Source organism: Ensifer soli, from assembly GCF_041928815.1.
Classification (GTDB): Bacteria; Pseudomonadota; Alphaproteobacteria; order Rhizobiales; family Rhizobiaceae; genus JBHFEI01.
Window position 1 is genome coordinate 1 of record NZ_JBHFEI010000001.1, and the last position, 115,343, is coordinate 115,343.

The following is a 115,343-nucleotide window of genomic DNA, read 5'->3' on the forward strand; positions in this document are numbered from 1 at the left end:
TCACCAGGACCAGTGAATCAGACAAGCCCGACCGCGTGAATCATCAATCCGACTCCGCGTTCATCGAAGACGCTCTAGAGCATGTCCAGCCGAAGCGTGATCGCTTCGGCTGGAAATACGACAAAAAGAACGACTGAGAGCATTTAAGGTGATCCCGTGATCAGCGGAAATGCTCGAGACGTGAGGACGAACGCGCCTACTTCATCGTCGGCATGACGAATTCGGCGCCGTCCTTGATGCCCGACGGCCAGCGGCTCGTCACCGTCTTCGTCCGGGTCCAGAACTTGATCGAGTCGGTGCCGTGCTGGTTGAGGTCGCCGAAGGAGGAGGACTTCCAGCCGCCAAAGGAGTGGTAGGCGAGCGGAACCGGGATCGGCACATTGACGCCGACCATGCCGATGTTGATGCGGGAGGCGAAGTCGCGGGCCGCGTCGCCGTCGCGGGTGTAGATCGCGACGCCGTTGCCGTACTCGTGCTTCATCGGCAGGTCGAGGGCTTCCTCGTAGGTCTTCGCCCGCACGACCGAGAGGACGGGACCGAAAATCTCGGTCTTGTAGATGTCCATCTCCGGCGTGACGTGGTCGAAGAGGCAGCCGCCGACGAAATAGCCGTCCACATAGCCCTGCAGCTTGAAATCGCGGCCATCGACGACGAGCTTGGCACCCTCCTCGACGCCCTTGTCGATCAGGCCCTTGATCTTCGCCTTCGCCTCCTTGGTGACGACCGGGCCCATATCGGCCTTCTCGTCGGTATAGGGGCCGATGCGCAGGCTTTCGACCATCGGCGTCAGCTTTTCGATCAGGCGGTTGGCGGTCTCCTCGCCGACCGGGACCGCGACCGAGATCGCCATGCAGCGCTCGCCGGCCGAGCCATAGCCGGCGCCCATCAGCGCGTTGGCGGCCTGGTCGAGATCGGCGTCGGGCATAATGATCATGTGGTTCTTCGCGCCGCCGAAGCACTGCGCCCGCTTGCCGTTCATCGCCGCCGTGCCGTAGACGTAGCGGGCGATCGGCGTCGAGCCGACGAAGGAGACGGCGGCGATGTCCGGATGGGTCAGGATCGCGTCGACCGCGCCCTTGTCGCCGTTGACGACGTTGAGGATGCCGGCGGGAAGGCCCGCCTCGATCATCAGTTCGGCGAGCCGGATCGGCACGGAGGGATCGCGCTCAGACGGCTTCAGGATGAAGGCATTGCCGCAGGCGATCGCCGGCGCGAACATCCACATCGGGATCATCGCCGGGAAGTTGAACGGCGTGATGCCGGCGCCGACGCCGACGGCCTGGCGGATCGAATACATATCGATGTTCGGGCCGGCGCCCTCGGTGAACTCGCTCTTCGCCAGATGCGGGATGCCGATGACGAACTCGCAGACCTCGAGGCCGCGGACGATGTCGCCCTTCGAATCCTCGATCGTCTTGCCGTGCTCGCGCGACAGCATCGCGGCGAGCTCGTCCATGTTGTCGTTGAGAAGCTGGACGAACTTCATGAAGACGCGGGCGCGGCGCTGCGGATTGGTCGCCGCCCATTTCGGCTGTGCCTTCTTCGCGCTGGCGACGGCCGCCGAAAGTTCCGTGTCGCTGGCGAGCGCAACGGTCGCCTGCACCTCGCCGGTGGCGGGGTTGTAGACGTCGGCGGTGCGCCCGCTGGTGCCCGCAACCTTCTTCCCGTCGATGAAATGGCCGATTTCGTACATCTGCGCCTCCCTTTGGCTTGATCGTGGCGGGATGATCGCACTACAGTTTTTACAAATCAACGCACGATTTTCAGCAACCGTTGTGCAAAAATCGCAGCAACAGGAGGCTTGCCATGAACTGGGACGACCTGCGCCTCTTCCTCGCCGTCGCGCGCTCCGGCCAGATCCTCGGCGCGTCGCGCGCGCTCGGCCTCAACCATGCGACGCTAAGCCGGAGGGTTTCGGCGCTGGAGGAGGCGCTCGGCACGCGGCTGCTCGTCCGCCGCACCAATGGCTGCGAGCTGACGGCGGAGGGCGAGATCTTCCTTGCCGCCGCCGAGCGGATGGAGACGGAGATGCTCTCGGCGCAGGGGCTCGCCGGGCGGGTCGACACGGCGGTGGCAGGAACGGTCAGGATCGGCGCGCCGGACGGCTTCGGCGTATCCTTCCTCGCCCCGCGCCTCGGCCGGCTGACGGCGCGCTTTCCCGCGCTGCGCATCCAGCTCGTGCCGGTGCCGCGCTCCTTCTCGCTGTCGCAGCGCGAGGCCGACATCGCCATCACGCTCGAACGACCGGAGCAGGGCCGGCTCGTCTCCTCGAAGCTCACCGACTATACGCTCGGCCTCTACGCCTCGCGCGCCTATCTCGACGCCCACGGCACACCGGCCACCGTCGACGACCTGAGGGCGCATCGCCGCATCGGCTATGTCGAGGACCTGATCTTCACCGCCTCGCTCAACTTCACCGCGGAAGTAATGCGCAACTGGGACGCCGCCTTTGAGATCTCCAGCGCCACGGGACAGACGGAGGCGGTGCGCTCCGGCGCCGGCATCGGCATCCTGCACGACTATATCGCCCGGCAACATCCCGAACTGGTGCGGCTTCTGCCGGAAAAGGCCATCCGCCGCTCCTACTGGACGACATGGCACGAAAGCGCGCGCGAGCTGGTGCGCGTGCGCACGGTCATCGACTTCCTGGAGGAACTCGTGGCGCAGGAGCGGGCGATCTTCGCCTGATCCCGCCCTGCCGCGCACGGCTCGCGGGCGACGTCCTCAGGCATTTTCGCTGGACGACGGATGACCTGACATGCCGAAAAGCGCGCCCCTCCCCTCCAGATGCGCTTCGACGCTTCAGGCCGTCGTTTTTTTTCGGCATCTCTCCTCGCAGGACCGTACCCCGCGCTTGCGAGACATGGCGCATGCGTCCGCTACCGCCGGAGCGCGCGGCCTTCCCTCCTCCAGGCTGCCGCCTACTCCGCCGGCAGCGGCACGAAGGTGCCCTTCGGCGCGAGGTTGCCCTTCGTCGCGGCGACGGCTTTCGGCGTGGCGGCGGCCTCTTCGGCACCCGTCGCCGGCGTCGCCTCTCCCGGCATCGGGATCTTCACCGCATGGCGGATGGCCGGCTCGCCCTCCGCCGCCGCGACCGCCGGGCTGGCGGCCTCGACCGTTTCGGCCGGCTCCGGCTCGGCCGCGGCCGGCGCGATCGGCTTGCGCTTGCGGCGGACGACCGGCTCGGCGACGGCGAGATCGGCCCGCTTCAGCGCAACGGGACCGCCGGAGAGAGCCCGCTCGTCCTCTGCCGTCAGCGACGGGCCGCCGCCGAACGTCGCAGTCGGCGCGGAGAATGCCGCCGTCGCCGGTCCCGCCCGCAGCGCGCGCAGCGTGGCGTCGGTGACGGGGCGGAGCGTCAGGCTCGTCATCAAGCCGGCGATCCGGTCCTCGCCGATGGTCGGATGGCAGAAGCGCAGCCGGACCTGCGCCGGATAGCCGGCGCCGATCCCGCCTTTGCCGCGCACGAGCTGCCAGGCATAGACGCAGCTTCCCGAACGGCCGGCGGGGCCGGTGGCATAGCCGAAGCCGCCTTGCGGGTTGTCGGCGATCACGGTGCTGAGGCTCATGCGCAACCCCGGCAGGCGCTCGGCCATCTCGGCGCGAAGCTCCCGTTCGGTCGGCGCCCGAAGGATGCGGTTGCCGGCATCGGCGCGGCCGGCGACGACATAAACGGCATTCTCGCCGGCGAGATCCGTGTCGTTCGGCAGCACGATCACCTGCTCGACATGGCCGGAGCCAAGCGTCTGGCGCACCTCGGACACCCGGCCGTCGAGGAGCGGCAGCGAGGCGAGCGCCTGGGACGCGGGCACGGCGGTGGCGAGCGCCGGCGCGTCCGGCGTGATCGACACGGTCTTCAGATAGGGGTCGTCGACGACGGAGCTGCAGGCCCCAAGGGCGAGCGGCAGCGCGAGGACGAGGATCGGGCGGATGGAATCGGCCATGCGGTTCCCCTTCAGAGGCGACTCGTGGCGGCAAGGCCACGGCGGACGCCGGCATCGGACAGGTGGTCGTTCAGGCGGCGGAAGATCTCGTTGGCGGTGGCGAGGTCGCCGAGATGGTAGTAGGACCAGGCGCGAAGCTGCGTCAGGTCGGCCGGCTCCGCGACGATGCTTGCGCGCGTGTTGAGCGCGTCGAGCGCCTTCTTGTACTGCTTGCGGTCGAAGGCCGAGCGGGCGCGCTGGACATAGATCTCGGCGCGCACCTCGCGGTCGCGGGCGCCGGTCAGGCGATAGCCGTCGGCGATCCGCTCGGCCTCGTCCGTCAGCCGGCCGCGCAGATAGGTGAGCGCCAGGCCGTAAGCCGCGTCGCCGGCGCTCTTGCCGCCGGCGTCGAGCGCGGCGGAGAAGGCGGCGCGCGCCTCGTCGAGGCGGCTCAAGCCCAGATAGCACCAGCCGCCGATCTGCTGAGCGTCCGCGCCAAGCTGGCCGCGCTGGTCGAGGTCGCGGATGTCGCTGACGCAGGCGCCGTAGCGCTTCGCCTTGAAATTGCGGTAATAATTCGCCTCGACCGCGCCCCTCGGCTTGTCGACCGAGCTTGCCCGCTTGTTGCCCTTCGGGGGCTTGGCGACCTGGATCTCCTTCCAGATCTCCGGATAGGCCTCGGCATATTCGGTCTTCAGCGCGGCGAACGCGTCCTTCTGCGACAGGCGCAGCAGGCTGAGCGCCAGCCCCTTGACGCGGGCCGCCGCCGGCTTCCACTCGATCGCCTTGCCGAACCAGGCCTCCGCCGCCTCGAACTGCTTCGAATTGTAGGCGTACCAGGCGAGGATCTCGGCGTGGTCGGCATTGAGCGTCTGCAGGATCGTCGTCGAATAGGAGGCGACGATCTTCTCGTCGATCGTCGCCGGGTTGGGCCGGGCAAAGCGCAGCGACAGCGCGTTCATCAGGAATTCGGGATCGCCGGAGAGGTCGTCGAGATGGTCGGCCGCGACCTGGTAGGCCTCCTCCTCCAGATCCTGCGCCGCGAGGCTCAGATAGAGGCCCTTGGCATTGGCCGCATCCTCCTTGACGGCGAGCGCCTTGCGGAACCAGACGGCGGAGGCCGCCGGCTGCTTGATCTTCAGCGTGTACCAGCCGAGAAGCGACAGGTCGGCGACATCCGAACGCGCGGTCGCCTCCTGCTCCAGCCGGGCGATGTCGGCGGCCGGCAGGGCCTCGGTCTTCGTCGTATCGGCGTTGAAATCGGCGACGGACTTGCGCAGGAGATCGGTCGCGACCGGCGCGAGGCTCGCCTTCATCTCCGGCGTCACGGCGATCCGGTCGATGACCGCCTGCACCTCCGCGGCGCTGAAATCGCGCACCGCCTTCTGCAGCACGGTGACGAGCACCGGGGGCGGCATGCGGCCGTCGCCCTCGCGCAGGAGGATGCCGCGATAGACATCGGCGAGTTCCTTGCGCTGCCCGGTCGCGGCATAGGCGTCGATCATGTGGTAGAGCAGCCCGGCATCGGTCTCCGTCTTCGGGTCGATCCCGGCGGCGGCCTGGATGACGGCGGTCCAGTTGCCGTCGTCGGCCGCCTCCTTCATCAGCACCTGCTGCTTCTTGCGGGTGAGCTTGGCGGTGAAATCGGCCGTCGGCGCCCAGTCCGGCGCCTCAGACCTGCGGCGGACGATTTCGGCATCGATGCCGGTGAAGTCGCTCTTCTCGTAGAGCGACCAGAGCAGCGATTCGTCGGCACCGCGCCGGGCGGCGGGGACGAAGAGATCGTCGGGCAGGACGAAGCCCGGATATTTCAGCCGCAGCCGTTCCGCCTCGCGTTCGACGCGGTCCTCCTGCTTCTGTTCGGCGTAGTAGTAGAGCGCCGCGAGCTCGACCGCATCCGGCACTGTTACGGCCGGCGGCGCGGCGCCCGCAGCGTCCGGGGCGGCCCCGGCCGGCTGAGCGGCGGCCTCCGGCGCGGTCGCGGCGGAGATCGCCTCGTCGACCGCCTCGAAGGAGCCGGCGGCCTGGGTCAGGAGCCGGGCGGAATCCTGCGCGGCGCCGAGGGAGGGCAGCAGGGCGACGGACGCGGCGAGCGCCAGCGCGAAGGAGCGGGAGAACAGGGTCATGGCTCGGATTTCACTCCCTTGCGCGGCACCATGCGGCCGAGCCAGATCGCGAAGATCGCCATCAGGCCGACGACGAGGCCGACATAGAACTGGAAGTTGTCGGAGAACCAGGCAGCGGCGACGCGCCGAATATTGCCCGGGCTCTGGTCGCTAAGGCCGGAGATGAAGCGGGTCGTGGCCGGCTGCACGGCGACGGCGAGATCGGCGCTGGCGATCTCCGCCGATCCGCCGGCAAGCCCCTTCCAGACGACGGGATCGACCAGCCGGTCGACGCCGAGCGCGAGATCGCGGGGGGACTGCGCGCGGATGACCGTCCAGGTCGCATCCGCGTTCGGGGACGGGATCTGGGCGAGCGTCATCAGCGATTCGCCGGGCTTCAACGCCCCGACGCGGGCGCTGCCGTCGTCATAGTTCAGCCAGCGGCCGAAGCGGCTGGTGGCGGTCGAGAGCACGCCGCGCAGGCGCGAGACGAGGGAAAGCTCGTCGGCCGACTGTTCCGTCGACTTGTGGAAGGCGTCGAGGAGCGCGTTGGAATCCTCTCCGCCGGCGGCAAACGGAATGCCGTCGTCGATCGCCGACGTGGTCATCAGGTCCTGCGCCGAGGGCTCGCGCACCGGCGGCGCGGCGGAGAAATCGTCGAAGCCGGGCGCGGCCCCGTCGGGGAAGACGGATTTCGGCGCCGTGCCGATCTCGGCGAAGGAATTGTCGGCGGACAGAACCAGCGCGTCGCGCCCGTCGCCGCCGTCCGGCTTGCCGAGCTTGATGTCGGCGGAGAGCGGCTTGCGGGCCGACAGCGCCAGCCGGCTCAGCAGAGTGAAGGCGGCCGCCGTCGATTGCGGATCCGACCGGCCGATGAAGAGATCGAACGGCTTGCCGTCGGCATAGGGATAGCCGTTGCCGGAAAACGCGCCGAGATCCGGCAGGCGGCCGATCTTGGCCAGTTTCGGCACCTCGATCGAGGTCTCCTTCAGCAGGATGAAACGCGGTTTGTCGTCGTTGCGCGCCGCCGGCGAACAGGCGGCATCGGCGGCGACCGGCAGTTCGGCGAGGATCTCGATGCGGTTCGTCCCCGGCCGGAAGGCACGCAGCGGCAGCTCGATCAGCTTGCCGTCGAACTGCTGGCCCTCGCGGTTGCGGAACGGATAGCTGCTGACCGCCGCGCCATTGACGCGCACGAGAAGCTGAGACGTGGTCTTCAGCCCCGGCGAGGTCGCCGCATGCAGCCTCAGGCCGATCGTGGCGTAGTCGGCGGGGTAGAAATCCGCCGGCATGACCAGATCGACGCGGCTGCGCGACAGGCGGCCGGTGAAGAGATTGGTCTCGAAGCCGGCATCGGCGAGCGTGTAGCGGCCGCCCGCCTCGGCGAAGATCGCCCCGGCGCCGGTGGCGAAGATACCGGTGTCGAGTCCTTCCTTCATCGGGCCACGGATCGCGGCGAGCAACTGCTTGGCGACCTCGCCCCGCGTCTGGGCGCGCAGCGTGACGACCGCGCGGTCCGGCTCGTCCGCGGAGGCGCGGACGGCAAGGCCGACCGGCATCTCGCCGGCGCCGGCGGAAGCGGCGAAGGCTGCCTGCGCCTGACCGGCCGCGACATAGAGATCGATCCCCGGCCCCTCGCCCGGCATCGCCGCCGTGGTGACGGAGACGTCGTCGCGGTTGAGGAAGAGCGCCAGGGTCTGGACCACGGGCGCGAGGTCGTTCAGCATCTCGGCCGGCGCGTTCTGCGGCAGGATCACACGGATGTCGGTGCGGCCCTTGTCGGTGCGCGCTACGGTGAGGAGATCGGCAAGGGTCGCGAAGCCCGAGGGCTTGACCGGATGGAAACCGCTCGCGGCCGGGTCGAACTCGGTCCACAATTCATAGGTCGCTTCCAGCGAGCAGTCGACGCGGTGGAACTGGCGGGCGCGGATGCTGACGCTGTTGCGGCCCGGTTTCAGCAACTCGGCCGCGACCGGCAGGGCCTGCGTGGTGAAGCCGTTCGGAGAGGCGATGCGGAACGTGCCCGCCGCGCGGCCATTGACCTCGACGGAGGCGACCGCCGTGTCCGGCAGGACCGAGACAGCGTTTCTATAGGAGAATTCAAGCGTGCCGCCGGCCTCGGCCTGGGCCGCGGTGAGGTTGAAGGTCAGGCGGCCGCTGTCGTCCTCGCCTTCCAGGCGGAAGGCCGGCCGCGACTGCTCGAAGGGCACGAGCCGGCGATCGGCCGCCTGCGGGGCCTTCGCCGCCGGGGTGACGACGCGGGTCGACAGGATCGTCTCGCTGTCGCCGGCGGCGACCGGTGCCGCGGCCTCGGGCGCGTCGAGAAGCAGGTTCTCGGCGTGGCTCGACGGGGCGGTGGCGGCCAGCGCCAGAAGGGCGAGCGCGGTGGTGGCGGAAAGGATTTTAGCCATAGATCTGCGCTCCTGCGATCGGAGCGGCACCCGTCGGCGCCGGCGCATCGGCGGGGCGGGCCTGCTGGGGCCCGGCCACGACATTGCCCTTCAGCACGATCGGCGCATCCTCGAAGGAGTGGACGACGCTCTCGCGCATCAGGCCGACGCCATAGCGGATGGCGCGCAGCGTCTCGGTGAAGCTCCAGGCGGCGAACCGGCTGGTGCCCCAGAAGAAATTGCGGCGGACCTGCCGGCGGACGAGCCGTTCCTGCAGCACCGACTGGTCCGAATACATCAGTTCGGCGATCGCCATGAAGGTCTCCGGCGTGCGCTCGGCATAGGCGAAGCCGCAGATCGCCTTGCCGTCGATCATGCGCCGCGAGCGGTAGACGACGTTGAACTGGACGGTATGGCCGCCGCGGCGCACCTCGACCTGGGCAAGGGTCGGGGTGACGAGATCGAGGTCCGGCTCCTTGTCGACGAACTCGATCGACACGCCGCCGCTCGAGGCATCCTGGATGATCACGGTCGAGATGCGGTCACCGGTCTTGAACAGGGCATGGCGCTTGACCGGAAGGCGCTGGTTGCGGCGCAGTTCGCGCCGTTCCGCGATGGCGCCCAGCGCCGCGCCGGCAAGGCCGAGATTGATAATGTTCCAGGCCGCGACGATCAGCAGCAGCTCGGTCGCGACCGGTTCCGTCAGGATGCGGTAGAGCGACCAGACGGCGGCGGCGAGCAACAGCGCGAAGATGGCGAAATAGGGTTTCGCCAGCGGCGACAGCTTGCTTTCGGCAAGCGTCGCGCCCTTCGCCGTCACGTTGAAGGTCGGCTTCCTCGGATTGCGCACGACGCTGACGATCGAGCCGAAGAGAAAGACGGCCTGGACATATTCGTAGAGCTCGGAGATCCACGGCCAGCGCACCTTGCCGTAGAGATAGCTCTGCATGGCGAAGGAGGAGATCAGGTAGGTGACCGCGTAGGAGGCGAATTCGAGGATGTTGGCCTCGTAGATCTCCAGCGAGAAGAAGATGTAGAGCAGCGGCGAGAACATGAAGGCGAGTCGCGACAGCGGGAAAAGCCAGAACATGTTGATGCCGGCATAGCAGAGGCGCTGCGGGAAGCTCAGGCCCTTGGCGAGGAAGGGCCGGTTGAGGATGAGGATCTGCAGCATGCCCTGGCACCAGCGGGCGCGCTGGCCGATGAAGGAGACGAAGGTTTCCGGCTGCAGGCCGGCGATCAGCGGCTTGTCGACATAGATCGAGTGCCAGCCCTGGCAATGCAGCGACAGCGCGGTCTCGCAGTCCTCGGTGATCGACTGGCCGGAGAAGCCGTCGGTGGTCGCGAGCGCCGAGCGGCGCAGCACCGCGGCCGAGCCGCAGAAGAAGGACGCGTTCCACTTGTCGAGCCCGCGCTGCAGGATCGAGTAGAACATCTCGTTCTCGGACGGCATGCGGGCAAACGTCTGGAGGTTCTTTTCCAGCGGATCGGGATTGAGGAAATAGTGCGGCGTCTGGACGAGGAACAGCTTTTCGTCCTTGGCAAAGAAGCCGACCGTCTCGCGCAGGAAGTCGCGCACCGGCGCATGGTCGGCGTCGAAGACGACGACGAGCTCGCCCTTGGAGATCTTCAACCCTTCGTTGAGGTTGCCGGCCTTGGCATGGTCGTTCTGCCTGCGGGCGTGGTAGACGACGCCCATCGCTTCGCAGAGCGCCTTCAGCTGCTCGTGGCGGCGGATGGCGGCGACGGAGACATGCGGGTTCTTGTGGTTGCGCTTGGCCTCGGTGCCGCCGTCGTCGAGGAGATAGATGGTGAGCTTCTCCTTCGGATAGGCCATCGACTTGGCGGCGGCGAGCGTGACGGCGAGGAGTTCGGCATCCTCGTTGTAGCTCGGCACGAAGACGTCGACCGTCGGCAGGTCGGAGGGGGGCCCGAGGTCCGGCGTCTTGCGTCGCACGGGATCGGCCACCATGAACAGGCTGATGAACAGCATGGCGAGGCAGTACATCTCGGCGAGGTAGAGCAGCAGGCCGGGGATGAAGTTCAGCGGCTCGTCGATGTTCGGCAGGGTCTCGGTGGTGCGCCAGAAACCGTAGCGGATGGCGATGATCGCCGCGAAGGTGAAGGTGATCATCCTAAAAGTCGTGCTCGACGGCCGGGTCATGCCGATGAACATGACGCCGAGAACGGCGAAGCTCAGCATCAGCTGCGCCTGCAGGCTCATCGGCAGAAGGATCAGGCTGAGCCCCGCAATCCCCGCGGGCACGGCCAGCAATTTACCGCACTTCATGTGCATCGTCCCCATCGTCCATCCGGTGCGCATCATGCGCACCTGTCCACGACTGAATGGGGCGACCCTAGGAGCGGAAGCGTCAAAAGAGTCCTAATTCCGGACGCTTGGCGCGGGCGGACGGGAAGCGTGGTTACTTCGGGATTAAGGTTTGCCGCCGCCGCCCGGATCGGGCGCGACAGGTGTTTCCGTTTCCGCCGGACGCGGAGGCGGCATCTTCAGGGTCATGCTCGGGCTATGGCCGCGATCCGGCCGCCATAGCGTCTTGTCTCGCCTGCGTCTCAGCCCGCGTCGAGTGTGGCGACGAAGTTGCGATAGAAACGGTTGCGTCCGGAGAGCATCGCGCCGATCCCGACGGCATGGCCTGGCGCATAGCGCGGCCCCTTGCCGTTCATCTCGGCCATCAACAGCATCGGCGGCGCTTCAAGATCGGACTGGACGGCGCTGAAATAGCGCTCGACATTCTCGGTCAGAACGAAGTCCGGCCGGGCATTGACGACGATCTCGCTGTGGAAGAACCGTGTCCGGCAGAACAGCACCTCCTTGAAGAAGACGCTGAGCGCATCCAGCGTCTGGGCGAGGAAGGAATCGCCGAAAACGACCAGACGGCCCCGGGAGACCGGCGACGTGCTGTAGGACGCGATGATGCGTCCGTCGTTGCCGCGCTGGATGCCGTTCGAGAACTTGCTGACCTTCCAACCGGGCGCGAAGGACACGGCCGGCTCCGAACGCTGGGGGTTGAGTTTGAGGCCGAGGTCCCCCACCACGCGGCTCGTCTCCTCGCGCGCCGACGCATCGAGGAGATCCTCCCCGGCGCGCAGTTCCTCCGGCGTGAAGCCGAAGGCCTGCGCGACGAGGACGGCGATCCGGATCTGGCCCCAGACGCTCCAGTGCGTGTCGGTCTGGCCATAGGTGCGGCGCTTAGAGGCGCGCAGTTCCGAGACGGGGAAAAGGAAGTCCTGCTCCACGTTCTTGCGGTAGAGGTCGCCAATCGAGATGAAATTCTCGATCGGAAAGCGGTCGCGATAGACGACGTGCTTGTCCGGCGCGACCAGATGAACGTGCTGGGCCTTATTCTGCTGGCACAGGCGTTGACGGCGCTTCAGATTCTCGGAGAAATTCGCGAAGCTCTTTTCGTCGACCGATTTCTTGCCGAGCATCAGATCGAGGGTGAAGTGGCGGTCGGAACTGAGGAAGAGCTCCCCGTCCTTCCCAATGATCACATTGTTCTCAACCTGCATGCTCTCTCCTCAGTTCACCTTGATCAACGACCGCTCGACCAGCTTCAGGATCGCGTCGAACTCATAGGTCATCGGGCAGTGGAAGTCGTTCCAGTTGTGCAGCGTCTCGTCGAACTTGCGGCCGTCATTGTAGAAATGCTCGGCGCCACCCTTGCGCTCGGCGATTTCGAAACCGAAGAGCGAGATCGTCTTGCCGCTGAGCATCGCATTCACGAGCATCGACAGGATGAGGATGCCGGTACGCGGGTTCTTCTGCGGGATATTGTCCAACGGAATGAGCTTGGTCAGGCGGCGGAATGCATGCCGCATGATCCAGCCATAGTCATCGATATACTTGGTTTCGCCCGTCCAGCCGAGTTCGGCGAGGATCGGCGCGTTTGCCGTGCGGGTGACGATCGTCGAGTCTTCCTTCAGCGCGGCGAAGAAAGCGCGGTAGCGATCCTTGATCGGAATGCCGACGAAGCGCACCGTCGTCTTCGATCCGGCCTGGCGCTCGTATTTGTCCGTGCGGCCGTCGTTGATCCGCACGACCACATCGTGGCCGTCGATCAGGCTTCCATGGTCGGATTCGAGCAGTTTCGGCGAATTGCCGACGATGGCGATCGAACGGAACTCTCCCACCAGATCTTCGAATTCGATGGTTGGCGGGAACGTCGTCGTCATTTTGCAGTGTCTCCATGGGCAGGCGCCGTGCCAGTGCCGGTCGGGCGTCCAGCCCGCGGCCCGACTTAAGTTTCAAGGAAGTGGCCTGTCAAGAAAACAGTGGGGCTTTGCCGCCTTCGTCCAAAAATGTTCGAGCGAGAAGGGTGCGCGAGGCCACCTCGCCCGCCGCTCTCCGCCCGCTGACGGCGCCGCCGAGAGAAAGGGAAGCAACGCATCACGCGACGGAGGCCGGACGGTTGCGATTGCCGGCGGGCATATCAGTTGACCGTCACGAGCGCGCGGTCCTGCAACTGCTTCAGCATCGAGAATTCGACCGTCATGGGGCAATGGTATTTCCCGTAGCCCTTCAGCACGGCGCCGAAATCGCGGCCATCGGCGTAGAAGTGCTCGGCGCCGGTCTTGCGTGGTTCCGTCTCCATGCCATAGACCGACACCTTCCTGCCCGCCCGCATCGCGTCGACGAGAAGGGAGAGCACGATGATGCCCGTTCGCGGATTCTTGTCCGGAAGCTCGCCGATCTCGATGACGCTTGCCAGGCGGGTGAAGGAGGAGCGGATCGTCCAGCCCAGCTGTTCGATGACCTCGAGCCGGCCGCTCCAGCCGAAGTCGGCGAGACTTTGCACATTCTCCGCCGACGTCACCAGCCGCGCCTCCTCCCGCAGACCGGAGAAGAAGCCGCGATAGCGATCCTTCAGGAGCGCCCCGACGAAACGCACGGTCGTCCGGGAGCCGGTGCTCGCCTCGTGCGGCGCCGTCCTGCCGTCGTTGATGCGGACGACGACGTCATGAGCGTCGATCTCGCCACCCTGTCGCTTCTCGACAAGCCGCGGCGAATTTCCGACGACGGCAATCGAGTCGAACGGGCCGAAGAGATCGGCCATCGCCACGTCGGGAGGAAAGATCTTCTCGGGCTGCATGGCGCTTCTCCTCGAAATTCGGTCCCACACCTATCGCCAAACGCATGAGGGGTAAACCACCGGCGCAATCCCGGTCTGGAGCGGAAAGGGGAACCCCGAACGCCGACGATGCCTGCCGCCGCCAAACTCGCCTGTCGAGTCCCTGGAAAAATTCTATGAGGATAATCAGATAATTGGTACGGTTGAGTGGAGTTGAACCACTGACCTCAGGTGCCACAAACCTGCGCTCTAACCAACTGAGCTACAACCGCACATCCGGCGTCGGCCGCCTTGTCCGGGTCAAATACGGCCTCTCCGCAGCGAATGCAAGCGCGAACTTGAGGCTTCTGCGCAAAAATGCCGCGCCGCCGATGGCGGCGCCGGCCTGTGTCAGGAAGGGGCGAGGGAGGCTTACTTGAAGCTCGCGAACGCCTTCTCGGCCGCATCCTTGCCGGGCTTGGCGAGGCTTTCCGCAAACGACTTGGTCGCCTCCTGGATCGTCTTCGCCTGCTCGACCGCCTGCTCCGCCTGCTTGCGGATGAAAGCCGTCTGCAGTTCGAAAACCTCCGAGAGCGACTTGGCGCCGAGAAGCGCCTCCATGTGCGACAGCGAGGTCTCGGCATTGACGCGCAGCGCCGAGATCGCCTTCAGGCCGAGCTGCACCGAACCCGACTGGGCGTTCTCGATCGTCGCCTCGACGGTCTTTGCCGCGTCTTCGGCGGCCAGCTTCATCTTGGAATAGGCCTCCTTCGACTGCGCCGCGCCCTTTTCCGTCATCTCGCGCAGCGAATCCGTGATCTTCGAGGGATCGAAGGTGGCGATGGAAAAAACGTCGTCGGTCTTCCTGGCAGCCATGTGAACCTGCTCCTTGGGCTTGGTGGACCCTCTCCTGAGGCATCCTTCTATGATGCAGGTGCCATAGCCCATTTCATTGTGCAATGCAACATAATTGTGCGTCGCCGCATCGGCATCGCCGTTAACCCTGAGCGGCGAAAGCCGGATTTCCTCGAGCCATCGCAGTGGACCCTTTTCCGACCTGTCGATATTAATAGATTGTTAAGCACATTCGGTCGCGCCCCTGGCAGAGCAGGTCATCCATGTCGGCAAAGCAGTATCCGTTTATCGACATCGCCGTTCATCCGCGCGTTCGCGATCATTTCGCGAAGGGAGATGCCGCCGTGCTGTTCTCGGCGGATGCGGCGCGCGTGCTCTGGTCGAACGGCGAAGGCGCGGCGCTGTTCGGCAACGGCTCGATCTATGATTTCATCGATGCAGGCCCGAATCGCTCAACGATGATGTTTCGCCAGTTGCAGGCGACAATGCAACAGCTTCGTCTCGAGGGCGACCGCCGGACCCTGCTGATGCGGATGACGACGGGCTTCCGCAGCGTGACCGTGCAGGCCGCCGCCGAGCTCATCCGCGTGCGCGGCAACGAACGCGCCGTGCTCGTCACCGCCGCACCGCGCTCGGGCAAGGGCGCAACGGCCGAAGCCGCCGCCCGCATGATCGCCGGCTTCGACGATCCCGACACCCACATGGCCGTGCTCGATGGCGACGGCGGCGTGATCGTCGCCTCGGACGGGTTTCGGGCGCTGGCGATGACCGAGCAGACCCGCCGCGCCCTGGTGCGCGCGGCGGCGGGCGACCGCAACTGGCTGGTGAAGCGGCCGGTGGCGACGGGACGGGGCTATCTGCCGGCGGCGATCGGCAAGCTGTCGGATACGCCGCCGCTGCATCTCCTCTTCGCGATCGAGACGATTCTCGGCACGATGGATTCGGCCGAGGATTTTTCCGAGACGGCACCGGCCGGCATCGCGGCCGCCCCTGCGGCAACGCCGCCCGTTGCCGGTGACAGCGTGGCCCCCTCCCCTGCAACAGACGCCGGCCTGACGGAGAGCGTCTCCCTGCCCGCCTCGATCGAAAGAGGGTCAGCCGACGACCGCGGCCCGCCGCCGCCGGGACGGACGGATGATGCGCAGACCATCGCGTCGTTTGCCGGCGGCGCCGACCTGGCGCCCGCCCCGGCCGATGTCGCCGTGGCGATCGAAGGCGAAGCAGCGTCCCCAGGAACGGCGCCGACGATCACCGCGCGCCTCCCCGGCGCTCCGACGGATGTGCCAGCCTTTGCCCGGGAGACCGCCGCCGCACCGCCATCGATGGCTCCGGAGCCGACCGTCGACACGCCGCAGCAGCCATCAGACCTGCCTGACGAAAGGATGGAGCCGGCCCCGACCGGGCAGCAGCTTTCCTTCGCCTCCTGGGACGCGACTGCACCGGGGCATGGCAAGGCAGCGGACGCGGGGCGGGACGCGGCAACCGGCAGCGGCAGGCCGAGCGCGGACGGCGTCGCCGGTCACACCCCTGCCGATGCGACCGCGTCTCCCTCAAACGGGGTGTCGCTTTCAACGGCGCATGATGCAAGCGACGCATCGTCGGCGCAGGCGGAACAATCGCGTGACGGCGGCCCTGACCATGGCGTCAACGCCGACATGGCTGGCGACGCTACCGGCCGACGGGAAGCTGTCGCGGAGGCGGCGCCGCAATCGGGATCCTCGATCGCGGTTAACACGGCCGCTGAAGCGGCGGAGAGCGGGCGGTCGGCCGTGACCGCCGACGCTGCCCTGCCGAAGCAGCCTGCGCCACAGGAGATCGAGGCGAAGGACGCCTCTTCCGTCGACGACAGCAGTCGCCCGGCGGGCGGCGACGAACATGGCGGGTGGCGCGACTCGGGTGCAGGCTCGGACAATGGCACAGGCACTGCCTCGGCACCGGGGACGCAGGACCCTCGGGCGCCGGATGCGGGCGACGAGACCGTGCGGGCAGGAACGCCGGTGCAGGACGAGCCCGAGGCAGGCTGGCAGACCGCGCCCTCGTTCGCCGTCGAGGACGGGCACGCCGCAGGCACGGTCTTTTCCCGTCCGTCCGACGACGGTCTCGCGGCACCCACAACCGAAACACCGGAAACGGCAACCGCAGCGCCCGCTTCGACGGCTGACGCCTCGACTTTCGATGATATGGACGGGAAAGCGGAAAGCGATCTCATCACGGCAACCGGCGCCGAACCGGTGGTCCCGGAGGCAGAGGCAGTCTCGCCCGTCACAGGAGCGGCGCAGCACGATGCGGGGATGCCGGAACCCTCAACGCCGGAAGAGGCAGAGGACACTGCCGCTTCGCCGGCTGAAACCTCGACCTCCGCTGACGCGGAACAGTCGACCGGCAGCAATCTCATCACGGCAACCGACGACGAGCCGGCGATCCTGGAGGCGGAGGCAGGCTCGCCCGTCATCGCAGCAGTTCAACCCGATTACGGGATGCCGGAGCCCGCAACGCCGGAAGAGGGGGAGGACGCTGCCGCTTTGCTGACTGACACCTCGACCTCCGCTGATGCGGACGGGCCGGCGGAAAGCGATGTCATCACGGCAATCGGCGCCGAACCGGCGATCCCGGAAGCCGAGGCAGTCTCGCCCGTCATCGCAGCAGTTCAACCCGATTACGGGATGCCGGAACCCGCAACGCCGGAAGAGGCAGAAGACGCTGCCGCTTCGCCGGCTGAAACCTCGACCTCCGCTGATGCGGACGGGGCGGCGGGAACCGATGTCATCACGGCAATTGGCGCCGAACCGGCGATCCCGGAAGCCGAGGCAGTCTCGCCCGTCTCAGGATCGGCGCCGCACGATGCGGGGACGCCGGAACCCGCAACGCCTGAAGCGGCGGAGGACGCTGCCGCTTCGCGGACTGAAACCTCGACCTCCGCTGATGTGGACGGGCCGGCCGGCAGCGATGTCATCACGGCAACCGGCGCCGAACCGGCGATCCCGGAAGCCGAGATGGCCTCGCCCGTCACCGGAGCGGCGCCGCACGATGCGGGGACGCCGGAGCCCGCAACGCCGGAAGAGGCGGAGGACGCTGCCGCTTCGCCGGCTGATATCGCGACCTCCGCGGATGCGGACGGGGCGGCGGGAAGCGATGTGATCACGGCAACCGGCGCCGAACCGGCGATCCCGGAGGGCGAGATGGCCTTGCCCGTCACCGGAGCGGCGCCGCACGATGCGGGGACGCCGGAACCCGCAACGCCGCAAGAGGCGGACGACACGCCTGCAACGGCGGCGGAGACGTCTGCCGGGGCGGACGCGGCTGCCGGCGCCCCGGACAGGATACAGGCCTCGACCGATCCGGCCGTTCCTCTCGTCGAAACGTCGGCGGAACCCCGGTCGACCGGGGGAGGTGCGCATGACGCCGGCGTCGGCCAGTCCGCGGCGGCTCCGCGGGGCGAGAAGGTGGAAGGCCCGATCGCTGCGGAGGCGATGGAGACGGCACACGCCGGACCTGACGACGAGATCGCGCCTGTCGCGGCCGAAAGCGGGGCGGAGGCCGGAGAGCGTGCTGCGGCACCGGCCGCCCACGCCGACCTCCATGACACCGTCGACGCCGCCGACGAGGGTCTGGACCGGGACAGCGCCCCGGCGGATGCTGCCGCTCCCTTCATCTTCGACCGTTCCGGTCGCTCCGTCCGTTTCGTCTGGAAGACCGACGCCGAGGGACGCTTCCGCGATGTCTCGCGCGAATTCGCCGACACGGTCGGGCCGGACGCCGCCGCTATCGTCGACCAGAGTTTCGACGCGCTTGCCGCGCGCCACGGGCTCGATCCCGAGGGGCGGATCGGCGATCTCCTGCGGCGGCGCGACACCTGGTCGGGCAAGACGATCCTCTGGCCGGTGGAGGGCGCGCCGTTTCGCGTCCCCGTCGACCTCGCCGCACTGCCGACCTATACGCGCGACCGCGTCTTCGACGGCTTTCGCGGCTTCGGCATCGTCCGCGTCGCCGATGCGATCGAGGACCTGTCGCTCCTCCCGCCGCCGGCCGAGCCTGAGGCCGAGGCCGTTGCGGCGGAGGATCCCGACGGGATTTCCCCTGCCGGGGACGCGACCCCGGACCTTGGGAGCGACCCGACCGCCGCACCTGTCCTCCCGGACGAAACGGGGGCCGAGGACAACGGCGTCGCGGGGGACCCCGGCACGGGCGACATCGCCGCTGCCGAAGTGACGCCCGAAGGCACGCAGGCCGAGACATCGCCGGCCGCGGACGACACCATGGCGGCCGCGTCCGCCGGGAGCGACGATGCGCCGGTGGAGCGCGGGGCCGCGCCCGACGACGACGGCCATGACGATCCGTTTCGCGGCGAACGGCCGGCGCTGCGGGTGGTCACGCCCTTCGGCCGGCGCTCGTCCGACAAGGTGGTCGATCTTCAGAGCCACCGCCCGGCCGCGCGCGACACGCTGACGCGCTCAGAGGAAGCCACCTTCCGCGAGATCGCCCGGCAGATCGCCGAGAAGGTCGCCGCCGGCGAGGCTGCCGACCCGCCCGCCCGGCCGGACGAGGCTCCGCCCAAGGAGACCCGCGAGACACCGCCGTCAGGCCTCGCCGGGGCCACCACGGAGCGCGAGCCGGACGCGCCGCCTGCCTCCGAGCCGGAGCCGCCGGCGCTGCCGGCAGGCCGGCTCGACAGTCTCGGCGCCGCCTTCATCGACGCGCTGCCGGTGGCGCTTCTCGTCCATGCCGGCGACCATCTCTACCACGCCAATCCGGAGTTCCTGAAGCTCACGGGTTATGCCTCGCTGGAGGCGCTGCGCCAGGACGGCGGGCTCGACGCGCTCTTTGCCGGCGAGGAGGACGGGCTCTCCGGCCTTCCGGGCGGCGCGCTGATGATGATCACCAATTCCGGCCGGCTGGTTCCGGTGACCGCGCGGCTGCAATCCGTGCGCTTCGAGGACAAGAGCGCGCTCCTGATGGCGCTCTCCACCGTCGATGCCGAGGAGACGCCCGTGGCGTCAGAAACCGCGGACGAGGCGGCGGCGCTGCGCATGGAGATCGACGAGCTCCATTCCATCCTCGAAACGGCGACGGACGGCATCGTCGTGCTCGGCCCGGACGGCGAAATCCGCTCGCTGAACCGCTCCGCCAGCGCGCTGTTCAACTACGAGGACGCGGAGACGCGCGGAAAGCCCTTCGCCGTGCTCTTCGCCCATGAGAGCCAGAAGGCCGTGCTCGATTACGTCGCCGGGCTCGCCGGCCAGGGCGTCGCCAGCGTGCTCAACGACGGGCGCGAGGTGATCGGCCGCGAGGCGGGCGGCGGTTTCATCCCGCTGTTCATGACCATCGGCCGCCTGCCGGCGTCGAACGGCTACTGCGCCGTCATCCGCGACATCACGCAGTGGAAGCGGACCGAGGACGAGTTGCGCAGCGCCAAGCGCGCGGCGGAGACCGCCAATGCCCACAAGAGCGAATTCCTCGCCCGCGTCAGCCACGAGATCCGCACACCGCTCAACGCCATCATCGGCTTTTCCGACATGATGGCGAGCGAGCATTTCGGCCCGATCGGCAATCCGCGCTATGTCGAATACGCCCACGACATCGGCCGCTCCGGCCGCCATGTCCTCGATATCGTCAACGACCTCCTCGACATTTCCAAGATCGAGGCGGGCGAGATGGATCTCGAATTCACCGCCGTCGAGCTGAACGAGACGATCGCGGAGGCCGTGTCGCTGGTGCAGCCGCAGGCGAACGGCCAGCGGGTGATCATCCGCACTTCGCTGTCCGGCATGGTGCCGCCGGTGGTGGCCGACACGCGCTCGATCAAGCAGATCGCCCTCAATATCCTGTCGAACGCGATCCGCTTCACGCCGTCGGGCGGCCAGATCGTCGTCTCGACGGCCTACGAGGCCTCGGGCAGCGTCGTGCTGCGCATCCGCGACACCGGCATCGGCATGACGCGGATCGAGCTGGAACAGGCGATGAAGCCGTTCCGCCAGGTGACGACGGGAACGCGCAAGCGCGGCGACGGCACCGGCCTCGGCCTGCCGCTGACCAAGGCGATGGCGGAAGCAAACCGCGCCCATTTCTCGATCCAGTCCGCCCCGAACGAGGGCACGCTGGTGGAGATCGCCTTTCCCTCCCAGCGCGTCCTGACGAGCTAACATCCCACCCCGCGCCGCCATGTCGCGGCGCCTGCTTCCGGCGGCGGGCTTTTCATTTGCCCGCATTGCCCTTAAGGAAAAGCGGAGTTTGGCGCACATGTTTCAAAGCGGCAGCGGCCTCTCCCGCCGTGCCGGTGCGAAGGGAGCGCCGTTCCATCGGGTTGACGAGCGTCTGCGGCCACATGCGCCGTGCCGCCCGCGGGGAGATCGGACATGCAACTGCACGCGCCGCGTGACGGACATCCGGCAGAGTGATGCTGCAGTCGACTGCGCCCCGGCCGCTGCGCCGCCGCTTCGCCGCCGCCGCGAACGGCCATCCCCTTCTGCATGCGACGGCGGTCGCCACGAGCCTTGCCGTGATGCTGCCGATCCTCGCGATCGTCTGGCTGGCGGCGACGGGGGGCACGGAGGGCTGGCCGCATCTCGTCGAGAACGTCATCCCCCGGGCGACGCTGCGCACGCTGACGCTCTCCGCCCTGACGGGGGCGGCCACCGTGGTCGTCGGCGTCTCCACCGCCTGGCTGGTGGCAAGCTGCGATTTTCCCGGACGCCGGCTGTTTTCCGCCGCCCTGGTGCTGCCGCTCGCGATCCCCGCCTATCTCGCGGCCTATGCCTTCGGCGAGATGTTCACCTTCACCGGGCCGCTGCAATCGGCGCTACGCGCCGTCTTCGGCTTCAAGACGAGCCGGGACTACTGGTTCCCCGACATCCGCTCGCTCGGCGGCGCGGTCATCGTCCTGACCTCGGTGCTCTATCCCTATATCTACCTCTCCTGCCGCTCGATGTTCCTGATGCAGGGACGGGCGGCAGCCGATGTCGCCCGGACACTCGGCGCGGGGCGGCTCAAGGTCTTCCTCGCCGTGCAGATCCCGATGGCGCGCCCCGCGATCGTCATCGGCCTGACGCTGGTGACGATGGAGACGCTGAACGACATCGGCGCGGTCGAATTCCTCGGCGTCCAGACGCTGACCTTCTCGATCTACGACACCTGGCTGAACCGGGGCAGCCTCGGCGGCGCGGCGCAGATCGCCTGCATCATGCTCGTCTTCGTCGCGCTGCTGATCGCGGTCGAGCGCTCGGCGCGCCGCCGCCAGCGCTTTTCCAGCAACCGGACCACCGCCGCGGTCCATGACGCGATCCGCATCCGCCTGAGCGGGATGAAGGCCGCGGGCGCCATGCTCGCCTGCTTCCTGCCGATCCTGTTCGGCTTCCTCGTTCCCGTCATCATCCTCGGCGGCTTCGCGCTCCGGCGGCTCGAACTCTTCGCCGGCAAGCGCCTGATCGACGCGCTCGTCAACAGCCTGGCCGTCGCCGGCGTCGCCGCGACGCTGACCGTCGTCATCGGCTTCGTCCTCGCCTATGCGGCGCGCGGCGGCCGCTCGCGGCTGGTCGCGGTCGCCGGGCGCCTGGCGACGCTCGGCTACGGCGTGCCGGGATCGGTGCTCGCGATCGGGGTGCTCTTTCCCTTCGCCGCCTTCGACAACGCGCTCGACGCGTTCCTGCGCCAGCATGCCGGCATCTCCACCGGGCTGCTGCTCTCCGGCACGGGGTTCGCCATCATCTTCGCCTCGACGGTGCGCTTCCTCACCATGGCGGAAGGCACGATCGAGGCGGGCTTCCAGAAGCTCTCCCCCCATCTCGACCTTGCGGCGCGCACGCTCGGCCGGAGCGCCGGCCAGGCGCTCTTTTCCGTCCTCCTGCCGATGATGCGGCCTGCCGCCCTTTCCGCCGGCCTCCTCGTCTTCATCGAGACGATGAAGGAACTGTCGGCGACGATCATGCTGCGGCCGTTCAACTTCAACACGCTGGCGACGCTCGTCTACGAGGACGCGTCCCGCGCCAAGGTGGAAGACGCCTCGGTGCCGGCGATGATCATCATCCTCGCCGGCATGATCCCGGTCTTCCTCGTCTCGCGCGCGCTCGACCGGAAGGCCTGAACGAGAGGCCCCGGTCGCGGGCAAAAAAAGAGGTGGCCCGAGGCCACCTCCAGTCAATGCGATCAACAGGAAATCAGGAACCGGCGTCCTGGAGCACGTCCCATGGGACCTGAACGGTCCGACGGCTCCAACGGTCCGTCGTCCAGACCACCATGCCTGTCCAATCGTAAACAGAACCTTTCCAGGCCCATCCCCTGATCTGGCCTGCAACACTCATGTCTCAAGATCTGGTTAACACGGGCGGCCGCCGTCCCTTAACGGGGCACACTGCCCCGCGAACGGTCAGCCCGCCCTCAAAGCTTCAGCGCCTCGAGGCCGGCGAAAAGCTCCAGCGCCTCGGGATTGGCGAGCGCCTCGCGGTTCTTGACCGGCCGGCCGTGCACGACCTCGCGCACGGCGAGCTCGACGATCTTGCCGGACTTGGTGCGCGGAATGTCGGTGACCGCGACGATCTTCGCCGGCACATGGCGGGGCGAGGCGCCGGTGCGGATGCGGGTCCGGATCGCCTTTTCGAGCTCCGGCGTCAGCGCCACGCCCGGCTTCAGCCGCACGAACAGCACGACGCGCACGTCGTCCTCGACATCCTGGCCGATGCAGAGCGCCTCGGCCACCTCGTCCATCTGCTCGACCTGGTTGTAGATCTCGGCGGTGCCGATGCGCACCCCGCCGGGATTGAGCGTCGCATCCGAGCGGCCATGGATGACGAGGCCGCCATGGGGCGTCCATTCGGCGAAATCGCCATGGCACCAGACGTTCGGGAAACGCTCGAAATAGGCGGCGCGATACTTGGCGCCGTCCGGGTCGTTCCAGAACATCACCGGCATCGAGGGGAAGGCCCTGGTGCAGACGAGCTCGCCCTTCTCGCCCCGGACCGGCACGCCCTCGTCGTTCCAGACATCGACCGCCAGGCCAAGCCCCGGCCCCTGGATCTCGCCGCGCCAGACCGGCTTCAGCGGATTGCCGAGCACGAAACAGGAGACGATGTCGGTGCCGCCGGAGATCGAGGCGAGCTGCACGTCCGGCTTGATGCCTTCGTAGACGAAGGAGAAACCCTCCGGCGAGAGCGGCGAGCCGGTCGAGGTCATCAGCCGCAGGCGCGAAAGGTCGTGGGTCTCGCGCGGCGCCAGCCCGGCCTTGCGCACGGCGTCGATATATTTCGCCGAGGTGCCGAAGACGGCGAAGCCTTCGGCCGCGGCATAGTCGAAGAGGACGTTGCCGTCGGGATGGAAGGGAGACCCGTCATAGAGGCAGAGGGTGGCGCCGCAGGCAAGGCCCGAGACCAGCCAATTCCACATCATCCAGCCGCAGGTGGTGAAATAGAACAGCCGCTCGTCCTCGACGAGGCCGCAATGGAAGCGCAGTTCCTTCAGGTGCTGCAGCAGCGTGCCGCCGGCGGAATGGACGATGCATTTCGGGATGCCGGTCGTGCCCGAGGAAAAGAGGATGTAGACCGGATGCGAGAAGGGCAGGCGCGTATAGGCGATCTCGCCCGCCGCGTAAGGGGCGACGAAGTCGTCGATCGTGACGCCGCCGCCGATCTCGCCCGCCAGGGCGGCCGCATCGCCGGCATAGGGCACGATGAGCGCCGGCACGCCGAGCGTCGACGCCACGGCCCTGACCTTCGCCGCCACGTCCTGCCGCTTGCCGTTGTACCAGTAGCCGTCGCAGGCGATGAACAGCTTCGGCTCGATCTGGCCGAAGCGGTCGAGCACGCCCTTTTCACCGAAATCGGGGGAGCAGGACGACCAGATCGCGCCGAGCGAGGTGGCGGCGAGCATCAGCGCCACCGTTTCGGGAAGGTTCGGCATCATGGCGGCGACCCGGTCGCCCGGCGCGATGCCGAGCGCCCGCATGGCCTGCTGGGCGCGCGAGACCAGCGCGCGGAGCGCATCGAAGGAGAGGCGGCTTTCCGCCTTGTCCTCGCCGCGAAAGACGATCGCGTCGGCGGGGCCCGAGCGCCGAAGCAGGTTCTCCGCGAAATTGAGGCGCGCCTCGGGGAAGAAGCGCGCGGCGATCATCTCGCCCTCGTCGGCGAGCACCACGCCGCCCTTCTCGCCGATCACGCCCGCACTGTCCCAGACCGCCGACCAGAAGGCGGCGCGGTCGCCGACGGACCAGGCGTGAAAGGCATCGGCATCGGCGAAGACGGTGCCGGCGCGCGCGCCGCACTCGGCCATCAGCCGCGCCATCGGGCTGAAAAGGAGCGTTTCGGCGGAGGGGGTCCAGAGGGGTCTGTCGTCGGTCATCGTCGCTCCTCAAACCATGCGCGGGATGGCTTGCGCTGCAACGCGGCCTCCCTGTCGCACTGCAATGTTCACGAAGTCGCGAGCCTTGACAAGTCTCGCGCGCCCCGCCGGCACGCCGCATGCCGGCGGGATTTGCTTTCCGCTGTCCGAACGCCTATCCAGTCACGAACCGCAACGGTGGATCGCCGAACGTGAACGGAAGGACATGCCCAGAAGACGGCTGATGCCCCTTTTCGCCTTCCTCAAAGATCCGCGGCTCCTCGTCGGCTTGGCGGCAGGCGCGGCCGCGCTCGTGCTCTTCTACCTCGTGGCGCTGCCGGCCATGCTCGCCCGCATCGATCTCCAGGGCGCGCTGGAGCGGACGCTCGCCGACTGGACCGGCGCCGAGGTCGACCTTGCCGGTCCGCCGTCGCTGGCACTCTGGCCGCACCCGACGCTGACGCTTTCGGGCGTGACGCTGCGCCCGCCCGGAGAAGCCGAGCCGATCGCCACCATCGGCCGGGTGGAGGCAGAATTCGACCTCGGCAGCGCGTTTCTCGGCCTGCCCGAATTCGACGCATTTGTCCTGACGGATCCGGTCGTCACCCTCGCGCGGTCCGCCGACGGCCGCCTCAACTGGCCGGGCGGCACGCCGCTCGCCAGGGCTTTCGCCGATGCCGCCGACGGACGGGCGGACGGGGAGCAGCCACCGATCGGCAAGATTACCGTCGAAAACGGCGCGGTGTCGCTTGAGGGCTTCGGCGAGGGACCGACACGGATGTCCGCGATCGAGGGCGTGCTGCGCTGGCCGAGACCCGATGCGCGGCTCAGCCTGCGCGCCCGCGCCACGCTCAACGGCCAGACCGTCGACCTGAGGCTTGCGAGCGATGCACCGGCGCGGCTTTTTTCCGGCAGCGGCAGTTCGCTCGACATCGACCTGACGGCGCCGCTCATGGCGCTCGCCTTCGAGGGCACGGCCGGCTTCGGCGCGAACGGCTTTGGCGAGGGGCACCTGCAGTTCTCCTCGCCGTCGCTGCGCAAGCTCGCCGGCTGGCTGGCGGGAGAGCTGCCGGAGACGCCCGAGAGCGAGGGACGGCCGCTGACCGCCGATGCCACGGTGACGATGACCGGCGGCACCATGCGCCTCGACACGCTGCAGATGACGCTCGGCACGGCGGTGGCGACCGGCGTGCTCGACCTGCAGGACATCACCGGTGCCATGCCGCGCCTGATCGGCACGCTGGCCTTCGACACGGTCGACCTGCAGGCGCTGGTGCCGTCCGGGGCGCCGGTGCGGATCCCGCCTGTCCTTGGCCATGTCGGCCTCGACCTGCGCGTGTCCGCGAACCGCCTCGTCGCCGGCGCGCTGGCGCTGACGGATGTCGCCGCCGGCGTCATGGTCGACGCGCGCGGCACCGTCGTCGACATCGGCGACGCGACGCTCGCCGAGGGGACGCTCACCGGCCGGCTGCTGCGCCCGCGCGACGGGGCGGAGCCCGGTCGCCTCACCGCCCTGCTGAAGGACGCCGACCTCGCCGAGCTTCCTGGCCTTGCCGCCCTCGACGGCCCGAGGCTTGCCGGGCGGGGCGACCTTCAGGCCGAGCTGTCGATCGCCACATTGCTCTCCGGCGGCGCGCCGCAGGGCGTGTCGGGACGGCTGAGGCTTTCCGGACTGAACGGCCGGATCGAGCATGTCGACGTGCCGGCCTTCGTCGACCGCGCCACGGGCGGCGGCTTCTTCCCGCTTTCGGCCGCCAGCGCCGGTGCCTTCGCCTTCACGACGCTCGACATGGACGCTTCGGTCGACGGCGGGACGATCACGCTCGAGGGTGCCCGGGCGGAGGGAACGGAGGGCGTGCTCACGCTGTCGGGCGTGCTCAGGCCGGCGAACGGCAGCGTCGCCCTTGCCGGCCGGCTCAATCCCGCCGTCGGTCCGCTTACCGGCGGGTCCGTCCGCTTCTTCGCCGGCGGCGCCTGGCCGGACCTGACGATCACCCCGCTTTCCGTCCTCTCCGAGGCTCCGTGACGGGTCTTCGCCCGGGCGCTTTCCAGCCGAAGCGGCATCGCTCGGCGTCGGAGAATGCGGCAAAAACAAAAGAAGCGAGCATTTCCCGTCGAATCCGGCTCGGATTTGACGTCCGGACACTCCGTTGAAGCAGGGAGACAGAGCATTCCCGGTGGACCAGTGACCGTCAAAAATGCCCGAAAGTCTGTCAGGTTCATTCCGAACCAGACAGCCTCTCGCCTCCTTCGTTGTCGTTCGTCTTTTCGGGAGAACCGGATTCCGCGTATGCCTGACAGACTCTAAAGCAGGAAATGGTCGGCGGTCAGCGTCGACAGGCCGGCGATGCCGAGCCTGTGGTCGGCGATGCCGTCGCCGTCCGTCTCTATGAACAGGATGTCGCGGCGCTCGTCATACCAGAGCTGCCCGCCCCTGCCCTTGGTGAAGGCAATCCCGTCGCTGTCGCTGCCGAGGAAGGTGAAGGCCTGGTTGCCGCCGCGCGTCTCGTCGGCATCGATCTTGCGGAGGTCGATGCGGTCGCCGGCATCGAAATCGCGGATCCGGTCGAAGCGGGCGAGGCTGCCGAGATCGTCCGCGGCGCGATAGACGAAGGTGTCGGCACCCGGTCCGCCGAAAAGCGTGTCGGCGCCGGCGCCCCCGGTGATCCTGTCGTCGCCGGCCCCGCCGACGATCCTGTTGGAGAGTTCGTTGCCCGTGAGAGTGTCGTTGAACCTGCCGCCCGTGACATTCTCGATCATCGAGAAGTTGCCGAGATAGACCTGCCCGTCCGAGAGCAGCGAAGCGGTCTTGCGGCCGGCGAAATTCCAGCTTCCGTCGTTGAGGTCGATGGTGACCGCCTTTTTCGCGGCGGCGGCCGTGATCGTGTCGCGGCCGCCTCCGTCCCAGATCAGCGTGTCGCGGCCGAAGACATAGGTGTCATTGCCAAGCCGCGCGCGGGCCGGCCCGTAGACGCTCTGTAGCGCGATGACGTCAAAGACGCCGAGCGTCTTCATCTCCGTGTCCCAGGTATAGGACATCACCGTGTTCGACGTCTTGTCCTGCGCCTCCGGCAGCGTCGCCTTGCCTTCGAACGGATGCTTCAGGCCGAGGGCGTGGCCGACTTCGTGCAGGATGAGCGACCGGTCGCCGGCCTCCCTGTCAACGTCGAGCCAGACGTCGCCATAGGGCGTGTCCGTATACGGCGTACCCTCGGTCTTGTCGTAATAGAGGTAGTAGGCATAGCCGGAAAAGCGGGCGAGATCGAACTGGCCGAATTCGATGTTGGCGGCGCCGGTGACCAGCCTGAAGGTGACGCCGATCGACGCGGTGAAGATCGACAGCGCCTTCTCCACCAGGGCCTTCTCGCTCGCCGAGTAGGTCTCGAAGCTCGTGTTCGGATCGCCGTAGCTGGTCGCCGTTCCCTCAGGCACCGACGTCATGAAGGAATAGGTGAGCGTGACCCGCTCCCCGTCCGCCGCATTGGCATAGGGCCTGTACCACTGCGTCTCCTGCTGGCCGTTGCGCAGCGCCGCCAGGAAATAGGGAAGTGCCATCCGTCCTTGCTCCTCAGTTGGCAAAGGCCGCCTGCTCGTCCTTCTGCCGCTGGATGTCGCGCCGGCGGCTGATGACGGAGGCGACGACGACGCCGAGCGCGACGATGCCGATCAGCAGCGTGCAGGCGGCGTTGATCTCCGGCGTCACGCCGAGCCGGACCTGGCTGTAGATCTTCATCGGCAGCGTCGTGGCGCCCGGGCCCGAGGTGAAGCTCGCGATGACCAGATCGTCGAGGGAGAGCGTGAAGGCGAGCATCCAGCCCGACAGCACCGCCGGCGCGATCACCGGCAGCGTCACCTGGAGGAAGGTGTTGACCGGCGTCGCGCCGAGGTCCATCGCCGCCTCCTCGATCGACTGGTCGAAGGAGACGAGCCGCGACTGCACCACCACCGCGACGAAGCACATGCTGAAGGTGATGTGCGCCAACGTCACGGTCCAGAAACCGCGGTCGAAGCCGAGCGCGACGAAGAGCAGCAGCAGCGACAGGCCGGTGATCACCTCCGGCATGACAAGCGGCGCATAGACCATGCCGGAGAAGAGCAGGCGTCCGCGGAAGCGGCGATAGCGCACGAGCGACAGCGCGGCGAAGGTGCCGAGCACCGTCGCCACCGTTGCCGAGAGCACGCCGACGCGGATCGTCACCCAGGCGGCGTCCATCAGCGCCTGGTTGCGGAAAAGCTCGCCATACCATTTGGTCGAAAATCCGGCCCAGACGGTGACGAGCCGCGACTCGTTGAAGGAGAAGATGACGAGGAGCACGATCGGCAGGTAGAGGAAGCCAAAGCCGAGGACGATCGAGGCGATGTTGAAGCGGGACCAGCGTGCCATCGACCTATCTCCCGCGCTCGTCGGCCTTCGCCTGCGCATTCTGGAAGAACACGATCGGCACGACCAGGATCAGGAGAAGGATGGTGGCGACGGCGGCGGAGACCGGCCAGTCGCGGTTCGAATTGAACTCGCTCCACAGCGTCTTGCCGATCATCAGCGTCTCCGATCCGCCGAGCAGGTCCGGAATGACGAACTCGCCGACCGCCGGGATGAAGACCAGCATGCAGCCGGCGACGACGCCCGGCAGCGACAGCGGGAAGGTGATGCGCCAGAAGGCGGTGACCGGCGTGCAGCCGAGGTCGAGCGCTGCTTCCGTCAGCGTGTGGTCCATCTTTTCCAGCGACGAATAGATCGGCAGCACCATGAAGGGCAGATAGGAATAGACGATGCCGATATAGATCGCGAGATGGGTGTTGAGGATGATCAGCGGCTCGCTGACGATGCCGGTCGCCAGCAGGAACTGGTTGAGCAGGCCCTCGGGCTTGAGGATGGCGATCCAGGCATAGACGCGGATGAGGAAGCTCGTCCAGAACGGCAGGATCACCAGCATCAAGAGCGTCGGGCGCAGGCTGCGCGGCGCCTGCGCCATGCCATAGGCGACCGGATAGGCGATCAGCAGCGTCAGCACGGTCGAGACGGCGGCGATGACGACGCTCGACACATAGGCGTTGAAATAGAGCGCGTCCTCGGTCAGCCAGACATAATTGGCGAAGGAGAACTGGCGGATGCCGTCGATGAGCCCGGAAATCCCGTCCGAAAGGTTGAAGACCGGCAAATAGGGCGGCATCGCCACCGCCGTCTCCGACAGCGAGATGCGGAAGACGATGACGAAGGGGATGAGGAAGAAGACGAGCAGCCAGGCATAGGGAATGATGATGACGAGGCGGCTGAAGATGGCGGAACCGAGCTTCTGCATCGCCTTCAATCCCTCAGGATGACGCCGGCATCGGCGTCGAAGGAGATCCAGACCTCCTGGTCGTAGCCGAGCGGATCCTCGACCGCGCGCACGGCGTTGAGCGAGGACGCCTTCACCGTCCTGCCGTCGGCGAGGCGGACGTGGAAGACGGTCATGTCGCCGAGATAGCCGATGTCCCAGATCTCGCCCTTCGCCGCATTGACCGGCGCGCCGGCCGGCGCCTCGCGCGTCACGCGGATCTTTTCCGGCCGGACCGCGATGACGCCGGGCTGGCCGACGGCCGGCGGGCGGCTCGACGGCACCTCGATCACCATGCCCGCCGGTGTCTTCACGGTCAGGCGGCCGCCGGCGATGTCGGTGGACTCGCCCTCGAAGATGTTGACGTCGCCGATGAAGTCGGCGACGAAACGGGAATTCGGCGCCTCGTAGATCTCCGCCGGGGTCGCCACCTGCACCACCTTGCCATGCGACATGACCGCGATGCGGTCGGCCATGGTCATCGCCTCTTCCTGGTCGTGGGTGACGATGATGAAGGTGAGGCCGAGATCCTGCTGCAGGTCCATCAGCTCGAACTGGGTCTCCTCGCGCAGCTTCTTGTCGAGCGCGCCGAGCGGTTCGTCGAGGAGCAGCACCTTCGGTCGCTTGGCGAGCGAGCGGGCGAGCGCGACGCGCTGGCGCTGGCCGCCGGAGAGCTGGTGCGGCCTGCGCGCGGCGAATTTCTCGAGCTTGACCAGCTTCAGCATCTGCGCGACGCGCTCGGCGATCTCGGGCTTCGGCATGCCGTCCTGTTTCAGGCCGAAGGCGATGTTCGCCTCGACCGACATGTGGGGAAACAGCGCATAGGACTGGAACATCATGTTGACCGGCCGGCGATAGGGCGGAATGCCCTTCAGGCTCTGCCCGTCGAGGACGATGTCGCCGGAGGTCGGCTGCTCGAAGCCGGCAAGCATGCGCAGCAAGGTCGACTTGCCGCAGCCGGACGCGCCGAGCAGGGCGAAGAACTCGCGCGTGTAGATGTCGAGCGAGAGGTTGTCGACGGCGGTGAAATCACCGAACCGCTTGGTGACGTTCTTGAAGGCGATGAACGGCTTCGCCTCAGGATCCGTCCAGGGAGAAAAGGAACGGCGGATGCTGCCCAGTGACTTCATGGTTCACCCCGATTGATCATGTGACTGCGCGCCACGGCCGTCCCCCCGAACGGCACGCGCGCGATATCCCAAAGCGGCGATGCCCGGACATTGCGGTCCGGGCATCGTCTGGAAGGTCGCCTTACTGGCCGGTCACCACCTTTGTCCACATGCGCGTCAGCACGCGCTGCGACCGCGCGTCGAAGGGCGTGGTGGTGAACAATTGCTTCATCACGTCTTCCGGCGGATAGATCGCCGTGTCCTCGATCACGTCCTTGCTGATGAACTGCTGCGAGGCCTTGTTGCCGTTGGCGTAGTAGACGTAGTCGCTGGCCTTGGCGATGACCTCCGGCTTCATCAGGTAGTTGAGGAATTCATGGGCTTCCGCGACATGGGGCGCATCCGCCGGGATCGCCATCACGTCGAACCACATCTGCGCGCCGCCCGGCGGGATGGAATAGTCGACGGTGACGCCGGCGCCGGCCTCGGAGGCACGGTCGCGCGCCTGGAACACGTCGCCCGAATAGCCGAGGGCGAGGCAGATGTCGCCATTGGCGAGCGCGTTGATATATTCAGACGAGTGGAACTTGCGAACATACGGCCGGACGGAGGACAGCAATTCTTCCGCCTTGGCGAGGTCGTCCGCATCGTGGCTGTCGGGATTGAGGCCGAGATAGGCGAGCACGCTCGGCACGACGTCGGTGGCGCTGTCAAGGATGTGGATGCCGCAATCCTTGAACTTCGCCGCGATCTCGGGCTTGAACAGCACGTCCCAGGTCGGCTTCTCGTCGGTGCCGAGGATCTGCTTCACCTTGTCGACATTGTAGCCGATGCCGGTCGTGCCCCACATGTAGTCGATGGCGTATTCGTTGCCGGGATCGTAGGTGGCGACGCGGGTCGAGATCTCGTCCCACATGTTGGAAAGGTTCGGCAGCTTGCTCTTGTCGAGCTTCTGGAAGACGCCGGCTGCGATCTGGCGCTGCAGGAAGGTCGCAGTCGGCACGACGACGTCGTAGCCCGTCCCGCCGGCCAGAAGCTTGGTCTCCAGGATCTCGTTGGAATCGAAGACGTCGTAGACGACCTTGATGCCGGTCTCCTTGGTGAAATCCTCAAGAATGCTCGAATCGATGTAGTCGGACCAGTTGAAGACGTTGACCACCCGCTCCTGCGCGTTCGCGAGCGTTGCCGGCAGCGCGAGAAGCGCCACGGCGATGGCCGGCACGATGTTCCTGGACATACCATTCCCCTTGTTGCGATGGCCCCCTGGCGCGCGGCGGCGGCATCGCCCGACCGGGCGCGACACGCCGACGATCGATGGCGCCGCCTGCCCCGGCTCTGTCGGGTCCAGCTTCGTTCCCTTTCGTTGCAGCGCAAGGTTAGGCAGGTTTCCAGCCAACCACAAGCCGTCCCGCCGTTTATAAGGAACACTTAAAATGGCAGTGCCGCACCCCTTCACTGGAAGTCGAAAGAGGAAAGGCCGCGCACCATGTCGTCGAGGCCGAGGGGGCGCATGACCGGCGGCTCGGCACGGGCGAGGCAGCCCTGCCGCTCGCAGAGCCGGCAGGCGGTTCCGCCCTCGACGGCCGGCAGGCGCCCGGCGGCATAGACCGTCTCGCCGGCAAGGCCCGCATCGGCGCCGAGCATCAGCGCCGTGCGCCGCACCCGCTCGCCGAAGCCCGCGACCGGCCCCTCGACCGTGCGCGCGACGGTGAGGAAGGCGGCGCCGTCCGGCATCTCCACCCGGTCGACGAGGATCTCGGCCGGATGGGCGAAGGCGGCATAGAGGCCGAGCTTCGGACAGCGCCCGCCGAAGCGGGCTTCCGGAAAGCCGCCCGCGCCGGCGCGGCGCAGGCTGTTGCCCGCCTGGTCGATCTCCATCAGGAAGAAGGGCACGGCGGCAAGCCCCGGCCGCTGCAGGGTGACGAGACGGCTCGCCGCCTGCTCGAAGGAGACGCCGAACTGGGCCGCGACCGGATCGAGATCGTAGCGGGCGCGGGCGAGCGCCGTATGGAAGGCGGCATAGGGCATCATCAGCGCATGGGCGGCATGGCGGGCAAGCTCGAAGCGGGCGATGCGCAACGCCTCCGCCGTCTTCAGGTCGAGCCCGTCGAGATCGGCGGCGATCGCATCGGGAAAGGCGATCAGCGCCGCCTCCATCGCCACCTCGCGGAGCTGGTCGAAGGCCGAGAGGCGCCCGGAGAGGAAGAGGCGCATCGAATGCCGGTCGAAGCGGCGGCGCAGCGTCGGCATCACATGCACCGGCAGGGTGCGCACCGCGAGCCCCTGGGTGCGGCGCAGCCAGTCGCGCAGCCGCTGGCCGGTCTCCTCCCCCGGCGGCAGGTCGGCGAGGAACGCCTCCGCCGCCGCGTCGATCGCGGGGAAATAGGCGGAGCGGCCCTCCAGCGCCTCGCGCACCTCGTCGATCGGAAGGCGGGCCTCGGACAGCGCCGTCGCCTGTCCCTCCTCGCCGATCAGCCGGGCGAGGTCCTTCAGCCGCGCCCCCTGCTCGCGATAGGCCCGGTGCAGCTTGACGACGCCGCGCACGGCATTGGGGGCGACATCGGAAAGCCCGATCAGCTCCTGATCGCCCGGAAGCTCGCCGGAAAGCAGCGGATCGGCGAAGACGTCGCGCAAGGGGGCGAGCGTCGCGGAGGCCTCCTCCTGCAACTCGTCGAGGTCGATCCGGTAGACGGAGGAAAGCTTCAGGAGAAGCTGCACCGTCAAGGGCCGCTGGTTGCGCTCGATGAGGTTCAGATAGGAGGGCGAGATGCCGAGCGCCTCGGCCATCGCCGTCTGGGTCAGTTCCAGCCCCATGCGCATGCGGCGCAGGCGCGGGCCGGCGAAAATCTTCCGCTCCACCATTTGTCACGACCTTTACAACTTTCGTCGCAGATGACGGCTTTACAATTTTGACATTTTTACACTGTGAGCCTGTCAAACACCAGACATCCTAACCCTTTATAGACCGTCATATTCCGGATTTCCATGGCGTCGGGGAATTCAAAATAGTAAATCCTGTCACATCAGATTTCGTCCCGTCGGAAGCGAAAAGCAGAGCCATCGCTTTCCGACAGCCTTCAGAGAGAGAGTCATGACAGATTTTTACACACTGGTCCCCGGCGCACCGAAGGGACGTTTCGACGGGCTGGAGCGGCCGTATACCCCCGCCGACGTCGCGCGGCTGCGCGGCTCCGTCGAGATCAAGTATACGCTTGCCGAACGGGGCGCCAACCGGCTGTGGCAGCTGATCCACGAGGAGGACTTCGTCAACGCGCTCGGCGCGCTCTCCGGCAACCAGGCCATGCAGATGGTCCGGGCCGGGCTGAAGGCGATCTACCTTTCCGGCTGGCAGGTCGCCGCCGACGCCAACACGGCCTCGGCGATGTATCCCGACCAGTCGCTCTATCCGGCCAATGCGGCGCCGGAACTGGCGAAGCGCATCAACCGCACGCTGCAGCGCGCCGACCAGATCGAGACGCAGGAGGACAAGGGGCTTTCGGTCGACACCTGGTTCGCGCCGATCGTCGCCGATGCGGAAGCCGGCTTCGGCGGGCCGCTCAACGCCTTCGAGATCATGAAGGCCTTCATCGAGGCGGGCGCGGCGGGCGTCCATTTCGAGGACCAGCTTGCCTCGGAGAAGAAGTGCGGCCATCTCGGCGGCAAGGTGCTGATCCCGACCGCCGCCCATATCCGCAACCTCAACGCCGCGCGGCTCGCCGCCGACATCATGGGCGTGCCGACGCTGATCGTCGCCCGCACCGACGCGGAGGCCGCGAAACTGCTCACCTCCGACATCGACGAGCGCGACAGGCCCTTCGTCGACGCGGATGCCGGCCGCACCGTCGAGGGCTTCTACCCGGTGAAGAACGGCATCGAGCCCTGCATCGCCCGGGCGATCGCCTATGCGCCGCATTGCGACCTGATCTGGATGGAAACCGGCAAGCCGGACCTCGAACAGGCGCGCCGCTTCGCCGAGGCCGTGCACAAGGTCCATCCGGGCAAGAAGCTCGCCTACAACTGCTCGCCCTCGTTCAACTGGAAGAAGAACCTCGACGACGCGACGATCGCCAAGTTCCAGCGCGAGCTCGGCGCGATGGGCTACAAGTTCCAGTTCATCACGCTCGCCGGCTTCCACCAGCTGAACTACGGCATGTTCGAGCTCGCCCGCGGCTACAAGGACCGGCAGATGGCCGCCTATTCGGAGCTGCAGGAGGCGGAATTCGCCGCCGAGGTCAACGGCTACACCGCGACCAAGCACCAGCGCGAGGTCGGCACCGGCTATTTCGACGCCGTATCGGTGGCGATCACCGGCGGCACGTCGTCCACGACCGCCATGCACGACTCGACCGAGCACGAGCAGTTCCGCCCGGCCGCCGAGTAACCCGCCTTCGCACCCTTTCCGATCGGAAGGGGTGCGCCCGCAAGACGTGACCTTCAACAACCCCTGAGACAAGAGGAGAAATGCCATGACCGTCCAGACCCGCGTCAAGGAACGCGCCGAAGAACAGGCCTCGGCGATGAGCGCCGACCAGCAGGCGGCGATCCGCATGGTCGCCAACGACCTGCATCGCCTGAACCACGCCATCATGAAGGCGGTCGACGCCGGCGTCTCCGTCGAACTGATCCGCTCCGCCCGCCACCATGGCGGTGCCGGCAACTGGGGCGACCTGATGATCCCGGTCGTCGTCACGCAGGGCCAGGGCTGATCCCGGCGTTCCGCGTCACGGCGCCCGGCTCGGCCGCTTCCCGGCGAAGAGATCGGCGTGGCTCTTCAGGAGCCGCGCCAGTCGCGTGCGCACCAGCCGGATGTCGCCGCGATGCCGGTCGTCGTCATGGGTGACGATCCACTGGCCGTGGCGCAGTTCGCCGATCTCAGGCCCCGCCCGGACAAGCGCCGGATCGAGATCGCCGACGAAGCAGGGCAGCACCGCGACCCCGGCCCCGGCCCGGGCGAGATCGAGCAGCGATCGCGGACGGCTGACGGTCACCGCGATCCGGTCCGCCGCGTTGCGGTGCGGCCAGTTGAGATAGGCGGAGACGGCGTCCGGCTCGGCGACGGCGACGAAACGGGCCGAGGGCGACCGGTCGCCGTTGCGCAGGGTATAGGGCGCATAGGCACAGTCGCCGAAGGCCTGGGCCGCCAGATTGCCCTCCTCGGGCCGGAAGGCGCGGATGCCGATGTCGTGCTCCCGATAGGACAGGCTCGCGCGCTGCTCGCCGACGGTGAGGTCGATGCGGAACGGATCGCGCGCCGTCGCGAGCGCCGGAAAATTCTCGGCGATCAGCAGCGACAGCCACGTCCCCGCCATGATCCGCACGACCGTCAGGCCCTGCCCTTCCCGCCGCCAGGCTTCAACGGCACGCGCCGCCGCCGCCATCTCCCTCAGCCGTTCCGCCAGGGCGGCGCCCTCTTGCGTCAGCGCATAGCCGCTCTGGCTGCGCAGGAAGAGCGGACGGCCGATGTCCTCTTCCAGCGCCAGCATCCGCCGGCCGATCGTGGCGGGGCTGAGGCCGGTCCGCCCGGCCGCCCCCGTCAGGCCGCCGAGATCGGCGACGGACAGGAACAGCTGATAGAGATCCCAGTCGATGTTTTTCATTTCTGAAAAACGTAGCCCGAATTCCTGCATGTATAAAGCGATTTTAGATGCCTAAGACCGATGACGTCCCCGACATGGAGCGTCACGATGATGGATCCCTTTTCCGCCGCCCTGCTGCATGACCTTCTGGACAGGTCGCGAAAACGCCGTCCCGACGAGGAGGATCGCTTCTATCGCCGCCACGGCCGTCCGTGGCTCCGCTTGCTGTCGCTCGCGTGGCGGAGAGCCCGGCCCCGGCTTTCGCGACACACGTCGCGCCCGCACGCCGAATCCCCGGACGGGGAGCGGATCGGCCCACGTGTCAGAGAATGAAATCCTCCGCCGTCAGGGTGTGGCGGCCGTTGAGGATGATCTGCATGTCGTCGACATAGGAGCCCTGTTTGCCGGCGACGGTGGTGACGATGGTGGTGTTGCCGACGAATTCCGCCCGGACCGTGCCGATATCGCCCGAGCCCTTCGGATCGAAGATGAACGCCTGGTTGCCGCTGAGGCCGGTGACCGCGTCGATGCGCGACAGGTCGATGATATCGTCGGCGCGGTTGAAGTCGACGATCACCGGCCGTGCGCAATATTGCGAATAGCGGTCGAAGAGGAAGGTATCGGCGCCCGAGCCGCCGGTCATCGTGTCGTAGCCGAAGCTCGAGCGCAGGATGTCGTTGCCGGCGCCGCCGTCGAGCCGGTCGTCGTCGGTCCCGTCGGTCAGCGTGTCGTTGCCCGTTCCGCCATAGAGACGATTGTAGCCATTCGTGGCCGTCAGCGTGTCGTTGCCGGCATCGCCATAAAGCGTGTCATTGCCCGCGCCGCCGTCGAGCGTGTCATTGCCGTCGCCGCCTCGAAGCGTGTCGTTGCCGCCACGGGTGATGATCGTGTCGTTGCCGCGCCCGGCCTCGATGAGGTAGCTGTCCTCGGAGAAGACGCCGAGGTCGATATAGTCGCTGAAACGCGTGGCGATGATCTTGTCGGCGCCAGTGGGCGTATTTGCCAGACGGGCGCCGATGGCAGTGGCCGCTTGGCTGCCGGCGGAGTAGCCGAAGGCCACGCCATATCCGAGGCCGGAATAGTCAACCGTGTCGAACCCCGAGCCGGCATAGATCCTGTTTGCCGCGGCACCGACGATAAAGGTGTTGTTGCCGGAACCGCCATCGAGCATGGAGTTGCTGGTCCCGCCTTGCAGGATATCGTTGCCGCCGCCGGCATAAATCGTCTCGTTCGTCCGCGCGATCAGGACGTCGTCAAAATCCGTGGCCCAGATTTCCTCGATGCCGGAGATCGTGTCGCCGCGCGAGGCGGAGTCGCTGTCGCCGAGGCCCTTGCCCTGGCGCAGGTCGACCACGACGGCCGAGCGGCTGTAGCGATAGTCGAGCGTGTCGTAGCCGCTGCCGCCGATGATGGTGTCGGCGCCCCAGCCGCCGAAGATCAGGTCATTGCCGGAGCCGCCGTCGATGCGGTCGTCGCTGCCGCCCCAGACGCCCTCGTTGCGCGCGCCGTCCTTGTCCCAGATGACGTCGTCGCCGGCGCGGCCATAGGCTGTGTCGTTGCCGAAGCTGAGCTCGATCATGTCCTTGTCCGAGGTTCCCTCCAGCGTGTCGTTCCAGATGCTGTCGATGATGAAGTTGTGGAAGCTGAAACGCATCTGGATCTCCTTCGGGCTGATGCGTCCTTTCTGAAGGAAGACCGGCATGGCGGCTGTTCCGCAGGGAACAGGGCGCACACGAAAAGGCCGACCCCGCGGGTGGGCCGGCCGAAGACGGTGTCGGTGCCGGAAGCGTCAGGCGGCGCGGCGCATCCGGCCGGTGGTGCCGGGCTTCAGCTGGAACCGGCCGACGAGCGCCATCAGCCGGTCGGCATCGGCGGCGAGCTGCTGGCTGACATGGCTCGTCTCCTCGACCATGGCCGCGTTCTGCTGGGTCATCTGGTCCATCTGGTTGACCGAGCCGTTGACCTCGCCGAGCGCCGCCGCCTGGTCGCGCGAGGCCGTCGCGATCACCTCGACATGGCGGCTGATGTCGACGATCTGGCCGCTGATCGCGGCAAGGACCGCGCCGGTCTCCTGCACCAGCCGCGCGCCGGCGCCGACCTCGCCGGTCGACTTGTTGATCAGGTCCTTGATCTCGCGGGCAGCCGCCGCCGAGCGCTGGGCGAGTTCACGCACCTCCTGCGCCACGACCGCGAAGCCCTTGCCCGCCTCGCCGGCACGCGCCGCCTCGATGCCGGCATTGAGCGCCAGCAGGTTGGTCTGGAAGGCGATGTCGTCGATCACCTCGATGATCTGCTCGATCTGGCGCGAGGCATCCTCGATCCGCCCCATCGCCGCGGTGGCGCTGGCGACGACGGCGCCGGAACTGTCGGCGCTCGCCTTGGTCGCGGCGACCGCGCGGTTGGTCTCCTGCGCCCTCTCGGAGGAGGACTTGACCGTCACCGTGATCTCCTCGACGGCGGCGGCGGTCTCCTCGAGCGAGGAGGCCTGCGCCTCGGTGCGGCGCGACAGCGCGTCGGCCGACTGGCGCATCTCGGCGCCGGTGCGCTGGATGGCGCCGACGCTGTCGCGGATCTCCACGAGCGTATCCTGCAGGCGTTCGAGCGAGGCGTTGAAATGGACGCGGAGCGGTTCGAGGCGGCCGGAGAAGGGCGTGTCGATGATGCGCGAGACGTCGCCGCTCGCCAGCCGCTCCAGGCCGCCGGCAAGCGCCGTGACCGCATGGTCGATGTCGCGGTCGAGCGCCTGCTTCTCGGCCTCCCGGCCGGCGCGCTCGGCATCTGTCCCGGCCCGCTGCCGCTCGGCCTCCGCCTCGATCCTCGCCTTGTCGAGCGCGTTGTCGCGGAACACCGAGAGCGCCCGCGCGACCCTGCCGAATTCGTCGCGGCGGGCATGGTAGGGAATGTCCGTGTCGAGATCGCCGGCGGAGATCCGCTCGACGGAGGCGGTCAGCCGGCCGAGCGGCCGGAACGACGTCCGCATGAAGGCGAAGACGGCAAGGCCCGAGAGACAGAGGACCAGCGCGCCGGCGCCGAGGATCATCGCGCGCAGTTCGGCGAGCTTCGCCTGATAGACCTCCATGGGGATGCCGATGAAGAGCACGCCGACGGTCGCCCCGGCGGCGGTCTTGACCGGGAAGTAGCCGGTCATGAAGTCGCGCCCGAAAAGCGCCGCGGGGCCGAAATAGGCCCTGCCGGCGGCGAGATGCGCCTGGGCGGGATGGTCGGGCGCAAGCTTGGTGCCGACGGCGCGGCTGCCGTCCTCCTTCTTCACGTTTGTCGAAACGCGGACGAAGTCGCGCCCCTGCGTCTCGAACACGGTCGCCACGCCGCCGATCGTCGTCGCCACCGCGTCGACGAGCGCATGGTCGGCGCCCGGCCGGATCGCCTCCTCGCGCACCGAGACGAGGGCGCCATCGCGGATCTCGACCGTGGCGTCGCCCGCGCCATAGCTGTAGAGCACCGCGAAGGCCCGCGCGGCCTCGCCGGCATCGGTCATCGCGTCGCGCATCACGCGCTCGCTAACCTTATAGTAGACGAGGCCGGAGACGGCGCCGACGCTTGCGAGGATGAGCGCCACCATCGCCATCAGGCAGCGGGTGACGATCGAGGCTGTGAACTGGCGGATCATGATACACTCCGTCTGTCGGTCGTGGGCGTCGGGCGGCGCGACGGCAGTGTCACGCGGCGCGGTCCATGCGGGCGTCGTCGCTGTCCAGCCGGAACTGCTCGACCAGCATCATCAGCGTGTCGGCCTGGTTGGCGAGATTGCGGCTCGCGGCGGTCGCCTCCTCGACCATCGAGGCGTTCTGCTGGGTCATCTGGTCCATCTGGTTGACCGAGCCGTTGACCTCGCCGAGCGCCGCCGCCTGGTCGCGCGAGGCGGTCGCGATCATGTCGACATGCTGGCTGACGGTGACGATCTGCCGGCTGATCGAGGCGAGCACCGCGCCGGTCTCCTGCACGAGCCTGGCGCCCGAGCCGACCTCCTCGGTCGACTTGTTGATGAGGAGCTTGATCTCGCGGGCGGCACTCGCCGAGCGCTGGGCGAGTTCGCGCACCTCCTGCGCCACGACCGCGAAGCCCTTGCCCGCCTCGCCCGCGCGCGCCGCCTCGATGCCGGCATTGAGCGCCAGCAGATTGGTCTGGAAGGCGATGTCGTCGATCACCTCGATGATCTGCTCGATCTGGCGCGAGGCATCCTCGATCCGCCCCATCGCGGCGATCGCATTGGCGACGACGAGTGCCGAACTGTCGGCGCTGCGCTTGGTCGAGGCGACGGCCTGGTTCGCCTCGTGCGCCCGCTCGGCCGAGGAGCGCACGGTGACGGTGATCTGGTCGACCGCCGCCGCGGTCTCCTCCAGCGAGGCGGCCTGCGCCTCGGTGCGCCGCGACAGCGCGTCGGCGGAGGCGTTCATGTCGCTGCCGCTGCGCTGGATCGCCATGGCATTGCCGCGGATCTGCGTCAGCGTGTCCTGCAGGCGGATCAGCGAGCCGTTGAAGTCGGTGCGCAGCTGTTCGAGGCGGCCGGAGAAAGGCGTGTCGATCGGCTGCGACAGGTCGCCCTGCGCCAGCCGGCCGAGGCCGGCGGCAAGGGCGGCGACGGCGGTGTCGATCTGCCGGTCGAGCGCGCGCTTTTCCGCGTCGTTGCGGGCGCGTTCGGCCTCGACGGCGGCGCGCTGCTCCTCGCTTTCCGCCTCCATGCGCACCTTGGAGAGCGCGTTTTCCTTGAAGATACCGAGCGCGCGGGCCATGTCGCCGATCTCGTCGCGGCGCTTGCCGCCGTCGATCGCCGTGTCAAGCGCGCCGTCGGCGAGCCGCCGCATCGCCGACGTGATCTGGCCGATCGGCCCTTTCAGCGTCAGCACCAGCGCGCCGCCGGCGAGCATGGCGATCAGAATGCCGCTGACGGTCGCGGCCATCGACACCTGGTTGGCGCGCTCCTTCTCCGCGCCGGCGCTGGTCTTCTGCTCCTCGGCGAATTCGCTGAGCAGCCCCCAGATCCGGTCGATCGAGGTGGCGGCGGCCTTGAATTCCTCGGCGCGGTCGGTGCTGATCTTGACGAGCGCGGTGCTGTCGTCGCCCATCGTCTTCAGGACGGGCATCAGCGCGGTGTTGAACTCGTCGAAGAAGGCAAGCCCGCTCGTCACGCCGCGCAGCGCGTCGAGCCCGCTCTTGACCATGACCAGTTCGCGCAGCAGCTTCTTGCGGCTCTCCTCGCTGGTGTTGCCGAGGAAGGCGGCGGACGAGATCTGGATCGAGTAGATGGAGCCGACGAGGTTGCGGGTCGCGGCCAGCACGGCCTCCGACTGGATCAGCGGCCCGTCCAGCTCGCTGAAGACGCGGGTCGCCTCGCGCATGCGCTCGCCGGCGGCGGTCTGCAGCTGGACGCCGACCTGGCGGAAGCGCGAGACGAGCCGGGTCAGCTCGGGCACGACGACATCCGGCTCCCCGGACGCGTTCAGCACCTCGCCGATCTCGCCGACCGTCTTGGCGACCGAATCGGCGATGCCCTTCTGCGCCTTGGGCAGGACGCTGCCGACGGCGCGCTGCGTCTTCATGATGAAGGGAAACTGTTCCTTGACGAAGGCGAGCTTTTCCGCCGGCGTCGCCGCGCGGCCGTAATTGGCGACAAGCTCGTTGAAGAAGCGGCTGCCATTGGTCAGGTTGTCGGCCTGGCGCAGCATGTTCTTCGCGGTGTTCTCGTCCTGGCGGACGGAGCGCTGCAGCTTGGTCGCCTCGTCGAGAATCTTCACCTGCTGGGAGGTGAGCTGCTTCAGGCTCTTCTCCATGGCGTTGCGCAGCTCGATCTCGCCGACATAGAGCTTCCACAGCCCGTCGATGCGGGTCTCGATGTCCGCCGTCTCGGTCTGGGCCTGTTCGAGCTTGGCATGGTCGGCTCCGGCGTCGAGGCCCGCCATCGTCGCGTCCAGAAGATCCTTCTGCGTCGACAGGCGGGCATAGACGGCGTCGCGCGTCTCCTCGCTGGTCTCCTGCAGGAAGCGGTTCATGTTGGAATAGACGTCCTTGAAGCCGCTCAGCGACTGGAGGACGCTGTTGGAGATCTCCATGCGTCCCTGGACCAGACCAGAAGCATAAAGCCCGGTGAAGCCGACGGCGCAGATGCTGAGCACGAAGGGAACGATGAAGACGATCACCTTCGTCTGGATCTTGTAGCGGGCAAGGATCTTGTCGATGAACATGCGCGAACCTTGTCTGGCGCAGTCCCGCACGGCGTCAAGACATGCGCCGGGACTGCCATGTTGCGGGAACGGGACCATGCGTTATGCGGAGTGTCGACCGCGAACCCGCCAAGCCATCATGGGGGTACCGCGTGTCCTGCGGCAAGGCGGGACGCGGCACTGGCGGGACCAAAATTCCGACCACTATTGAGGGCTTTTCTTAAAATTTTACCCTAGATTGTGACAAATTGTCGCCACTTTCGCAGTTCGCGGCCATGCTCCGCCGACAGCCATGGGGCGGCTTCATGCCTTGCTGTTTTCGTGAAAGGAGAGCGTCGCGGCGTGGAGGCGGGCGAGACGGCGTGAGGCGCTATGGAGCGTCGGCAAGCAATGGACGCGCCGGCATCCGGCTGCGTCCGGTCAAAAGGGTTCGGCGCTTCGCCCCTTTAAGGGGCGCGGCAGCGCTTTAAAGCAGCGCGATCAGCGCCACGAGCGCCAGCGCCGACAGGGCCGTCCACTTGACGAGGAGAGCGGTCCGGGCCTCCGCGTCTTGCGTTTTCGCGATCGCGATGGCGCGGGGTGCCGGTCGGCGGTGATATCGTGTCATGAAGACTGTCCTCTCACTCCGGTGTCGCAATGTCGGTCCGGACAATCCGGGCCAAAAAACAATGTGCTGTCAAGCCTGTCTCAGGCTGGCGGCGACAAAAGGCCTCCGATCGCCCGGATTTGGGCCGCCGCCGCTCCCGTCAAGAGCCTTTCGGTCCGACAGGTTCCGCCATAGCGATTAAAAATGTCTGAAATCGGGACGGCAGATTCGCGCCGCCTCATGCGGCCTGCCCCGCCGCATGGCCCGACGCCCAGGCCCACTGGAAATTGTAGCCGCCGAGCCAGCCTGTGACGTCGACGCATTCCCCCACGAAGTAAAGGCCGGGCACGGCCTTGGCCGCAAGCGTCCGGCTGTCGAGCGCCGTCGTGTCGACGCCGCCGAGCGTCACCTCGGCCGTCCGATACCCTTCCGAGCCCGCCGGCGTGATCGTCCAGCCGGCGATCCGGCCGGCAAGATCCGCGATCGCCCGGTCGGAGAGGTCGGCGAGCATGCGGCCGGCAAGCCCGGCCTCTTCCGCGAAGAGCTGGGCCAGCCGTTTCGGCAGGTGCCGGGCGAGCACGGTCTGGGGCGCCAGGCGCGGCGTTTCCCTCCGGGCGTCGCGCAGGAGGGCGGCGATGTCGAGGTCGGGGCGCAGCGCCAGCGTGATCGATTGCCCCTCGCGCCAGTAGGACGAGATCTGCAGGATCGCCGGGCCGCTGAAACCGCGATGGGTGACGAGCAGCGCCTCGCGGAACGCCGCCTTGCCGAGCCGCGCCTCCGCCTCGACGGAGACGCCGGAGAGATCGGCAAGGCGCGCCTTGTCGAGGGGATCGAGCGTCAGCGGCACGAGGCCCGGACGCGTCTCTACCACCGGCAGGCCGAACCGGGCGGCAAGCTGGTAGGCAAAGCCCGTCGCCCCCATCTTCGGGATCGACTTGCCGCCGGTGGCGACGATCAGGGCTGCGGTATCGATCGCGCCACTGCCGGTGCGCAGGCGAAACCCGGTCGCGGACCCTTCCACCGCCTCGACCGGCGTCGACAGCCGCAGCGTCGCTCCGGCATCGGCCATCTCGCGCGTCAGCATCGAGACGACGTCGCGGCTCGTCCCGTCGCAGAAGAGCTGGCCGAGCGTCTTTTCGTGCCAGGCGATGCCGTGGCGCTCGATGAGCGCGAGGAAGTCGCGCGGCGTGTAGCGGGCAAGCGCCGACTTGGCGAAATGCGGGTTGGCGGAGAGGAAATTCTGCGGGCCCGTGCCGAGATTGGTGAAGTTGCAGCGACCGCCGCCGGAGATGCGGATCTTCTCGCCGGGGGCGGCGGCATGGTCGAGCACGAGCACGTCGCGGCCGCGCCGTCCCGCCGCGATCGCCGCCATCATGCCGGCCGCCCCTGCCCCGAGGATCACGACGTCGCGCTTTTCGTCCACTGTCCCGCTTCCCTTTCGATGCCGCCTTCCTTTCGCCGGGCCCGGGCCAAAGTCAATCCCGGCCCCTAGCCAATCGTCACGGGGCCGGACTATGATCGGGCAATGAACCCAGAACGGTGATGCATGCCAGCCAAGAGACGACTTGCCGAACGAACCGACAAGCCCGCCAAGCCCGTGAAGATCCCGCCCGAACTTCAGGCGCCGCGCGGGGTGAAGTCCTGGAAGGACGCGGCGGACTGGCTGCGCATCCGCGGCATCGAGGACATCGAATGCATCACGCCGGACCTTGCCGGCGTCGCGCGTGGCAAGATGATGCCCTCGTCGAAATTCACCTCCAACACCTCGCTCGCGCTGCCGTCGGCGATCTATCGCCACACGATTTCCGGCGAATATCCGGACGAGACCGGCGACTTCCGCTACGATTCGCGCGACAGCGACATCAAGCTCGTGCCCGACCTGTCGACGCTGTCGATCGTGCCCTGGGAGACCGACCCGACGGCGCAGGTGATCTGCGATATCGCCTCCTCCACCGGCGGCGACGTGCCCTACACGCCGCGCAACGTGCTGAAGAATGTCGTCGACCTCTACCGCAAGCGCGGCTGGAAGCCGGTCGTGGCGCCCGAGATCGAATTCTACCTCGTCGCGCAGAACGAGGATCCCGACTATCCGCTGCATCCGCCGAAGGGGCGCTCGGGCCGCTCCATCCAGGGCGGCCAGGCCTATTCGATCGCCGGCGTCAACGAATTCGACGAACTCATCGACGACATCTACCATTTTTCAGAGAAGCAGGGCCTGGAGATCGACACGCTGATCCACGAGGAGGGCCCGGCCCAGCTCGAGATCAACCTGCGCCACGGCGACCCGATCGAGCTTGCCGACCAGGTGTTCATGTTCAAGCGCACGATCCGCGAGGCGGCGCTGAAGCACGGCATCTACGCCACCTTCATGGCAAAGCCGATGCAGGGCCAGGCAGGCTCGGCGATGCACATCCACCAGTCGGTGATCGAGGTGAACACCGGCCGCAACCTGTTCTCCAACGCGGACGGCACGGCCTCGAAGGAGTTCTTCGCCTTCATCGCCGGCATGCAGACCTATGTACCGCGGGCGATGGCGATGTTCGCGCCTTACGTCAATTCCTACCGCCGGCTGACGCCCGACATGTCGGCGCCGCTCAACAATGCCTGGGGCTATGACAACCGCACCACGGCGTTCCGCGTGCCGGTCTCCGACCCCGTGGCGCGGCGGGTCGAGAACCGGCTGCCGGGCTCGGACGCCAATCCCTACCTGGCGCTCGCCGCCTCGCTAGGCTGCGGCTATCTCGGCATCGTCGAGGGACTGGAGCCGAGCGCGCCGACCGAGGACACGGCCAATGGCGGCGAGATCGAGCTGCCGCGCGGGCTGCTCGAGGCCGTGTCGCTGTTCGAGACCTGCCCGAGCTTCGTCGATGTGTTCTCCCGCGAGTTCCTGGCGATCTATGCCGGCGTCAAGCGCGGCGAGTTCGAGACCTTCATGCAGGTCATCAGCCCGTGGGAACGCGAATTCCTGCTGCTCAATGTCTGAGACGATCTGGCAAAGCCCGGTGTCGCCGGGGATCTCGTGGTACGAGGCGAGCGTGCCGGAGCGCCCCGCCTATCCGGCGATGGACGGATCGGAGACGGTCGACGTCGCGATCGTCGGCGGCGGCTTCACCGGCCTGCAGGCGGCGCTGAACCTTGCCCGCGGCGGCGCGCGCGTGACGCTGATCGAGGCGCATCGGTTCGGCGACGGCGGCTCGGGCCGCAATGGCGGCCAGATGGGCACAGGCCAGCGCTCCGCCCCCGAGGAGATCGAGGCCGACTACGGCTACGAGCGGTCGAAGGCGCTGTTCGACATGGCCGAGGCCGCCAAGCGCCATCTCCTCGATTTCGCCGCGCGCGAGGGCATCGACATCGACTACAGGCCGGGGCAGATGAACGTCGTCCACAAGCGGCGCTACATCGACGACTACCGCAAGAGCGCCGAGATCGCCGCGACGCGCTACGGCTATCCGCACCAGACCTTCATGGACGGAAAGGAGACGGCCGAGAGGCTCGGCTCGACGCGCTACCTCGCCGGCATCCGCGACACCGGCACCGGCCATCTCCATCCGATGAAGCTCGTCGTCGGGCTCGCGCGCGTCGCAGCAGCTTCGGGCGCGCACCTCTATGAACAGACGAAGGCGACGCGGATTGAGGGCGCCGGCGGCCGGGTGACGATCGAGACGCCGCGCGGCACGATCACCGCCGCCAGGGCGCTGATCGCCTGCAATGCCTATGTCGGCGGGCTGGAGCCGGTGACGGCTGCCCATATCATGCCGATCGGCTCCTTTATCGGCGCGACGGAACCGCTCGACGCCTTTCCGCGGATCCTTCCCGGCGGCGAGGCGGTCGCCGATTCCCGCTTCGTCGTGCGCTATTTCCGCAAGACCCTCGACAACCGCCTGCTCTTCGGCGGGCGCGAGACCTATGCGCCGGACGATGCCGCCGACATCCATGTCCACATCCGCAAGCAGATCGCCGAGATCTACCCGGAGTTGAAGAACATCCGCCTGACCCATGCCTGGGGCGGCTATGTCGGCATCACCCTGCCGCGCCAGCCCTTCGTCCGCGAGGTCATGCCGAACGTCACCGCGATCGGCGGCTATTCCGGCCACGGCGTCATGCTGTCCAACTATTGCGGCCGGCTTTACGCCGATCTGGCGCTCGGCAGATCGACCGATCTGGAGCTTTTCCGGGCCTTCGACGTGCCCGCCTTTCCGGGGGGCATGCGCTTCCGCTCCGCCCTTTTGTTCCTCGCGCTCAACTGGTATGCGTTGCGCGACAGGTTCTGACCTCGCAGCTGCGTGCGATTTTGACGCGCCGCACCCTAGCGTTTTTAAATCGATTAGATTATAACACCTCCCGAACTGAACGAGATCGAGACCCAACGATGAGCAGCCAGATCATTCCCGTTGACCCCTTCGACTATGTCGTCTTCGGCGGCACCGGCGACCTTGCCGAGCGCAAGCTGCTTCCCGCGCTCTACCACCGCCAGCTCGACGGGCAGCTCTCCGATCCGACGCGGATCATCGGCGCCTCGCGCGCCGATATGAGCCATGAGGAATACCGCGCCTTCGCTCAGGCCGCCCTGAAGGAGCACCTGAAGCCGGGCGAATACGAGGACGGCCAGATCAAGATCTTCACCGACCGGCTGTTCTACGCCTCGGTCGATGCCAAGTCGGAAAAGGGCTGGGACAAGCTGAAGGCGCTGCTCGACGAGGGCAAGGACCGCATCCGCGCCTTCTACCTCGCCGTGGCGCCGGCGATCTTCGGCGACATCTCGGAAAAGATCCGCGACCACAAGCTGATCACCAAGAACACCCGCATCGTCGTCGAGAAGCCGATCGGCCGCGACCTCGCCTCCGCGCTCGAGCTCAACGACATGATCGGCAAGGTGTTCCGCGAGGAGCAGGTCTTCCGCATCGATCACTATCTCGGCAAGGAGACGGTGCAGAACCTGATGGCGCTGCGCTTCGCCAACGCGCTCTACGAGCCCTTGTGGAACTCGGCCCATATCGACCATGTGCAGATCACGGTCGCCGAATCCGTCGGCCTCGAGAGCCGCGCCGGTTACTACGACAAGGCCGGCGCGCTGCGCGACATGGTGCAGAACCACATCCTCCAGCTCCTCTGCCTGGTGGCGATGGAAGTGCCGCCGTCGATGGAATCGGAATCGGTGCGCGACGAGAAGCTGAAGGTGCTGCGCGCGCTGAAGCGCATCGACGCCTCGAATGTCGAGCAGCTGACGGTGCGCGGCCAGTACCGCGCCGGCGCCTCCTCCGGCGGTCCGGTCAAGGGCTATCTCGACGAGCTCGAGGGCGGCGTTTCCAACACCGAGACCTTCGTCGCCATCAAGGCCGAGATCGGCAACTGGCGCTGGGCCGGCGTGCCCTTCTACATCCGCACCGGCAAGCGCATGGCGGGGCGCATGTCGGAGATCGTCATCACCTTCAAGCAGATCCCGCATTCGATCTTCGATGCCGCCGCCGGCCGCATCCAGTCGAACCAGCTCATCATCCGCCTGCAGCCCGACGAGGGCGTCAAGCAGTCGCTGATGATCAAGGACCCCGGCCCGGGCGGCATGCGCCTGCGCAACGTCTCGCTCGACATGAGCTTCGCCGAGGCGTTCAAGGCGCGCAATGCCGACGCCTATGAGCGCCTGCTGCTCGACGTCATCCGTTCGAACCAGACGCTGTTCATGCGCCGCGACGAGGTCGAGGCCGCGTGGAAATGGGTCGATCCGATCCTGAAGGCCTGGGAGACGACCGGCCAGCAGGCGCAGGGCTACACCGCCGGCACCTGGGGCCCGAGCCAGTCGATCGCGCTGATCGAGCGCGACGGCCGCACCTGGCATGAAGTGATCTGAGGACGCCGGACATGACCGCAGCCATGCATGAGTTCGACACGGGCGAGGCGCTCGCCGAGGGGCTCGCCGGCACCGTCGCCGCTGCCCTTGAGGCCGCGATCGCTGCGCGCGGCGCCGCCACGCTCGCCGTCTCCGGCGGCTCGACGCCGAAGGCCTTCTTCAGGGCGCTGTCGTCGAAGGCGCTCGACTGGTCGAAGGTCACGGTGACGCTGGTCGACGAGCGTTTCGTCGGTCCGCAAAGCGAGCGGTCGAACCACCGGCTGGTGGCGGAAAACCTGATCGCCAACGCGGCGGCGCACGCAGCCTTCGTGCCCCTCTTCCACGATGTCGCGACGGCGCAGGACGCGGCGGCGATCGCGACGAGGGAAACCGCGAACCTCTGTTCGCCCTTCGACGTGGCGATCCTCGGCATGGGCAATGACGGGCACACCGCCTCGTTCTTCCCCGGGGGGTCGCGGCTCGCCGAGGCGCTCGACCTTGAAACGCCGCGCGGCGTGATCACCATGGAGGCCGAAGGGGCCGGCGAGCCGCGCCTAACCTTCACCTTTTCCGCGCTTCACGATGCCCGCCTTCTGGTGCTGCACATCGAGGGCGAGGGAAAGAAGGCGGTGCTTTCCAAGGCGCAAAAGGGCAGCGAGGAGGCGGAGATGCCGATCCGCGCCGTGCTCAACCGCGCCGCGACCCCGCTTGCCGTCTACTGGGCGCCATAACGCGGCCCCGAACGCCGCGCCATTCTTGAAGACCACAGGACAGGAGTAGCGATACTCCGGAACAGGAGAGGTCATGTCTGCAGATCCCCGCATCGCCGCCATCACGTCCCGCATCGTCGAGCGCTCGAAGCCTCACCGGGAGGCCTATCTGGAGCGCGTGCGCAACGCCGCGTCGAAGGGCGTGAAACGCGCCGTGCTCGGCTGCGGCAATCTCGCCCACGGCTTCGCCGTCTGTTCCCCCGCCGAGAAGGAGGCGCTTTCCGGCGAGACCGTCCCCAATCTCGGCATCATCACCTCCTACAACGACATGCTCTCGGCGCATCAGCCCTTCGAGACCTATCCGGCGCTGATCCGCGCCGCGGCGCACGAAGCGGGCGGGGTCGCGCAGGTGGCGGGCGGCGTGCCCGCCATGTGCGACGGCGTCACGCAAGGCCAGCCCGGCATGGAACTGTCGCTGTTTTCCCGCGACCTGATCGCCATGGCAGCCGGCATCGGCCTGTCGCACAATATGTTCGACAGTACCGTCTATCTCGGCGTCTGCGACAAGATCGTCCCCGGCCTGATGATCGCGGCGATGACCTTCGGCCACCTGCCGGCCGTCTTCATCCCCGCCGGGCCGATGACCTCGGGCCTTCCGAACGACGAGAAGGCGCGGGTGCGCCAACTCTTCGCCGAGGGCAAGGTCGGCCGCGCCGAGCTGCTCGACGCGGAATCGAAATCCTATCACGGCCCCGGCACCTGCACCTTCTACGGCACCGCCAACTCCAACCAGATGCTGATGGAGATCATGGGCTTCCACCTGCCCGGCGCCTCCTTCATCAATCCGGGCACGCCGCTGCGCGACGCGCTGACGAAGGAGGCGACGAAGCGGGCGCTCGCCATCACCGCGCTCGGCAACGACTTCACCCCGGCCGGCGAGATGATCGACGAGCGCTCGATCGTCAACGGCGTCGTCGGCCTGCATGCGACCGGCGGCTCGACCAACCACACGCTGCATCTCCTCGCCATGGCGCGGTCGGCCGGCATCGTGCTGACCTGGCAGGATATTTCCGACCTGTCGGACGTGATCCCGCTGCTTGCCCGCGTCTATCCGAACGGGCTTGCCGACGTGAACCATTTCCATGCCGCCGGCGGCATGGGCTTCCTGATCGGCCAGCTCCTGAAGAAGGGGCTGCTGCATGACGACGTGCGCACGGTCTTCGGCCAGGGGCTCGACGCCTATGCGATCGACATCGGGCTCAATGCCGACGGCACGGTGGCGCGCAGCCGCGCGGGCGACGTCAGCCACGATCCGAAGGTGCTGGCGACCGTCGAGGACCCGTTCCAGGCGAGCGGGGGCCTGCGCATGCTGACCGGCAATCTCGGCAAGGCCGTCATCAAGATCTCGGCCGTCAAACCGGAGCGCCATGTCATCGAGGCGCCGGCGAAGATCTTCCACGACCAGGCGGGGCTGAACGACGCCTTCAAGGCCGGCAAGCTCACCGGCGACTTCATCGCCGTCGTCCGCTTCCAGGGCCCGAAGGCGAACGGCATGCCGGAACTGCACAAGCTGACCACCGTGCTCGGCATCCTGCAGGACCGCGGCCAGCGCGTGGCGCTGATCACCGACGGGCGCATGTCCGGCGCGTCGGGCAAGGTTCCGTCGGCGATCCACATGACGCCGGAAGCTGTCGACGGCGGCCCGATCGCCAAGATCCGCGAGGGCGACATGCTGCGCCTCGACGCCGTCGCCGGCACGGTCGACGTGCTCATCGAGGCGAAAGAGATGGCACACCGGGCGGCCGCGACCGCCGACCTTTCCGGCAACGAATTCGGCATGGGCCGGGAACTCTTCGCGCCGTTCCGCGCCGCGACGGGAACGGCCGACAATGGCGCGAGCGTGTTCTTTCACTGAGAAGGGTTCGCGGAGAGGAAGCCAGGGCGACCGCCGGCATGGTCGGTCGCCTGGCGGCACGCCGGATCGGTATCGTGCCCAAACGGGATTTGTCGCGGCATCCGTGTCGTCAGAGGCGTGGAAATTCCTGTCCGGATCGCACCGGAAGCGACCAACCGGTTCCGCAGCGCGCCATTGGCGGTTATGGCTAAAGCGTGTCTCGCAAAAGTGTGCAGCGGCTTTGCGAAACGACACGCGTAAAAACAGAGACCTAAAGCGTACGAGCGAATCTGAAGATCGCGACACGCTTTAGACGGGCATTTCACAGGAGATTGAAACGAGTTCCAGCTCCTGACCTCCGACCGATACGACGTCTCCCACCCGCTTGCCGGCAAGCTGTCGTGCGACGGGCGACACATAGGAAATGGTCCCTGCCTTGGGATCGGCTTCATCTTCGCCGACGATCCGGTAGGTCTGAACCCTCCCGTCCTCCCGCGTGAAGGTCACGGTGCATCCGAACGCAACGACCTCCGTGCCGACAGGGTCGGGAACGACCTTGGCCGTGCTGAGCCGTTCGGTGAAATAACGCAGGTCACGCAGGGGCCCTGCCGCCTGTCGTCTCCGCTCATTGACGTCTTCGATCCCGTTTGACGCCTGATGGGCCTCACGGGACTCCTCCAGCTGCCGCTTCAGCGCCTCCAGCCCTGTGGCGGTAACGAGGTTGGGATGGGGAGAGACCGGACGATCCGGCAGCAGTGTTTCTGCAGCCGTTTCCGCACTCTCTTCCTTCATGAAGGCGACGCTCATGACCGACTTTCCTGTTCTGACACCAGTTCGCACTCTACCGGACATCGTCCCGATGCCCAACATCAACTGAACACCTGGGAGCAGACCGGCTTTTGGGTGGCAACGTCGTTGCGGCGTCCTTTAACCGTCATCGGATGGCGAGGGCATCCTGAACTGTGTGACACTTGCCGTTATTCCCGACGACACGTATTTCGAGTGCAACGGAGCACAGCGAACGGACCAAAATCGATGCATCTTGTCGCCATGAAGATTCTGGGCAGCGTGTTTCGTATAGAAAGGACGCCTTGGGATTACCGCAACCCTCTCCGACCTCTGGCGCTCGGAGTGGAAGGCTTTGCCACCTGTGAGGTCGTCCTGCCGGATCCGGATGCGCTGATCACCAGAACGCCTCAGCCGGCAGAACTCCATTTTTCTCGGATTGTCCAGTGACACGAGGCGGTCGAGGACATCGATCTCTACGACGGCAAAAAGCCGATCCTCAAGTTCCGACCGATCACGCTGGCAGACCTGCCGCCGACGGACACAACGGTCTGACAAGCGGGATGGCCGCTGAAGGCCGATTGCAGATATGCCGCTTTCGCGCGATATCCCCCATGCGCTCACCATTTCGGTTCCCCAACCCGAGTTCCCCGCCCATGATCTCCCCCGCCCTCCTCGACCGCTTCGCCGCCCTCGTCGGCGACGCCAACGCAATCACCGACCCCCAAGACCAGGCGCGCTATCTCATCGAATCGCGCGGGCTCTATCGCGGCACCAGCCCGATGGTGCTCAGGCCCGGTTCGGTCGCCGAGGTCTCGGCCATCCTGAGGCTCGCGAGCGAGACCGGGACGGCGATCGTGCCGCAGGGCGGCAATACCGGCCATGTCGCCGGCCAGATCCCGCGCGAGGGGATGGGCGACCTCGTGCTTTCGCTCGAGCGGCTGAACCGGATCCGCGAGGTCGATCCCGTCGGCAATGTGCTGGTCGCCGAGGCCGGCGCCGTGCTTGCCGAGGTGCAGAAGGCGGCGGAGGACGTCGACCGGCTGTTCCCGCTCTCGCTCGGCTCGGAGGGCTCCTGCCGGATCGGCGGCAACCTGTCGACGAATGCCGGCGGCACGGCGGTGCTCGCCTATGGCAACATGCGCAACCTCTGTTTGGGCCTCGAGGTCGTGCTGCCGACCGGCGAGGTCTGGAACGGGCTTCGACGGCTGAAGAAGGACAATACCGGCTATGATCTGCGCGATCTCTTCATCGGCGCGGAAGGCACGCTCGGCGTGATCACGGCGGCGGTGCTGAAGCTCTTTCCGCGGCCGCTCGGGCACGAGGTGGCGTTTGCCGGCGTGCCGAGCGTCGCCGCGGCGCTCGACCTCTACGCCATCGCCGCCGGCCTCTGCGGCCCGGCGCTCACCGGCTTCGAGATCATGCCGCGCCTCGGCGTCGAGTTCACACAAAAACATATCGCCGGCGTGCGCGACCCGCTCTCCTCGCCCCATGCCTGGTATGCGCTGATCGACGTCTCGACCTCGGACGCGGCCGAGACGGCGGGACGGATGATGGAGCGGATCCTCGAACAGGGCATCGCCGGGGGGCTCGTCGAGGATGCCGTGCTGGCGGCGAGCGAGGCACAGCGCAAGGCGCTCTGGCACATGCGCGAAAGCATGTCGCCGGCGCAGAAGCCGGAGGGCGGCTCGATCAAGCACGACGTTTCGGTGCCGGTCGCCAGCATCCCGGCCTTCATGGCCGAGGCCGACGCGGCGGTGGCGGCGGCGATGCCGGGCGCGCGCATCTGCGCCTTCGGCCATCTCGGCGACGGCAACATCCATTACAACATCTCCCAGCCGGTCGGCGCCGAAAAGGAGGCTTTCCTCGACCGTTGGCGCGAGATGAACGCCATCGTCCACGGCATCGTCATCGCCCATAACGGCTCGATCTCGGCCGAGCACGGCATCGGCCAGCTGAAGCGCGACGAACTGGCGGAGATCCGCGAGCCGATCGAGATCGACCTGATGCGGCGGATCAAGGCGGCCTTCGACCCGGCCGGCATCATGAACCCGGACAAGGTGCTTTCGGCGCGGCGCTGATCAGCCGCCGCCGAGGCGGAGCTGCGACAGGGTGAAGAGCGTATCGGCGCTGATCGCCCCGCCGGAGCCGCCGAGGATGAGCGCCGCCGGCGAGACGTCGACATTGTTGGCGAGGTCGTAGAGCGAGGTGAAGCGCTCGAGCAGCTTCTTCAGCTTTTCCGGATCGTGCAGGTCTTTGACGTCGAGCACGCGGTTCAGATAGGCATACTGGATGTCGACGTCGGCGCTCGACATCTCGGTCGGGATGTCGAAGGTCGTCTGCATCACCTGCAGAAGGGCAGGATCGCCGAGAAGATCGTAGGCCGATCCGACCGTCGGCGCCATGCGTTCGAAATAGAGCGCGAGACGGACGCCGGGATTGTCCTCGCCGCTCTGTTCCTCCAGCGTCTGCTGCAGGTAGAGCTCGTTTGCCTCCAGCACGCCGCGCTTCGTCTGGATGTTGATCGTCGTCAGGCGCTCGACGTCGCCCTTCTGCGTGAAGTTGAAGGAGGAAACGATCTGCTTCCAGCGGCGGTCCGATGTGGTGTTGAGCGCGCTGCGCCTGTCGTCGGGATCGGAGGTGAACATGTCGCGCACCGTCTGCGTCGTCACCTCCTTCGGATCAATGCCGGCGGCGATGAGAAAGAAATCGACGAGGCGGCGGTTCGACAGGAGGTCGTCGAGCGTGTCGATCTTCTCGATCTCGCCGCTGTAGTAGCTCGCCTCCTCCTTCGCCTTGGTCTTCTCCTCGTCGGTGCCGAAGCGGCTCTTCTCCAGCACGTAATTCTTCGAGGTGTTGAGGATTTCGGACTCCGACTGGGCGAGCATCGGCGCGCCGATCGAGCCGTCGGTGTTGAAGTTGAAGGCCTTGGCGAAGTCGAGGTAGCGCGTGTCGCGCAGGGTGTAGACGTAGCTCTTCGGGTCGTTAAGGTCGCTCGTCAGCACCTTCTTCAGCTTGCGGACCGTGTCGCCCTCGTTCTGCAGGTCGAAGGCGGTCAGCGCCAGCTTGAGGACGTTCGTCGTCTTCAGGAAGTCGTCGACATTGATCATCGTGCCGATCAGCGTCTTGTAGCTGTTGATCAGCGTCTCGTCGGCCGCGTCGTCCTTGTCGTTGTAGTGAACCATGTAGCCCTGGCTGGTCGTCGCCATCTGCGCCGCCGTCTGGACCGCGTCGCCGGAGGCGAGCGTGCCGTCCGCCTGGAAATTGAAGGCGGCGCGCAACGCCTTGTAGGCGCTGTTTCTGGCGCCTCCTTGCGTGTTGACATAGCTCGCCGGATCGTCGGGATCGCTCGTCAGGATGTTCTCGACGGTCGAGGTCAGGGTGCTCGACGGCAGGCCGAAGGCGGTGACGACATAGTTGAAGAGGCGCGTGTTCGACTTCAGGTCGGCGATGCTGGTGATGCTGCCGATCGTCTGCTCGTAATATGTCTGGTTCAGAAGCGCCGCCGCCGTCGTCACCCGGGAACTGCCGTTCAGCACGTAGTTCTCGTTGGTGATCGTCTTCTGTGCATCGTTCTGGGGCAGGACGCCGCTTGCGAGCGTGCCGTCGGTGCCGAAATTGAACGCGAGCGCGAAGGTGAGCGCGCTCTGGCTGTTGAGCGTGTAGACATAGCTCGCCGGATCGTCGAGATCGCTCGTCAGGATCTGTTTCAAATGCGAATAGGAGGCATATTTCGGATCGATGCCGAAGGCCTTCGTCGCATAGTTGCGCAGCCGCTCGTTGCTGAGCAGCTGGTCGGCGGAGGTGACCGTGTCGATGACGGCGTTGTAGTAGTAGCTCTCGTCGTTGAGCTTGTCGGAGATGCCGTTGACGTTGGCGGTGTAGAGACCGATCAGCTCGTCCATCTGCGAGCCGGTCTGCGCCACCACCGTGCCGCTCGAGAAATTGAAGGCCTGGGCGAATTTCAAGTAGCGGTCGTCGGTCAGCCGGTTGGCATAGCTCTGGTCGTCGTTGAGGTCGCTTTCGAGAACCTTGCGCATGAAGGCCTTGGCATAGGTCATCTCCTCGAGGCCATAGGCCTTCATCGCGTAGGAATAGAGCCGGTAGTCGCCGAGGAACTCGTCGAGCGTGGTGACCTTGCCGATGTTTTCCTTGTAGTAGTCCGCCTCGCGCGCGACGAGCTTCTGGGTGGCGACGCGGTTGAGGCTCGCATTCATGTCGCGGGTGATGAAGCTGAAATCGATATAGGTGGAGACCATGGTTTCGCCCGCCTCGCCGGCCGCGTCACCCGCCGCCGGACCCCGTCCGCCAGCCGGCCCTGCGTCCGATCCATCCTCTTTGCGACCCGATGGTCAGGCCGCCGCACGCCTTCGCGCGGGCAGACCCTAGGCCGGACGGCTTGCGTCAGGCTGGCGGGACAGGGGGAAAAACTGGCCGTCGGGCGTTCACCGGCCGGAAACCCTGCGGGATCGGCCTTTGCTAACCATCGGGAACCGCAAAGTTTTCTTAACTCAGATTGTTAAGCGCTCCGGAAAGGGCCGCCGCTTAGGGTGCAGCCACAGAGGACGAAAAGTCCCGACGAGAAGACGGGCGACCGGCTCTCAAGGAAAACAAGGGCGATACCAATGCGCAATACTCTTCTCCAGCCGGCCTGGGCCGGCGACACGTTGCGGCTCGATCCGAAGCGGTTTCCCCAGCAGGCGACCTACCGCCTGCCGGAAGGGGCCGACGTGACGATCAGTCTCGACGAGCGCGGCTGCGTGATGCGCAAGATCCTGCCGTCGAGCGGCCTGCCGCTGTCGATCGCGCTTCCCTGCCGGGCCTTCCTCGGCATCGCCGCACGTGCCATCGACCATGGCGACGGCGCGGTGACCGTGACGCTCGAACTGCACCACGAGGATCCGGAGCTCTGCGTTCCCCTCCTCGTCGCCCACGACCTCTCCGACATCGCCGCCGACTGGCGCGCCTGGTCCGACGCCTTCCGCATCCCGATGCTGATGGTCGAGGCGGACGGCGTCGCACGCCCGCTCGAGGATCATATCGGCGAGGTGAGGGTCGAGCGGGTCAAGCCGCGCCGGCGCCATGCCTATTTCGCCGAGCGGCGGCCGCGCTTCCTCGTGCGGCGCACCACCGGCACGCTCGGCTGCCAGATGAAGATCGCCGGCCGCGAAATCATCGCCCGCAGCTGAAATTGGCCACAATCGTCCTCCCGGACAGGCTCCGCCAGAGGCTGGCGGAGCCTTTTGTCTTTCTTCCTCAATGGATTGCAGGAAACCCGGACTCGGCCTTCTTCGTGCCCCAACCGCTTTCTAGCCTCACGGTCACGAACAGGGAGAGATACCATGCGCCAGATCCTCAAAACCCTCCGTGCCGCGTTCCGCCTTCACCTCAAGAGGCGGTTTCGGCCAGCCCCCGTCCGCCGCGAGAAGGAACTGAGCTGGGCCTGACGCCGTTTCGACGGTACCGACCGAATTGCCCCTCCCCCCGGAGGGGCTTTTTTTTGAGCTAGACCAGCAGATCGGCGATGAGGCCGAGGAAGATGACGAGGCCGACGGTGTTGTTCATTCGGAACAGGGCCAGGCAGGCGCGGGGATCGTGGATGTCGAGCACGAGGATCTGGTAGGCGAGCAGCACGGAGGCCACTGCGAGACCGAGATAGGCCGAAAGGCCGGCGCCGGCGGCGACAAGGGCAGCGGCGAGAAGCAGCCCCGCCAGGCCGTACAGACCGACGAGCCACGGCCCCGGCCGGTCGCCGAAGCGCCGCGCCGTCGACCGCACGCCGACGAGCGCATCGTCCTCCCGGTCCTGATAGGCATAGATCGTGTCGTAGCCGATGGTCCAGACGACGGCGGCGAGATAGAGCAGCACCGGTGCGACGGCGAGCGCGCCGAAGGCGGCGCTCCAGCCCATCAGCGCCCCCCAGGAAAAGGCGAGGCCGAGCACGAGCTGCGGCCAGTCGGTCACCCGCTTGGCGAAGGGATAGACCGCGACGACGGCGAGCGAGGCAAGGCAGAGGACGATCGAGAAGCCGTTGAACTGCAGAAGCACGGCGAGGCCGACCAGCGCCTGCAGCACGAGGAAGATCTTCGCGGAGGACCGCGACACCCGGCCTGACGGCAGGGGCCGCGAGCGGGTGCGCGCCACCGCCATGTCGATCTCCTGGTCGACGAGGTCGTTATAGGTGCAGCCGGCGCCGCGCATCGCCACGGAGCCGACGAAGAAGAGCACGAGATGCCAGAGAACGCGGCCGGGATCGGCCGTCTTCGCCGCAACCGCCGCCAGCGCGACCGACCACCAGCAAGGCCAGAGCAACAGCTGCCAGCCGATCGGCCGATCCCAGCGGGCGAGCTGGGCATAGGGCCAGAGCGGGCGCGGCAGCCGGCGATAGACGAAGGAGGAGGACGGCGCGTCCTGGACGCGGCCTGAATCGGGAGAGAGCGCGGTCATGCGGCCTGTTTGCCGCCGCCGGGCGCCTCAGTCCAGCGAAAAATCGAAGCGATAGGTGGCCGAAAGGCCGACGAGAAACTGGTTGCGGCTGCCACGCTCGCGCACCAGGCTCGAATCGGCGGCCGGCCCCGTCAGCCGCTTGTATTCGGCATAGGCGCTGGTCTCCAGCTTCTCCGTCGCCGTCCACGTGATCGCCGTGCCGAGGCCGGCGGAATGGATGCCGCCGCCGGGATCGTATTGCGACAGGCCGGACCGGGCCGACTCGCGTGCATCGACGCCGTAATAGGCGTCGAAATAGCCGCTGGTCGCCGCCGTCAGCCGCGGGCCGCCGGAGACGCGCACCGTGTCGGTGACGTCGACGAAGGCGTCGGCCGCGAGATCGGCGACGACGCCGTCATGGCTGCGGATGCCGTGGCGCACCTCGGCGCGCAGGCGCACCCAGTCGGTCGGGTAGACCTCGGCGAAGCCGCCGAGTTCGCCGCCGAACTTCACCGCCGACAGGCCCTTGAGGTCGGACGAGGTGTCGGCGTCGCGGGTGAAGATCAGCTTGCCGGTGACGCCGGCGCGAAACGCGCCGCTGTCGACGAAGGCGAAGGACGGATTGTCGTTACGCGAGGAAAACCGCACGGTGCTGCCCGCCCGGCCAAGCGAGATCAGCGGCGCGGCCTGGAACAGGCGCTTGGAGGACCCCTCATAGCGCGGCCCGACAAAGCCGGTGCCGCCAAGCTTCAGATACCAGTCGCCGGACCAGAAGGCCTCGCCGGCGACGGCCGGAGCCGGCGCGACGGCAAGCGCGAGGCAGAAGGCAAGGGCATGGGCACGCATGGCGAATCTCCGGAACACGAAACAGCGGATCCCCCTTGCCATAACCGGACGCCTGCTACCAAGCCGTTAACCGCACGGCTTTACCCCCGGTTAGGCATGGGGGCACCGCGGAGGACGCGTTGAAAACCGCATCCGTCGTCGAGGACCGCCCGCTTTCCTCCATGGCAACATCAGGCGCAGCGCCGATGCCGCTTCCCCAGCATGGAGCCGGAACGGTCCTTCCCCGGGATCCGCGTCGCCTCCCCGGGCAAGAGCGATCGAGGGGAAAACCGCCGCGAGGACCTGCGACGGAGCGGGACCCGCGCGGCATGTCGACGGGACGCCCTTTGCAGCACGCCCCGGCGCGCAGTCCGATCCGTTCAGTCGGTACGGCGCTCTCAACGCGTGCTTTCGAAGCATCATCGTTTCACGCGGTCGGAGGATGCGGGAGAGCAGGTTCCGTAAACATCAGGTCACCGAACCTGCTCTCTCCTCTGGTTTTGCAGCATTGTCCAACGCCGATGCGATCCCGCTTCGGCCGGGCGTGCGCTAGACCTCGCGCTGGCGGGCCCAGGCGCTCGGGGCGCGGCCCAGCATGCGGCGGAACATGGTGGTGAAGGCCGCGACGTTCTCGTAGCCGGCCTCGAGCGCCACCGTCGTCACCGGCTCGCCGTCGGCAAGCCGGGGCAGCGAGGCGAAGATGCAGGCCTGCTGCCGCCAGGTGACGAAGCTCACCCCCGTCTCGGTCCGGAACAGGCGGGTGAAGGAGCGGCGGCTGACCTTCAGCGCATCCGCCCAGTCGTCGATGCCCGCCGTGGCGGACGGCACTTTCAGGAAGCGGCGGCAGAGCGCCGAGAGGCGCTCGTCCTGCGGGAACGGCAGGCCGAGCGGGCGTTCCGGCAGCCGCGCGACCTCGTCGAGCAGAAGCTCCATCACCATCCACGCGCGCGGCGGCACGTCGGCTGACGCAAGCAGCCCGGCCTCGCCGGCGACGAGTTCGTCGATCAGGCAGCGCGCGAGCGGCGTCACCTCGACGACGCGCGGCCGCATCGCCGCCGACGGCAGCGCGGTATCGAAATAGATCGAATGCATCGTCACCGCGCTGACCATCTCCGCCGAATGGTCGAGCCCCGCCGGAATGACGAGACCGTGGCCCGGCGGGATCATCCAGCGCCCGCGCGGGGTGCGCACCAGCACGACGCCGCGCCGCGCCGTCCAGAGCTGCGTGCGGCGATGGCTGTGGGCATCGACGTGAACGCCGGCCTCATAGTCGCGGCCAAGGCCCAGGACGCGCAGCCGCACCGTGTCGATCCAGTCGGGGCTCGGCTCCTCCGGTGCCGCGAACGGCGTCTGCGCAAGCATTTCCAGCATTTGGCCCACTCGCAAAAGAAAAAGACCTCAGCACGAAAGCAGGCCATCGGCAAGCGCGATAGACAGGCGGCTCAACGAAAAGGCGCGCGAGTCGGGCGGAGACGGGACATGGCAGTGACAGGAACGGCGGCGCCGGCAGGCGTTCAGGACGGCGCGCGCATCGAGAAGACGACCTTCGGCATCATTCTTGCCGTCAGCCTCTGCCACCTGCTGAACGACATCATGCAGTCGCTGCTGACCTCGCTCTATCCGCTGCTGAAGGAAAACTACGCCCTCGACTTCGTCCAGATCGGCCTGCTGACCTTCACCTTCCAGGTAACGGCCTCGCTGCTGCAGCCGGTCGTCGGCGTGGTCACCGACCGCTGGCCGATGCCGTTCTCGCTGCCGGTGGCGATGCTCAGCACCTGTGCCGGCCTGATCCTGCTCGCCTCCGCGCATTCCTTCCCGCTCTTGCTCGTCGCGGCGAGCCTGATCGGCGTCGGCTCGGCGATCTTCCATCCGGAATCCTCCCGCGTCGCGCGCCTCGCTTCCGGCGGGCGGCACGGGCTCGCCCAGTCGCTGTTCCAGGTCGGCGGCAATTTCGGCACCGCGATCGGCCCGCTGCTGGCCGCCTTCATCGTCATTCCGTGGGGACAGGGTTCGCTCGCCTGGTTCTCCGTCATCGCGCTGACCGGCTTCGCCATCCTCACCTTCGTCAGCCGCTGGTATGCCGCCCAGCGCCGCGCCACGCTGCATCGCGCGCCGGCAAGCCGCACGCTGCCCTTCTCGCGCAACAAGGTGCTGCTCACCCTCGCAGTGCTGATCCTGCTGACGGCGACGAAGAACGTCTACATGGCGTCGATGTCGAGCTACTTCACCTTCTACGTCATCGACAAGTTCGCCGTCGGCGTGCAGAGCGCGCAGGTCATCCTGTTCCTCTTCCTCGGCGCGGCTGCGGCCGGAACCTTTCTCGGCGGGCCGATCGGCGACCGCTACGGCGCGCGCTTCGTCATCTGGTTCTCGATCCTCGGCGTCATCCCCTTCGCGCTGCTGCTGCCCTATGCCGACCTCTTCTGGACCTGCGTGCTGGCGGTGATCATCGGCTTCATCCTGTCCTCGGCGTTCTCGGCGATCGTCGTCTTCGCGCAGGAACTGGTGCCCGGACGGGTGGGGCTGATCGCCGGCATGTTCTTCGGCTTCGCCTTCGGTTTCGGCGGGCTCGGCGCGGCACTCCTCGGCGTGCTCGCCGACGGCTACGGGATCGACACGGTCTACACGGTCTGCTCCTTCCTGCCGCTGCTCGGAATTCTCACGGTTTTCCTGCCGAAACTGCCCGGCTACCGGACCGCGTAAGCATTTTATCAAACTTTGGCGCCTAGTCTCCCGCAAGGGTTGATCGGGTGACGCCATGGACTTGAAGCTCCTCGCGATTGCGGCCATCTCGGCCGCGCTGCTCAGCACGCCGGCACGGGCCGAGACGCTGAACCTGCTGATATGGGAATCCTATATCGACGCCGGCATCCTCGAACGCTTCACCGAGAAGACCGGCATCGCCGTCAAGCAGATCTATTACGACAGCGGCGATGCCCGCGACGAGATCCTGTCGGACCCCGACAGCAATATCGATCTCGTCGTCACGGGCGAGAACGGGGCGCTGCTCTTCGGCCAGCGCGGCGTTCTGGAAAAGCTTACCGAGGCGACCGTGCCCTCGCTCGCCGACTACGCCCCTGAGTGGCGCAAGCGCTGCGCCGACCATGGCATCCCCTATCTCTGGGGCACGATGGGCATCCTCTATCGCTCCGACAAGGTGGCGACCACGCCGACCTCGTGGAAGGACCTGATGCAGCCGGGCCCCGAGCTCAAGGGCCATATCGCGATGTTCGACGACCACAATGAGGGCTTTGTCGCGCCGCTGATCCTGCTCGGCCGCTCCGTGAACGCCAACGACGCGGAGACGCTGAAGGAGGCCTATGCGCTGATGAAGGCGCAGGCGCCCTTCGTGCTGACCTATGATTACGTCGTGACCTCGATCCAGACGCCGGGCATCGGCGACGAGATCTACATGGCGATCGGCTACAGCGGCGACCAGCATGTGCTCGACGGCAAGGTCGGCAAGCCGGGCCGCTGGCGCTACGCCGTTCCGGCGGAAGGGACGCTTTCCTGGCTCGACTGCCTGTCGGTCACCGCCGCCTCGCCGCGCAAGGCGCAGGCGCTGGCGCTCGCCGATTTCATCGGTTCGGCCGAAAACGCCGCGATCAACGCGCGCGCGCTGAACATGCCGACGGCGAGCCGCGCCGCGCTGGAGCGGATCCCGGCGGAAATGCGCGACAATCCCGAGATCTACGTTCCGCAGGCCATCCTCGCGAAGAGCCAGTACCAGACCGAACTCAGCGTCTCCTCCGTCCAGGCGCGGCGGCGCATCATCTCCTCGCTGGCGAATTTCAAGTGACCCTCGGAAAGCGCGCCTTTTTCCTGATCTTCCCCGTCGTGCTCGCCGGCTATCTGGTCGCGGCGCTGACGGTCTACTACGCGCAGGGCCAGTCGGTCTTCGCGCTGGAGCGGGCGCGCCTGATCAAGCAGCTCGACCATCTCGCCGCCGTCTTCCAGACCGAGATCACCGAAAGCCGGATCCTTCTCTTCTCGCTGCTCGAAAGCAATTCGATCCGCCTGTTCGTCGCCGAATCGAACGAAAGCTACCGCAGCAACGCGCTCGGCGTCCGGCTGCAGGAAAACATCAAGGCGCTCGCCGAAGATCCGCGCAAGTTCGTCGCCTTCGCCATCTTCGGCGCGCCGGACGACATCGACTACTATTTCGAGAACAGCGAGGACCCCTTCGCTGAGATCAGCCCGGAGCAGCGCGCGCTGGCCAAGCGCCTCTACGACAGTCCGGAGATGATCGACTGGACCTACATCCAGCCGTCGGCCGCGAACGATCCGGATGCGCGACCCGTCATCGCCTATTCCGAATTCCTCGACCGGACCACCTTCGGCCGGCCCGTTCTCAGCGCGAAGAAGAGCGCGGCGCTGATCCAGGTGGCGGTGCAGCCGGACCGGTTCCTCAAGCGCCTGCAGGCGCTCGAAACCGAATATGGCGGCGCGGTGCAGATCGGTCCGCGCCCGGCGACGGCCGGCAGCGGCCTGACGACCACGGTCGAGCTGGCGCCGGGGCTGTTTGCGACGCTGACCCCGCGAGAGGGTTATTTCGCCGCGGCCCGCTGGCACGAGAAGGCGGTGCTCGGCCTTGGCGCACTGATCATGAGCGTCCTCTCGATCGCTCTCATCATCACGCTGATCCGACGCTATGTGACCAATCCCGTGGCCGCGCTCGACCTGCAGGTGACCGGCGTGATGGACGGGAGCCAGACCGGCATCGCCGAAAGCCCGGCCGGAGGCGAGATCGGACGCCTGACCGCCAATATCAAGAAACTGCACGACCAGTCGGTCGAGGCGTTCGGCCTCCTGAAGAAATCCTCGCATACCGACGCGCTGACCGGCATCGGCAACCGCGCGCATTTCAATACGGCCGCCGCGGCGATCGTCGAGGCGGCGGTCGCGTCGGGCGGGCGCTGCAGCCTGCTCTTCATCGACATCGACAATTTCAAGTTCGTCAACGACCGGCATGGCCACGCGATCGGCGATCTCCTGCTGAAGACGCTCGCGGCGCGGCTCGGCGAGACGGTCGAGCGGATCATGGCGGAGCGCAAGCTGCCGCCGCCGCTGCTGGCGCGGCTCTCCGGCGACGAGTTCGCCGTCCTCGTCCGGTCGAAGGCCGGCGACGGGACGTTGCGCGCGCTCTCCTGCGCCATTCTCGACCAGTTCTTCGGCGGGTTCGAGGTGGCGGGCAAGCGCTATCCGGTGACCGCCAGCATCGGCGTCGCGATCTGCCCGGACGACGCGACCAACATCACCGAACTCGTCTCCAATGCCGACGCGGCGATGTACCAGGCGAAGTCGAACGGCAAGAACGGTTCCGCCCGTTTCTCGCGCGCGCTCGCCGACAAGCGCGACCGCCAGCGCCAGGTGCAGGAGGAACTGCGGCTGATGAACCCGGACGAGCAGTTCCGCCTCGTCTACATGCCGATCGTCGATCCGCGCGGTCGGGTGACGGGCTGCGAGGCGCTGCTGCGCTGGGATTCTCCCGTGCTGGGCGCAGTGACCCCGGACGAATTCGTCCCGATCGCCGAAAGCACGGGGCTTTTCAGCAAGATCGACTGGTGGGTGATCAACCGGGCGATGTCGGACCTTGCGCAGATCCAGATGGTTTTCGGCAGGGATACGGTGCTGGCGATCAACGTTTCCTCGGCGGAACTGCATTCGGCGGCGATCTGCGACTATCTCGCCGCCTCGCTGGCACTCTACGACATCGACCCCAAAGCGATCGAGATCGAACTGACCGAGACGTTCGCGGTCAAGGTCGGGGACCAGCTCGCCGCCAACATCGCGCGGCTGCGCGAGATGGGCCTGCGCATCTCGATCGACGATTTCGGCGCCGGCTACACCTCGGTGAAACAGCTCATCGACTATACGGCCGACACGATCAAGCTCGACCGGCAACTCGTGCAGAACCTGACTCAGGAACAGCTGCGCCCTGCCCTCGAGGCGGTGATCGCGCTCTGCCACGCCCAGAAGATGGCCGTGATCGGCGAGGGCGTCGACACGAAGGAAAAGCTCGCCATCCTCACCGAGGCCGGCTGCGATCTCTTCCAGGGCTATCTGATCAGCAGGCCGCTGCCGCTGACCGATCTCGCCGCCTGGGCCGAGGCGCGACGGGATGCCGTACCGGTGCAGGCCTCCCCGGCGCAGGCCTTCGAGAAGATCACCGCCGCCTTCCTGAAGGGCACGCGCCGGATCGCCAGCCTCTGAGGCCTCGCCTGCCGCAGGGCCGGCGGAATCCGCTTGACCTCCCCTTCCCCGCGCCGTAACCGCCTGCGCAGGCCCCATGACGGACGGAGAGCGCGATGAAGGTATTGCTGATTGGCTCGGGCGGGCGCGAACATGCGCTGGCATGGAAGCTCCGGCAGTCGCCGCGCCTGACGGCGCTTTACGCGGCGCCGGGCAATCCGGGCATCGCCGAAGAGGCCGAGCTCGTCGCGCTCGACATCGACGACCATGCGGCCGTCCGGGCCTTCTGCCTCGAGAAGGCGATCGACCTCGTCGTCGTCGGCCCGGAGGCGCCGCTGGTCGCGGGCCTCGCCGACCGGCTGAGGGAGGGCGGCATCACCGTCTTCGGACCCTCGGCCGCCGCGGCCCAGCTCGAGGGCTCGAAGGGCTTCACCAAGGACCTCTGCGCCGCAAACAACATCCCGACCGGCGCCTATCGCCGCTTTTCCGATGCCGGGGACGCCGTCGCCTATGTCCGCGAACAGGGCGCGCCGATCGTGATCAAGGCCGACGGGCTCGCCGCCGGCAAGGGCGTCACCGTGGCGATGACGCTCGACGCGGCGATCGCCGCGATCGGCGACTGTTTCGACGGCGCCTTCGGCGCGGCCGGCGCGGAGGTGGTCGTCGAGGCCTATCTCGACGGCGAGGAGGCGAGCTTCTTCTGCCTCTGCGACGGGACCGACGTGCTGCCGCTCGCCTCCGCCCAGGACCACAAGCGCGCCTATGACGGCGACGAGGGGCCGAACACCGGCGGCATGGGCGCCTATTCGCCGGCGCCGGTGATGAGCGAGGCGATGGTGGCGCGCACCATGGAGGAGATCATCCGCCCGACCGTCAGGGGGATGGCGGCGGCCGGCCATCCCTTCTCCGGCGTGCTGTTCGCGGGGCTGATGATCACGGCGAAGGGGCCGGAACTCATCGAATACAATGTCCGCTTCGGCGATCCCGAATGCCAAGTCCTGATGATGCGGCTTAACGCCGACCTTCTGTCGCTGCTGCATGCGGCGGCGACCGGCGGGCTCGGCGACGCCACCGCCGGCTGGCGCGACGAGACGGCGCTGACCGTGGTGATGGCCTCGAAGGGCTATCCCGGCGCCTATGCCAAGGGCACGCCGATCGGCCCTCTGCCCGAAAGTGGCCCCGGCACGAAGGTGTTCCATGCCGGGACGGCGACGAAGGAAGGAACCCTGGTCGCGACCGGCGGGCGCGTCCTCAACGTCACGGCGACCGGGGCCAGCGTCTCCGAGGCGCGCGCGCGCGCCTATGCCGCGGTCGACGCCGTCGACTGGCCGGGCGGCTTCTGCCGCCGCGACATCGGCTGGCGCGCGGTCGCGCGCGAGGCGTGAGCGCCGAAAGCCGCCGGTCGCTCAATTTTTACCAATTCTCCTGACGGGGCCGTAACGGGGCTTTGCTAGGGTGCGCCCATGAAGACGGGGACGGCGCCATCGCCGGCCCTGCCCGCCAGAGGAGTACCGTATCGATGCGCATGAGCCTGACCCGCGCGGTCGTCGCCCTGGCCGCGGCGCCCGCCTTCGCCGGATCGCCCGCTTTCGCCGGCTCGGTCGACGCCGTTCCCTCCTTCGGCGCCGGCAATGGCAGCGTCGCGGTGATCCGTTGCGACCACTGCCCGCCGCTGATCGAAAAGAAGAAGAACCTCTATGCGGTTCCCGAACTCGCGCCGGGCACGGAGCGCTCGGAGATCCGGGAGATCAACGGCCAGAAGAAGCTGGTCCGGGTCGAATCCTGGCTCGGCGGCTCGCCGGTGACCATCATCGTCAAGGCGACCCCGGAGATGATCACCGCGATGGAGGCTCCGGCGAAGCCGGCAACCGCCCTCGCCCAGAGCGCGCCCGTCGTTGATTCGACGGCGAAAACCGCGGCGGTGGCCGAGGTCAAGGTGGCCGAACCGGTCGCAGCCGGTGTTTCCGCCGTAAACTCACAGGAAATTGATGGCGCCGGCTTCAAACTTCGGCTAGAGTGACCCTTGTAAGTTCCCTGCCCTGGCCAGCCGCGTAGCCTCGGCTGAACGGGTATCCGCCCTCGGGCGGCATTCAGCGCCCCTGAAGAGAAGCAGGGGCGCTGTTTTCTTATGCGCCTTCTTTCCTATGGGCCTTCCGCCGCGTCGCCGTCGACGGCCAGCGCCAGCGCCTCGATCTCCTGCCCCGAATAGAGCGTGATGCCATGGCGGCGCAGCAGCGCCGCCGTGACGCCGTTGCCCGCATGCCTCCGCCCGGAAAACCGGCCGTCATGGATCGCCGAGGAACCGCAGGACGGGCTGCCGTCGATCAGCAAAGCGTGCCGGCAGCCGGTTTCGCGCGCAAGCGCCAGGGCAGCCTCGGCGCCGGCGAGGAAAGCCGCGGTGACGTCGCGCCCGCCCCTCTCGATCACGCGCGCGCGGCCGTCGAGCACATCGTCGCCAGTGAGCCCGTCGGCGATCTCCGCCGGCGCGCGCGGGATGGCGAAGCCGCCGGAAAGCTCGGGACAGACCGAAACGAGCCGACCCTCGGCCCGCCATCGCTGAAGATGCGCGCTCGCAAGCGGCTTCGCCTTCGCGTCGTAGCGCACAGGCAGGCCCATCAGGCAGGCGCTGACCAGGATGTTGGAGCCCATCGGCGCGCCCGGCTCAGCCGGCGATCTTCGAGAAATCGGCGACCGTGCCCGTGGCCGCGCGGATGCGGCCGAGCAGCGCCAGGCGGTTGGCGCGCACCGCCGGATCCTCGTCGTTGACGAGCACGTCGGCGAAGAAGCGGTCGACCGGCTCGCGCAGCCGCGACAGCGCCGCCATGGCCGAGCGGTAATCCTCGTCGCCGATCGCGGCCCCGGCTTCCGTCGCGGCGATCTCGATCGCGGCGTGCAGCGCGCTCTCGGCTTCCAGGGTGAACAGCGCGGGGTCGACGGCATCGGCGACGACCGTGCCCTTCTTCTCCTCTGCCGAAAGAAGCTGCGTCGCGCGCTTGGTGCCGGCGAGCAGGTCCAGCCCCTCCTGCGACGTGATGAACGCCGTCAGCGCCTCGACGCGGCGGGCGACCATCAGCAGGTCGTCGGCCTCCGGCGTCAGCACGGCATCGATCAGGTCATGCCGGGCGCCGAGATCGCGCAAATAGACTTTGAGACGGTCGTGGAAGAAGGAGAGCAGGTCGCCATCGGTGACAACACGCGACAGCGGCAGCCGCACACCCCGCTCCAGCAGAATCCGGATCACGCCCAGCGCCGCGCGGCGCAGCGCGTAAGGATCCTTGGACCCCGTCGGCTTCTCGTCGATCGCCCAGAAGCCGGTCAGCGTATCGAGCTTGTCGGCGAGCGCCACGGTGAGGCCGATCCGGTTCGCCGGCAGGCGGTCGGAGGGGCCGTTCGGCTTCCAGTGGTCCTCGATCGCTGCGGCGACCTCGGCGCTCTCGCCCTGGAGCAGGGCGTATTTATGCCCCATGATGCCCTGGAGCTCCGGAAACTCGCCGACGGCCTCCGTGCGCAGGTCGGCCTTGGCGAGCACGACGGCGCGGTCGACGGCGGCGGCATCGGCGCCAGTGAGCGGCGCCAGTTCCTTCGCCAGCGCCCGGATACGGGCGACGCGCTCGCCTTGCGTGCCGAGCTTGGCATGGAAGGTGACGTTCAGCGCGTCGAGCTTCGCCATGCGCTGGTCGAGCGGCTTGGCGAGATCGAGGCCAAATTTTTCCGCCGAGGGTTTCAGCGTGTCGAGGTCCGGCAGGTCGCCCTGGTCGCGGATCCAGAAGTGGCGCGCGTCGGAGAGGCGCGCGCGCACGACCTTGCCGTTGCCGTGGATGATTTCGGCGCCGCCGTCCTTCGCCTCGATGTTGGAGACGAGGATGAAGCGGTTCGACAGCATCTCCGTCTCGCCGACTGGCCGCGTGACGAAGCACTTCTGGTTGGTCTTGATCGTCAGGCGGATGATTTCCGCCGGGATCTCCAGATAGGCGTCCTCGAACGTCCCCATCAGCACCTGCGGCCACTCGACGAGGCCGGAGACCTCCTCGAGCAGCGCCTCGTCCTCGACCAGTTCGAGGCCGGCGGCGAAGGCGATGTTGGCCGCGTCGGAGGCGATGATCTGTTTGCGGCGGTCGCCGTCGAGCACCACCTTCGCCTTCTCCAGCTTCTCGACGTAATCGTCGAAACGGCGCACGGTGATCGCGTCGGGCGCATGGAAGCGGTGGCCATAGGTGACGTTCGAGGCGACGATGCCGTCGATCTCGAAGGGGATCACCACCGTCTCCTCGGTTTCCGAGCCGAAGGTGCAGACGATCGACTGCAGCGGCCGCACCCAGCGCAGCGCCCCCGGCTTCGCCGATGCCGGGCCTGAGCGCATCGGCTTGCCCCAGGGGAAAGTGCGGATGATGCCCGGCATCACCTCGGCGACGATCTCAGGCGTCGGCCGGCCCGGCCTGACGATGTGGGCGACATAGAAATCACCCTTTTTCGGATCGCGATGGACATGGGCGTCCGCGATGGATGCAAGCCCGGCGCCGCGCAAGAACCCTTCGATCGCCTTGTCGTTGGCGTCGGTGCGCGGGCCTTTGCGCTCCTCGCTGAGGTCGGCCGAGCGGGCGCCAAGGCCGCGAATGTCGAGGGTCAGCCGGCGCGGCGTCCAGTATTCGCGCGCGCCCTCATAGGTCAGGCCCGCCCCGACCAGCGCGTCGGTGACCAGCTTGCGCAGGTCGCCGGCCGCCTTGCGCTGCATGCGCGCCGGGATTTCCTCTGAGCGAAGTTCGATAAGAAGATCGGGCATGGGGTCAGGGGTCCGTTGAAGGTCTGGGCTCGCGCGGCTTTTAGAGCCTTGCGATGGAAAAGTCACCCGGCCGGCGGGCCGGAAATGGCGGAGGGCGGGACATGTTCCGCAGGGAACCGCGGCAGGCGCCGATCCGGGCGACAGTCGGGCATCGACAACGCCAGCCCGGACCCGACCGCCATGAACACCGCCGCCCTTCTCCTCAACGCCGTCGCCTTCTCGGCGCTCCTGGTTGTGCAGACAGGCGCGGTGCCGGCGGAAAAGCCCTGCGGCATCCGCCGCGCGCTGCAGACCTATGCCGGCCAGCTTCCGACCGGCGCCTATCCGACGCTGAAGCCTCTCTGGCAGATCGGCGTCGAGACGAGCGACACGCTCTGAGGCAGAGGGCTCAGGCGGCGGCCGGGTAAGTCGCGCCGCCGGCCTCGGTCAGCAGGAAGGCCTCGCCGCAGGCCTTCGCCAGCGTGCGCACGCGCAGGATATAACTCTGCCGCTCCGTCACCGAGATCACGCCGCGCGCATCGAGCAGGTTGAAGACGTGGCTCGCCTTGATGCACTGGTCATAGGCCGGCAGCACGCAGCGGTGCAGCGCATTCGCGTCGCCCGGAGCGCCGGCGGCAAGCAGCGCCTCACATTCCCGCTCCGCGTCGATGAAATGGCGGTGCAGCATCGCCGTGTCGGCATATTCGAAATTGTGCCGCGAATATTCCTGCTCGGCCTGCAGGAAGACGTCGCCATAGCTGATCTTCTCCGCGCCCTCGCGGCCGTTGAAATTCAGGTCGTAGACATTGTCGACGCCCTGCACATACATGGCGAGGCGCTCGAGCCCGTAGGTGAGCTCGCCCGAGACCGGCGCGCATTCGAGCCCGCAGACCTGCTGAAAATACGTGAACTGCGACACTTCCATGCCGTCGCACCAGCACTCCCAGCCGAGTCCCCAGGCGCCGAGCGTCGGGCTCTCCCAGTCGTCCTCGACGAAACGGATGTCGTGCAGCAGCGGATCGAGCCCGATCGCCGAAAGCGAGCCGAGATAGAGCTCCTGCAGGTTGGACGGGTTCGGCTTCAGGATCACCTGATACTGGTAGTAATGCTGCAACCGGTTGGGATTCTCGCCATAGCGCCCGTCGGAGGGGCGGCGCGACGGCTGCACATAGGCCGCCCGCCACGGTTTCGGCCCGAGCGCGCGGAGCGTCGTCGCCGGATGGAACGTGCCGGCGCCGACCTCCATGTCGTAAGGCTGCAGCACGGCGCAGCCCTTGTCGGCCCAATAGGCATGAAGCGTCAGGATCAGCGCCTGGAAGGAGCGCTTCGGGTTCATGTGGTCAGGCAGGGTCTCGGTCATCGCAGGTCTCGCGCCGCAGTCGAAAACTGCGCCCGACCTGCCATGAAGGCGCTTGTCCGGTCAAGGGGCGTCCGGCCGCTCGATCGCCGCGCGGCCCTGGACGGCCTCAGTCCTGCTTCAGCCGGTATTCCCCGGTCTCGGGGTCCTGCACCAGCGTCCCTTGGGTGTTGTTCGCCTCGCGCCGGCGCAGTTCGTCATGATGGCGCCGCAGCCGCTCGGCATCGGCGATGAACTTGCGATAGCCGATCCAGGCGATCGCCAGGAACAGAAGAAGCGCAATCAACTGCGGCATGGTCGTCTCCCCTGCCGACGCGCGCGGCATCCCGTCATAGACCGTAACGGCTCCACAATGCCCGTTCCTCGGCCGCTTCGGCAAGGGCCGAGATCGCCGCGGGCATGGCGCCGGCCATCAGGCCCGCCCCCGGCTGGCGGCGGCCGAGAAAGCCGCGCGGCGGCGAGACGAGTTCCAGCCTGACCGCGTCGCCATAGCGCCTGCGCAATTCGCCGCGCATGTCGCCGAGGCCGTCGACGAGGCCGAGGTCGAGCCCGCGCCGGCCGGTCCAGAACATACCGGAGAAGAGGTCCGCATCCTGCGCCAGCCGAGGCCCGCGGCGCTCCTTCACCATGGCGATGAACACGTCGTGAATGTCGAGCTGCAATCCTTTGAGGAATTCGACGTCGCGCTCCTTTTCCGGCTGGAACGGATCGAGGATCACCTTGTTCTCGCCGGCGGTATAGACGCGGCGCTCGACCCCGATCTTCTTCAGCAGTTCCGGAAAGCCGAAGCCGCCCGAGACCACGCCGATCGAGCCGACGATCGAGGTCGGATCAGCGATGATCTCGTCGCCGGCAAGCGCGATCATATAGCCGCCGGACGCGGCGACGTCCTCGACGAAGACCAGCACCCGCTTGTTCTTCTCCGCCGCGAGATCGCGGATGCGCCGGTAGATCAGCCGCGACTGCACCGGGGAGCCGCCCGGCGAATTGATCGAGATCGCGACCGCCGGCGCGGTCTTGACGGCGAAGGCCTTGTCGAGCGCGGCGGCGACCGAGGCGAGGTTCAGCATCGGCCGGAAGGCGCTGCCGCCGGACATGATCGTGCCGTTCATGCGCACGACGGGGATCGTCACGCCATCCTTGCGAAATCGCTTCGGCAGCAGCCGCTTCACCCAGCCCGTCATGATCTCTCCGTTACCTGATCCTCATGTCTCGCACCGCATGTATGGTCTTCGTGCCGAAACGCAATGGGGGAACGCGGTTTTCCCTGCCGGCGATAGGCGGCGCGGCCATTGTTGAAATCATCGACCATCGGCGCGATCGCATGACCGGGACCATGATGCAGGACGAGGCCCGCGCGCAGAACGAGCCGTGCCCGGCTCTGCTTGATCGCGGTGACGAGGATGCGCACGGCATCCTCGCCGGCGCGCGGATGCACCGGCGTCACCTCGATGCCGCCGAAGCGGCTGCCGCAGGCATTGAGGATCTCGCCCAGGGAATGGGGCCGCGCGATGAGCGAGACCTGTCCCTTCGGCTTCAGGATCGCGCCCGCCGTGCGGATCCAGACGGAAAGCAGGCCGTCCGACATGGCATGGGCTTCCGCCTTCAGCGTGTCGGGCGTGCGCTGGTCGACGCCTTCGTTGAAGGGCGGATTCATGATCACATGGTCGAAACGGTCGTCGGCAAGGCCGGCGGCGACGCGGGCGCGGCCGGCAAGGGTCACGTCCGCCTCAAGCACGCCGACGCGGCCGGAGAAGGGGGCATTCTCGGGCAAAGCCAGACTGCGGCGGGCGAACCCGGCCATGGCCGCGGAACGCTCGACGAGCAGCACCTCGGCATCCGCCAGGCGCGCGGCGACGGCCATGCCGGCGGCACCCGCGCCCGCGCCCAGATCGGCGACGCGGCAGGGCCGGTCGGACGAGACGAGAGCGGCAAGCAGCATCGCATCCATGCCGGAGCGATGGCCGCCCCCCTTCGGCTGCAGCACATGGAAGCGGCCGCGATGGAAGGCATCGACCGTCTCGCCCGGCTCCACCGGCGTCATTCCCGCAATTCGCCGCCGAGACCGGCGGCGGCGAGCAGGGCGCGCGCCTCCTCCGCATCGCCGGTCGTGACGAGGAGGCGGCGCGGCAGAAGGCCGAGCGATCCCTCGAGCACGCTCATCCCCTCATCGGCAACGATCGGCACGATCCCCGAATCCTTCAAGAGGCTCTGGGCGAAGGAGAGCAGCACGACATCATTGGTGCGAATGAGTTCTTCCACGGGCAATCCTCGTTTCGCGGCCTCCGGGGCCGGCGGACGCGGATGGCGTCGCGTCCATTCCTTTCCGGTTCAATGGCGGGATTTGCTGGCGGACGCAAGCCATCCTCTCTTGCGGCTGCGGCCGGCCTTCACACTCGTGCCATCGACAGGCGCGGTCTCACCCCCTGTATCGCGCGACGACGCCCTGGCGCGCCTGACACGACCTCCGGGCTGAGGGTGGCCGGAGGGTTTTGTTAACTCGAAGGCGCCAACCGCAGCGGATGCTGAAAAGCATCGACGAGGACTGGCAACGACGTCGGCGGCGAACAGCATCGGACGGTCGAGCCTGCGAGGGTTTGTCAGGCGCCCTTGTTCCCGCCCGGCGTTGGAGATACCCGCTTGCATCCGATGCACCGAGTGCCTGGCCGGCGTCGCCAAGGCACAGAGATCCGCCATGATCGGACCGAAAACGCGCCGTGTCAGCCGGATGCCTGTCCACGTATCAGGCACCTTCGACGATCAGGCGCCGGACCGGCGCGCCGGTCATGCCCGCGTCTCCTATCGCCATCGCTCTTTCCGATGACCTGCCATTGCCATCCCGCGAGAGGCCGGACATTGCTTGCCCTCCCTACCGGCACGGCTCGGTCACCGGTCCTCGTCCGTCCCGCGTGCAGATCGCGGTTCCGCGCTTCCCAGCGGCGCTGCTCCCTTCTGCTCGGCGGTGCGCAACGGCCTGAAACTCATCCGGTGGAGCGCGCAGGGACCGAACCGCGCGATCGCCGACCGGTGTTCAACCGTTCCGTAACCCGCATGACGGGCGAAACCGTATTCGGGGAAATCCCTGTCGGCGCGGGCCATCATCCGGTCGCGCAGGACCTTGGCGACGATCGAGGCGGCGGCGACTGATACGGAGCGGCTGTCGCCCTTAACCAGCGCCTCGCCGGGACACGGCAACCCTTCCGGGACGTCACGTCCGTCGACGAGCACCAGATCCGGGGCCGGCCCGAACAGTCCGAGAACCGCGCGGCGCATCGCGTCGAGGCTCGCCTTGCGAATGTCGATCCGGTCGATCAGCGCCGCAGGGGAACTGGCGACCGAGACGTCGGCGACGGCGAGGATCTCGGCGAAGAGCTGCTCCCGCCGCGAAGCCGTCAGCAGCTTGCTGTCGTCGAGGCCGGCGGGAATGCGCTCCGGCGTCAGCACGACGGCGGCCGCCACGACAGGCCCGGCAAGCGGTCCGCGACCGGCTTCGTCCGTGCCGGCGACGCGCATGGCACCGGCCGCGATCGCCATCGCCTCGATCGAGAAATCCGGGCCGCTGCGCGGCGGCGTCGCGGGCGCGCCATCACAGAAACGGGGGGAATCGGACCGGACACGACGGGACATGCGGCGAACGTCGCATACCTGTCCGATTCCCTGCAAGACCCTCCGGCAGGGGCGGCGACCGGAGGACCCGCCCGGACCGCCCCAGGGGCAGGAGCGATCCGGGATATCGTCATTTCGCACTGCGCATCGGTTGCGGCCGCCGGATGCCAGATGCCGGGGGACGACCGGACATGCACCCTTTACCAACTCTCCTTTTTCACTCCGCCGCATCGCCCGGGACCGGACCGGACGCCTTCGGCTGGACATCCTCCCGGAACGACGCTTCCGGCGACGCCCGCCGCCGACGCAAGACCGACAATCGGCAGGCGAAACAGAACCGGTCGGCCGGGATGGACGCCCGCCGCCACCGTGAACCCGGCTCGAACCCTTCCTAAAGCGTGTCACGATCTTTCAGATTCGCTCATACGCTTAGGTCTGTGTTTTTACGCGTGTCTTTTCGCAAAACCGTTACACGCCCTTGCGAGGCACGCTTTAAAGCAGCGAGAGCTGGACACCGAAGCCGCCGGGCGGCACGAAGAGATCGGTGCGCAGGGACGTGCGCTCCGCATTGAAGCCGAGCCGCCGAGCAGCCATCTGGAACCGGCGGCCGATCTGCCAGGCATAGGGACCGCTCCCTTTCATCCGTTTGCCGAATTCGGCGTCGTAATCCTTGCCGCCGCGCATGGAGCGCAGCAGTTCCATCACGTGACGATAGCGATGCGGATAATGGCGCAGCAGCCAGTCGCGAAACAGCGGGCTGATCTCGAGCGGCAGCCGGAGAAGGACATAGCTTGCCTCGCCGGCTCCGGCGGCCCGCGCCGAATCAAGAATGCGCTCGATCTCATGGTCGTTGAGCGCCGGAATGACCGGGGAGACCAGAACGGCGGCGGGAATGCCGGCATCCGCCAGGGCGCGGATCGCCTCCAGCCGCCGCGCCGGCGTCGAGGCCCGCGGCTCCATCGCCCGGGCGAGCTTGCGGTCGAGCGTGGTGACGGAGAGGCCGACGCGGGCCAGCCCCTTCTCCGCCATCGGCGCAAGAAGGTCGAGATCGCGGGTGACCATCGCCGACTTGGTGACGATCATCACCGGATGGTCCGCCGCCTTCAGCACTTCGAGGATCTGGCGCATCAGCCGCCACTCCTTCTCGATCGGCTGGTAGGGATCGGTGTTGGTGCCGATGGCGATCGGGCGGGGAACGTAGCCCGGCCGCGACAGTTCGCGCTCGAGCAGCCGCGGCGCGTCCGGCTTGGCGAAAAGCTTGCTTTCGAAGTCGAGCCCCGGAGACAGTCCCATGAAGGCGTGGGTCGGCCGGGCGAAGCAATAGACGCAGCCATGCTCGCAGCCGCGATAGGGATTGACCGAGCGGTCGAACGGAAGGTCGGGGGAATCGTTGCGGCTGATGATGCTGCGCGGCTTCTCGACCTGCACCTCGGTGCGCAGGGGCGGCAGTTCCTCGTCAAGCGCCCAGCCGTCGTCGAAACCCTCGCGGCTCACGGGCTCGAAACGGCCGCTCATGTTCAACGCGGCCCCCCGCCCCCGGCGGCGCTGGGTGTCCATCCGCATGCCTGAACCGGCGACCAGCGCCTCGGCGACATCGGCCGTGTTGGCGGGCGCAAAGGCGCCCTGCCCCATCTGCGACAGATCGGTCATCCTGATTCTCCGGAACCGCGCGACACGGCTTATCTGATGTGATGACTAAATTCCTAACCGAGAAACAAGAACATTGCAAGAACAAAATCCCATATGCTGGCCTCCCGCCGATGGCCGCCGGATCATGCTCGATCATCGACGGGAATCGTCCCTGCATGTGGCAATTCCCGCTCCGATGCGATATTCACGACGGCATGCTGACGGTGATCCTAGAAACCCGCGATAGCGAAGGCGAAATGGCGCAGACGCTGTCCGTTCTCGTGGCGGGCGCGATCGAAGGACTGATCTGCGACGTGATCATTCTTGATCACGGATCCCGCGACGGTTCGGCCCGGGTCGCCGATGCTGCCGGCTGCCGTTTTCTCACCCACTGGGACATGCGCGACGTGGTGCGCTCGGCGCGGGGCGACTGGCTCCTGCTTCTGGAGCCCGGCGCCCGTCCCGGCGCGGGCTGGATCGGCGAGATCGCCGAATTCGTCATCACCGGGGCCTCGCCGGCCCGGTTCTCCCCGTCCCGTCAGCATCGCCGCCCGTTCTTCGAGCGGATGGCGCGGCGCGTGGATGCGCTGGAGCAGGGCTGCCTGATCTCGAAGCGCCAGGCGCTGACGATCGCGCGGAGCGGCCTGTCGCTGAAGGACATGGCGGCAAGCGTCAGGACCGCCCGGCTTTCCACCGAGCTCGTGCCCGCCTGGGTGACGACACGTTCGATCGGCGCCCGCTGACGTCGCTTGCAGCGCGGTTCCATCGGATCGTATCAGAACGGCGCTCCAAACACTTCGTCCTGGAGAATCGTGCGGCCGAGCCTCGTGTCACTCCGGCCGGATTGTGCTCGAAGGCGCCGCGCCGCGCCGCAGATGCTCGTCGAGCCGCGGCAGGATCTCGACGAAATTGCAGGGGCGATGGCGGTAGTCGAGTTGCTGCGCGAGAATTCCGTCCCAGGCGTCGCGGCAGGCCCCGGGCGAGCCCGGCAGGACGAAGACGAAGGTCGTGCCGACAAGGCCGGCGGTCGCGCGCGACTGGATCGTCGACGTGCCGATCTTGTCGTAGGACAGGCGATGAAAGACGATCGAAAATCCGTCCATCCGCTTGTCGAACAGCGGCTCGATCGCCTCAGGCGTGACGTCACGGCCGGTGAAGCCGGTGCCGCCGGTGGTGATGACGACATCGACCGCGGGATCGTCGGCCCAGGCACGGACGCGCCCGGCGATCGCCCCGCGCTCGTCCGGCACGATGGCCCGGTCCGCCAGCCGATGGCCGGCCGCGGCAATCCGCTCGACCAGCGTATCGCCGGAACGGTCGTCGGACGGCGTGCGGGTATCGGAGACCGTCAGCACCGCGATGCCGAGCGCCATGAAACTGCGTGTGTCGTCCTGTCCGGCCATCTCCGCCCGCTCCCTTCGCGCCCGTCCGGCGCTTCCACACTGATCCGGACCGTGCGCCGGTCCGCTGCCGTCGCGTCCTGACGCTGCGTCAGACGGCCAGCGCCTGCCCGACATCGGGCGACGCCGGAGTGTCGCCGCCCGCCGCCGTGGCCAGCGTGCGGCAGGCCCGCACATACCAGCCGGGATGGCGCTGCGACAAGCTGTCGGCCGCCCGCGCCGCCGCCGTTTCATCGGCATAGAGGCCGAAGCAGGTGGCGCCGGAACCCGACATGCGCACGATCTCCGCTCCCGTCGCATCGAGCGCCGCAAGCACGGCGCCGATCCGGGGCTCGGTGTCGATCGCGGGCGGTTGCAGGTCGTTGCGCAGCGGCCCGAGCGCGCTTCGCCAGGCAATCGCCGTTCCGTCCGCCGGGCTCAACGGGAGCGGCGGGTTCTCCTTGCGCCGCAGCGCCCGGAAGACGGCGGGCGTCGCGACGCCGACGAGCGGATTGACGAGGACGAGCGGCAAAGTCGGGAACGCATCGAGCAGCTCGATCCGCTCGCCAATGCCACGGGCGAGGAGCGGCCTGCCTTGCAGGCACATCGGCACATCCGCGCCGAGCGACAGGGCGATCGCGTCGAGGCTCGCGACATCGGGCATGCCGCCCCAGAGCGCCGTCAGGGCGCGCAGCGTCGCAGCCGCATCGGCCGAGCCGCCGCCGATGCCCGAGGCGACCGGAAGCGCCTTGTGCAGGCTAATCGCCACCGGCGGCGCCGGCCACCCCCGGCGCTCGAAGGCGCCGCGCAGAAGGTCGCGCGCCCGCAGCACGAGATTGCCGCCGGGGGCATCGGCCGTCAGCGGCAGGCCCGCCGCGAAGGGACCGTCGACGGAAAACCCGTCCTGCGGCGCCGGGGCGACATCAATCGTGTCGCCGATATCGGCGAAGGCGACGATGCTTTCGAGCAGGTGGTGGCCGTCGGCCCGCTGGCCGACGACGTGCAGGGCGAGATTGACCTTCGCCGGCGCGTGATGCCGCACGAAGGCGGCGGACGATGCCGTCATGCGATGGGCCGCCGGATCAGGACTTCTTGTCGGGCAGCACGGCGGCGGTGCCGCCCTTCGCCTTCGGCTCGCGCGCGTCGGCCGCCGGAACGGTGTTGTCGAGCGGCGGCAGGCCCTTCTCGATCTTCGCCTTGATCTTGGGGATCTCGGCCTCCTCCGGCTTCAGTTCGAGCGCCTGGTTCCACTGGTAGACGGCCTCGAGCCTGCGGCCGGTGCGCCAGTAGGCATCGCCGAGATGATCGTTGATCGTCGGATCTCCGGCCTGCAGCTCCGCGGCGCGCTCCAGTTCCTGCACCGCCTCGTCGAAGCGCGACAGGCGGTAATAGGCCCAGCCGAGCGAATCGACGATATAGCCGTCGTCCGGCTTCAGCTCGACGGCGCGGCGGATCATGTCCAGGCCCTCGTCGAGGTTCATGTTCATGTCGACCCAGGAATAGCCGAGATAGTTCAGCACCTGCGGCTGGTCCGGATTGAGCTCCAGCGCCTTGCGGAAATTGGGCTCGGCCTTGTCCCAGATCTTCTGCCGCTCATAGGCGATGCCGCGCTGGAAGAAGATCGTCCAGTGCGTCCGGGCCGGCTTCGGGCCGATCTCGCCGACCGCGCGGTCATAGACCGCGCCCATCTCCTTGTAGTCCTTGGCGTCCGACAGCACGCTGCCATAGGCGAGGTAGCTGCGCATGTCCTTCGGGTCGAGGTCGATCAGCGATTTCAGGTGGCTCTTCGCCTCCTCCACCTTGCCGATGCCGGCGAGGCCGAGGCCGAGCTGGAGTTCCGACAGGCGGCGCATCGGCGAATCGGCAGGCACGCTGCGGTAATATTCGATCGCCTTGTCGGTCTTCTTCAGGCTTTCCGAAATGCCGCCGAGCATGACGAGAATGTCGGCGCTCTTCGGATCGAGGTTGCGGGCGGTCTGCAGGTAGAGGGAGACGATATCCTCGGCCCCGTCGCGGTTGAGCGCCGCGCCGATCGAGAACAGCACGGCCGCCGCCCCCTCGGTCGCATTGGTGACCTGCTGGGCCGGCACCTTGCCCGCCTCGATCGAGGCACGCAGGGCCGCGAGCGGCGAGTAGTTGTTGAGGAGCGTCTCGCCGGCGGCGAGCGTGTCGAGCGCCTTCTGCCGGTTGCCCTGCCTGGCCTCCAGGGCGGCAAGCGCTGTGACGGCGCGCATGAAGGTGTCGGGCGCGGTGGCGCCGCCATTGCGGTCGAGCACCGCGGCGCTGAGATGGGAACGGGCGGAGGCGACGTCGCCCTTGGCGATCGCGATCGCGCCCGCATGATAGTTCTTGAAGATGGCGAACCATTCCGGCCCATCCATCGCGTCGATCATGCGGATCGCGTCCTTGGTCTTGCCGCGTCCGTGCTCGGCCCAGGCGAGCAGCAGGCCGTTCATCAGGCGGTCGAGGTCGTTCGGCCCGTCATAGGTGAGGATCTTCGTCGCCGCCGACGGCCGGCCGGCGCGGATCGCCTCGACGGCACGCGCAATCGTCGTGATCCGCTCGACGGAGGCATCGTCCTTCAGCGTCTCGGCGATGGCGACGCCCTCGGCGAAGGCGCCGTTCATCAGAAGGGTGATCATCAGCCGCTGCTTGACGTCGACATTGTCCGGCTCGAAGCCGAGAGCGATGCGATAAAGCTCGGTGGCACGGTCGAAATCCCGGTCGACATCCGCCGTCCGGCCGGCGAGGAAGGCGCCGGAAAACGTGTTGACGGTGGCCGGATCGAAGGTGACCTCGGCCGCCGCATCCGCCTTCGCCTCTTCCGCCCGCGCGCCCGGGACCGCCGACAGCGCCACGAGCACGGAGAGCGCCGCCCCGCTCAGGAGGCGGATAGGATGGTATTGCCGCATGGTCACGCCTTTCATCACCGGCGCCCGCCCTGCGGGCAAACCTACGCCGCCCGGGGAATCGCCGCCGGGCCGGGGTTTCGAGTCATTGACGAACAGAATGGCTTTTTTGGCGCAAGCCGGCAAGATATTCGTCCTGGCCCGAGGGCCGCGCCGGGCGATCAGTTGACCCGGCCGATGCAGAAGTCGATCACGTCGAGAAGCGCCGATTTCAGCGGCGAGGCCGGCAGCGGCGCCAGCGCGTCGCGCGCGATTGTCCCGTAATGCACCGCCCGCGCGATCGTGTCGGTCAGCGCGCCGTAGCGGTGGATGAGACCGAGCGCGCGCTCGAGCCGCTGGTCGTCGCTGGCGCCGCCCTCGATCGACTCGCGCCAGAAGGCCCGCTCGTCCTCGGTGCCGCGCCGGTAGGCGAGGATCACCGGCAGGGTGATCTTGCCCTCGCGGAAATCGTCGCCGACATTCTTGCCGAGGTCGGCGGCCTTGCCGCCATAGTCGAGCGCGTCGTCGACGAGCTGGAAGGCAAGGCCGAGATTCATGCCGTAGGACTTCATCGCTGCCCGGTTCGCCTTGCCGGCACCGGCGACGATCGGCCCGACCTCGGCGGCGGCGGCAAAGAGGGAGGCCGTCTTCGCGCGGATGACGGAGAGATAGTCGTCCTCGGTCGTCTCCATGTTCTTGGCGACGGAGAGCTGCAGCACCTCGCCCTCGGCGATGACGCAGGCGGCGGCCGAGAGCACGTCGAGCGCGTCGAGCGAGCCGACATCGACCATCAGCCGGAAGGCCTGGCCGAGCAGGAAATCGCCGACGAGCACGCTTGCCTGGTTGCCCCAGATGATCCGTGCGGTGGATTTGCCGCGCCTGAGGTCGCTCTCGTCGACCACGTCGTCGTGGAGCAGCGTCGCCGTGTGCATGAACTCGACGCTCGTCGCAAGCTTGATGTGGCCGTCGCCGATGGCGCCGAAAAGGGCAGCGGAGGCGAGCGTCAGCATCGGCCGCAGCCGCTTGCCGCCGGACGAGATCAGATGGTTGGCGACCTCGGGGATCATCTCGACATCCGATCCCGCCTTGGAGAGGATCAGCTGGTTGACCCGCTGCATGTCCGCCCTGGTCAGATCGACGATCGGCTTGATCAGCCCCTGGGGGGTCTTGCCCTCTTCCATCGCTATGACGACACCCACGCTCACGACACTCCTGTCCGTATCTCGACCGCGAAAGGCCGGCGCAAGGACGCGGCCGGTGTAAAACGCGGCCCGCCCGTCCGCTGGTTGATGCCCCAGATGAGGGCGGAATTCAACCGCCGCCGACGCTTTCCCCTGAAAGGGGCGGCGGAAAGCCGCAATTTCGACGTCTTCGTGACGATGGCCGACGGCATGCGCCCATGAAAAAAGCCCGGACGAGGCCGGGCTTTTCGGGGAGACTTGACAGACGATGCCTCAGTTCAGCCGCGCCTTGACGTCGCTCAGCGACTTGGCGAAGAGCGCGTTCTGCGTCTCGGCGCCGGCATGGGCGGTGATGACCTTCTCGGCGGCGGCGATCGCCAGATCGACGGCGGTGGAGCGCACCGCATTGATCGCGTCGACTTCGGCCTGCTTGATCTTCTGCTCCGAAAGCGCGGTACGGCGGGCGACGAATTCCTCCGTCTTCTGCTTGGCCTCGGCGGTCAGGGCCTGGGCCTCGCGCTCGGCGGCGGCGATGATCGCCTGCGCCTCGGCCTCGGCTTCCTTGCGCTTCTTCTGGTATTCGGCGAGCAGGGCCTGGGCCTCGTCGCGCAGGCGCTTGGCCTCGACCAGCTGGTTCTTGATCTTGTCGGCGCGCTCGTCGAGCGACTTCGCCAGCATGCCCGGAACCTTGAGGTAGGCAATGAGGACGAGGAAGAGAACGAGGCCGACGGTGGCCCAGACGGTGGCCTGAGAAGTCAGATCCATGGTTTCCTCCCGTTAGCGCTGCGATTCGGCGGAGACGGCCGCGGCGATCTCGCCCTCCGGCACCGGCTGGCCGATGAGATGGGAGACGACGGCGGAGGCGGTCTCGGTGGCGATCGCGCCGACATCGGCGAGCGCCTTCGCCTTGATCTCGGCGATGTTCGACTCGGCGGCGGCGATGCGGGCGGAAAGATCGGTCTCGATGGCGGTGCGCTCGGCGTCGGCCTTGGCCTTGGCGGCGTCGCGCGCGCCGTTGGCGATGGCATTGCCCTTGGCCCTCGCGGCAGCGAGCTCCTGCTCGTAGGTCGCGACCGCGGCGTCGGCTTCCGCCTTGAAGCGGGCGGCCTCGTCGAGATCCTGGGCGATGCGGTCCTGGCGGTGTTCCAGGATCGCGCCGATGCGCGGCAGGATCACCTTCTGGACCAGATAATAGAAGAGACCGAACGTGATCGCCAGCCAGACGAGCTGGGACGAGAAGGTCGAGGAATCGAAGGGCGGAAAGACGCCCGAGCCGTGTCCGCCTTCGTGCGCCACACCCGTTTCGGTGTGGACTTCACCGGCGCCTGCGGCATCATGACCGGCAGCGCCCGTTGCGTCGTGCGTCTCGGCGCCTTCGGTTTGCCCTTCCTGGGCAAAAGCCGGTGTCACAAACATGCTCACCTCCAGGTGCACTCGTCAAAGTCTTCGGCCGCGTCCTCCCGATGTCCGGGAGATCGCGGCCGCTTGATCGGCGTCGCGGCTTAGATCAGACCGCGAACAGCAGGAGGAGAGCGACGAGCAGCGAGAAGATGCCCAGAGCTTCCGTCACGGCGAAGCCGAAAACCAGGCGGCCGAACTGGCCGTCGGCAGCCGACGGGTTGCGCAGGGCGCCCGACAGGTAGTTGCCGAAGATGTTGCCGAGGCCGAGAGCCGTACCAGCCATGCCAAAGCAAGCCAGACCCGCGCCGATGTATTTTGCTGCTTCCGCTTCCATCGTGTTTACTCCTTTGAAATGGTAGTGCGGCTGAAAACTGGCCCCCGGGAAGCGGGGGCCGACGTTCCACTCCTCAGTGGCCGCCATGCACGGCGTCGTTCAGGTACATGCATGTCAGTACCGCGAAGACGTAAGCCTGCAGGAAGGCAACGAGGAATTCGAGACCCGTCAGGGCGACGGTCATGATGAGGGGAAGGATCGCGCCGACGACGCCCACAGCACCGAGCGTGCTCATCGAGGCGACGAAGCCGGCGAAGACCTTGAGCGTGATGTGACCCGCCAGCATGTTGGCGAAGAGACGCACCGAGAGGCTGATCGGGCGCGAGAGGAACGAGATGACCTCGATCGCGACGACGAGCGGCAGAAGCGCGCCGGGAACGCCGCTCGGCACGAAGATGCCGAGGAAATGGGTGCCGTGCTTCATGAAGCCGTAGACCACGACCGTGCCGATGACGAAGAGCGCCAAGGCAAAGGTGACGATGATCTGGCTGGTGATGGTGAAGAAATAAGGGAACATGCCCAGAAGGTTCGCCGTCAGGATGAAGAGAAACAGCGAGAAGACCATCGGGAAGAACTTCATGCCGCCGCTGCCGGCGCCCTCGCGCAGCATCGAGGCGATGAATTCGTAGGAAAGCTCGGACACGGACTGCATCCGGCCGGGCACGATCGCCCGGCTCGACGTGGTCAGGTAGAGGAAACCGGTCGCGACGAGCACGGTCACGACCATGAACAGCGAGGCATTGGTGAAGGACAAGTCCAGCCCGCCAATATTGATCGGAACGATCTTGTTGACCACGAACTGGTGTACCGGATCTACCTTGTCGCCTGCCACGGCTTTTCTCTCTCACCTTGTCTCCGCCCACCGGCGGAAGTCCCACTGTCGGCGACGCCTCAGACGTCGCGATGATCCCTGCCCCGACCCAGCCTGTCGACCGGATGGGGCGATGCCACCATGCCTGCGGACCGCAGGACATTGAGCACGCCGGCACAAAAACCGAGGAGGAGAAGAACGATCATCCCCCACGGGCCTGTACCCGCAAAATGATCCAAAAGATAGCCCAGAATCGCGCCCACGATGACCGCTGCGATAAATTCGCTCGAGAGTTTGACGGCCACCGCATAGCCCTTGCGGTTCTCGGTCGCCCTCTGGTCAGCGGCCTCGCGACCGGCCTCGTCCGCCTTCAGCGACGACAATTTGTCGCCGAGGGCCTTGCGCCGTTCGTCCAGACTGTCTTCCGGCTTCCCCGTCATCGCACCCACCTCCGCCCTGCCACGAACCATGAAATTGACATAGTTCGATTGGTACAAGCTGCCAGAGGCTGTGCGCCACGGACCCTTTGAAGTCGGGCGCACCATAGTTTTAGGTGCCGCCTTAGTCAAGGCGAAGGGCACCTCTGTTAACTGTTCTCTTTTTCAAATAAAATCATAGACTTACGGGAATTGCCGCCAAATCCCGGCGCCCATCCTCAGCTCCAGCCGCCGCCATAGGTGCGGTAGAAGACGTGGAGGCCGACCTTGGCGACGCGCTTCATCGTCTTCGCCCAGGCCGGACGGACATAGGTCGCGTGGTAATGGGTGGCGGAGCCGACTTCCGGCAGCCAGATGCGCCCCGAGGTCACCTCCATCGCGATGTCCTGCGCCACGCGCCAGCGGGCGGGGGAATAGACGATGTCGGGGATGAAGTCGCAGGCGAACGAGAACTGGCAGCGGTTGAACCAGCCCTTGTTCTGGTAGACGACGCCGCAGATCGTCTTCGGGTAGGTCGGGTTGCGCACGCGGTTGAGGATGACCTGCGCCACCGCGGCCTGGCCTTTCAGCGATTCGCCGCGCGCCTCGAAATAGATGCCGTCGGTGAGGCACTTCTGCTCGGCGGCGCTGAACACCTCCGGCGGCAGCGCGGTCGCGGCCCAGTCGTGGTCCTCGGGCGCGATGTCGGGAATGAAGCGGCCGCCCGCCTTGTCCTCGCGCAGGATCGAATCGAAGGGCGATTCGCGCGCATAGTCCGGCTCCGGCTTGGCATAGGCGAGCGCCAGGCTGTCGGGGGTCGGGTTGGTGACGAGGCCTGCCAGCATCGGCGAGACGTCGCGGGCGACCTTCGGCTTCTTCTTATAGAAGGCGGTGGCGATCTCGATCTCCTTGCCCTTCAGCGTCGGCCTGGTGAAGACCATCTTCTCGCCATTGTCGAGAACGGGCTCCTCGAGAAAGCCGGTGCGCTGAAGGATCGACCCGGCGGTGAAATCCTTCGGCGGCGTCATCGGGCTGACCGCGACGATCCGCCGCTTCTTCGCCGCGCGGTTGACGCGGTCCTCGTCCGGCAGAGGATCGGCGGTCTTCTGCTCGGCCGTCAGCGACACGCGCGCGCCGTCGGGCAGGTTGAGGCCGGCGCCGTCACCGAAGCCGCCGGTCACCATCGGATCGGTGAACACCATGTCGACGTCGTGGATCGATCCGGCCGGCGAGGTCGTCATGTACATGCGCCAGCGCTCGCCGCCGCGGTTGATCCCCGAAAGATAGGTGGCGAGATCGGCATGGGCCGAGACCGAGGGAAGGCCGAGATAGAGGCCTGCGGCGGCGAGCAGCGGCGGAAGCAGGCCCAAGAGACGGAAACGCGACCTGCGGCGGACCTGCTTTCCTGAACGCATCGACAAAACTCCACGCAACCGGACTTTCGGGCGGACGGCGAACGCAGCGCCCCTGACGGCTAGAAGAATGATGCGTTAACCTTGATGATTGGTTAAGCCGGAATCGCGGATCCTCGCGATCCGGCGCCCCTTAGATGATCACATGCGAGCCGAGCTCGACGACGCGGTTGGTCGGCAGGCGGAAATAGTCGGACGGATCGGTCGCCGCGTTGGCGAGCGCGATGAACAGCCGGTCCTGCCAGTGCGGCATGCCGGACTGCGCGTCCGGCACCAGCTTGCGCCGGCCGAGATAGAAGGAGGTCGACATGATGTCGAACTTCACCCCGGACTTGCGGAACAGCCCGAGCGCCTGCGACACGTTCTGCGTCTCCATGAAGCCGAACTTGATCTCGAGCAGGCCGAAGCGCTCCGACAGCGGCTTCATCGAGACGCGGTTCTCCTTCGGCACGCGCGGCATGTTGACGGTGCGGATCGTCAGGATGAAGTTCTGCGCGTGCAGGACGTGATTGTGCTTGATGTTGTGCAGGAGGGCCGCCGGCGTCGATTTCGGGTCGGCCGTCAGGAAGATCGCGGTGCCGGGCACGGAGACCGGCGCATGTTCGCTCTTCCGCTCGATCGACTTGACGAAGGAGGCGAGCGGGATGTCGGTGTGGCGGGTCTTCTCGTGCAGGATCGCCGTGCCGCGCCGCCAGGTCCACATGACGACGACGATGGCGGCGGCGATCAGCACGGGCACGTAGCCGCCGTCGTGGATCTTGAACAGGTTGGCCGCCAGGAAGAACAGTTCGAGCAGGAAGAGCGGCGCCAGCACCGCCGCGGCGAGCGGCGTCGACAGGCCCCAGCGCCGGCGCAGGAAGGTGAAGGCGAGGATGGTGGTCACCACCATCGCGCCGGTGACCGAGATGCCGTAGGCCGTCGCGAGCGATTCGGACGAGCCGAAGACGAAGACGAGCACCATGACGCCGAACATCAGCATGGTGTTGACGTTCGGCAGGTAGATCTGCCCGGTCTGCGTCTCGGAGGTGTGGAAGATCGCCATGCGCGGCAGGAAGCCGAGATGGATCGCCTGGCTCGTCAGCGAGAAGGCGCCGGTGATCACCGCCTGGCTGGCGATCACGGTGGCGCAGGTGGCGAGCAGCACGGCCGGCAGCAGCGCCCATTCCGGGAACATCAGGAAGAACGGATCGGAGACCGCCTCTGGATGCTTCAGCACCAGTGCGCCCTGGCCGAGATAGTTGAGCGCCAGCGACGGGAAGACCAGCGAGAACCAGGCGAGCTGGATCGGCTTGCGGCCGAAATGGCCGAGATCGGCGTAGAGCGCCTCGGCGCCGGTGACCGTCAGGAACACCGCGCCGAGCACGATGAGGCCGAGCAGCCCCTCGCCCAGCATGAAGTGCACCGCGTTCAGCGGGTTCAGCGCCTGAAGGATCGTCAGGTCGTCGCCGATATGCATCAGGCCGGCGGCGCCGATGACGAGGAACCAGAGCGCGGTGACCGGCCCGAAAAGATAGGAGACGGCGCCGGTGCCCTTCGACTGCACGGCGAAGATCAGCAGCAGCAGCACCACGGCGATCGGCACGACGTAGTCGTTCAGCGCCGGCGTCACCAGCTTGAGGCCCTCGACCGCCGAGAGCACGGAGAGCGCCGGGGTGATCATCGCGTCGCCGATGAACAGCGAGGCGCCGATGACGCCGAGGAAGAACAGCACCGACATGTGCCGCCCGCCAGCCGACTTCATCAGCAGCGCCAGGAGGGACAGCGTGCCGCCCTCGCCGTGATTGTCGGCGCGCAGAAGAAAGAGCACATACTTGAAGGTGACGATGATCGTCAGCGTCCAGATCATCAGCGAGATCAGCCCGATCACCTCCTCGGGCAGCAGCCCGTCGCGCGCGATCGGACGCAGCGCCTCGCGGAAGGCATAGAGCGGGCTCGTGCCGATATCGCCATAGACGACGCCGACGGAACCGAGCGCCAGCGCCAGCAGGCGCCGCGTGTTCCTCGTTTCGGAGGGGATTTCATCGACCGGCGGGGTCATCATGGGCGACAACAGGCTTTGCTAGAGCCAGCCTTTCCAGCGGAAAAACACGTAAGGGATGGCGGCGGAGACGACCATCGCAGCGATCGCCAGCGGATAGCCGTAGGTCCACTGCAATTCCGGCATGTGGGCGAAGTTCATGCCGTAGGCGGAGGCGACCAGCGTCGGCGGCAGGAAGACGACGGAGGCGATCGAGAAAATCTTGATGATCGTGTTCTGTTCGATGTTGATCAGGCCGAGCGAGGCGTCGAGCAGGAAGGTGATGTTGCCGGAGATGAACGAGGCATGCTCGGAGAGCGACTGGATGTCGCGCGAGATCGAGCGGCAGAGCTCGCGGGTCTCCCTGTCGTCCCTTGCGGGCGGCAGGGCATAGAGAAAGGTCATCAGCCGCGACAGGGAGGCAAGGCTGTCGCGCGTCATCGCCACGAGCCGGTGATGGCCTGCGACCGTCAGGAGCCGCGATTCGAGATAGCGCGGCGGCCGGCGCTTGCCGGCGGCGCCCTCGCCGAAAACCTGCAGCGACAGCGCGTCGACCCGGCCGACGAGCTGCTCGAGGATTTCGGCCGTCCGGTCGACGATGGTCTCCATCAGCCGGGTCAAGAGCACGAGGCCGGACGGGCAGCCGCCGGGAATGCGGTGCATGGCGCCGATGAAGAGCGAGAAGGCCTTCGGCGCCGCATAGCGCACGGTGACCAGCCGCCCGCCGGCGAGGATGAAGCCGACATCGGTCAGGTGCGGCACCTCGCTGTCGGCCTTCGCCACCAGCGACGCGGTCATGAACGTCGCACCCTCCTCCACATAGAGGCGGCTCGACGGTTCGATGTCCTTGAGCTCGTCGCGCGTCGGGATCGAGATCCCGAGAAGGCGCTCCATCATCCGGTCCTCGTCATGGGTCGGCTCGACCATGTCGATCCAGACGACGGCGTCGGTGAGCGCGTCGGCGGCCGCGCCGATGTCCAGCGAAAGGCAGCGCCCGTCCGCACAGTAGAAGCGCATCATGCCGAGGGGCCTGCCGGCCGGACGCATGCGCCATCGGCCACCCCTGCGGGGCATCCAATCTGAACGTTCATTCGAAGGTTTCCGTCGGCATACGCGTGACGCCGCATGTTCCGTGCCGCATCCGGGGAAGGCAAAAGCCCGGCCTGCGCCCGCCGCGCGGACGCGCGCAGGCATATGGGGCAGAGGCCGGCGAAAATCAATCACCAATTCACGGACGGGCGGCTCGGGGGCCGCGCCGGCCGCTACTCGAAGACGATCGCGGGCGCCCGGCGCCCGGAGACGGACACCTGCGCCGAGACCGCCGCAGCGATCTGCCGGTAAATCCGCGCCGAGGCGCCGTCCGGATCGGAGACGACGACCGGCGTGCCGGCATCCGAGGTCTCGCGGATGGCCATTTCCAGCGGCACCTCGCCGAGGAAGGGCACGCCGATGCGCAAGGCCTCCGCGCGCGCGCCGCCATGGCCGAAGATGTCGTAGCGCCGGCCCGTGTCGGGCGCGATGAAATAGCTCATGTTCTCGACGATGCCGAGCACCGGCACCTCGACCTTGCGGAACATCGCCAGCCCCTTGCGCGCATCGATCAGCGCCAGGTCCTGGGGCGTCGAGACGATGACGGCGCCGGCGAGCGGCACCTGCTGGGCCATGGTGAGCTGCGCGTCGCCGGTGCCAGGCGGCATGTCGACCACCAGCAGGTCGAGATCGCCCCAGGCGACCTCGCGCAGCATCTGCAGGAGCGCCGACTGGATCATCGGTCCGCGCCAGATCATCGCGGTTTCCGGATCGACGAGGAAACCCATCGACATCGCCTTGATGCCGTAGCGCTCCATCGGCCGGATCAGCTTGCCGCCGATCTGCTCGGGCCGGCCGGACAGGCCGAGCAGCCTCGGCATGGACGGCCCGTAGATATCGGCGTCGAGGATGCCGACCTTCAGTCCGTTGGCCGCAAGGGCGAGCGCCAGGTTGACCGAGGTGGTCGACTTGCCGACCCCGCCCTTGCCGGAGGCGACGGCGATGATGGCGCCGACGCCCGGAATGCCGGCCTTCTGCGCCGCCGTCGGCGTTCTCGGGGCCGGTGCCGCGGCGCGGGGCGGCGGCGGGGCGGCGGCGCCGGCCTTGCGCTCGGCCGTCAGCGCGGCCATCACGCCGCGGATGCCGGGGATATCGCGCACCACGCGCTCGGCGGCGGCGCGCAGCGGATCGAGGTCGCCGGCGCGTTCGGCCGGAACCGTGATCGAGAAATAGGCCTTGCCGTCGGCGATGAAGACATCGGAGACGAGGCCGAGATCAACGATGTTTCCGTCGAGATCCGGCCCGCGAACCGTCCTCAGCCGCTCCAGAACCTGTTCCCGGGTGATGTCCGCCATGATGCCCTCATTCGCTGTCCGGGCAACCCTGCGCCCGGCTTCCAGCCCGGCCTTCTAGATAGTCGAGGCGGCGGCGGAGTCCAATGTCGAAAGCGACATCGGCGGCGGCGATCGTGACGCATGTAAAAAGGCTGCCGCCGGCGACCATGTCCGTACATCCGGGATCATGGTCGTCCTGCGACAGCCTTTTCTCGCGACCTTCTGGGGCGCCGTTCGTTGTCGGTCCCCTCTGGACCTGACAACAACGATGCAGGAAGCGTGCCAGACCGGAAATCCACGAGCATCCGCCGGGAGAGGCCGTCCGTACACGTCGTGCGACGATTCCGAGGGCCGACGTCAGCCCATAAAACAGGCAGGATTGAAAGGATGGCACCCAAAAAAGGCAGGCGCCGTCCCGCTCTCAGGAAATCAGGCCGCGCTTCAGCGCTTTGACGACGGCTTGGGTCCGGTTCACGGCGTCGAGCTTCTTCGCGACGTGATTGAGGTAATGATTGACCGTATGCTCCGACAGTCCGAGGATGCTGGCGATTTCCGCGCTGGTCTTGCCGGCGGCGGTCCAGCTCAGGCACTGCACCTCGCGCTCTGAAAGCGCGGCCGAACCCGTCTTCCACACCGCCTGGATCGCCGACAGGCGATTGTAGACATGGATGGAGATCATCTGGAGTTCCATGGTGGCGAGCATCGGCACGAGCGCGGCCGGACCGAACCAGATCACCGCCGCGCGGCTGCCATCCGGGCCGTGCACCGGGAAATAGCTCGCCTGGAACACGCCGTTTTCCTTGAGCAGCGCGATATAGTCGGCAAAACCCTCCGCGCGCGCGCTTTCCCGCTCCCAGGTCTCCAGCGTCAGGGCAAAGGGCGTCGTCGTCTCGCGCAGGCGCCGTATGCCGCTGCTGAACTCCACCAGCGACAGGCTGTCGTAGCGGGCCATGATGTCGGCGGGCAGGCTGGATAGGATCGAGCTCGGCGCCAGCCGCACCGCTTCGGGTGCCGGGACGGCACAGATGAGGAAGGAGCGGAATCCGAAGAGTTCGGTGACCTTGCGCATGTAGCGCAGGATATCGAACTGCGTCTCGAGGGACGCGATTTCCGTCTCGAAGTCGCCACCACGGGGTTCGGACATCTTGGCTGTGCCCGGCTTCATGAGATCGGAAACATGCAATAGGTCCCAGCCTCCGCTTTCGTTTTCAGGTCCGGTTCGACTAGACGATCAGGCCGGCGCGAATCGCCTTTGCCACGGTCTGCACCCGGTTAACCGAATCAAGCTTGCGCGTCGCTCGATTGAGGTAGTGGTTGACCGTATATTCCGACAAAGCCATGATTCTCGCCATTTCCGCCGTCGTTTTCCCGGCCGCCGCCCATTGGAGGCATTCGAGCTCCCGGCGCGACAGGCCGGTCCGTCTCCGTCCGCGCTGAACCAGCATTTCGCGAAGACGATTGAAGAGAACGCCCGAGACGAGGTTAAGTTCCCACATTTCCGTTGCGCTCACAACCGGGCGGTCGCCGCCGAAGGCGACGGCACCGCGCTGCCCGTGCGTGTCATGCACCGGAACATAGAGGCAGCGTTGCAGCCTCAGACCGCCGAAAAGCTCCGTCAGCGCCGAACCGCGCCGGTCCGGCCGGGTTTCCTGCACGAAGGGAATGGTACTGCTGCGCAGCCGCTCGACCACCGGGCTGCCGGACAGGAGGCCGGCCTCGTCGAAGCGCCGCACCGCCTCCGCGGGCCAGTTGGTCATCAGCGAGACGTCGGCGAGCCTGAGGCAGCCCTCCTCGGGCATCATCATCACCATGAAGCCGCGAAAACCGTAGCTGCGGCAGAGATCCTCGAAACGCCTGTGGATGTCCCGCTCGTCCTCGATCTCCGCGACCGCAAGCCCGCCGCCCAGCGCCTCGTCGGCCGAGATCGTCGGAGAAGAAAGATCCGTCATCGTCCCATCAACCGTTCCCGCTTGCCCCAGCGCCTGGCGGCGCCTGCGACCATCGTCGCCCTTGTCTGCCCATCGATCACTGTCCACACTAGCGTCCCCCTCCGCCTGCGTCCAGCGGAGAGACGTCATCCGGACCGAACCGGCGACAGGAGGACGGCGGCGGCGGCGCCGATGCGCGCGGCAACCTCGCGGACCAGCGGTCCCCAGAGATCGAGATCGCCGGCGGAGACGCGGTAGGCCGGCGCCGTCACCGAGATCGCGGCACAATGTGTCGCGGTGCGCACCGGCGCGGCGAGGCAGAGGATGCCCGCTTCGTGCTCCTGCCGGTCATGGGCGAGACCGTCGCGGCGGGCGGCGGCGACCTCTGCCATCAGCGCCGCCGCGTCCGGGCAGGTGTTCGGCGTGAAGCGCCGATAGTCCAGTCCGCGCGCGATCGCGGCGACCGTCGCGTCGGGCAAAAGCGACAGCGCCGCCTTGCCGATCCCCGTGCAATAAAGGGGCGAGGCCTTGCCGATCTCGGAGGTCATGCGCACGCTCTGCCGGCCGTCGACCTTGTCGATATAGACGATGACGTCGTCCTGCATCACGCCGAGATGCACCGTTTCCCCCGTTCGGTCGGCGAGTTCGCGCAGATACGGCGTGGCGACCCGGCGCAGGTCGTTGCGCGACCAGGCGCGATGGGCAAACCGCATCAGCCGCAGGCCGGGCTCGTAATGCAGGTCGTCGCGAAGCTCCAGCATGCCTTCGGCAACGAGATGGCTGAGGTGCCGGTGCAGCGTGCCGCGCGGCAGGCCGGCGCGGGCGAGAATGTCGGTGAAGCGCAGCGGCGTCTCGGCGCACGCCACCAGCTCGAGCAGACCGAGCACCCTGCCGATCGTGCCCGTCTCGACGGGACGGGGGTCGGTCGCACTCTCGTCGCGGGCCTTGTCTTTCGTCACTGCCGTCTCTCTCGCGCTGCCGCTTGACTTTTAGCAGCGGAGGCGCGCATATTCCACATAATAAAAGTCTGTTCCATCATATGGAACAAATTTCGATCCGCAGGGCGAGGAGCGACATCCCATGACGACGGCGGCGGGCCGGTTTCCGGAGCTGGCGGATCGCGGCGTGCTGATCACCGGCGGCGCGAGCGGCATCGGCGCGGCCCTCGTCGAAGGGTTCGCGCGCGAAGGCGCCCGCGTCGCCTTCATCGACATCGCCGACACGGAGGGCACGGATCTCGTCGAGGCGCTTCGGTGCGAGGTCCGGCATGCGCCGCTGTTCCTGAAGGCCGACCTTGCCGAGCCGGACCAGATCCGCGCCGCGGTCCGCTCGGCGGAGGAGGCCCACGGCCCCGTCCGCGTCCTGATCAACAATGCCGCGCGCGACGACCGGCAGGATGCCGACGAGGTGACGCCGGAGGTCTGGGACGAAAGCCTGGCGGTCAATCTCCGCCAGGTCTTCCTGACGGCGCAGGCGGTCGTGCCCGGCATGCGCGCGTCAGGCGGCGGCGCGATCGTCAATTTCTCCTCGATCGCCTTCCTCCTCAACATGGGCGAGCTTCCGGCCTACGCGACCGCCAAGGCCGGCATCATCGGCCTGACGAAATCGCTCGCCGGCCGCTACGGCCCGGACAATATCCGCGTGAACGCCCTCTTGCCGGGCATGGTGGTGACGGAGCGGCAGAAGCGGCTGTGGATCACCGACGAGACGATCGCCGCGATGATCGAGCGGCAATGCCTGAAGCGGGCGCTCGGGCCTAAGGACATGCTCGGCCCCTGCCTCTACCTCGCCTCGGATCTTTCCGCCGGCATGACGGCGCAGACGATGATCGTTGACGGGGGCAACCGCTGATGGGTGACCCCCGCTATGTCGCCCTCGACTGGGGCACGTCGAGCTTCCGCCTCTGGCTTGTCGGACGCGATGGCGCGGTGCTCGCCGAGCGGCGCAGCGGCGAAGGCATGACGCAGGCGGCGAAGGCCGGCTTCGCCGCCGTACTTGACGGCCATCTGTCGGCGCTCGGCGTCGCCGATGCCGTTCCCGTCCTCGCCTGCGGCATGGTCGGCGCGCGGCAGGGCTGGGTCGAGGCCGGCTATCTCGACACGCCGGCGCCGCTCGGCGCGATCGCGACGGCGGCCGTCCGCGTCCCCGGCACGGCGCGCGACATCCGCGTCCTGCCCGGCCTCGCCCAGCGCGACCGCGACCGCCCCGACGTGATGCGCGGCGAGGAGACGCAGCTGATGGGTGCGCTCGTCCGCCTCGGGCCGGGACGGCACCGTGTCTGCATGCCGGGGACCCATTCGAAATGGGTGCGGCTTGACGGCGACATCGCCAGCGGATTTTCGACCTTCATGACCGGCGAGCTCTTCGACGTCCTGTCCCGGCAGACGATCCTGGCCCATTCGGTCGGCGACGGCGGACGCGTCGCGGCGGACCATCCGGCCTTCCTCGATGCGGTCGAACAGGTGCGCACGGCCCCCGCCGAGGCAACGAACCATCTCTTTTCGATCCGGGCCGGGCAATTGCTGCACGGGACGGAACCGCTCGCCGGCCGGGCGAGGCTGTCAGGCACGCTGATCGGCCTCGAGATCGCCGCAGCACTCCGGGATGACGGCGACGCGGTCTGCCTCGTCGCCTCCGGTCCGCTCGCCGCCCTCTACCGGGCCGCGCTCGCCGTCTTCTCGGTGACCCCCGTGGATATCGACGCCGACGACGCCGTCCGCCATGGACTGGCGATGGCGGCCGACCTGCTCTGGCCTCAAGGACCGACGCCGTGACCCGCATTCCCTTTCCGCCGATGACACGCCCGCTGATCGCCATCCTGCGCGGCATCCGACACGACGAGACCGAGGCGATCATCGCGACGCTCGTCGAGGCCGGGCTGACGGCGATCGAGATCCCGCTGAACTCGCCCGATCCGTTCCGCTCCATCGAGATCGCGGCGCGCACCGCCCCGGACGGCGTGCTGATCGGCGCCGGCACCGTGCTGACGGAGACGCAGGTCGACGCGCTGGAGCGCGCCGGCGGCCGGCTGATGGTCAGCCCCAATGTGGAGCCGGCCGTGATTGCCCGCGCGGCGGCGAAGGGCATGGTGACCATGCCCGGCGTCTTCACGCCGACGGAGGCGCTGGCGGCGGCGGCCGCGGGCGCGACGGGCCTCAAATTCTTCCCCGCGAGCGTGCTCGGGCCCGCGGGGATCACCGCGATCCGCGCCGTGCTGCCGAAGGACCTCGAGATCGCTGCGGTCGGCGGCGTGTCGGAGAAGAATTTCGCCGACTATGCCAGCGCCGGCATCCGCGCCTTCGGCCTCGGCTCGAGCCTCTACAAACCGGGCATGGACGCCGCCGAGATCGGCCGGCGCGCCCGCGCCACGCTCACCGCCTACGACGCCGCCTATGGAGTGACGCCATGACCGACATCCAGCCCTTTTCCGGAACCCTCCTCTGCGAGGCCAATTCCATCCTCGGCGAAGGCCCGACCTACGACGAGACCACCGGCATCGTCTGGTGGGTGAACATCAAGGGCCGAGAGTTGCACGAACTGCACCTTAAAAGCGGCCGCAAGTCGGTGCACGCCCTGCCGTTCATGGCAAGCGTGATCGCGCGCATCGATCCCGAGCGGCAGTTGCTCGCGACCGACGCCGGCCTCTATCTCCGGCAGACGGAGACCGGCGACCTCTCCTTCCTGTCGAAGGTCGAAGACGCTCCGGCCAACCGGTCGAATGACGGACGGGTGCATCCCTCCGGCAGCCTCTGGCTCGGCACGATGGGCAAGGGCGCCGAGAGCGGCGCCGGTGCGATCTACCACATCGCTCAGGGGCGTGTGACGAAGCTTTACGGCAACATCACCGTGCCGAACGCCATCTGCTTCTCGCCCGACGGAGCGACCGCCTATTTCGCCGACAGCGACGTCAACCACCTGATGCGCGTTGACCTCGACCCGGCGACGGGCCTTCCGACCGGCGATGCGACGGTCTTGAGCGACGAGACCGGCAGTGACGGCGTGCTCGACGGTTCGGTCTGCGATGCCGACGGACTGATCTGGAACGCCCGCTGGGGCGGCTGGAGCGTCGACGTCTACAAGCCGGACGGCAGCAAGGTCGCACGCCATGCCATTCCGACCGGCCAGCCGAGTTGCCCGGCCTTCATCGGCCCGGACGCCGCGCGCCTGCTCGTCACCTCGGCCTGGCAGGACATGGACGACGCGACCCGCGCAAAGGACGTCAATGCCGGCCGCACCTTCGACCTCGGCATCGCGGTCAGGGGGCGATTCGAGCCCGTCTATAAGCTCTGAGTGAAAGATTGGGTCTGGCGAAGAGCGCGCGAAAAAGTCATACAATTGCGCCGGCCGAATTCTCGAGACGACGGGAGTGCTCCGATGGGAGATGAAAAGAAGAAGGAACTGCGCAGCCGGCACTGGTACGGCGGCACGGACAAGGATGGCTTCATCCACCGTTCCTGGATGAAGAACCAGGGCTTTCCCGACCATGCCTTCGACGGCCGGCCGATCATCGGCATCTGCAACACCTGGTCGGAACTCGCCCCCTGCAACAGCCACCTGCGCATCCTCGCGGAAGGCGTCAAGCGCGGCGTCTGGGAGGCCGGCGGCTTCCCGGTCGAGTTCCCCGTCTCTTCGCTCGGCGAGACGCAGATGCGCCCGACGGCGATGCTGTTCCGCAATCTTCTCGCGATGGATGTCGAGGAGGCGATCCGCGCCTATGGCATCGACGGCGTCGTGCTGCTCGGCGGCTGCGACAAGACCACGCCCGGCCAGCTGATGGGCGCGGCATCGGTCGACCTGCCGACCATCGTCGTCTCCTCCGGGCCGATGCTGAACGGCAAGTGGAAGGGCAAGGACATCGGTTCCGGCACGGATGTGTGGAAGTTTTCCGAGGACGTGCGCGCCGGCAAGATGAGCCTTCAGGAATTCATGGCGGCCGAAAGCGGCATGTCGCGCTCGCCCGGCGTCTGCATGACCATGGGCACGGCGACGACGATGGCCTCGGTCGTCGAGGCGATGGGCCTGTCGCTGCCGATGAATGCGGCGCTGCCCGCCGTCGACGCGCGCCGCATGGCGCTCTCCCACATGACCGGCAAGCGCATCGTCGAGATGGTGCACGAGGACCTGCGCCTGTCGAAGATCCTGACGAAGAAGAATTTCGAGAACGGCATCATCGCCAACGCCGCCGTCGGCGGCTCGACCAATGCCGTCGTTCATCTTCTGGCGATCGCGGGGCGTGCCGGGGTCGACCTGACGCTCGACGATTTCGACCGGGTCGGCGGCGAGGTGCCCTGCATCGTCAACTGCATGCCGTCCGGCAAATACCTGATCGAGGACCTCGCCTATGCCGGCGGCCTGCCGGCGGTGATGAACCGCGTCCAGCATTTGCTGCATGGCGATGCGCCGACCGTCTATGGCTGTCCGATATCGGATTACTACACGGATGCGGAGGTCTATAACGACGACGTCATCCGTCCGCTCGACAATCCCTTGCGCGAACGTGCCGGCATCCGCGTGCTGCGCGGCAATCTCTCGCCGAACGGCGCCGTCATCAAGCCGTCGGCGGCGAGCGAGCACCTGCTGTCGCACGAGGGGCCGGCCTATGTCTTCGAGACGATCGAGGACATGAAGGCGAAGATCGACGATCCCGATTTGCCGGTGACGGAGGACACGATCCTCGTGCTGAAGGGATGCGGTCCGAAGGGCTATCCCGGCATGGCCGAGGTCGGCAACATGCCGATTCCGCGCCGCCTCGTCGAAAAGGGCGTGCGCGACATGGTGCGCATTTCCGATGCCCGCATGTCCGGCACCGCCTTCGGCACGGTGGTGCTGCATGTCAGCCCCGAGGCCAATGCCGGCGGGCCGCTCGCCGTGGTGAAGACCGGCGACCGCATCCGCCTCGACGCCATGGCGGGGAAGCTCGACCTTCTGATCAGCGAGGAAGAATTGCAGTCGCGCCTTGCCGCCTGGCAGGCACCGGAGCGCAAATGGACGCGCGGCTACTACAAGCTCTACCACGACACCGTGCTGCAGGCGGACAAGGGGGCTGATCTCGATTTCCTCGTCGGAGCGAGCGGCAGCGAGGTCCACCGCGAAAGCCACTGACGCGGGTCGGCGGCTATGCTGCGCCTGGGATCCCGGCCTCGGAAGGCCGGGATCGGAGATAGCGGTTGGAACAGCATAATTTCCTCAATGAGGGCAAAAGGCGGGAAAGCGAATCTTTTCCGCCGCCGTTTGTTCCGCGCCGACAACCGGATTTTTTTCTGGAACCAGATCCGCTCCTTCACGTTTTCGGGACATCACCGGTGCAGCAGAGAACCCGATCGCTGCCTGCGCCATGATCCAAGAGGAAACGAAAGGTAGGTACGCTATGACCCAGAAAACCGTTGCTTCCATCGCGGCAGGCGCTCTTCTTGCCGGTGTTGCCGCATTCGCGCCGCTGAGCTTCGCCCAGGACGCCACCCAGCCGCAGACGACCCAGCCCCAGACCATGGAAACCGCGCCGGCGACCGGCATGGAGACCGCTCCCGCCACCGGCATGGACAGCGCCGCCGACGGTACGGTCGTCGCGCCGAACGCCGAGACGACGGCCCAGGCGACGCAGCCGGCCGAAGGCACGGGCTTCCTGACCGAACAGTCGGCCGAGCAGGTCGTCGCCTCGAACTATATCGGCCAGTCCGTCTACAATGCGGCTGACGAAAGCATTGGCCAGATCAACGACCTCGTGCTGGCGAAGGATGGTCAGATCGCTGCGGCGATCGTCGGTGTCGGCGGCTTCCTCGGCATCGGCGAGAAGAACGTCGCCGTGCCGTTCGACAGCATCACCGTGTCCGAGAACCCGGACAACGGCTCTCTCAAGCTGACCTCGGCCGAGACCGCCGAAGGCCTGAAGGCGGCCCCGACCTTCATGACCCGGGCCCAGGTCCTGGCGCAGCAGGACGCCACTTCGGTCGACACGGCGCCGACCGCCTCGACCACGGCCCCGGCCGAACAGCCGGCGACGGGCATGGGCGCGCAGCCCGCACCGGCTGAATAAGGCTTACACCCCTTCCAGCGCGAGGATGGCCCGTCCATCCTCGCAGGGACGGAGAGCGGCGGTGCGCGAGCACCGCCGTTTCCGTGTTCAGTACTCAACGCGCAGATGAAATGACGCCTCAGGCGGAGGCGGCCACGGGGGCGAGATCCTGGTAGCGCTCGGTGATCGCCCGCAGCGTCGCCCGCTGGTCGATCGGCTTGCCGTAGAAATAGCCCTGACCCAGACCGCAGCCGAGCGCCTTCAGCTTGAGTGCCTGGGCGAAATCCTCGATCCCTTCCGCCACGACCTCCAGCCCAAGCCCCTCGCACATGGCGATGATCGCCTTGATGATGTGCTCCGAGACGCGGTCGCTGGAAATGCGCGATACGAAGGCCCGATCGATCTTCACCTTGTCGAAGGAGAAATCCCTGAGGCGGCCGAGGCTCGACTGGCCGGTGCCGAAATCATCGAGGGCAATGCGCACGCCCTCCGAGCGAAGCTCGGCGACGATCGTATGCGCCACCTCGGTGTCGGTCATCACGGCGGTCTCGGTGATCTCCAGTTCGAGGCGGGCGGGCGACAGGCCGACCGACCGGATGATCGACAGGATGTTGCCGGCCGTCGATGGATCGGTGAGCTGGGCGGAGGAAAGGTTGAAGGAGAGGAAAAGCTCCCGCGGCCAGTCCATCGCCGCCTCGGCCGCCTTGCGCAGCAGCATGTCGGAGAGCTTGTCGATAAAGCCGCGCTCCTCTGCGATCGGCACGAAGACGTCGGGGGAGACATAGCCGAGATCGGCGTCGCACCAGCGCGCCAGCGCCTCGAAGCCGACGACGACGTCGCTGCGCAGGTCGACGATCGGCTGGAAATGCACGTCGACCCCGCCCGCCATGATCGCATTGCGCAAGGCCTGTTCGAGCTGCGTCGCGCGCTTCATCTCCTGGGCGATTTCCGAGGAATAGACGGTGATCTGGCCCCGGCCGCGCCGCTTCGATCGGTAGAGCGCCGTATCGGCGCTCTTCATCAGGTCGGCGAAGGCCGCGCCCGCGAAAGGATGGATGGCGAAGCCGAAGGAGGCGGAGAGGCGCACGCTGCGCTCGCCGAGATCGAAGGGCGCGGCGAGCACGTCCTTCAGCCGCTGGCCGACGCGCTCGGCCCCCTTGCGCTCGAAGACGAGCGGCAGGAGAAAGGCGAATTCGTCGCCGCCGATGCGCATCACGGCGGCGCCGTCCGGAACGCAGGTCGCGAGCCTCTGCGCCACCTGGCAGATGATCTCGTCGCCCGCAGCCGGGCCGAACAGGTCGTTGATCGGCTTGAACCCGTCGATATTGGCAAGGCCGACGGCGAAGGGCGCGGGATCGGCGGCGCGCTCGGTGACGATCGTCTGTACTGCCTCGCGCAGGCGTTCCTCGTTGCCGAGCCCGGTCAGCCGGTCGATCGAGGAGGGCGCCGGCGCCTCCTCGGCCGGGCGGCGCGGATCGGTGGCCGGCACGGCGCTCATGATGCCTTCCTCGCCGCAGCGCGCGTGGCCGGCGGAACGGTCAAGACGGTCGGCGACCCCTGTCTCTCGTTCTGGCCTTGCGGCATTCCCGGTCTCCAGATCAGCTTTCGCGACGTGTAAAGGCCGCGCCTCCACCCGCGGACGATGCGCGCGGAATATGAAGAATGCCTTAACCACCCACCCCCACAATCTTGCGGCGGGGTGCCGCTTCGGGCCTGCGACGCGCCTTACCGCGGGAGGAGGAAAATCGCGGGATCATCCGTCTCCGGCAAAGGATGGGCAGGCGCTCTCAGTGCTGCTGCCGGCGGGCGGCCTTGCCGGGGACGAAGCGATGGTAGACGTCCTCGATCATGTCGGGGCTGATCGGCTTCATGATATGGCCGTCCATGCCAGCGGCGCGGTAGCGTTCCTCGTCGAGGTCGAGCGCCTGGGCGAGCACGGCGACGATCGGCGTGCGGGGCCCGTGCCCCGCCTCCGCCCGGCGGATGACGAGCGCGGCATCGGGGCCGCTCAGCACCGGCATGGCCACGTCCATCAGCACCAGTTCCGGGCGGTGCGCCTGCCAGAGCTCGACCGCCTCGGCGCCGTTGGCGGCGATGCGGAAGGAGAGTCCGAGGCCCTCGAGGATCTGGGAGAAGACGAACTGGTTGATCTGGTTGTCCTCCGCCACGAGCACGTCGATCCGCTCGGCCTGGGGGATCTCGTCCGCCGGCAGCCCATGCCAGTCCGGCAGCACCGCCTCCGCCGGCTCCGCCCCGGCAACGAGCGCCCGGTGCATGTCGTCCTCGAGCCGCGCCGGATCGCAGGCCGGATCGAAGGCGACCGCGGTGACGTCGCGATGCAGGCCGACGGCGCGCAGGCTTTCCGGCGCGGTCCGGTCGACCAGAAGCAGGTCGATGCCGATGCCGACCTCGGCTGCGAGCGCGAAGAAGTCGCGCTGCTCGGCAAGGCTGCGCACCGCGCAGGCCTCGAACCCCCAGCCGGAAAGGAGCGGCAGGATAAAGGCCTCGGTCGCCGCGTCGGCGGTGTGCACGAGGACGCGGCCGCGCGAGGGCGAGGGTGCGAGCATCGATGCCGCACCGGCGATCGCCTGCACCTCCGTGCCGCGAAAGGGATCGTAGCAGTTCTGCCCCGGTTCGAAGGCGTCGTAATGGACGATCCGGAGCCCGTCGGCCGGAGTGTCGTCTGCGGCGGGCACCTCGCCGGCGGAGGCGATGTCGGAGACGTCGTTCATGCAGGTGACGATGAAGTACTTCCCCGGCACGCCGATGCGGAACTTGCGCGTGACCACCCAGAGATCCTCGCCGTCGGCCCTGACGATCTGTTCCGGCAGGCTGAACGGAGCACCGGTCTCGAGCACGACCCGGTCCGAGCGCTCGAACTTCTCCGCCAGTTCCGGCTCGACCACGTCCCAGACCGAGCGACCGATGAAGGCCTCCGGCGAAAGGCCGTGCAGGGCGCAGAAGGCGCGGTTGACCGCGACGTAGCTGAGGTTGCGGTCCTTGACGCAGACCGGATTGGGCAGGTTGTCGAGGATGCTCTCGGTCAGCGCCACGCGTTCGAGATCGGCCTGGAACAGTTCCTCGCGCTTCTTCGATTCGGTGACATCCCTGATCGCCATCAGGCCGTAGCCGCTGGAGAGGCGGCGCTTGGTGATGGCGATCCAGCGCTGCCGCGCCAGCCGCTCGACGGTTTCGTGGCGCTCGCGCCAGTGCAGCGAGAGATGATCCGAAATCCATTCGTCCCGGTTCGATCGCCGCCGGCTCGCCTCGGGTACCGTGCCGGCGCGCAGGCCGCAATCATAGACGGCGCCGAGGAAATCCTTGAGCCGCGTGCCCGGCTGGAGCACGTGGACCGGCACCGGAAAGAACTGAAGGATCTGGCGACTGATGAAGATGATCTCGTCGTGGCGGTCGCAGACGACGAGAACAGCACCAAGGGCCTCGCCCAGCACCTCGAGAAGCACCTTCTGGATGTTCGCGCCCGCTGACGCTACATCATTCATCACGCACGTCCCCACGATCCGCAGCCGTGCCGCCGCCCGACACCGGCGGCAATGCCGGCCGTCAATGGCCGACCCCGAGCCGCCTTCACAATTCGCACGGATCGATTAACGGCCGATTAACGCCCCTTCGGCATCCCTTTGCGACTCCCGCATATGTTGTAGTCTCTTGTTCTTCCTGATACATCCGGGCGATCGGGGATAGTGATGCGGACCGGCTTCCGCCGGCCGGGCGAATCCCCGATAATGGGCCATGTCGATCAAGCACCTCTCCGAAACGCTCATCAACCAGATCGCGGCCGGCGAGGTGATCGAGCGCCCGGCGAGCGCCGTCAAGGAACTCGTGGAAAACGCGCTCGACGCCGGCGCGACCCGCATCGAGATCGCCACCGCCGGCGGCGGCAAGGCGCTGATCCGGGTGACCGACAACGGCTCGGGCATGGACGCCGCCGATCTCGAGCTTTCCGTGCGCCGCCACTGCACCTCGAAGATCGACCGCTCGCTCGACGACATCCGCACGCTCGGCTTCCGCGGCGAGGCGCTGCCGTCGATCGGCTCGGTCGCGCGGCTCGCGATCACCTCGCGCCCGGCGGGCGCCGGCGAAGGCGCGCAGGTGACGGTGACCGGCGGCCGGCCGGGTGGCCTGCGCCCCGCCCCCGCCAATCCGGGCACGGTGGTCGAGGTGCGCGATCTGTTCTTCGCCACGCCCGCCCGGCTGAAATTCATGAAGAGCGAGCGGGCGGAGGCGGCGGCGATCACCGAGGTCGTGCGGCGCATGGCGATTGCCTTTCCCGCCGTCCGCTTCGTGCTGAGCGGCGCGGACCGGACGACGACGGAGTTTGCCGCGACCGGCGAGGACAGGCTCGCCCGCATGGCGCAGGTGCTCGGCCGCGACTTCCGCGACAATGCGATCGAGATCGACGCGGAGCGCGAGGGCGTCCTGCTCACCGGCTTTGCCGGCCTGCCGACCTTCCATCGCGGCAATTCGCTGCACCAGTATGCCTTCGTCAACGGCCGCCCGGTGCAGGACCGGCAGATCCTGTCGGCGATCCGCGCCGCCTATGCCGAGACCATGCCGCAGGGACGCCATCCCGTCGCCGTGCTGTCGCTGACGCTCGATCCCCATCTCGTCGACGTCAACGTCCATCCGGCGAAATCCGACGTCCGCTTCCGCGATCCGGGCCTGGTGCGTGGCCTGTTCGTCGGCGCGATCCGTGAGGCGCTGGCGCGCGACGGCAGCCGCGCGGCGACGACGGGCACGGGCGGGCTGATGCGCGCCTTCCGGCCGGAAACCGCGCGCACCGCGCCCTGGACGGCGGCGGCCTCGCCGTCGCGGCCGCTCGGCCTGGGCGCGGAGGCGTTTTCGCCACGGCCCGCCTCTGCCGGCCCGGGCTTCGGCGAAACACCCCAGGCCGGATTTTCCGGCATCCCGCCCTCCGCCCGGGCGGCGCCGGCATCGGCGGAGACGCAGAACGACCCGGCGATTGCCCATCCGCTCGGCGCCGCCCGGGCGCAGATCCACGAAAACTACATCGTCGCCCAGACCGACGACGGGCTGGTCATCGTCGACCAGCATGCCGCCCATGAGCGTCTCGTCTTCGAAGCGATGCGTGCGGCGTTGAATTCCCGGCCGCTTCCCGCCCAGGGCCTGCTGATCCCCGAGGTCGTCGACCTGCCGGAAGAGGACTGCGACCGGCTCGCCGCCCATGCGGCGGCGTTTTCCCGCCTCGGCCTCGGCATCGAGCGCTTCGGCCCCGGCGCGATCGCGGTGCGCGAGACGCCGGCGATGCTTGGCGAAGTCGATGCCGCCGGCCTGGTGCGCCAGCTCGCCGACGAACTCGCGGCGTGGGACACGGCCGACGGGCTGACGGGCAGGCTCGACCACATCGCGGCGACGATGGCCTGCCACGGCTCGGTGCGCGCCGGCCGGCGGCTGAAGCCGGAGGAAATGAACGCCCTCCTGCGGCAGATGGAGGCGACGCCCGGCTCCGGCCAGTGCAACCATGGACGGCCGACCTATATCGAATTGAAGCTTTCCGACATCGAGCGTCTGTTCGGGCGAAGCTGAGAAGGGCGGCGAGGCTGGCCTTTTGCGCGCCGCCGCGCTAGAGCTTGGCACGCGATCCCGCATGCTCCAAACGGCGAGGATCGGGGCTATGGCAGGATGACGGTCGCGCCTTTCCGGATCTGCGGCATGGTCAGGATACGGTCAGGCCGCGACGGGCCACGCAGCGTCGTCCCGCACGGGTTCGCAGCCGCACGGGAGGGACGCCCGTCGGGCCGGAGCGCGCCTGCCTCGGGGTCAAGACGGAACAGCGGCATATTGCGGGGGACAAGGCTTCCACCGGAAGTGCTCCAAGAGACGGAAAGACGGAACGACGATGATGAACCGGCACGAAGGCAGCGGCATGCGCGAGGCGAAAATCCGTTATCTCGACGGCGACTACCAGATCGTCCTGCCCGGATCGCATGTCGTCTGCGCGGTGACGGGACGGCAGATCCCGATCGACGAGCTGCGCTACTGGAGCGTCGCCCGGCAGGAGCCCTATGCCGACGCGGCCGCGTCGCTGGAGGCCGAACGCGCCGCCGCCGCCCTGCCCGACCAGCGCGGCTGACCGTTCCGCCTCATCCACCCGCGCCCTCCGGCGCAAGGAGACGCAGGCGCGCCGCCGCGCGCGCGGCGCGGACGATGCGGGCCGGCGCAGCCGGATCGTCGAAGGCAAGGCCGACCTCCAGGACATCCGCACCGGCGAGAAGCCGCCGCCCCGCCATGCCGGCGGGATCGATCCGGACCCGGTCCTTCGATGTCGTCACCGGCACCGCGGCGAGCCGCTCCGCCTCCGACAGGAGAGCGGCCATCTCGGCTTCGGAAAACGGGTGGTGATCGGGGAAGGAGCGCGTGGCGACGAGGTCGGCGCCCGTTCCGCGAAGGGTACGGTAGAATTTTTCCGGATCGGCGATGCCGGAGAAGGCGAGGACGCGCCGGCCGGCGAAGCGGCGCGCATCGGCGGCTTCCAGGCGCGCCAGATGCACGGGCTTTCCCGCCCGCGCCGCCATGCGCACCAGCCCCTCGGCCGCATGGCCCTCGCCGATCTTCAGGATCGCGTCCACATGGCGGAACTGCCGGGCGAGCGGCGCGCGCAGCGGGCCGGCCGGAAGGGTCTGCCCGTTGCCGACACCGCGCGAGGCATCGACGACGACCAGCGCATGGTCGATCCGGATCCGCGCGCTCTGGAAGCCGTCGTCCATGAGGATGAAGTCCGCGCCATGGTCGATCAGAAGCCGCGCCCCGTCGATGCGGTTGCGGCTGACGGCGGTCATCGCGACGGCGGACAGCAGCAGCGGCTCGTCGCCGACATCACGCGCCTGATGCCGCAGCGGATCGACGAGTGTCGCCGCCCGGACGGCGCCGCCATAGCCGCGGCTGAGGAAGCCGGGGGTCAGTCCCTCCGCCAGGGCCGCCCGGCCGAGGGCGATCGCCGTCGGCGTCTTGCCGGCGCCGCCGACCGTGACATTGCCGATGCAGACCACGGGGACACCGACCGGCACGCGCGGGGCCCGGTCCATCCGCCCCGCCGCAACGGCGCCGTAGACCCATGCGACCGGCGAGAGCAGCCGCGCCCGCCAGTCAGCCTCGCGCCACCAGAAGGGCGGCGTCTCGGGAATCATGCCGCATACGCCGACACGGCTGCCATTCAGCGGTAGCCGATGAGCGCCGGCAGGCCGGTGATGTCGTCGAGGCAGTGGTCTGCGGCGGCCGACAGGCTCTCGCGCGAGCCGGTGCCGGTCAGGACCGCGACCGTCAGGCCGGCGCGCGCGGCCCGGCCCATATGCATGTCGTGATTGTTGTCGCCGACGACCGCGACCATATCCGGCTCGAGGCCGGTCGCGCGGCAGAAGCCGAGCACCATGCCCGGTTCGGGCTTCACGCCGAAGCCGCTGTCATAGCCGCAGACGAAATCGAGATGCTCGACGAAGCCGAAACGCGTCGCCAGCCGGAGGATCGAGGCCTCATTGTCGCTGGAGGCGACGCCGAGCTTCAGCCCAAGCCCTTTCAGGCCGGCGAAGAAGGCGGCGAGATCGGTGACCGGCACGGAGAAATCGGCCGACCGCGTGAAGAGCGCGTCGAATTCCGCCGTCAGATGGTCGAGCGGCACCCTCGATCCGGCGGCGACCATGCCGGCGGCGATCTCGGCCGCCGTGCCGGCGGCAAACAGGCTGTCGGCCGCGACATGGCCGCTGTCCGGGTCCATGCCGCAGGCGATGAGCAGATGGCGCTCGAGCGCCTGATCGCCTTGCGCCGCCATCTCCGCCAGCGCCCGGTTCACCGGCAGCCAGCTCGCATCGTAGTGGATCAGCGTGCCGTCCTTGTCGAACAGCAGCCCCCGGATCGTCGTTTCGGTCGTGCCCGTCGTCATGTCAGCCCCCGCCCTTCGGATGCAGCCGCGCCTTGACCGTCAGAGGATTGATATAGGGCTCGAGCCCGCGCACGGTCGCCGACAGGGCGCCGCGCATCTCGTGGATCGTTTCCAGCCCCGCTTCGATCATCTGCTTGCGCATGTCGTCGTTGACGAGAAGATAGTGCACGCCCTTGGCCAGCATCTCGACGTCGCGGACGATCTTGGCGCTGCCGTTCTTGGCGAGGATCTGGAAGGCGTCGCGGAAATTCTGCACGTTGCTGCCCGAAAGGATGGCACAGCCGACCATCGCCGGCTCGAGCGGGTTCTGCCCGCCCTCGCCGGTCAGAGACTTGCCGACGAAGGCGATCTCCGTCAGCCGCAGGTAGAGCCCCATCTCGCCGATCGTGTCGCCGAGGAAGATGTCCGTGTCGGCTGTCAGCGGGTCGTTGCGCGTGCGACGCGCGACCACCAGGCCCTTGGCATGGAGCGCCGCCTCGATCTCGTCGGCGCGCTCGGGATGGCGCGGCACGACGAGGGTGAGCAGTCCGGGAACCCGCTCCTTCAGCGCCTTGTGCACGACGCCGGCCGCGTTTTCCTCGCCATCGAAGGTCGAGATCGCCGCCCAGGTCTTGCGCGCGCCGATCTGCTGGCGGTAGCGCCGCAGCGCCTCGCCGTCAGGCGCCGGCATGTCGGTGTCGACCTTCAGGTTGCCCGAAACCATCACCGGCAGCGCGCCAAGCGTGCGGAACCGCTCCGCGTCCTCCTCCGAGCGGGCGATGACAAGGGCGAGGTTCTCGAAGAGCGCGTCGGCGATGACGGGGCGCTTCTTCCAGCGCGCGAAGGTGCGGTCCGACAGGCGGCCGTTGACGAGGACCTGCGGGATGTGGCGCCGGCCGAGCTCCATGATCGTCATCGGCCAGATCTCCGACTCGGCGATGATGGCGAGGTCGGGCTCCCAGTAGTCGAGGAAGCGGCTGATCGCCGGCTTGAGGTCGATCGGAACGTATTGGTGGATGACGGAGGCGCCGAGGCGCTCTTCGGCGACCTTGGCCGAGGTGCGCGTGCCGGTGGTCAGGAGCACGGAAATGTCGCGGCGCCGGATCTCGCGGATCAGCGGGATGACGGCCGAGGTCTCGCCGACGCTCGCGGCATGGATCCAGACGAGCGGGCCCGGCGGACGCGGCAGGCTCGCATGCCCGTAGCGCTCGCGCCGGCGCGCCGGATCCTCCTTGCCGCGCGCGGTGCGCACGCCGAGATAGGACCAGATGACCGGATAGAGCGCCGTGCCGAGCCAGCGATAGCCGCCAAGCGCGAGACGCGCGCGCAGCCGGCTCATGACGCGGCTCCCGCGAGGGCATTTTGCTGACGATCCACGCCGGAAACGGCCACCATCCGGGCGATCACGCCGTCGCCGGATCGAGGAGACGATGCATGTGGACGATGAAATAGCGCATATGGGCGTTGTCGACGGTCTGCTGCGCCTTGGCCTTCCAGGCGACGAGCGCGCTCTGGTAGTCCGGGAAGATACCGACGATGTCGAGCCCTTCGAGATCGCGGAACTGGACGTCCGTCACACTGGTGAGTTCGCCGCCGAAAACGAGATGAAGCAACTGTTTCTTGCCGGTCTGTTCAGACATGGGAGCCTCGCTGTGCCTCGCGTTGACGCGATTGGTGTTCGGATATTCCGTCTCAAAGGTCAATGGCCTTCGAGGGCCTGGGCGGCGGCGACGAGGCCGTCGAGCACCGGCGCCGTCGCGGCGCACAGAACGCTATGCGCGACGGTCGGGCGATTGTATGTCAGCGCGCTGCCGTCGAGGTTCTTCAGCCCGCCGCCGGCGCGCGCGAGGATCAGGTCGGCCGCCGCGAGGTCCCAGTCGTGCGACGAGGACATGACGAGCGTCGCGTCGATCGTGCCGTCGGCGATCATCGCCAGCCGATAGGCGAGCGAGGGCACATGGCCGACGCGCTCGACGCCGGCGCGGAAGCCGCGATCCAGCCCGCCGATCATCCGCTCGGACGCGGCCACGCGCAGGGGCGAACGCGTCGGTCCCTGCGCCAGCGCCATCGTCGCGCCGTTCTTGACCGCGGGCCCGTCGATCCGGGCGAGGAAGGTTTCCTTGAGCGCCGGAGCGACCAGCACGCCCGCGACCGGGCGGCCGCGATGCACCACGGCGACGCTGACGCACCAGACGTCGCGGCCGGCGATGAAGGCGCGGGTGCCATCGATCGGATCGACGACGAAGACGGTCTCGCAGGAGAGCCGCGCCGGATCGTCGTCGGTCTCCTCCGACAGCCAGCCATAGTTCGGCCGGGCCTTCAGGAGCATGTCCTTCAGCACGTCGTTCGCCGCATAGTCGGCGGCACTCACCGGCGAATGGCCGCCATTCTTCCAGCGCACGTCCGGATCCTTGCGGAAGAAGGCGAGCGCCCGTTCGCCGGCCGCCCGGGCGGCGTCCGCGATGAGATCGAGGTCGTCGCGCCAGGACGGCGGGCGGATCGGGGACTCACTTGCCGGCAAGCGTCATGCCTCCGATGGCGATCGTCGGCGCGGCGACGCTGTAGCTGCGGTCGATGTCGTCGGCGAGCGTAAGGTCGAGGAACATCCGCGACAGATTGGAGGCGATCGTCACCTCGGAGACGGGATAGGTGATCTCGCCGTTCTCGATCCAGAAGCCGGAGGCGCCGCGGCTGTATTCGCCGGTGATCAGGTTGGCGCCGTGGCCGATCAGTTCGGTGACGTAGAAGCCCGTGCCGACGCTGCGGATCAGGTCCTCGGGGCCGATGTCGCCGGGCTCGAGCGCGAGATTGGTCGACGAGGGCGTGACCGAGGTGCCGGAGCGCACGCCGCGGCCGTTCGTCTGCAGTCCGAGTTCCCGCGCGGCCGAGGAGGACAGGAACCACTCCTTCAGCACACCGTCCTCGATCATGACGAGCCGCTCGCCGCGAACGCCTTCGCCGTCGAAGGGGCGCGAGGCCGATCCCCTGCGGATCTGCGGGTCGTCGGTGACGCTCACGCCGGGCGCGAGGATGCGCTCGCCCATCCTGTCCTTCAGGAAGCTGGTCTTTCGGGCGATCGACGCGCCGTTGATCGCGCCGGCGATATGGCCGACGAAGCCGCGCGCGATGCGCGGATCGAAGACGACGGTCACGTCGCTCGCCGTTGCCACCTGGCGCGGATTGAGGCGCCGCGCCGCGCGCTCGCCGGCGCTCCGGCCGATCCCGGCGGCCGCCCTCAGATCGGCGGCGAAGATCGCGCCGTCATAGTCGTAGTCGCGCTCCATGCCGGTGCCCTCGCCGGCGATCGCGCTGACCGAGCAGCCGAAGCGCGTGCCCATATAGGCGCCCGAGAAGCCGTGCGAGGTGACGAGGACGAGGCCGCCCATGCCGGCCGATGCGCCGGCGCCGCTGGAATTGGTGACGCCCGCGACATCGAGCGCCGCCGCTTCCGCCTCGAGCGCCATGGCGGTCAGCTCCGCCGTCGTGACCTCCGTCGGATCGAAGAGGTCGAGATCGGCGAACGTCGTCGCCAGCCGGTCCCGGTCGGCGAGGCCGGCATAGGGATCCTCGGGCGAGGCCTTGGCCATGGCGACGGCGCGCTCGGCGAGCGCCTTCAGGTCGAAGCCCGGCGTCGCCGAGACGCTCGCGACGCGGCGGCCGACGAAGACGCGCAGCGAGACGTCGTCGCTCTCGGAGGATTCCGTGTTCTCGACCTTGCCGAGGCGCACGGAGACGGAGCGCGACCGGCCGCGGGTCACGGCGGCGTCCGCCGCCTCCGCCCCCGCCTTCAGCGCCAGATCGACCAGTTCGGCCGCACGTTTCTGCAGGAGTTCGGAATCGATACCGTCGGACATGATTTCGCCTTTCATTCCCGCCCCATTTATTGTGCAGTGGCGAGAGCATCAAGGGCAAGGCCCGATTCTTCTGCCGCCGGCGCCGTCCCTTTGCCGGCGGACACGGTCATCGCCCCGCTCCGCCTCGACCGAAAGACCGACCGCATGACCACCACCGCCAGCGCCCTCTATTCCCAGCCTCTCCTGCTCCTCGGCGGCGCGGTCGTGGCGGCGCCGGTGTTCAAGAAGCTCGGCCTCGGCACCATTCTCGGCTATCTCGCCGCCGGCGTGCTGATCGGTCCGATCCTGATGCAGATCACCGAAGGCGAGGAGATCCTGCAGGTTGCCGAGCTCGGCGTCGTCTTCCTTCTCTTCATCATCGGGCTCGAACTGAAGCCTTCGCGTCTCTGGCAGATGCGGCGCGACATTTTCGGGCTCGGCACGGCCCAGGTTCTTTCGACCGGGCTGGCGCTCGCGCTGATCGCCTACGAGACCGGGCTTTCCGGCTGGCGCGGCGCGATCGTCGGCGGCTTCGGCCTGGCGCTGTCCTCCACCGCCTTCGCCATGCAGATCCTCGACGAACGCAACGACACCAACACGCGCTACGGCCAGCGCTCCTTCTCGGTTTTGCTGCTGCAGGACATGGCGATCGTGCCGCTTCTCGCCATCATCCCGCTTCTGGCGCAGCGCCCGCCCGAGGTCGAGGCCAGCCCGATCGTCGATTTCGCCGTGGCGCTCGGGGCGATCGCCGCGCTCGTCGTCGCCGGGCGCTACCTGCTCAACCCGCTGCTGCGGGTGATCGCGCGGACCGGCGCGCGCGAGGCGATGATCGCCGCCGCCCTCTTCGTCGTCATCGGCGCGGCGACGCTGATGCAGCTCGCCGGCCTCTCCATGGCGATGGGCGCCTTCCTTGCCGGCGTGATGCTCGCCGAATCCTCCTACCGCCACGAGCTCGAAGCCGACATCGAGCCGTTTCGCGGCATCCTCCAAGCCCTGTTCTTCATGGCGGTCGGGCTGTCGCTCGATGTCGACGTCATCCTGCTCTACGCCTGGATCATCGCCCTGCTCGTGCCGCTGCTGATGCTGGTGAAGGCCCTCATCCTCTACGTGCTCTGCCGGGCGGCGCGCTCGCCGCACAACGATGCGGTGCGCATCGCGCTGCTCCTGCCGCAGGGCGGCGAGTTCGGCTTCGTGCTCTTCACCGCGGCCGCGGCGGCCGGCATCTTCTCCCCCGCCCATGCCTCGCTGCTGATCGTCATCGTCACCTTGAGCATGGCGCTGACGCCGGCCGCCGCCGCCCTCGCCCAGCTCTTCCTCAAGGAGCAGGACGAGATCGAGGAGGCGATGGACGAGGATTACGAGGGCGCCGGCGCCGATGTGCTGATGATCGGCTTTTCCCGCTTCGGCCAGATCGCGGCGCAGATCCTGCTCGCAAGCGGGCGCAACGTCACCGTCATCGACCATTCGGCCGCGCGCGTGCGCCAGGCGGCGACCTTCGGTTTCCGCATCTATTTCGGCGACGGCACGCGGCTCGACGTGCTGCGCGCGGCGGGGATAGAGAAGGCGAAGATCGTCTGCGTCTGCACCCAGAAGAAGCACGTCACCAATGCGATCGTCGATCTGGTCCAGGCCGAATTCCCCAATGCCCGCCTGTTCGTGCGCGCCTATGACCGCATCCACACGCTCGAACTGCGCGAGAAGGGCGTCGACTACGAGCTGCGCGAGACGCTCGAATCCGGCCTCGTCTTCGGCCGCAGGATCATCGGGGAGCTCGGGCTCGGCGACGACGAGGCGATGGCCGTGACCGACGACATCCGCCGGCGCGACGAGGCACGCCTGCAATTGCAGCAGAGCGGCGGGCTGGCGGCGGGACGGCACTATCTCCATTCCGAGCCGGTGCGGCCCGAGCCGCTGGTCAAGCCGCGCCGCGAGGCGCGGGCGGAGGCTCCGGAGGGGCCGCCGCGGCAGGAGGCCGGGGGGACGATGACGGCCTGACGTTTCCCCGTCGCGGCTCAGCCGGCGACGGCGGCCCGCGCCGAGACTGCGGCATCGAGGGCGCGTTTCAATTCGTCCTTGCACGGCGCCGTCGCCGCCAGGATCTCCTGGGCGCGCAGGAAATCGAGCACCCGGAAGCGGCTGACGCCGGGCCGCAGCAGGATGTCCGGCGGGCGAAGCTTCAGCTTCGCGGCGATGATCGCCTGCATCATCAGCTGGCTCGCGCCGAACAAGGCATCGATGCGGGCCGGCATCGCGTCGCCCTCGCCTTGCGGTCCGCCGACGACGTCGACGCCGATGACGATGTCGGCAAGGCCCTCCAGATGATCGAAGGGCACCGGATTGAACAGGCCGCCGTCGATCAGGATGCGCCCGTCCCTGCGCACCGGCCGAAAGATCGCCGGCAGTGCGGCCGAGGCGGCGAGCGCGGGTCGCAGACTGCCGGCATCGAGCGCGCGCTCGCACTGGCCGTAATAGTCGGTGACGATCACCTTCAACGGCAGGGAAAGGCCGGAGAAGTCGTCGGGGATCGCGGCGGGCAGGAAATGGGCGAGGATCCGCTCGATGTCGAACTGGCCGAGCGTCGCGGCGAAGACCTCCGACAGCGATGCGGGACGCAGCTTCCACAGCCGGTTCATCACCGCCCGGCGCGCGCCGACCGCCTCCAGCGTGTGGGCACGGATCTCGGCACCGGACATCCCCGCCGCCATCGCCGCCCCCATGATCGCGCCGATCGAGGCGCCGGCGATCGCCGCCGGGCGGATGCCGAGCTCGTCGAGCGCCTCGATGACGTGGATATGGGCGAGGCCGCGCGCGCCGCCGCCGCCGAGCGCCAGCGCGACGCGCGTCATGCGCCGACCCGGTAGCGGAAGAAGTGGATGCGGGTGTCGCCGAACGGACGCTCGTCGAGGCGCTCGAAGGACGGCCCGGGAACGGGACTGGCCTCGGCGCTTTCCTCAAGCAGGACCAGCGCGCCGTCGACGAGCCAGTTCCCCCGCGCGGCCGCATCGAGCGCACGCTCGCCGAGGCCGCGCCCATAGGGCGGGTCGGCGAAGA

At 67.6% G+C, this 115,343-nt stretch carries 90 protein-coding genes, 1 tRNA gene and 2 pseudogenes (1 of these 93 running past the window's edge); 30 read left to right on the forward strand and 63 right to left on the reverse strand.

The genetic code is table 11. The features are described from left to right. Positions 1 to 196 precede the first annotated feature (196 nt). Positions 197 to 1,693 carry a CoA-acylating methylmalonate-semialdehyde dehydrogenase gene (locus ACEVQ6_RS00005; protein ID WP_374886836.1) on the reverse strand — a complete coding sequence of 499 codons (1,497 nt, stop codon included), beginning with the start codon at positions 1,691 to 1,693 and terminating at the stop codon, positions 197 to 199. A gap of 113 nt (positions 1,694 to 1,806) precedes the next feature. On the opposite strand from ACEVQ6_RS00005, the gene ACEVQ6_RS00010 reads away from it, so the two are divergent. Then, positions 1,807 to 2,688 (forward strand): LysR family transcriptional regulator, encoded by an 882-nt coding sequence (locus ACEVQ6_RS00010; protein ID WP_374886837.1) that lies wholly within the window; start codon positions 1,807 to 1,809, stop codon positions 2,686 to 2,688. Between the two features lie 233 nt (positions 2,689 to 2,921). On the opposite strand, the gene bcsN is transcribed toward ACEVQ6_RS00010, so the two are convergent. The 9 genes from bcsN to ACEVQ6_RS00055 all read right to left on the reverse strand — a co-directional run bounded on the left by bcsN (position 2,922) and on the right by ACEVQ6_RS00055 (position 14,363). After that, positions 2,922 to 3,944, reverse strand: coding sequence for a cellulose biosynthesis protein BcsN (gene bcsN / locus ACEVQ6_RS00015; RefSeq protein ID WP_374886838.1), 1,023 nt, complete (start codon positions 3,942 to 3,944; stop codon positions 2,922 to 2,924). 11 nt (positions 3,945 to 3,955) lie between these two features. Continuing rightward, complete coding sequence (locus ACEVQ6_RS00020) at positions 3,956 to 6,049, reverse strand: tetratricopeptide repeat protein (protein ID WP_374886839.1); 2,094 nt, start codon at positions 6,047 to 6,049, stop codon at positions 3,956 to 3,958. Further along, entirely contained in the window at positions 6,046 to 8,439 is a 2,394-nt protein-coding gene (locus tag ACEVQ6_RS00025; RefSeq protein ID WP_374886840.1) for a cellulose biosynthesis cyclic di-GMP-binding regulatory protein BcsB, read from the reverse strand. Before ACEVQ6_RS00025 ends, ACEVQ6_RS00020 begins: the two co-directional genes overlap by 4 nt. Continuing rightward, positions 8,432 to 10,708 carry a UDP-forming cellulose synthase catalytic subunit gene (bcsA, locus tag ACEVQ6_RS00030; protein WP_374886841.1) on the reverse strand — a complete coding sequence of 759 codons (2,277 nt, stop codon included), beginning with the start codon at positions 10,706 to 10,708 and terminating at the stop codon, positions 8,432 to 8,434. The genes ACEVQ6_RS00025 and bcsA overlap by 8 nt, the downstream gene beginning before the upstream one ends. 281 nt (positions 10,709 to 10,989) lie before the next feature. Beyond that, positions 10,990 to 11,949, reverse strand: coding sequence for a hypothetical protein (locus ACEVQ6_RS00035; protein ID WP_374886842.1), 960 nt, complete (start codon positions 11,947 to 11,949; stop codon positions 10,990 to 10,992). A gap of 9 nt (positions 11,950 to 11,958) precedes the next feature. After that, on the reverse strand, positions 11,959 to 12,612 hold the full coding sequence (locus ACEVQ6_RS00040) for a glycosyltransferase family 29 protein (RefSeq protein WP_374886843.1): 654 nt from the start codon (positions 12,610 to 12,612) through the stop codon (positions 11,959 to 11,961). Between the two features lie 257 nt (positions 12,613 to 12,869). Beyond that, a complete protein-coding gene (locus tag ACEVQ6_RS00045; protein WP_374886844.1) occupies positions 12,870 to 13,529 on the reverse strand; it encodes a glycosyltransferase family 29 protein in 660 nt (219 codons plus the stop codon). Between the two features lie 174 nt (positions 13,530 to 13,703). Further along, positions 13,704 to 13,780, reverse strand: a tRNA-His gene (locus ACEVQ6_RS00050). Positions 13,781 to 13,919: 139 nt separating this feature from the next. Then, positions 13,920 to 14,363, reverse strand: coding sequence for a phasin family protein (locus ACEVQ6_RS00055; protein WP_374886845.1), 444 nt, complete (start codon positions 14,361 to 14,363; stop codon positions 13,920 to 13,922). A 3,800-nt stretch (positions 14,364 to 18,163) separates the two neighbouring features. On the opposite strand from ACEVQ6_RS00055, the pseudogene ACEVQ6_RS00060 reads away from it, so the two are divergent. Further along, positions 18,164 to 20,482 (forward strand): annotated as a pseudogene (locus ACEVQ6_RS00060) (ATP-binding protein); the annotation flags it as partial. Between the two features lie 254 nt (positions 20,483 to 20,736). Further along, on the forward strand, positions 20,737 to 22,419 hold the full coding sequence (locus ACEVQ6_RS00065; protein WP_374886846.1) for an ABC transporter permease: 1,683 nt from the start codon (positions 20,737 to 20,739) through the stop codon (positions 22,417 to 22,419). 293 nt (positions 22,420 to 22,712) lie between these two features. Here the strand turns inward: ACEVQ6_RS00065 and ACEVQ6_RS00070 are convergent, their stop codons facing one another. Continuing rightward, entirely contained in the window at positions 22,713 to 24,665 is a 1,953-nt protein-coding gene (locus ACEVQ6_RS00070; protein ID WP_374886847.1) for an acetoacetate--CoA ligase, read from the reverse strand. Positions 24,666 to 24,888: 223 nt separating this feature from the next. Here ACEVQ6_RS00070 and ACEVQ6_RS00075 point away from each other — a divergent pair, with 223 nt between their 5' ends. Further along, on the forward strand, positions 24,889 to 26,670 hold the full coding sequence (locus tag ACEVQ6_RS00075) for an AsmA family protein (protein WP_374886848.1): 1,782 nt from the start codon (positions 24,889 to 24,891) through the stop codon (positions 26,668 to 26,670). Between the two features lie 278 nt (positions 26,671 to 26,948). On the opposite strand, the gene ACEVQ6_RS00080 is transcribed toward ACEVQ6_RS00075, so the two are convergent. The 6 genes from ACEVQ6_RS00080 to ACEVQ6_RS00105 all read right to left on the reverse strand — a co-directional run bounded on the left by ACEVQ6_RS00080 (position 26,949) and on the right by ACEVQ6_RS00105 (position 33,933). Beyond that, a complete protein-coding gene (locus tag ACEVQ6_RS00080; RefSeq protein WP_374886849.1) occupies positions 26,949 to 28,199 on the reverse strand; it encodes a M10 family metallopeptidase in 1,251 nt (416 codons plus the stop codon). A 13-nt stretch (positions 28,200 to 28,212) separates the two neighbouring features. Further along, positions 28,213 to 29,028: an ABC transporter permease gene (locus ACEVQ6_RS00085; protein ID WP_374886850.1), complete on the reverse strand. Its 816-nt coding sequence runs from the start codon at positions 29,026 to 29,028 to the stop codon at positions 28,213 to 28,215. A 4-nt stretch (positions 29,029 to 29,032) separates the two neighbouring features. Next, on the reverse strand, positions 29,033 to 29,944 hold the full coding sequence (locus ACEVQ6_RS00090) for an ABC transporter permease subunit (RefSeq protein ID WP_374886851.1): 912 nt from the start codon (positions 29,942 to 29,944) through the stop codon (positions 29,033 to 29,035). 5 nt (positions 29,945 to 29,949) lie between these two features. Further along, a complete protein-coding gene (locus ACEVQ6_RS00095) occupies positions 29,950 to 31,092 on the reverse strand; it encodes an ABC transporter ATP-binding protein (RefSeq protein WP_374886852.1) in 1,143 nt (380 codons plus the stop codon). Positions 31,093 to 31,213: 121 nt separating this feature from the next. After that, the gene (locus ACEVQ6_RS00100) at positions 31,214 to 32,308 is read right to left on the reverse strand and encodes a polyamine ABC transporter substrate-binding protein (protein ID WP_374886853.1); all 1,095 of its coding nucleotides are present in this window, start codon (positions 32,306 to 32,308) and stop codon (positions 31,214 to 31,216) included. Positions 32,309 to 32,523: 215 nt separating this feature from the next. Beyond that, positions 32,524 to 33,933, reverse strand: coding sequence for a helix-turn-helix domain-containing protein (locus ACEVQ6_RS00105; RefSeq protein ID WP_374886854.1), 1,410 nt, complete (start codon positions 33,931 to 33,933; stop codon positions 32,524 to 32,526). Between the two features lie 229 nt (positions 33,934 to 34,162). On the opposite strand from ACEVQ6_RS00105, the gene aceA reads away from it, so the two are divergent. Both aceA and ACEVQ6_RS00115 read left to right on the forward strand, forming a co-directional pair. Continuing rightward, positions 34,163 to 35,452, forward strand: a complete 1,290-nt coding sequence (gene aceA / locus ACEVQ6_RS00110; protein ID WP_374886855.1) for an isocitrate lyase — start codon at positions 34,163 to 34,165, stop codon at positions 35,450 to 35,452. A gap of 85 nt (positions 35,453 to 35,537) precedes the next feature. Continuing rightward, positions 35,538 to 35,777, forward strand: a complete 240-nt coding sequence (locus ACEVQ6_RS00115) for an SMc00767 family acetate metabolism repressor (RefSeq protein WP_374886856.1) — start codon at positions 35,538 to 35,540, stop codon at positions 35,775 to 35,777. Positions 35,778 to 35,792: 15 nt separating this feature from the next. Here the strand turns inward: ACEVQ6_RS00115 and ACEVQ6_RS00120 are convergent, their stop codons facing one another. The 6 genes from ACEVQ6_RS00120 to ACEVQ6_RS00145 form a co-directional block, all read right to left on the reverse strand. Next, complete coding sequence (locus tag ACEVQ6_RS00120) at positions 35,793 to 36,668, reverse strand: LysR family transcriptional regulator (RefSeq protein WP_374886857.1); 876 nt, start codon at positions 36,666 to 36,668, stop codon at positions 35,793 to 35,795. 301 nt (positions 36,669 to 36,969) lie between these two features. Next, positions 36,970 to 38,301: a calcium-binding protein gene (locus tag ACEVQ6_RS00125; protein ID WP_374886858.1), complete on the reverse strand. Its 1,332-nt coding sequence runs from the start codon at positions 38,299 to 38,301 to the stop codon at positions 36,970 to 36,972. A 135-nt stretch (positions 38,302 to 38,436) separates the two neighbouring features. After that, positions 38,437 to 40,275, reverse strand: a complete 1,839-nt coding sequence (locus ACEVQ6_RS00130) for a methyl-accepting chemotaxis protein (protein WP_374886859.1) — start codon at positions 40,273 to 40,275, stop codon at positions 38,437 to 38,439. Positions 40,276 to 40,324: 49 nt separating this feature from the next. Continuing rightward, a complete protein-coding gene (locus ACEVQ6_RS00135) occupies positions 40,325 to 42,847 on the reverse strand; it encodes a methyl-accepting chemotaxis protein (RefSeq protein ID WP_374886860.1) in 2,523 nt (840 codons plus the stop codon). Between the two features lie 445 nt (positions 42,848 to 43,292). Continuing rightward, positions 43,293 to 43,433: a hypothetical protein gene (locus ACEVQ6_RS00140; RefSeq protein ID WP_374886861.1), complete on the reverse strand. Its 141-nt coding sequence runs from the start codon at positions 43,431 to 43,433 to the stop codon at positions 43,293 to 43,295. A gap of 217 nt (positions 43,434 to 43,650) precedes the next feature. Beyond that, entirely contained in the window at positions 43,651 to 44,835 is a 1,185-nt protein-coding gene (locus ACEVQ6_RS00145) for a BaiN/RdsA family NAD(P)/FAD-dependent oxidoreductase (RefSeq protein ID WP_374886862.1), read from the reverse strand. A gap of 123 nt (positions 44,836 to 44,958) precedes the next feature. Here ACEVQ6_RS00145 and ACEVQ6_RS00150 point away from each other — a divergent pair, with 123 nt between their 5' ends. From ACEVQ6_RS00150 to edd, 5 genes are all read left to right on the forward strand, one after another. After that, positions 44,959 to 46,395 (forward strand): glutamine synthetase family protein, encoded by a 1,437-nt coding sequence (locus ACEVQ6_RS00150; protein WP_374886863.1) that lies wholly within the window; start codon positions 44,959 to 44,961, stop codon positions 46,393 to 46,395. Next, positions 46,388 to 47,683 carry an NAD(P)/FAD-dependent oxidoreductase gene (locus ACEVQ6_RS00155; protein WP_374886864.1) on the forward strand — a complete coding sequence of 432 codons (1,296 nt, stop codon included), beginning with the start codon at positions 46,388 to 46,390 and terminating at the stop codon, positions 47,681 to 47,683. Before ACEVQ6_RS00150 ends, ACEVQ6_RS00155 begins: the two co-directional genes overlap by 8 nt. Positions 47,684 to 47,781: 98 nt before the next feature. Continuing rightward, the gene (zwf, locus tag ACEVQ6_RS00160) at positions 47,782 to 49,257 is read left to right on the forward strand and encodes a glucose-6-phosphate dehydrogenase (protein ID WP_374886865.1); all 1,476 of its coding nucleotides are present in this window, start codon (positions 47,782 to 47,784) and stop codon (positions 49,255 to 49,257) included. A gap of 11 nt (positions 49,258 to 49,268) precedes the next feature. Further along, positions 49,269 to 49,967 carry a 6-phosphogluconolactonase gene (gene pgl / locus ACEVQ6_RS00165; RefSeq protein ID WP_374886866.1) on the forward strand — a complete coding sequence of 233 codons (699 nt, stop codon included), beginning with the start codon at positions 49,269 to 49,271 and terminating at the stop codon, positions 49,965 to 49,967. 73 nt (positions 49,968 to 50,040) lie between these two features. Continuing rightward, positions 50,041 to 51,861 (forward strand): phosphogluconate dehydratase, encoded by a 1,821-nt coding sequence (edd, locus tag ACEVQ6_RS00170; RefSeq protein ID WP_374886867.1) that lies wholly within the window; start codon positions 50,041 to 50,043, stop codon positions 51,859 to 51,861. Positions 51,862 to 52,149: 288 nt separating this feature from the next. Here edd and greA read toward each other — a convergent pair whose 3' ends face one another. Then, positions 52,150 to 52,647: a transcription elongation factor GreA gene (gene greA, locus ACEVQ6_RS00175; protein ID WP_374886868.1), complete on the reverse strand. Its 498-nt coding sequence runs from the start codon at positions 52,645 to 52,647 to the stop codon at positions 52,150 to 52,152. A gap of 228 nt (positions 52,648 to 52,875) precedes the next feature. Here greA and ACEVQ6_RS00180 point away from each other — a divergent pair, with 228 nt between their 5' ends. Next, a complete protein-coding gene (locus ACEVQ6_RS00180) occupies positions 52,876 to 53,076 on the forward strand; it encodes a hypothetical protein (protein WP_374886869.1) in 201 nt (66 codons plus the stop codon). A gap of 206 nt (positions 53,077 to 53,282) precedes the next feature. Beyond that, positions 53,283 to 54,707, forward strand: a complete 1,425-nt coding sequence (locus tag ACEVQ6_RS00185; RefSeq protein ID WP_374886870.1) for an FAD-binding oxidoreductase — start codon at positions 53,283 to 53,285, stop codon at positions 54,705 to 54,707. Here ACEVQ6_RS00185 and ACEVQ6_RS00190 read toward each other — a convergent pair whose 3' ends face one another. Beyond that, positions 54,708 to 56,885 (reverse strand): DUF1217 domain-containing protein, encoded by a 2,178-nt coding sequence (locus tag ACEVQ6_RS00190; RefSeq protein ID WP_374886871.1) that lies wholly within the window; start codon positions 56,883 to 56,885, stop codon positions 54,708 to 54,710. A gap of 366 nt (positions 56,886 to 57,251) precedes the next feature. On the opposite strand from ACEVQ6_RS00190, the gene ACEVQ6_RS00195 reads away from it, so the two are divergent. Continuing rightward, the gene (locus ACEVQ6_RS00195; protein WP_374886872.1) at positions 57,252 to 57,815 is read left to right on the forward strand and encodes a DUF6101 family protein; all 564 of its coding nucleotides are present in this window, start codon (positions 57,252 to 57,254) and stop codon (positions 57,813 to 57,815) included. Positions 57,816 to 58,131: 316 nt separating this feature from the next. Here the strand turns inward: ACEVQ6_RS00195 and ubiA are convergent, their stop codons facing one another. From ubiA to ACEVQ6_RS00210, 3 genes are all read right to left on the reverse strand, one after another. Further along, a complete protein-coding gene (ubiA, locus tag ACEVQ6_RS00200) occupies positions 58,132 to 59,073 on the reverse strand; it encodes a 4-hydroxybenzoate octaprenyltransferase (protein ID WP_374886873.1) in 942 nt (313 codons plus the stop codon). Positions 59,074 to 59,100: 27 nt separating this feature from the next. Beyond that, positions 59,101 to 59,898, reverse strand: coding sequence for a MipA/OmpV family protein (locus ACEVQ6_RS00205; RefSeq protein ID WP_374886874.1), 798 nt, complete (start codon positions 59,896 to 59,898; stop codon positions 59,101 to 59,103). Positions 59,899 to 60,426: 528 nt separating this feature from the next. Next, entirely contained in the window at positions 60,427 to 61,248 is an 822-nt protein-coding gene (locus ACEVQ6_RS00210) for an AraC family transcriptional regulator (protein ID WP_374886875.1), read from the reverse strand. Between the two features lie 108 nt (positions 61,249 to 61,356). On the opposite strand from ACEVQ6_RS00210, the gene ACEVQ6_RS00215 reads away from it, so the two are divergent. The 5 genes from ACEVQ6_RS00215 (at position 61,357) to ACEVQ6_RS00235 (ending at position 68,089) form a co-directional block, all read left to right on the forward strand. Further along, positions 61,357 to 62,580 carry an MFS transporter gene (locus ACEVQ6_RS00215; RefSeq protein WP_374886876.1) on the forward strand — a complete coding sequence of 408 codons (1,224 nt, stop codon included), beginning with the start codon at positions 61,357 to 61,359 and terminating at the stop codon, positions 62,578 to 62,580. A gap of 55 nt (positions 62,581 to 62,635) precedes the next feature. Then, positions 62,636 to 63,676 (forward strand): polyamine ABC transporter substrate-binding protein, encoded by a 1,041-nt coding sequence (locus tag ACEVQ6_RS00220; protein ID WP_374886877.1) that lies wholly within the window; start codon positions 62,636 to 62,638, stop codon positions 63,674 to 63,676. After that, positions 63,673 to 66,090 carry a putative bifunctional diguanylate cyclase/phosphodiesterase gene (locus ACEVQ6_RS00225; protein WP_374886878.1) on the forward strand — a complete coding sequence of 806 codons (2,418 nt, stop codon included), beginning with the start codon at positions 63,673 to 63,675 and terminating at the stop codon, positions 66,088 to 66,090. The genes ACEVQ6_RS00220 and ACEVQ6_RS00225 overlap by 4 nt, the downstream gene beginning before the upstream one ends. 95 nt (positions 66,091 to 66,185) lie before the next feature. Further along, positions 66,186 to 67,454, forward strand: a complete 1,269-nt coding sequence (gene purD / locus ACEVQ6_RS00230; protein ID WP_374886879.1) for a phosphoribosylamine--glycine ligase — start codon at positions 66,186 to 66,188, stop codon at positions 67,452 to 67,454. A 134-nt stretch (positions 67,455 to 67,588) separates the two neighbouring features. After that, positions 67,589 to 68,089 carry a plant virulence effector HPE1-like domain-containing protein gene (locus ACEVQ6_RS00235; protein WP_374886880.1) on the forward strand — a complete coding sequence of 167 codons (501 nt, stop codon included), beginning with the start codon at positions 67,589 to 67,591 and terminating at the stop codon, positions 68,087 to 68,089. A gap of 122 nt (positions 68,090 to 68,211) precedes the next feature. Here the strand turns inward: ACEVQ6_RS00235 and ACEVQ6_RS00240 are convergent, their stop codons facing one another. Further along, complete coding sequence (locus tag ACEVQ6_RS00240; protein WP_374886881.1) at positions 68,212 to 68,718, reverse strand: DUF523 domain-containing protein; 507 nt, start codon at positions 68,716 to 68,718, stop codon at positions 68,212 to 68,214. A 13-nt stretch (positions 68,719 to 68,731) separates the two neighbouring features. Beyond that, the gene (glyS, locus tag ACEVQ6_RS00245; protein WP_374886882.1) at positions 68,732 to 70,849 is read right to left on the reverse strand and encodes a glycine--tRNA ligase subunit beta; all 2,118 of its coding nucleotides are present in this window, start codon (positions 70,847 to 70,849) and stop codon (positions 68,732 to 68,734) included. Between the two features lie 180 nt (positions 70,850 to 71,029). Here glyS and ACEVQ6_RS00250 point away from each other — a divergent pair, with 180 nt between their 5' ends. Beyond that, entirely contained in the window at positions 71,030 to 71,227 is a 198-nt protein-coding gene (locus ACEVQ6_RS00250) for a hypothetical protein (protein WP_374886883.1), read from the forward strand. Between the two features lie 10 nt (positions 71,228 to 71,237). Here ACEVQ6_RS00250 and ACEVQ6_RS00255 read toward each other — a convergent pair whose 3' ends face one another. From ACEVQ6_RS00255 to ACEVQ6_RS00285, 7 genes and pseudogenes are all read right to left on the reverse strand, one after another. Then, on the reverse strand, positions 71,238 to 72,188 hold the full coding sequence (locus tag ACEVQ6_RS00255) for a glycine--tRNA ligase subunit alpha (protein ID WP_374886884.1): 951 nt from the start codon (positions 72,186 to 72,188) through the stop codon (positions 71,238 to 71,240). A 106-nt stretch (positions 72,189 to 72,294) separates the two neighbouring features. Further along, entirely contained in the window at positions 72,295 to 72,480 is a 186-nt protein-coding gene (locus ACEVQ6_RS00260; protein WP_374886885.1) for a hypothetical protein, read from the reverse strand. A 34-nt stretch (positions 72,481 to 72,514) separates the two neighbouring features. Next, positions 72,515 to 73,369: a S49 family peptidase gene (locus ACEVQ6_RS00265; RefSeq protein ID WP_374886886.1), complete on the reverse strand. Its 855-nt coding sequence runs from the start codon at positions 73,367 to 73,369 to the stop codon at positions 72,515 to 72,517. A gap of 83 nt (positions 73,370 to 73,452) precedes the next feature. Then, positions 73,453 to 74,229 (reverse strand): annotated as a pseudogene (locus ACEVQ6_RS00270) (tRNA1(Val) (adenine(37)-N6)-methyltransferase); the annotation flags it as partial. After that, a complete protein-coding gene (locus ACEVQ6_RS00275; RefSeq protein ID WP_374886887.1) occupies positions 74,226 to 74,447 on the reverse strand; it encodes a putative signal transducing protein in 222 nt (73 codons plus the stop codon). The pseudogene ACEVQ6_RS00270 and the gene ACEVQ6_RS00275, both read right to left, overlap by 4 nt. Before the next feature lie 624 nt (positions 74,448 to 75,071). Further along, positions 75,072 to 75,812 carry a ribonuclease HII gene (locus ACEVQ6_RS00280; RefSeq protein WP_374886888.1) on the reverse strand — a complete coding sequence of 247 codons (741 nt, stop codon included), beginning with the start codon at positions 75,810 to 75,812 and terminating at the stop codon, positions 75,072 to 75,074. A 471-nt stretch (positions 75,813 to 76,283) separates the two neighbouring features. Beyond that, positions 76,284 to 77,441 (reverse strand): PA0069 family radical SAM protein, encoded by a 1,158-nt coding sequence (locus tag ACEVQ6_RS00285; RefSeq protein ID WP_374886889.1) that lies wholly within the window; start codon positions 77,439 to 77,441, stop codon positions 76,284 to 76,286. A 194-nt stretch (positions 77,442 to 77,635) separates the two neighbouring features. On the opposite strand from ACEVQ6_RS00285, the gene ACEVQ6_RS00290 reads away from it, so the two are divergent. After that, on the forward strand, positions 77,636 to 78,163 hold the full coding sequence (locus ACEVQ6_RS00290) for a glycosyltransferase family protein (protein WP_374887340.1): 528 nt from the start codon (positions 77,636 to 77,638) through the stop codon (positions 78,161 to 78,163). Positions 78,164 to 78,250: 87 nt separating this feature from the next. Here the strand turns inward: ACEVQ6_RS00290 and moaB are convergent, their stop codons facing one another. The 16 genes from moaB to ACEVQ6_RS00370 form a co-directional block, all read right to left on the reverse strand. Next, positions 78,251 to 78,823: a molybdenum cofactor biosynthesis protein B gene (moaB, locus tag ACEVQ6_RS00295; protein ID WP_374886890.1), complete on the reverse strand. Its 573-nt coding sequence runs from the start codon at positions 78,821 to 78,823 to the stop codon at positions 78,251 to 78,253. Positions 78,824 to 78,911: 88 nt separating this feature from the next. Next, entirely contained in the window at positions 78,912 to 79,865 is a 954-nt protein-coding gene (locus ACEVQ6_RS00300; RefSeq protein ID WP_374886891.1) for a 4-(cytidine 5'-diphospho)-2-C-methyl-D-erythritol kinase, read from the reverse strand. 16 nt (positions 79,866 to 79,881) lie between these two features. After that, positions 79,882 to 81,711 carry a tetratricopeptide repeat protein gene (locus ACEVQ6_RS00305; protein ID WP_374887341.1) on the reverse strand — a complete coding sequence of 610 codons (1,830 nt, stop codon included), beginning with the start codon at positions 81,709 to 81,711 and terminating at the stop codon, positions 79,882 to 79,884. Positions 81,712 to 81,869: 158 nt separating this feature from the next. Further along, positions 81,870 to 82,886 (reverse strand): polyprenyl synthetase family protein, encoded by a 1,017-nt coding sequence (locus ACEVQ6_RS00310; protein ID WP_374886892.1) that lies wholly within the window; start codon positions 82,884 to 82,886, stop codon positions 81,870 to 81,872. Between the two features lie 255 nt (positions 82,887 to 83,141). Next, complete coding sequence (locus tag ACEVQ6_RS00315; RefSeq protein ID WP_374886893.1) at positions 83,142 to 83,633, reverse strand: F0F1 ATP synthase subunit B; 492 nt, start codon at positions 83,631 to 83,633, stop codon at positions 83,142 to 83,144. Between the two features lie 12 nt (positions 83,634 to 83,645). Continuing rightward, positions 83,646 to 84,284 carry a F0F1 ATP synthase subunit B gene (locus ACEVQ6_RS00320; RefSeq protein ID WP_374886894.1) on the reverse strand — a complete coding sequence of 213 codons (639 nt, stop codon included), beginning with the start codon at positions 84,282 to 84,284 and terminating at the stop codon, positions 83,646 to 83,648. A 91-nt stretch (positions 84,285 to 84,375) separates the two neighbouring features. Further along, positions 84,376 to 84,603, reverse strand: coding sequence for a F0F1 ATP synthase subunit C (locus ACEVQ6_RS00325; protein WP_374887342.1), 228 nt, complete (start codon positions 84,601 to 84,603; stop codon positions 84,376 to 84,378). Between the two features lie 73 nt (positions 84,604 to 84,676). Continuing rightward, positions 84,677 to 85,435, reverse strand: coding sequence for a F0F1 ATP synthase subunit A (locus tag ACEVQ6_RS00330; RefSeq protein WP_374886895.1), 759 nt, complete (start codon positions 85,433 to 85,435; stop codon positions 84,677 to 84,679). Positions 85,436 to 85,494: 59 nt separating this feature from the next. Continuing rightward, the gene (locus ACEVQ6_RS00335; RefSeq protein ID WP_374886896.1) at positions 85,495 to 85,854 is read right to left on the reverse strand and encodes an AtpZ/AtpI family protein; all 360 of its coding nucleotides are present in this window, start codon (positions 85,852 to 85,854) and stop codon (positions 85,495 to 85,497) included. Between the two features lie 215 nt (positions 85,855 to 86,069). Continuing rightward, entirely contained in the window at positions 86,070 to 87,245 is a 1,176-nt protein-coding gene (locus ACEVQ6_RS00340; protein WP_374886897.1) for a cell wall hydrolase, read from the reverse strand. 130 nt (positions 87,246 to 87,375) lie between these two features. Next, complete coding sequence (locus tag ACEVQ6_RS00345) at positions 87,376 to 89,280, reverse strand: potassium transporter Kup (RefSeq protein WP_374887343.1); 1,905 nt, start codon at positions 89,278 to 89,280, stop codon at positions 87,376 to 87,378. A gap of 21 nt (positions 89,281 to 89,301) precedes the next feature. Next, entirely contained in the window at positions 89,302 to 90,279 is a 978-nt protein-coding gene (locus tag ACEVQ6_RS00350; RefSeq protein ID WP_374886898.1) for a magnesium transporter CorA family protein, read from the reverse strand. A 242-nt stretch (positions 90,280 to 90,521) separates the two neighbouring features. Beyond that, a complete protein-coding gene (apbC, locus tag ACEVQ6_RS00355; protein WP_374886899.1) occupies positions 90,522 to 91,643 on the reverse strand; it encodes an iron-sulfur cluster carrier protein ApbC in 1,122 nt (373 codons plus the stop codon). A 400-nt stretch (positions 91,644 to 92,043) separates the two neighbouring features. Then, positions 92,044 to 92,787, reverse strand: a complete 744-nt coding sequence (locus ACEVQ6_RS00360) for a helix-turn-helix transcriptional regulator (RefSeq protein WP_374886900.1) — start codon at positions 92,785 to 92,787, stop codon at positions 92,044 to 92,046. A gap of 58 nt (positions 92,788 to 92,845) precedes the next feature. Further along, positions 92,846 to 93,571 carry a helix-turn-helix transcriptional regulator gene (locus ACEVQ6_RS00365; protein WP_374886901.1) on the reverse strand — a complete coding sequence of 242 codons (726 nt, stop codon included), beginning with the start codon at positions 93,569 to 93,571 and terminating at the stop codon, positions 92,846 to 92,848. A 125-nt stretch (positions 93,572 to 93,696) separates the two neighbouring features. Then, positions 93,697 to 94,509, reverse strand: coding sequence for an IclR family transcriptional regulator (locus ACEVQ6_RS00370; protein ID WP_374886902.1), 813 nt, complete (start codon positions 94,507 to 94,509; stop codon positions 93,697 to 93,699). A gap of 121 nt (positions 94,510 to 94,630) precedes the next feature. Between ACEVQ6_RS00370 and ACEVQ6_RS00375 the strand changes: the two genes are divergently transcribed. The 6 genes from ACEVQ6_RS00375 to ACEVQ6_RS00400 all read left to right on the forward strand — a co-directional run bounded on the left by ACEVQ6_RS00375 (position 94,631) and on the right by ACEVQ6_RS00400 (position 100,583). Next, positions 94,631 to 95,401: an SDR family NAD(P)-dependent oxidoreductase gene (locus tag ACEVQ6_RS00375; protein WP_374886903.1), complete on the forward strand. Its 771-nt coding sequence runs from the start codon at positions 94,631 to 94,633 to the stop codon at positions 95,399 to 95,401. Then, the gene (locus ACEVQ6_RS00380) at positions 95,401 to 96,324 is read left to right on the forward strand and encodes a 2-dehydro-3-deoxygalactonokinase (protein ID WP_374886904.1); all 924 of its coding nucleotides are present in this window, start codon (positions 95,401 to 95,403) and stop codon (positions 96,322 to 96,324) included. Before ACEVQ6_RS00375 ends, ACEVQ6_RS00380 begins: the two co-directional genes overlap by 1 nt. Next, positions 96,321 to 96,959: a 2-dehydro-3-deoxy-6-phosphogalactonate aldolase gene (locus ACEVQ6_RS00385; RefSeq protein WP_374886905.1), complete on the forward strand. Its 639-nt coding sequence runs from the start codon at positions 96,321 to 96,323 to the stop codon at positions 96,957 to 96,959. Before ACEVQ6_RS00380 ends, ACEVQ6_RS00385 begins: the two co-directional genes overlap by 4 nt. Further along, positions 96,956 to 97,840: an SMP-30/gluconolactonase/LRE family protein gene (locus tag ACEVQ6_RS00390; RefSeq protein ID WP_374886906.1), complete on the forward strand. Its 885-nt coding sequence runs from the start codon at positions 96,956 to 96,958 to the stop codon at positions 97,838 to 97,840. Before ACEVQ6_RS00385 ends, ACEVQ6_RS00390 begins: the two co-directional genes overlap by 4 nt. Positions 97,841 to 97,924: 84 nt before the next feature. Further along, positions 97,925 to 99,652 (forward strand): IlvD/Edd family dehydratase, encoded by a 1,728-nt coding sequence (locus tag ACEVQ6_RS00395; protein WP_374886907.1) that lies wholly within the window; start codon positions 97,925 to 97,927, stop codon positions 99,650 to 99,652. A 265-nt stretch (positions 99,653 to 99,917) separates the two neighbouring features. Then, positions 99,918 to 100,583 carry a PRC-barrel domain-containing protein gene (locus ACEVQ6_RS00400; protein ID WP_374886908.1) on the forward strand — a complete coding sequence of 222 codons (666 nt, stop codon included), beginning with the start codon at positions 99,918 to 99,920 and terminating at the stop codon, positions 100,581 to 100,583. 118 nt (positions 100,584 to 100,701) lie between these two features. Here ACEVQ6_RS00400 and ACEVQ6_RS00405 read toward each other — a convergent pair whose 3' ends face one another. After that, a complete protein-coding gene (locus ACEVQ6_RS00405) occupies positions 100,702 to 102,060 on the reverse strand; it encodes a putative bifunctional diguanylate cyclase/phosphodiesterase (RefSeq protein ID WP_374886909.1) in 1,359 nt (452 codons plus the stop codon). 289 nt (positions 102,061 to 102,349) lie between these two features. Further along, complete coding sequence (locus ACEVQ6_RS00410; protein WP_374886910.1) at positions 102,350 to 104,065, reverse strand: PAS domain-containing protein; 1,716 nt, start codon at positions 104,063 to 104,065, stop codon at positions 102,350 to 102,352. Positions 104,066 to 104,315: 250 nt separating this feature from the next. Between ACEVQ6_RS00410 and mutL the strand changes: the two genes are divergently transcribed. Both mutL and ACEVQ6_RS00420 read left to right on the forward strand, forming a co-directional pair. After that, a complete protein-coding gene (mutL, locus tag ACEVQ6_RS00415; RefSeq protein WP_374886911.1) occupies positions 104,316 to 106,130 on the forward strand; it encodes a DNA mismatch repair endonuclease MutL in 1,815 nt (604 codons plus the stop codon). 313 nt (positions 106,131 to 106,443) lie between these two features. Further along, on the forward strand, positions 106,444 to 106,677 hold the full coding sequence (locus ACEVQ6_RS00420) for a DUF2093 domain-containing protein (RefSeq protein ID WP_374886912.1): 234 nt from the start codon (positions 106,444 to 106,446) through the stop codon (positions 106,675 to 106,677). A 10-nt stretch (positions 106,678 to 106,687) separates the two neighbouring features. Here ACEVQ6_RS00420 and lpxK read toward each other — a convergent pair whose 3' ends face one another. The 6 genes from lpxK to ACEVQ6_RS00450 form a co-directional block, all read right to left on the reverse strand. Next, on the reverse strand, positions 106,688 to 107,731 hold the full coding sequence (gene lpxK, locus ACEVQ6_RS00425) for a tetraacyldisaccharide 4'-kinase (RefSeq protein WP_374886913.1): 1,044 nt from the start codon (positions 107,729 to 107,731) through the stop codon (positions 106,688 to 106,690). Between the two features lie 26 nt (positions 107,732 to 107,757). Then, positions 107,758 to 108,480 carry an HAD family hydrolase gene (locus ACEVQ6_RS00430; RefSeq protein ID WP_374886914.1) on the reverse strand — a complete coding sequence of 241 codons (723 nt, stop codon included), beginning with the start codon at positions 108,478 to 108,480 and terminating at the stop codon, positions 107,758 to 107,760. Position 108,481: 1 nt separating this feature from the next. Then, complete coding sequence (waaA, locus tag ACEVQ6_RS00435) at positions 108,482 to 109,798, reverse strand: lipid IV(A) 3-deoxy-D-manno-octulosonic acid transferase (protein ID WP_374886915.1); 1,317 nt, start codon at positions 109,796 to 109,798, stop codon at positions 108,482 to 108,484. 64 nt (positions 109,799 to 109,862) lie between these two features. Next, on the reverse strand, positions 109,863 to 110,099 hold the full coding sequence (locus tag ACEVQ6_RS00440; protein ID WP_374886916.1) for a DUF4170 domain-containing protein: 237 nt from the start codon (positions 110,097 to 110,099) through the stop codon (positions 109,863 to 109,865). 59 nt (positions 110,100 to 110,158) lie between these two features. Beyond that, entirely contained in the window at positions 110,159 to 110,980 is an 822-nt protein-coding gene (locus ACEVQ6_RS00445; RefSeq protein WP_374886917.1) for a 3'(2'),5'-bisphosphate nucleotidase CysQ, read from the reverse strand. Further along, positions 110,967 to 112,313, reverse strand: coding sequence for a TldD/PmbA family protein (locus tag ACEVQ6_RS00450; RefSeq protein WP_374886918.1), 1,347 nt, complete (start codon positions 112,311 to 112,313; stop codon positions 110,967 to 110,969). The genes ACEVQ6_RS00445 and ACEVQ6_RS00450 overlap by 14 nt, the downstream gene beginning before the upstream one ends. Before the next feature lie 144 nt (positions 112,314 to 112,457). On the opposite strand from ACEVQ6_RS00450, the gene ACEVQ6_RS00455 reads away from it, so the two are divergent. Then, positions 112,458 to 114,287 (forward strand): monovalent cation:proton antiporter-2 (CPA2) family protein, encoded by a 1,830-nt coding sequence (locus ACEVQ6_RS00455; protein ID WP_374886919.1) that lies wholly within the window; start codon positions 112,458 to 112,460, stop codon positions 114,285 to 114,287. Positions 114,288 to 114,304: 17 nt separating this feature from the next. Here the strand turns inward: ACEVQ6_RS00455 and ACEVQ6_RS00460 are convergent, their stop codons facing one another. Further along, a complete protein-coding gene (locus ACEVQ6_RS00460) occupies positions 114,305 to 115,138 on the reverse strand; it encodes a patatin-like phospholipase family protein (protein ID WP_374886920.1) in 834 nt (277 codons plus the stop codon). After that, a protein-coding gene (rsmD, locus tag ACEVQ6_RS00465; RefSeq protein ID WP_374886921.1) for a 16S rRNA (guanine(966)-N(2))-methyltransferase RsmD crosses the window boundary here: on the reverse strand, positions 115,135 to 115,343 show its final stretch. 355 nt of this gene lie beyond the right edge of the window; the window shows 209 of its 564 coding nt (coding positions 356–564); its start codon lies off the right edge, out of view; it ends in the stop codon at positions 115,135 to 115,137. Before rsmD ends, ACEVQ6_RS00460 begins: the two co-directional genes overlap by 4 nt.

Coding starts and splice junctions, on each gene's coding strand:
- ACEVQ6_RS00400 (WP_374886908.1), top strand. CDS start 99,918: ATGACCCAGAAAACCGTTGCTTCCATCGCGGCAGGCGCTCTTCTTGCC.
- ACEVQ6_RS00280 (WP_374886888.1), bottom strand. CDS start 75,812: ATGTCCCGTCGTGTCCGGTCCGATTCCCCCCGTTTCTGTGATGGCGCG.
- ACEVQ6_RS00285 (WP_374886889.1), bottom strand. CDS start 77,441: ATGACCGATCTGTCGCAGATGGGGCAGGGCGCCTTTGCGCCCGCCAAC.
- ACEVQ6_RS00155 (WP_374886864.1), top strand. CDS start 46,388: ATGTCTGAGACGATCTGGCAAAGCCCGGTGTCGCCGGGGATCTCGTGG.
- aceA (WP_374886855.1), top strand. CDS start 34,163: ATGACAGATTTTTACACACTGGTCCCCGGCGCACCGAAGGGACGTTTC.
- glyS (WP_374886882.1), bottom strand. CDS start 70,849: ATGCCCGATCTTCTTATCGAACTTCGCTCAGAGGAAATCCCGGCGCGC.
- ACEVQ6_RS00045 (WP_374886844.1), bottom strand. CDS start 13,529: ATGCAGCCCGAGAAGATCTTTCCTCCCGACGTGGCGATGGCCGATCTC.
- ACEVQ6_RS00070 (WP_374886847.1), bottom strand. CDS start 24,665: ATGACCGACGACAGACCCCTCTGGACCCCCTCCGCCGAAACGCTCCTT.
- ACEVQ6_RS00100 (WP_374886853.1), bottom strand. CDS start 32,308: ATGTCCAGGAACATCGTGCCGGCCATCGCCGTGGCGCTTCTCGCGCTG.
- ACEVQ6_RS00390 (WP_374886906.1), top strand. CDS start 96,956: ATGACCGACATCCAGCCCTTTTCCGGAACCCTCCTCTGCGAGGCCAAT.
- ACEVQ6_RS00300 (WP_374886891.1), bottom strand. CDS start 79,865: ATGACGGCATCGTCCGCCGCCTTCGTGCGGCATCACGCGCCGGCGAAG.
- ACEVQ6_RS00450 (WP_374886918.1), bottom strand. CDS start 112,313: ATGTCCGACGGTATCGATTCCGAACTCCTGCAGAAACGTGCGGCCGAA.
- ACEVQ6_RS00075 (WP_374886848.1), top strand. CDS start 24,889: ATGCCCCTTTTCGCCTTCCTCAAAGATCCGCGGCTCCTCGTCGGCTTG.
- ACEVQ6_RS00080 (WP_374886849.1), bottom strand. CDS start 28,199: ATGGCACTTCCCTATTTCCTGGCGGCGCTGCGCAACGGCCAGCAGGAG.
- ACEVQ6_RS00455 (WP_374886919.1), top strand. CDS start 112,458: ATGACCACCACCGCCAGCGCCCTCTATTCCCAGCCTCTCCTGCTCCTC.
- apbC (WP_374886899.1), bottom strand. CDS start 91,643: ATGGCGGACATCACCCGGGAACAGGTTCTGGAGCGGCTGAGGACGGTT.
- ACEVQ6_RS00345 (WP_374887343.1), bottom strand. CDS start 89,280: ATGACCCCGCCGGTCGATGAAATCCCCTCCGAAACGAGGAACACGCGG.
- ACEVQ6_RS00240 (WP_374886881.1), bottom strand. CDS start 68,718: ATGGGCTCCAACATCCTGGTCAGCGCCTGCCTGATGGGCCTGCCTGTG.
- edd (WP_374886867.1), top strand. CDS start 50,041: ATGTCTGCAGATCCCCGCATCGCCGCCATCACGTCCCGCATCGTCGAG.
- ACEVQ6_RS00065 (WP_374886846.1), top strand. CDS start 20,737: ATGCTGCAGTCGACTGCGCCCCGGCCGCTGCGCCGCCGCTTCGCCGCC.
- bcsN (WP_374886838.1), bottom strand. CDS start 3,944: ATGGCCGATTCCATCCGCCCGATCCTCGTCCTCGCGCTGCCGCTCGCC.
- ACEVQ6_RS00375 (WP_374886903.1), top strand. CDS start 94,631: ATGACGACGGCGGCGGGCCGGTTTCCGGAGCTGGCGGATCGCGGCGTG.
- ubiA (WP_374886873.1), bottom strand. CDS start 59,073: ATGACCGCGCTCTCTCCCGATTCAGGCCGCGTCCAGGACGCGCCGTCC.
- ACEVQ6_RS00260 (WP_374886885.1), bottom strand. CDS start 72,480: ATGCCGCAGTTGATTGCGCTTCTTCTGTTCCTGGCGATCGCCTGGATC.
- ACEVQ6_RS00025 (WP_374886840.1), bottom strand. CDS start 8,439: ATGGCTAAAATCCTTTCCGCCACCACCGCGCTCGCCCTTCTGGCGCTG.
- ACEVQ6_RS00010 (WP_374886837.1), top strand. CDS start 1,807: ATGAACTGGGACGACCTGCGCCTCTTCCTCGCCGTCGCGCGCTCCGGC.
- mutL (WP_374886911.1), top strand. CDS start 104,316: ATGTCGATCAAGCACCTCTCCGAAACGCTCATCAACCAGATCGCGGCC.
- ACEVQ6_RS00405 (WP_374886909.1), bottom strand. CDS start 102,060: ATGAGCGCCGTGCCGGCCACCGATCCGCGCCGCCCGGCCGAGGAGGCG.
- ACEVQ6_RS00040 (WP_374886843.1), bottom strand. CDS start 12,612: ATGACGACGACGTTCCCGCCAACCATCGAATTCGAAGATCTGGTGGGA.
- zwf (WP_374886865.1), top strand. CDS start 47,782: ATGAGCAGCCAGATCATTCCCGTTGACCCCTTCGACTATGTCGTCTTC.
- ACEVQ6_RS00290 (WP_374887340.1), top strand. CDS start 77,636: ATGCTGACGGTGATCCTAGAAACCCGCGATAGCGAAGGCGAAATGGCG.
- ACEVQ6_RS00035 (WP_374886842.1), bottom strand. CDS start 11,949: ATGCAGGTTGAGAACAATGTGATCATTGGGAAGGACGGGGAGCTCTTC.
- ACEVQ6_RS00395 (WP_374886907.1), top strand. CDS start 97,925: ATGGGAGATGAAAAGAAGAAGGAACTGCGCAGCCGGCACTGGTACGGC.
- ACEVQ6_RS00365 (WP_374886901.1), bottom strand. CDS start 93,571: ATGACGGATCTTTCTTCTCCGACGATCTCGGCCGACGAGGCGCTGGGC.
- ACEVQ6_RS00195 (WP_374886872.1), top strand. CDS start 57,252: ATGCGCAATACTCTTCTCCAGCCGGCCTGGGCCGGCGACACGTTGCGG.
- ACEVQ6_RS00350 (WP_374886898.1), bottom strand. CDS start 90,279: ATGATGCGCTTCTACTGTGCGGACGGGCGCTGCCTTTCGCTGGACATC.
- pgl (WP_374886866.1), top strand. CDS start 49,269: ATGACCGCAGCCATGCATGAGTTCGACACGGGCGAGGCGCTCGCCGAG.
- ACEVQ6_RS00125 (WP_374886858.1), bottom strand. CDS start 38,301: ATGCGTTTCAGCTTCCACAACTTCATCATCGACAGCATCTGGAACGAC.
- ACEVQ6_RS00215 (WP_374886876.1), top strand. CDS start 61,357: ATGGCAGTGACAGGAACGGCGGCGCCGGCAGGCGTTCAGGACGGCGCG.
- ACEVQ6_RS00460 (WP_374886920.1), bottom strand. CDS start 115,138: ATGACGCGCGTCGCGCTGGCGCTCGGCGGCGGCGGCGCGCGCGGCCTC.
- ACEVQ6_RS00130 (WP_374886859.1), bottom strand. CDS start 40,275: ATGATCCGCCAGTTCACAGCCTCGATCGTCACCCGCTGCCTGATGGCG.
- ACEVQ6_RS00020 (WP_374886839.1), bottom strand. CDS start 6,049: ATGACCCTGTTCTCCCGCTCCTTCGCGCTGGCGCTCGCCGCGTCCGTC.
- ACEVQ6_RS00210 (WP_374886875.1), bottom strand. CDS start 61,248: ATGCTGGAAATGCTTGCGCAGACGCCGTTCGCGGCACCGGAGGAGCCG.
- ACEVQ6_RS00085 (WP_374886850.1), bottom strand. CDS start 29,028: ATGGCACGCTGGTCCCGCTTCAACATCGCCTCGATCGTCCTCGGCTTT.
- ACEVQ6_RS00180 (WP_374886869.1), top strand. CDS start 52,876: ATGCATCTTGTCGCCATGAAGATTCTGGGCAGCGTGTTTCGTATAGAA.
- ACEVQ6_RS00190 (WP_374886871.1), bottom strand. CDS start 56,885: ATGGTCTCCACCTATATCGATTTCAGCTTCATCACCCGCGACATGAAT.
- bcsA (WP_374886841.1), bottom strand. CDS start 10,708: ATGAAGTGCGGTAAATTGCTGGCCGTGCCCGCGGGGATTGCGGGGCTC.
- ACEVQ6_RS00340 (WP_374886897.1), bottom strand. CDS start 87,245: ATGCGTTCAGGAAAGCAGGTCCGCCGCAGGTCGCGTTTCCGTCTCTTG.
- ACEVQ6_RS00305 (WP_374887341.1), bottom strand. CDS start 81,711: ATGCGGCAATACCATCCTATCCGCCTCCTGAGCGGGGCGGCGCTCTCC.
- ACEVQ6_RS00055 (WP_374886845.1), bottom strand. CDS start 14,363: ATGGCTGCCAGGAAGACCGACGACGTTTTTTCCATCGCCACCTTCGAT.
- ACEVQ6_RS00220 (WP_374886877.1), top strand. CDS start 62,636: ATGGACTTGAAGCTCCTCGCGATTGCGGCCATCTCGGCCGCGCTGCTC.
- ACEVQ6_RS00095 (WP_374886852.1), bottom strand. CDS start 31,092: ATGAAGTCACTGGGCAGCATCCGCCGTTCCTTTTCTCCCTGGACGGAT.
- ACEVQ6_RS00325 (WP_374887342.1), bottom strand. CDS start 84,603: ATGGAAGCGGAAGCAGCAAAATACATCGGCGCGGGTCTGGCTTGCTTT.
- ACEVQ6_RS00135 (WP_374886860.1), bottom strand. CDS start 42,847: ATGTTCATCGACAAGATCCTTGCCCGCTACAAGATCCAGACGAAGGTG.
- ACEVQ6_RS00335 (WP_374886896.1), bottom strand. CDS start 85,854: ATGACGGGGAAGCCGGAAGACAGTCTGGACGAACGGCGCAAGGCCCTC.
- ACEVQ6_RS00005 (WP_374886836.1), bottom strand. CDS start 1,693: ATGTACGAAATCGGCCATTTCATCGACGGGAAGAAGGTTGCGGGCACC.
- purD (WP_374886879.1), top strand. CDS start 66,186: ATGAAGGTATTGCTGATTGGCTCGGGCGGGCGCGAACATGCGCTGGCA.
- ACEVQ6_RS00410 (WP_374886910.1), bottom strand. CDS start 104,065: ATGAATGATGTAGCGTCAGCGGGCGCGAACATCCAGAAGGTGCTTCTC.
- ACEVQ6_RS00380 (WP_374886904.1), top strand. CDS start 95,401: ATGGGTGACCCCCGCTATGTCGCCCTCGACTGGGGCACGTCGAGCTTC.
- ACEVQ6_RS00430 (WP_374886914.1), bottom strand. CDS start 108,480: ATGACGACGGGCACGACCGAAACGACGATCCGGGGGCTGCTGTTCGAC.
- ACEVQ6_RS00320 (WP_374886894.1), bottom strand. CDS start 84,284: ATGTTTGTGACACCGGCTTTTGCCCAGGAAGGGCAAACCGAAGGCGCC.
- ACEVQ6_RS00090 (WP_374886851.1), bottom strand. CDS start 29,944: ATGCAGAAGCTCGGTTCCGCCATCTTCAGCCGCCTCGTCATCATCATT.
- ACEVQ6_RS00140 (WP_374886861.1), bottom strand. CDS start 43,433: ATGACACGATATCACCGCCGACCGGCACCCCGCGCCATCGCGATCGCG.
- ACEVQ6_RS00440 (WP_374886916.1), bottom strand. CDS start 110,099: ATGTCTGAACAGACCGGCAAGAAACAGTTGCTTCATCTCGTTTTCGGC.
- greA (WP_374886868.1), bottom strand. CDS start 52,647: ATGAGCGTCGCCTTCATGAAGGAAGAGAGTGCGGAAACGGCTGCAGAA.
- ACEVQ6_RS00360 (WP_374886900.1), bottom strand. CDS start 92,787: ATGAAGCCGGGCACAGCCAAGATGTCCGAACCCCGTGGTGGCGACTTC.
- ACEVQ6_RS00255 (WP_374886884.1), bottom strand. CDS start 72,188: ATGACCGAGACCCTGCCTGACCACATGAACCCGAAGCGCTCCTTCCAG.
- ACEVQ6_RS00235 (WP_374886880.1), top strand. CDS start 67,589: ATGCGCATGAGCCTGACCCGCGCGGTCGTCGCCCTGGCCGCGGCGCCC.
- ACEVQ6_RS00105 (WP_374886854.1), bottom strand. CDS start 33,933: ATGGTGGAGCGGAAGATTTTCGCCGGCCCGCGCCTGCGCCGCATGCGC.
- ACEVQ6_RS00185 (WP_374886870.1), top strand. CDS start 53,283: ATGATCTCCCCCGCCCTCCTCGACCGCTTCGCCGCCCTCGTCGGCGAC.
- ACEVQ6_RS00205 (WP_374886874.1), bottom strand. CDS start 59,898: ATGCGTGCCCATGCCCTTGCCTTCTGCCTCGCGCTTGCCGTCGCGCCG.
- lpxK (WP_374886913.1), bottom strand. CDS start 107,731: ATGATTCCCGAGACGCCGCCCTTCTGGTGGCGCGAGGCTGACTGGCGG.
- moaB (WP_374886890.1), bottom strand. CDS start 78,823: ATGGCCGGACAGGACGACACACGCAGTTTCATGGCGCTCGGCATCGCG.
- ACEVQ6_RS00250 (WP_374886883.1), top strand. CDS start 71,030: ATGAACACCGCCGCCCTTCTCCTCAACGCCGTCGCCTTCTCGGCGCTC.
- ACEVQ6_RS00315 (WP_374886893.1), bottom strand. CDS start 83,633: ATGGATCTGACTTCTCAGGCCACCGTCTGGGCCACCGTCGGCCTCGTT.
- waaA (WP_374886915.1), bottom strand. CDS start 109,798: ATGAGCCGGCTGCGCGCGCGTCTCGCGCTTGGCGGCTATCGCTGGCTC.
- ACEVQ6_RS00265 (WP_374886886.1), bottom strand. CDS start 73,369: ATGACGGGCTGGGTGAAGCGGCTGCTGCCGAAGCGATTTCGCAAGGAT.
- ACEVQ6_RS00150 (WP_374886863.1), top strand. CDS start 44,959: ATGCCAGCCAAGAGACGACTTGCCGAACGAACCGACAAGCCCGCCAAG.
- ACEVQ6_RS00120 (WP_374886857.1), bottom strand. CDS start 36,668: ATGAAAAACATCGACTGGGATCTCTATCAGCTGTTCCTGTCCGTCGCC.
- ACEVQ6_RS00115 (WP_374886856.1), top strand. CDS start 35,538: ATGACCGTCCAGACCCGCGTCAAGGAACGCGCCGAAGAACAGGCCTCG.
- ACEVQ6_RS00420 (WP_374886912.1), top strand. CDS start 106,444: ATGATGAACCGGCACGAAGGCAGCGGCATGCGCGAGGCGAAAATCCGT.